The sequence below is a fragment of the Methylobacterium ajmalii genome (assembly GCF_036448855.1).
GTDB classification, from domain to species: domain Bacteria; phylum Pseudomonadota; class Alphaproteobacteria; order Rhizobiales; family Beijerinckiaceae; genus Methylobacterium; species Methylobacterium ajmalii.
Window position 1 is genome coordinate 222,640 of the sequence record NZ_JAZFXT010000028.1, and the last position, 103,320, is coordinate 325,959.

The window sequence follows — 103,320 nt, forward strand, 5'->3', positions numbered from 1 at the left end:
CTCATCCACGGCAATTACTGCGGCCCGGGCAACAATGCGCCGTTGCCGCCCGTCGACGCCCTCGATGCGGCCTGCGCCCGGCACGACGCCTGCACGCCCAGCGGCGGCCTGCCCTCGCCGGCCTGCAACGCCCGCCTGCAGCGGGAGGCCGCCCTGATCGCCCGGGATCCGCGCCAGTCGGCCGACCTGCGCGACGCCGCCGGCTTCGTCGCCTTCGCGGCCGGCATGATGCCCGCCCGCTCCCGGGTGGCCTCCGCCCCGGCGCTCCGCACGATCGGGCACACCGTCCCGGCCCCGGCGGTCGACGGGGACGACGAGTAGGGGCGATCCCGGATCGCCGGATCTCAGGGCCGGACGGCGACGCCCGTCAGCGCTTCCGACACGGCCCAGAGCCGCGCGCCCGCCTCGGGGTCGCGGGCATGGGGCGCGATCCTGGCCGGTCCCGGATCGCCGCGGATCTCCCAGGGGCCGTCCGGGCCGTAATAGCCGCCGCCCTCGGCCTCCGGCGCGGTGGCGGCGTAGAGGAGTGGCAGGGCGCCGCGCGCCGCGGACTGGCCGAGGAGCCCCAGGAGGCCCTTGCCGATGCGCGCCGCCAGCGGCCCGGCCCGATCGCCGCGCCGGGCGATCTCCGTGGCGGCGAGGCCCGGATGGGCCGCGAGCGACCGGGCGGACGAGCCGGCGGCGCGCAGGCGCCGGTCGAGCTCGAGGGCGAACATCAGCATCGCGAGCTTCGTCTGCCGGTAGGTCGCCTGCGGCCCGTAGCGGCGGCGGCGCTGCAGGTCGTCGAAGGCGACCACGCCCGACCGATGGGCGATGCTCGCCACCGCGACCACCCGGGCCGGCGCCCCGGCCCCGCTCCGCATGTGCGGCAGCAGCAGCCCGGTCAGGGCGAAGTGGCCGAGATAGTTGGTGGCGAATTGCCGCTCGAACCCGTCCTCGGTCTCCTCGCGCCGCGGCACCGCGGCAATGCCGGCGTTCAGGAGCAGGAGGTCGATCGGCCCGCCCTCGGCGCGCCACCCGTCCGCGAAGGCCCGCACCGAGGCGAGGCGCCCGGTATCGAGGAGGCGCCAGCCGACCTGCGCCCCGGGATGGGCGCGCCGGATCGCCCGCGCGGACGCCTCCGCCCGGCCGGCGTCCCGGGCCGCGATCACGACCTCCGCGCCGGCGCCGGCGAGCGCGAGGGCCGCCTCGTAGCCGATGCCGCTCGTCGCCCCGGTGACGAGCGCGCGGCGCCCGGCCTGGGGCGGGATCAGGGCGGTGGTCCAGGGCATCCGCGGGGGCTCCCGTGACGGGACGAGGAGTTGACGAGATGGGGGTGCGGCGGGCGGCGAAAAGGGGCGACGCACCGGCCGCACGGATCGAAACGGCGCGCTCGCACGTTCCTTGCACGCCAGAAGGATCCCGAGGACGCGAGAAACGACCCGCATGATCGGCCGGCTCTTCTCGACCCTGCGCGCACCGTCTCCCGGCGGGGATATCCCGCAGGACGCCGTCCTGGCGGCCCCGCCGGAGGACGCGGCCCGTTTCGCCCCGATGGTGCCGCTCACGCCCCCGCCCGCCGTCAACGACGATCCCGAGGGCGCCCTGTGCGACGCCGTCGAGGCGGCGTTGCGCGATGCCGGCTACCTGCCGGAGCCGCCGGCCGCGTGAGGGCATGCTGTCCGTCCGGCGCCGCTCACGGCGCCTGGAGGCTCGTGGCGATGCCGAGGCCGAGCGCGGTACTGCCGGAGGGGCGATACAGGGTGTTGAACGCCGCCTTGTCGACCAGCGTCGCGGCGCCGGGCTGGCCCATCTCGGCGTAGAACCGCCGCATGTTCTCGGTGCCGTGCGCGTTGAGCGTGGTGGCTTCGGTCCGGCTGCCAGGGCGATGCGCGGTGTGGAAGCCGAGGCCGGAGCGGCCCGACATTCCCTCGTAGACGTCCTCGCCGTGGATATAGTGGCGCCGCACGCCGCCGGCGAAGATCAGCGTGCAGGCGCTGTCGCACCGCGCGGCCTGCGCGTCGACCGCCGTGACGAGGCCAGCCCGGCGGATCGCCCGGCCGATGGCGATGCCCTCCAGCACCTTGCCGCCGCCGCTGTCGAGATAGACGACCCGCAGCGGCCGGGCGTGCGGTCCGGCGAGGAAACGGGCGAAGGCCTCGCCGTCGCCCGGCACGATGGAGCCGACGAGCGTCACCCGGTCGCCGCTCTCCGACAGGCTCATCGCGGGCGTGGGATCGGCCCCCGCGAGCGAGAGGGGCGCCGCGACCGCCAGAGCCCACCACCGCATCGCCGTTCCTCCTGCATGTCCGTCCAGATATCCTGACGTAGGGAGAGGGCGAAGACCAGCGGTCTCACGGCCAGACCTTGATCGAGACCTGCCGCCGCACGAGGTCGCGCTCGGAGGTGATCTCGCAGCCCCTGGTCCTGAGCGTGACATAGAAGAGCGTGGCGCTGTCCCCCACCGTGTCGAAGTTGCGGCCGGGCGCGGCGGGATCGATGAGGGAGGGATAGCTGACGAGCTCGCCGCCGGCTCCGCAGGGATCGTCGTAGAGGGTGGAGCCGGCGATCAGCAGGCGCGGCGCGTCCCAGGCCAGCAGGTCGCGCGAGGTGCTCCAGTAGATCCCCGAGCGCGGAAACACGCCGCCGGACGCAGCCTGGAACACCGCGATCCAGGCGCCGGTGCCGCGGTGGCGGCTGACCGAGCCGACCGGGGCCGGGAACGGCGCCACCGGGGCGCAGGTGCCGGTGGGTTTGGCGCCCTTGAGATAGGGGTTGGGAAAGCGGGCGGAAAAGTCCTTGCCGTCATGGGCGCGCCAGCGGGCGGGATCTCTCACGTCGTCGCTGCGAAACAGGCAGACGCCGAAGGGCTGGCCGGTCCAGCCGGTGGTCGAGGCGTAGAAGTAGCGGTAGCGTCCGTCGGCGACGATGTTCGAGGGGTTGAAGAAGCCGCGGTGGCGGCCCTGCTCGACCTCCTGGCGGAAGGGAGCCGCCGCCACGACCGTCGGGGGCGTCGCGCGGGTGAAGCTGCGCCCGCCGTCGGTCGAGCGGGCGGCCAGCACGGCGTTGTACCAGCAGGCGAGCACGCCGGTGGTGCGGCAGCGGCCGTGCTCGTCGGCGTGGTACTCCTCGTGCAGCAGAGCCTCGATCCGCCGGCCGTCCTCGGTCCAGGTGGCGGTGATCCAGGTCCTGTCGTCGAAGGCCTCGGGCTCCGGCTTGAAGGCGGAATCGAGCACGACCGTGCAGTCGAGCTTCAGGGTGTCGAAGTCGCGCCCGCGCAGGGCCCGGTTGCGGTAATGCATGCCGAACAGCGCGATCCCGCCATCGGCCTCGCGGACGGCGCGCGCGGGGGCGTCCGGCACGTCGTGCCCGTCGCAGGCGTCCCGGCCGGCCTTGAACACCGTGCGGGGCGCGCCGACCAGGGTCAGCGCCGAGAGCGGCGGTTCGGCGGCGCGGGCGGCGGCCGTCGCGGCCGCGACGCAGAGACACGCGAGGATGAGGCGGAGGAGCATGCGGCGTCCCTGGACTTGGCCGCAGAGCCTGCGCCAGAGTGCTTGAGGCTTGCTTGCGGCCTTTCCGCGAATCGAGCCGTTGTCCCCGCAAGGTTTCTCATCCCGATGCTGCTCCTGCTCGCCGGCCTCGTGCTCTTCCTCGGCACCCACGCCTTCACGATGCTGCGCGGGCCCCGCGCCGCCCTGATCGGGCGGGTGGGGGAGGGGCCCTACAAGATCGGCTACTCGGTCGCCGCCCTCGCCGGTCTCGTGCTGCTCGGCTACGGCTACGGCCAGTACCGGGCGCACGGCTATATCGAGGTCTGGTCGCCGCCGGTCTGGACCCGGCACCTCGCCCTGCTGCTGGTGCTCCTCGCCTTCATCTCCTTCGTCGCCGCCTACCTGCCGGGCCGGATCAAGGCGAAGGCGAAGCACCCGATGCTGCTCGGCGTGAAGATCTGGGCCACCGCCCACCTTCTCGCCAACGGCGATCTCGGCTCGATCGTCCTGTTCGGGACGATCCTGGCCTGGGCGGTGATGGCCCGCATCAGCGCCAAGCGCCGGGACGAGGTGCGGCCGCATGGCGGCCCCGTGGCTGCGCCGGCGGGCTGGCGCAACGACGCGCTCGCCGTGGTCATCGGCGTCGCCGCCTGGTTCGTCTTCGCCCGGGTGCTGCACTCCTGGCTCATCGGCGTCGCGGTCTGGCCCGGCCAGGCTTGAGTCCCGCGTCGGGCGCAATCGCTCGCCAGGCCTGACTTCCCGCCGGGACTGTGCTACGCGACCGGCCCTGTCGCACGGTCGCGGCGAAGAGCCCACCGGCTCACTGGTGGCGGCGAGCCAAGAGATCGAGCCAAAGAGATCATGAGCGAGAACGAGTTCATCCGCGAGGTCAACGACGAGTACCGGCGCGACCGCCTGGCGCAGATCTGGTCGCGCTACAGCGGCGTGTTCATCGGTCTCGCGGTGCTGGTGGTCCTGGGTGTCGGCGGCTGGCGCTACTGGCAGCACGCGCAAGCCCAGCAATCCGAGGCGGCGAGCCTGCGCTTCGAGGAGGCCCTGCGCCGCGCCAAGGACGGCACGCCGGAGGATGCCGAGAAGGCCTTCGCGGGCGTGGTCGCCGACGCGCCGTTCGGCTACCGCCTGCTGGCGCGCCTGCGCGCCGCGGCGGAGGCCGGCAAGGCCGATCCGGCGGCCGGCGCCAAGGCCTACGGGACCATCGCCGACGACAGCGCCGTGGGCCAGTCCCTGCGCGACCTCGCCCGCCTGCGCGGAGCGCTCCTCCTCGTCGACAAGGACGATGCGGGCGCGCTCAACAGCCTCCAGAGCCTCGCCGCCCCGTCGAGCGCCTTCCGCCACACCGCCCGCGAGACGCTCGGCCTCGTGGCCCTGAAGAAGGGCGACTTCGAGGGCGCCGGGCGCTGGTTCGACCAGATCGCCGCCGACCGCGAGACCCCTGCCGGCCTGCGCCAGCGCCTCGAGATCTATGTCGGCCTGGTGGCCGGCGGTCCCGTGCAGGTGACCGCGGCGGCGGCCCCGGCGCCGGCCGCGCCGCGCCCGCCGACCTTCCTGGGCACGCCCGCCCCCGAGCCGGAGACCCACGAGGACGCCCCGGCGACCTCCGACGCTCCTGCGCCCGAGGCTCCGGCGACGCGCTAGAGATCCCCGTAGCGCGGGGCGTTTCCGTCCCGCATCATGACTTCAGACACAGGGCGGCGCGCCTCGCGGCGTGCCCGCCCGCTGCTATTTTTAGGAAGACCTCCATGTCGATGCCCATCGTCGCGATCGTCGGGCGTCCCAACGTCGGCAAGTCGACGCTGTTCAACCGCCTCGTCGGCAAGAAGCTCGCCCTCGTCGACGACCGCCCGGGCGTGACCCGCGACCGGCGCGAGGGCGAGGTGCGCCTCGGCCACCTGCGCTTCCGCATCCTCGACACCGCCGGGCTGGAAGAAGCCGAGGCCGACTCGCTCGCCGGCCGGATGCGCGCCCAGACCGAGGCCGCCATCGCCGAGGCCGACGCGGTCCTGTTCGTGATCGATGCCCGCGCGGGCCTGTTGCCGGCCGACCAGCCCTTCGCCGAGCTGGTCCGCCGCTCCGACAAGCCGGTGATCCTGCTCGCCAACAAGGCCGAGGGCGGCGCCGGCATGGCGGGCGCCTACGAGGCCTTCGCGCTGGGCCTGGGCGATCCCGTCCCGCTCTCGGCCGAGCACGGCGAGGGCATGGGCGACCTCCTCGACGCGCTCGAAGCGGTGCTGCCGGAGCCCGACGACGAGGACGACGAGGAGGGCGGCGAGGGCAAGCCCCTTAAGGTCGCGATCGTCGGCCGGCCGAATGCCGGCAAGTCGACGCTGATCAACCGGATGCTGGGCGAGGACCGGCTCCTCGTCGGCCCCGAGGCCGGCATTACCCGCGATTCGATCTCGATCGACTGGGAGTGGCGCGGCCGCCGGATCAAGCTGCACGACACCGCCGGGATGCGCCGCCGCGCCCGGATCGACGACAAGCTCGAGAAGCTCGCGGTCTCGGACGGGTTGCGCGCCGTGCGCTTCGCCGAGGTCGTCGTGGTGCTCCTCGACGCCACGATCCCGTTCGAGAAGCAGGACCTCACCATCGTCGATCTCGTCGAGTCGGAGGGCCGCGCCCTCGTCATCGGCCTCAACAAGTGGGACCTCGTCGCCGACCAGCCCGGGCTCCTGAAGGACCTCAAGGAGAAGGCGACCCGCCTGCTGCCGCAGGTGCGCGGCGCCGCGGTGGTGCCGCTCTCGGGGCTCGCCGGCGAGGGCATCGACCGGCTGATGCACGCCGTGACCTCGACCGCCGAGGTGTGGAACCGGCGCATCTCGACCGCCAAGATCAATCAGTGGCTCAGCGAGGCGACGCAGGCCAACCCGCCGCCGGCGGTGTCCGGCCGGCGGGTCAAGATCCGCTACGCCACCCAGGTGAAGGCGCGCCCGCCGCACTTCGCCCTGTTCGGCAACCAGCTCGACGCGCTGCCGAAATCCTACACCCGCTACCTCGTCAACAGCCTGCGCGAGGCCTTCGAGCTGCCGGGCGTGCCGATCCGCCTGTCGCTCCGGACGTCGAAGAACCCGTTCGACAAGAGCGAGTAGCGGGGGGCGTCAGCGCGGCTTCTGGTCGGCGGGGAGGTTGCGGGCGTAGGCCTCGCGCTCCTCCTTGTCGCGGATCATCTTCTCGTAGGCCGCCTTGGCCTCGGGCGACACCGTGAGGGTGCGCGCCTGGGCGGTCTTGCGCTTGGGCGCGCGCTTGAACCGGTCGGTGGATTCGCTCATCGCTCGACAACCCGCATCTGACTGGTTGCCGACGGCTCTACCGTGTTCGCGCCGTCTTGGCGACGGACAATCGTCGACCGGCAATCCTCGCGATGGACAATCGCGGCGGCGAGCCTGACGTTGGGTCCGGCGGCGCCCGGGCGATCACGCCGGCGACCCGGCGGCCGATGGCATGCCGCGACCCGGGGCCCGCCGCGATCGAGCGCACGCCCGAGGATCCCGACGCCGCGCCCGCCGCCGGCAGCAGGAGCTATCATTCCGCCTTGCAGCCGAACGTAGAAATATTGTTCATATTCTCACGTGAATCGTCTCTACTTGATGTCTTGCCATCGAAGACGATCGATGGATGTTAGGATGCCGGGCAGTATACACATCTCTCCTTAACCCGCGAATCCCTAGCCTGGGGTCTTCGAAGCGTCCCGGACGTGCCGCCGAGCGGTCCGGGGCATTCCGCGATCGGAGACCGGACATGCGCGGCTTCAACGACCTTCCGCTGCTCGCCAAGCTCGCCCTGCCGGCGGCCCTCGTGCTCGTCGTCGCCCTCGGGCTGATCGGGCTCGCCCGCGGCGGCCTCGACGCCATGGGCCGGACGATGAGCGAGATCGTCGACGTGCGCACGAACCGGGCGGTGTCGGCGCTGCGGCTCGAGAACGCCGTCGCCGAGGCGGCGATCGCCCAGCGCAGCGTCATCATCGAGGGCAGCGACGAAGTCCGCCAGGCGCTGGCCAAGCAGCACCGGGCGGCGGAGGAGATCGCCGGCGCGCAGGCCGAGCGACTCGTCGCGCTGGCCGGGACCGACGACGAGCGCGCGCAGGACGAGGACCTGCACGCCCGCGTCGCCGACTACCTCGCCTTCTCGAGCAAGGTGGTGACGAACGCCCAGCAGGGCATGACCGACGTCGCCTTCGCGCTGTCGAGCGAGCAGGATGCCGGGCGTCGCGCCAAGGCCGCCGTGGCCATCGACGCGCGGGTGCAGGCGACCCTCGCGGAGCTCTCGGCCGCCCGGGACGCCGCCGAGGCCGCCGCCACCGCGACCAAGACCCGCCTGACCCTCTTGGCCGCGCTCGGGCTCGTCCTCGCCTTCTCGGTCCTCTCGGCCATCGCGGTCCTGGGCATCGCACGGCCGCTCGCCCGGACGACCCGGGCGATGAACGCCCTCGCGGCGGGCGACCTCGCGATCCCGGTCGCCGGCACCGGCCGGCGGGACGAGATCGGCGCGCTCGCCCGGGCGCTGCAGGTGTTCAAGGAATCGGGCGCCGAGATGCGCCGCCTGACCGAGCGGGAGGGCGAGCGCACCGAGGCGGCGGCCCGGCGCGCCGCCCTGGTCGACGGTCTCGCCCGGCAGTTCGAGGCCAAGGTCGAGAGCCTGTCCCGCGACCTCGCCGGGGCCGCCGGCACCATGGAGGCCGCCGCCCGCGGGATGGCGGCGGGGGCCGAGGCCGGGGCCGGGCGCACCGACGCGGCGGCGGGCGTGGCGCAGCGGACCTCCGGCCACGTCCACGCCGTCGCGGCGGCGAGCGAGGAGATGACCGCCGCGATCCAGGAGATCGTCGGGCAGGTCGTCCAGACCTCGCGCATGGCCGGACAGGCGGTGGAGGATGCCCGCCGCACCGACGCCACGGTGAGCGAATTGTCGGTCGCCGCCGAGCGCATCGAGCGCGTCGTCTCGGTCATCGCCGACATCGCCGCGCAGACGAACCTCCTGGCGCTCAACGCCACCATCGAGGCGGCACGGGCCGGCGCGGCGGGCCGCGGCTTCGCGGTCGTCGCCGCCGAGGTGAAGGCGCTCGCCGGCCAGACCACTCGGGCGACGGACGAGATCACCGGCGAGGTCGGGGCGATCCAGGCCGCGACCCGGGCCGCCGTCGCCGACATCCAGCGCATCGGCCGGGTGATCGGCGAGATGTCGGCCTCCGCCACTTCCGTGGCGGCGGTAATGGAGCAGCAGGGCGCGGCCACGCAGGAGATCGCCCGCAGCGTCGGCGAGGCGGCGCACGGCACCGGCCACGTCACCGAGACCCTGGGCGACCTGCGCCGGGAGGCCGGCGAGACCGGTGTCGCCGCCGGCCGGGTCCTCGAGGCGGCCCTCTCCCTGTCCCGCCACTCCGACGGGCTGACCCGCGAGGTCGGCGGCTTCCTGGCGGCCGTGAAGGCGGCGTGAGCCGTCTTCACCTTCGAGGATCCAGGCGGCGTGAGCCGTCTTCACCTTCGAGGATCCAGGCGGCGTGAGCCGTCTTCACCTTCGAGGATCCAGGCGGCGTCAGTCGTCTTCACCACCGGGGAACGAGGCGGCGCGAGCGCGCCTCACGCATCGAGAAAGGCGGCCGGCTCCTCCCGCCCGCCCGTCGGAACCGGCTCCCGCAGGTGTTCCGGGAAGGCCGAGACCCGTGCGCTGAGGAGCCGCCGCGACGGGTAGAGCGCCCACAGGGCGATCTCCGGTCCCGCGACGTCGCCCCAGGAGGCAACCCGGCCGGCGGCGAGGGTCTGCGACGAGGGAGACCGGCAGGCGCGCACCGCGTCGCGGATCGTCGCCGGCGACGACAACGCCGGCACCACCGCCGGAACGCTCGCCCTCTCGGCCGGGCGCGGACGGCCGGGGCTCGCCGCCGCCATCCGGTCGGGCAGGAAGGCCCGGTCGACCAGGCCCTCCTCCGGGGCCGGGTCGACCCGGATCGCCGGGTCGCGGCCCTGCCGGAACGGGCGTCAGTCCCGCCCGCGCCCCACCAGCCAGGCGGGGTCGAACCAGCGGTCGGCCTCGCCGTCGTAGGGCAGGCGGGTGATGTCCCATTGCTGGATGAACGGCGCATAGACGTTCCAGACCGCGATGCCGCCGCCGACATAGATCCGCCGGCCGGGATAGCGCGCCAGCACCGCCCGCGGGTCCTCGTGCGAGCGGATGATCGCGATGGTGCGGTCCTGGTAGGCGAAGTCCGGCACCGCCTCGATGGTCTTCGGCCCGGCGATCAGGACGTGGCCCTGCGTGACCGCGAAGAACCGCGCCACGTCCTCGACGTAGAGCGGATCGGTGTTGCCCTCCCAGGGCAGCCGGCCGTGGAGGCCGAGCTGGCCCCGCTGCCCGATGGCGCACATCGCCCGCACGTCGATCATCGGCTCTCCGCCCTCCCGGCCGCGGGCCCGGACGGGGCTCCGCCCCGCCTGATAGCCCGTCGGCCGGCCACCGGCCAGCCGGACTCCGCGGTTCCGGGGCCTACGATCCGGTGCCCGCCCGGGGCTGGGCGGAGACCTCCGCCAGCGCGGACGCCGGCACCGGCTTGCCGTACAGGTAGCCCTGGAACTGGGTGCAGCCCTCCTGGCGCAGGCAGGCCGCCTGCTCTTGCGTCTCGATGCCCTCCGCGGTGACCACGATGCCGAGGCTGCGGCCGAGACCGGTGATCGCCCGCACCACCGCCAGTGCCTCGCGGCTGTCGCAGATCCCGCGGATGAACGCCCGGTCGATCTTGATCTTGTCGAAGCGGAACGTGCACAGGTAGCTCAGGGACGAGTAGCCGGTGCCGAAATCGTCGAGCGCGATCCGGGCGCCGAGCCGCCTGAGCCGGCCGAGCGTCGTCAGGTTGTTCGACGAGGCGTCGAGGAGCACCGATTCGGTGATCTCGAGCTCGAGCCGGTCGGCAGGCAGGCCGGAGGCGTCGAGCGCCGCGGCGACCTCGGCGGCGAGCGCCGGGTTGCGGAACTGCGCCGGCGACAGGTTGACGGCGACGCGCCGGCCGCTCCCCCAGCGGCTCGCCTCCCGGCAGGCCTCGTTCAGCACGAAGGCGCCGATCGCGTCGATCATCCCGGTCTCCTCGGCGACCGGGACGAAGTCGAGGGGCGGGATCAGGCCGCGAACCGGATGGTGCCAGCGCAGCAGCGCCTCGTAGCCGACGGTCTCGCCGTCCTCCGCCCGCACGATCGGCTGGTAGTGCAGCGCCAGCTCGCGCCGGGCGATCGCGTCGCGCAGGTCGGTCTCGATCAGGCGGCGGTAGCGCGCGGAGGCCTCGAGGGCACCGTGGAAGCGCGCGTGCCGGCCCCGCCCGAGCCGCTTGGCCTCGTAGAGCGCGAGGTCGCCGCAGCGCAGCAGCTCGTCGGCGCTCGCGGCGTCCGAGGGCGCGAGCGCGATGCCGATGCTGACCCCGGGCGCGAAAGACTGGCCGTCGATCACGATCGGCCGGCGCGCCGCCGCGATCATCCGGTCGGCGAGCGCGGTGGCCTCCGCGGCGGCCCCCCGCACGGGGGCGACGACCGCGAACTCGTCGCCGCCGAGCCGCGCCAGGGTATCGCCCGGGCGCAAGGCCTCCTCGAGGCGCCGGGCGATGACCCGCAGCATCTGGTCGCCGGCCGGGTGGCCCATCGTGTCGTTGACGCCCTTGAAGCCGTCGAGGTCGAGGCAGAGCACCGCCGTCTCGGCCGCGCCGTGCGCCGACAGGGCGTCGCCGAGCCGTTGCCGGAACAGCTCGCGGTTCGGCAGGCCCGTCAGGCCGTCGTGATGGGCGAGGTGGTGGATCCGCACGCGGGCCGCGTGCTCGTCGGTGATGTCCTCGGCCACCAGGAGCGCGTGGCGCGGCTCGCCCTCCTCGCCGATCGCCATGGCCCGCATCGTCAGCGTGCGGCGGCCCCAGGGGGTGTCGACCGGGGCCTCGATCATCGGGGTGGCGCCGGGCGTCGCGAGGGCGGCCCGCAGCTGCGCGGCGAGGAGGGGAGGCAGCACCGTCGCGGCCGGGCGGCCGACCAGCTCGCCCGTGCAGCGGCACAGCAGCAGCTCGGCCTGCCGGTTGGCGAGCCGGATCAGCCCGGTCGTCGCGTCCTGGACCACGACGCTCGACGGGATGGTCGCGATGACGCTGTCGAGGAAGGCGGAGATCGCGCGGTGCTCGTCGCGGTGGCGCTCGGCCGCCTCCTTGGCGGCCATGATCCGCAGGTCCTGCTCGCGCGTCTCGGTCAGGTCGCGGGTGATCTTGGCGAAGCCGATCAGGGCCCCGTCCTCGTCCCGGATCGTGTCGATCACGACGTCGGCCCAGAACGAGGTGCCGTCGCGGCGGAAGCGCCAGCCCTGGGCCTCGAAGCGCCCGGTCTCGCGGGCCCGGTCCAGGCCGGCCTCCGGCAGCCCCGCCGCCCGGTCCTCGGGGCCGTAGAAGCACGAGAAGTGCCGGCCGACGATCTCGGCGGCCGCGTACTGCTTGGCGCGCTCCGCGCCGGCATTCCAGTTCACCACGCGACCGGCCGGATCCAGCATGTAGATCGCGTAGTCGGTCACCCCCTGGACGAGCAGCCGGTACAGGACATCGGTATCTGCGGTCACGGTCGTCCGTTCCGTCGTCGGGTCCGCCCCGGGGACACCGGTGGCGGGTATGCCTGCGATCGGGTGTCGGGCATGCCCGCTAATGCAACCTTAAACCCAGCCGCGGGTAGAAGAAAAAATTCAGTACTAGGATCTGCACCGAACAACTGGTAAAATGAACTATAAATGTTCAGATGGCTCAAGGACGTCGCCGCCGGAGCGTGACGGGCACGGTCTCCCGCGGGCCGTGCGGCGCGGCATACCTGCCGGCTCGCCCGGCGGAGGGCCGGGCGGGCTCTGCGTCGGAGCGGAATTGGCTCACCGACGATCGGCGACTCTCGTCAGGCCGGCTTCTGCGGCGTCAGGACGCGGCCGGTCGGGAAGTCGAAGATGGTGCCGCTCCCGGTCCAGTCCGGGCTTGCCAGCCGCACGATGTGGGGTGCCAGCTCCTCCGGGGTGCGCAGCGTCTCCGGGTCCTCGCCCGGCATCGCGGCCTTGCGCATCGCGGTGCGCAAGGGGCCGGGATTGAGCAGCATGGCCCGCACCGCCGTGGTCTCGGTCTCGGCCGCGTAGGTCCGCACCAGCGCTTCCAGCGCCGCCTTCGACACCGCGTACGGCCCCCAATAGGCCCGGCACGACGAGGCCGCACCGGAACTGACAAACACCGCCCGCCCCGCATCGGAGCGGCGCAGGAGAGGGTCGAGGGAGCGGATCAGGCGCCAGTTCGCCGTGACGTTGACGTCCATCACGTTCGCCCAGACCTTGGGGTCGATGTGGCCGAGCGGCATCAGCTTGCCGAGCACGCCGGCATTGCCGACGAGGATGTCGAGCCGGCCCCAGCGTTCGTTGATCGCCGCCCCGAGGCGGTCGATCGCGTCGTAGTCGCACAGGTCGAGGGGGACGAGGGTGGCCGAGCCGCCCGCCGCCCGCACGGCGTCGTCGAGCTCCTCGAGCGCGCCTTGCGTGCGGGCGACCGCGATCACGTGGGCGCCGGCCTCGGCGAGCGCCAGGGCCGCCGCGCGGCCGATGCCGCGCGAGGCCCCGGTGACGACCGCGATGCGATCCGCGAGGGATTTGTGGGCGAGAGGGGTGTCGGTCATCGGGTCGGTCGGCTCGGGATCGATCGGCTTGGCGGCGGCCTCCCCCGGGAGGACCGCCTCGGGTTCGGCCGCCTCGGGCTCAGTCGGCCTCGGCGAGGAGGGCCATGCGGCGCGGCGAGGCGACCGCGAGGTCGGTCAGCGCCGTCGGGTAGTCGCCGGTGAAGCAGTGGTCGGTGTATTGCGGGCAGGCCGCGTCCCGGCGCTCCTCGCCCATCGCCCGGTAGAGCCCCTCGATCGACAGGAAGGCGAGCGAGTCGGCGCCGATATACGCGCGCATGCTCTCAAGGTCGTGGGTGGCGGCGAGCAGCTTCTCCTTCTCCGGCGTGTCGATGCCGTAGAAGTCCGGGTGGGTGATCGGCGGCGAGGCGATGCGGAAATGCACCTCGCGGGCGCCGGCCTCGCGCATCATCCGCACGATCTTCACCGAGGTGGTGCCGCGCACCAGGCTGTCGTCGACGAGCACGATGCGCTTGCCCTCGACCGCGGCGCGGTTGGCCGAGTGCTTCATCCGCACGCCGAGCTCGCGCACCGACTGGGTCGGCTGGATGAAGGTGCGGCCGACATAGTGGTTGCGGATGATGCCGAGCTCGTAGGGCAGCCCGGTCTGCTGGGCGTAGCCGAGCGCCGCCGGCACGCCGGAATCCGGCACCGGGATGACGATGTCGGCCTCGGCCGGCGATTCCTTGGCGAGCTCCAGGCCGATGTTCTTGCGCACGGCGTAGACGCTCTTGCCGTTCACGGTCGAATCGGGCCGGGCGAAGTAGATGTACTCGAAGATGCAGGGGCGGAGCGGCTGCGCCCGGGCGAAGCGGATCGACTCGATGCCGTCTTCCGAGATCACCACCATCTCGCCGTTCTCGACGTCGCGCACGAAGCGGGCGCCGATGATGTCGAGGGCGCAGGTCTCGGAGGCGAGGATGTAGCGGCCGTCGAGCTCGCCGAGCACCAGCGGGCGGATGCCCAGCGGATCGCGGGCGCCGATCAGCTTCTTGTTCGTCATCATCACGAGGGCGTAGGCGCCCTCGATCTGGCGCAGCGCGTCCATCACCCGGTCGACGATGCGGACGTGGCGCGAGCGGGCGACGAGGTGGAGGATCGCTTCCGTATCGGAGGTCGACTGGCAGATCGCGCCGTCGCGCACGAGCTGGCGGCGCAGCAGGAGGCCGTTGGTCAGGTTGCCGTTATGGGCGACCGAGAGGCCGCCGGTCTCGAGCTCGGCGAAGAGCGGCTGCACGTTGCGCAGGATCGTCTCGCCGGTGGTCGAGTAGCGGACGTGGCCGATCGCGGTCTCGCCCTTCAGGCGCTCGATCGTGGCGAGGTCGGAGAACGAGTCGCCGACGAGGCCCATGCGGCGCTCGGAGTGGAACACCCGGCCGTCGAACGACACGATGCCGGCCGCCTCCTGGCCGCGATGCTGCAGGGCGTGGAGGCCGAGTGCCACGATCGCGGCGGCATCCGGATGGCCGTAGATGCCGAAGACGCCGCATTCCTCGCGCAGGGTGTCGCCGTCGAGGTCGAGATCGCCGCCGAACGCCTCGCTCGCCCCGGGAGCGCCCCGGAAGGTTTCGCTGCGTGCTGACATGATGAGAAGCCCCTGGTGGCCGGTCACCGCACGGCCTCGCCTCGCCGACCCCGCGCGTCCCGTGACGGTCGCCGCGCGGGCCTGATTCGCCTCGAGCGAAGCAGGAACCGGACCGCCCGCATCCGATGCGTTGCGTCCGATCGTTTGCCTCGCCGCCGGCTATGTAATCGCTGCCTTCGGCGGAACCAAGGCGTCAAAGGTGCGTTGCGGGGCTTACCTCACATGCAAAGGACGCCGGTCGGGCGTCCTTGGCGGGGTGTGTCCTTCGTGTGCGGTCTCAGCGCCGGGGGCTGGCGTCGGTGCGGCGCTGGGGCGGGGCGTCGGCCTCCGCGGGCGCGTCCGTGCCGGGATCGACCTCGGGCTTGGGCTTGCGGAACTGCTTGAGCAGGCCCTCCGGGTTGTCCGGCAGCATCGCGACCAGCTTCTGGCCGCTGTTCTCGAGGATCTCGCGGCTGCGGGCCTGCTGGGCCCAGTCCGGCACCTTGCCCTGGACGAGCCAAGCCAGGAAGACCCAGCCGATCACGCAGATCAGGAAGCCGCGCCCGGCCCCGAAGGCGAGGCCGAGGCTGCGGTCGACCGCGCCGATGCGCGAATCGAGGATCAGGTCCGAGATCTTCACGGTGATCACCGAGACCACCAGCAGGGTGACGAGGAAGATCGCGGCGATCGACACCACCAGCGAGACGGTGTCGCTGGAGACGTGCTGCTTCACGGTCGGCAGCAGCAGCGGGTGCAGGGTCCAGGCGAGGCCCGCCGCCGCGACCCAGGCCACGATCGCCAGAACCTCGCGGGTGAAGCCCCGCACCGCCGCGAGCAGCGCGGAGATGACGACGACGCCCAGCACGACGAGATCGAGAACGGAGAACGGCATTGGCAGGAACAGGTTCGGGGGCGGGAGCGTTGGCTCGGGTCGCGGCTGCCCGGCACCGCCGGCGTTGTATACGCTGCCCGAGCCAATCCGTCACCCTGCCCTCGGCAGGGCCGGTGACGCGGCGCGGCGCGATGCCTTCCGCCTCTGTCAGAGCCTGTTTGGTGGTCCGCTCCAGTCGGTCCGGCGCTGGCCTCGCCACCTCACCTCGTCATCCCGGGTTCCGCTTCGCGGCCCCAGGATGACGTTGGAGGGTGCGAGAGTGGTATGGCCCGTCAAGCAGGCTCTCAGACATCCTCGTCGTCATAGGCCGGCAGCCGCTGCTGGGGGCGCCGCCCGCCCCGAACCGGCTTGCCGCTGGCGGCGACCCCGGCGACGAGATCGGCGATGTGGCGAAGCGACTCCGCCGGAAACCCCGTCCCGGACCCGTCGCGCCCGGCGCCCTCCCGGCCCAGCGGCATCAGCGCCTTGGCGAAACCGAGCTTCTGCGCCTCCTTGAGCCGCGCCGGCGCCTGCGCCACCGGGCGGACCGCCCCCGACAGGCCGACCTCGCCGAAATACACCGCATCCGACGGCAGCGCCGCGCCCGACAGCGACGAGACGAGGGCCGCCGCCACCGCGAGGTCGGCGGCGGGCTCGCTGATGCGTAAGCCCCCCGCGACGTTGAGGTAGACGTCGTGGCCGCCCAGCCGGATGCCGCCATGGGCCTCCAGCACCGCCAGCACCATCGAGAGGCGGTTGGGGTCCCAGCCCACCACCGCGCGCCGCGGCATGCCGAGGGCGGAGGGCGCCACCAGGGCCTGGATCTCGACCAGCAGCGGGCGCGTGCCCTCCATCCCGGCGAAGACCGCGGTGCCCGGCGCCGCGAGGTCGCGCCCGGCGAGAAAGAGGGCCGAGGGGTTCGGCACCTCGGCCAAGCCCCCATCGGTCATCTCGAACACCCCGATCTCGTCGGTGGGGCCGAAGCGGTTCTTCACCGCCCGCAGGATGCGGAAATGGTGGCCCTGGTCGCCCTCGAACGAGGCGACCGCGTCGACCATGTGCTCGACGACGCGGGGGCCGGCGATCTGCCCGTCCTTGGTGACGTGACCGACCAGGATCACGGCGGTGCCCGACGTCTTGGCGAAGCGGATCAGGCTCTGGGCCGAGCCGCGGACCTGGGTCACGGTGCCGGGGGCCGATTCCACCGTCTCGGTCCACATCGTCTGGATCGAGTCGATGATGGCGAGCGCCGGCGGCTTGCCCTGGCTCAGGGTGGCGATGATGTCCTCGACGTTGGTCTCGGCGGCGAGCTCGACGGGGGCGCTCGCCAGCCCGAGCCGCTCGGCCCGCAGCCGCACCTGGCCCACCGCCTCCTCGCCCGAGATGTAGGCGACGCGCTCGCCCCGCTTGGCGAGTGCCGCGGAGGCCTGCATGAGGAGCGTCGACTTGCCGATGCCCGGGTCGCCCCCGAGCAGGATCACCGAGCCGCGCACGAAGCCGCCGCCCGTCACCCGGTCGAGCTCGGCGATGCCCGACGAGGTGCGGGGTGCTTCCTTGACCTCGCCGGTCAGGCCTTCGAGCGGAAAGATTCTTCCTCGCGCCCGGCTCGGCCGGGTCGCGACCGGGCCGGAGACCGGGCTTCCCGCGCCGGTCTCCTCGACGATCGTGTTCCAGCCGTTGCAGGCCTCGCAGCGCCCGCGCCAGCGGTTGTAGACCGCGCCGCAGGACTGGCAGGCGAAGGTCTGGTGGTTCTTCGCCATCGGCGGCGGATCTCCGGGGTTTTTCGGGCCGCGCGCCGGCCTGCGTGGGGTGTTCCTGATATGTCCCGGGCGGCGGCGCGTTGCAACCGGGCCCGCCCTGCACCTGGTGACGGTCGCGAAACGAACCCGCCGCGCTCGCGCCCCGATCGGGCGCGACAGCTCGACCATACGACGACGGACGCTAGAGACGACCATGGCCCGGGCCCGCGATCCTCATACCTACGACCGCACCCAGCGCGGCTTCCACTGGCTGATGGCGGCCCTGATCCTGGTGGCTTTGGCCTTGGGGCTCTACGCCGCCTGGCAGGTGCCCGGCACCTCGCCGCGGCGCGAGATCCTGGACATCCACAAATCGATCGGCCTGACGGTGCTGCTGCTCCTGCCCTTGCGCTTCGTCTACCGGCTCGTCGCCGGCGAGCCGGCCTACCGCGCGCCGCCCTCCCGCTCGGCCCATCTCGCCGCGAAGGCCGCGCATTGGAGCCTCTACGCCCTGATGCTGCTCCTGCCGGTCAGCGGCTACGTCTACTCGGCGGCCGGAGGCTACGGCCTGCCGTGGTTCGGCGTGTTCTCGTTCCCGCGCCTCGTGCCGGTCGACAAGGCCCTGTCGCTCGCCGGCTACACCGCGCATTACTGGATCGCCTGGGCCGTCGGGATCGTGCTCGCCCTCCACGTCCTGGCGGTGGCCTGGCACGCCTGGATCCGGCGCGACGAGGTGCTGGGGCGGATGTGGCTGCGGCGGGCCGCCGAGGGGTGAGGCCGGCCGCGATCAATCCCGACGACTGCCTCGAGACCGAGGAAGGGCGGGTCTGGACGCCCGAGCGGAGCCGGCAGGCGTGGCAGGCCTGCTACGAGACGCTGCGGCGGGCGCTCCGGGCGGACGACGGCCCCCATACCGTCGTGATCGTCTGCGGCCTGCAGGGCGCCGGCAAGACGACCTGGATCGGGCGCCAGGCCCGGCATCCGGAGGTCGTCTACTTCGATGCCGCGCTCCCGGGCGCACGACACCGCCGACCGATCGTCGAGATCGCCCGGTCGGCCGGCGCCCGCCTCGAGGCGGTGTGGATCGACGTCCCCCTCGCTCTCGCCTTGACGCGCAACGCCTCGCGGCCCGCCGACCGGCGCGTCCCGGAGGAGGCGATCCGCTCGGTCGCCGGCCTCCTCGAGGCACCGACCGCCGCCGAAGGCTTCGACCGGATCACGGTCGTCCGGCCGGGCGCTGCTCCGGATCTATGATCTTTCATTTTCTCTCGACGGACCGATAACTCCGTCGTCGAACGATGCTCCGGGCAGATTTAGCAAGAGCGGCCCTCGGTCTTGCGACTTTCATCTGCGACGAAACAACAATCTAGGCCGGCGAAACGTTGGCCCGCCAGGGCAAGCCTGCTCAGGTGCCGAGCGCCGGGGATCCTTCTCCCGCAGTTCCGTCGTCTCGCGGTGGGCCCGAGGGCAGACGGACGATCTGGTCGCCTGCCCGGATCGTCGCGATCCGGTGCGTGACCGAGACGATCGTCAGCCGGTCGGCGGCGCCTCGCAGCCCGTCCATGACCTCGCGCTCGGTCTCCGCGTCGAGGGCGGAGCTGGCTTCGTCCAGGATCAGGATGCTCGGCGCGCCGTAGAGGGCGCGCGCGATGGCGATCCGCTGCCGCTCGCCGCCGGACAGCTTCAGCCCCCGCTCGCCCACCACCGTGCCGAACCCGTCCGGCATCGCCTCGATGCGAGGCAGGATCGAGGCCCGTTCCGCGGCCGCGCGCAGGCGGACGGCATCGAAAGGACGGCCGAGCACGATGTTGGCCGACAGGGTATCGTTGAGGAGCACCACGTCCTGCGACACGACGCCGACCTGGGAAAACCAGTCCGTGTCGGTGATCTGCGTCAGGTCGATGCCGTCGACGAGGATGCGACCTTGCGTCGGCGCGGCGCCCTTGAGCAGCAGCTTCAGGACCGTCGACTTCCCCGATCCGGTCTCGCCCGTGAGGAAAGTCGGCGTCCCGCGCCTCGCGGTGAACGACAGGTCCGCGACCCCCCGTCCGTTGGCGTAGCGGAACGTGACGTCCTCGAACGCGATCGTGCCCTCGGCAGCCCGGTAGGGCACGGGGTCGTCCGGCTCGGCCTGCTCGGGTGCGGACCAGAGCGTCGCCAGCGGCCGCAGGCGGGCGGCCGCCTCCGTGGTCTCCTTGATCGCCATCCCGACGAGGCGGAACGGTTCGTTGAGCTGCAGGAGCAGCGTGTTGAACAGCACGATGTCGCCGACCGTCAGCGATCCGGCCTCGTAGCGCGGCATGAGGAGCAGGAACGTCACGGCCAGCTGCAGTGTCGCGGCGAGGCCGAGCGCGCCGCTGAAGGCGCTGCTCGCCAGCACGTAGCCGCGCCAGCTCGCGACGGTCTCGCCCGCCCCCCGGGCGAACCGATCCTGGATCCAGGCCTCGCCCCGGGTCTGGCGCAGCGTATCGATCAGCGCGACGGCGTTGCCGACCAGCTTCGCGTTCTCCTGGCTGCTCGCCATCGCGGCCTTCAGGAACGGGCGGACGCGGCCGATGCGGACGTAGTCGAGGCCGATCACGATCGCCCCGTAGACGAACACGATGACGGCGACGTCCCAGCTCAGGAGACGCCAGAGGAGGACGGCCGCGATCGTGATCTGGACGAGCCCCGGAAGCAGGCCGCCGACGACGAGCTGTGCGACGGTGTTGAGCGCCTGCGCGCCCGACTGCCGGGCACTGCCGATCTCCGCCGAATTGTGCTCGAGGAAGAAATCCGGCGTCTTGCGCAGGAGAGCCGAGAAGAAGGCCGTGTTCGCCATGAAGGCGAGGCGCTCGGCACAGAGGAGGATGAGGAAGCGGGCGGCCTGACCGAGAGCCGCCGCGACGCCGACGAGGAGCGCGTAGAGGAGCAGGAGATGCAGGGCCGCGCCGGTTCCCGTCCCGGTCGTCAGCGCATCGACGGCGCGGGAGAAGAGATAGGGCGCGGTGATCGCCGCGAGGGCGCCGACGATCGTGGCACCGATCACCAGCAGGGTCGTCCGGCGCGCCTCGCGCCAATACGCCTCGAGCACCAGACGAACGATCGACCGCATCGGGACCGGTGTGGCTCTACCGCGCCGCCGGCGCGAACAGCCCCAGGAACAACGGCCGCGCGTAGAGGTCGGCCGCATTCTCCGGCGTCACCCCGGGTACCCAGGCCGGTAGCTCGGCCGCCGCGTTGACCATGCTCGACACGAGCTGCGCGGCGATGCCGGCATCGAGCGGGCGCACCGAGCCGTCGGCCATGCCGTCGACGAGGCAGAAGCCGAAGCGCTCGGTCAGGCGGTTCATGGTGCGCCGGGTCTCGGTGCGCAGGGCTTCCGGCAGGGCGCTGAAGGCGGTGACGCGCAGGAGCGGCCCGCCGGGGCCGAGCTGGCTGCGCACCAGCGTGGCGGACGCGGTGCAGATCCGGCCCCAGCCGTTGCCGCCCTTCGCGTCGGCCGCGTCCTGCACCGCCCGGATCTGGGCGAAGCTGCGCGAGAAGCAGTTGGCGACGAGGTCGTCCTTGTTGTCGTTGTGGTGGTAGAAAGAGCCCTTGGTGACCTTGAGGAGCCCGGAGATCTTTTCGACCGAGGCGCCGCGATAGCCCTGCTGGTTGATGAGGATGGTGGCCGCGCGCAGGAAGGCCTCGGGCGAGACCTCGCTCTCCTCCGGCGGCTCGGGCTCGGGCAGCAGAGCGGGGCGCCACTCCGAGGCCGGGCCGGCGAGGCCGCGGGTGAGGAGGTCGGCCATCCGGGCGCCGGCCCGGGCGTAGTCCCGCGGCTCGTAGCGGTGGATCCACAGCCGGGTCGAGTGCAGCACCGAGAGCAGCAGGTGGGTGCGGGCGTTGCGGTCGGCCCGGTCGAGCCCGTCGTCGTCGAACAGCCCGCGCAGGCGGCGAAAGAGCGCGTTGTAGGCGGAGAACACGCTCTCGGCCTGGAGGGCGGGGAGCGCCCGCACGTCGTTGAGGACCGCGATGTCCGGCTCCTCGCCGACCGCCATGGCGGCGCGGTGGGCCACCGCGAGGTCGAGCAGGCGGGCGAGCCGCGCGGGCCCGCCGGGCGCCGCCTCGGCCTGCGCCACCAGCCCGTCGAGCACCCCGATCGTGTGCAGGAAGCAGGCCGCCGCCAGGTCCTCCTTGCGGCGGTAGTAGTAGGTCACGCTGTTCGTCATCAGCCCGACGCTGCGGGCGACGTCGGCGAGCGTCGTGCCCTTCACCCCGGCCTCGTTGATCAGGGCGGCGGCGGCGTGGAGGATCGCGTCGCGCTTCTGGGCGTAGCGCCGGGTCTGGCGCGGCGCCGCCTCGGGGGCGGGCACGGTCTCGGGGTCGAGGCTGCGGGGCATGGGGGGATTGAGCACTGTCGCGGGCGCCGTGACAAGCCGTCGAGTGATGCGGCGTTCCCCTAGCGGTCGATGCCGTACTGCGCGCGGTACCAGGCGACGAAGGCCGGGATGCCGGTTTCGAGGGGGGTCGAAGGCACGTAGCCGACGAGGTCGCGCAGGAGATCGGGGCTGGCCTCGGTGCGCTCGACGTCGCCGGGCGGCAGGTCGCGCAGGTGGCGGACCGCCCGCACGCCGAGGGACTCCTCCAGGGCGTCGAGCATCGCCGCGACGCTCACCGGCCGGCCGCCGCCGATATTGACCATCCGGAACGGCGCGACCGGGCTCAGGGTGTCGGCGGCCGAGACCGGGGCGGAGCCCGGCGGGGGAGGGGGCCGGTCGATCAACCGACTGATGCTCTCGACGAGGTCGTCGATATAGGTGAAGTCCCGCACGGCGCGGCCGTGGTCGTAGACCTCGATCGGCTCGCCGGCCAGGATCTTCCGGGTGAACAGGAACAGCGCCATGTCGGGCCGGCCCCACGGCCCGTAGACGGTGAAGAACCGGAACGCGGTGGTGGGGATCTTCCACAGGTGGGCGTAGGAATGCGCCATCGCCTCGCCGGCGAGCTTCGAGGCGGCGTAGATGGTCAGCGGCCACACCGCCCGGTCGGTCTCGCGGAACGGCACCGTCGGGTTGCCGCCATAGGCCGAGGAGGTCGAGGCGAAGAGGAGGTGGCGCACCGGATGCGCCCGGCAGCCCTCCAGCACCTGGAAGGTGCCCACCACGTTGCCGGCGACGTAGGCCTCCGGGTGCTCCAGGCTGTAGCGCACCCCGGCCTGCGCCGCGAGGTGCACCACCACGTCCGGCCGCGCCTCGCCCATCAGGGTCATGAAGGCGCCGGACTGCTCCAGCAGGAATTCGTGCGACGAGAAGCCCGGCAGGGCCGCGAGCCGGGCCAGCCGGGCCCGCTTCAGGGCGACGTCGTAGTAGTCGGTCAGCCCGTCGACCCCCACGACCTCGTGGCCGGCCTGCAGCAGGCGGTGGGCGAGGTGGAAGCCGATGAAGCCGGCCGTGCCTGTCACGAGGAAGCGCATGCCGGATCCCTGGCGCGGGCAGGACACGCGCCCGCCCGGGGCGGTTACACCGGCCCGGGGCGGGTTGCCAGCCCGGTCGCCGCCGAGCGAGCCCTTAGAACACCTGCCGCAGCGCCCAGTACAGCCCGCCCGCCAGGGTGATCGCCGCCGGCAGGGTCAGGATCCAGGCCAGCGCCAGGTTGCGCACGGTGGCCATCTGCAGGCCGGTGCCGTTGGCCCACATCGTGCCGGCGACGCCGCTCGACAGGATGTGGGTGGTCGAGACCGGCAGGCCGTAGGCCTCGGCGAGCCCGATCGTGCCGGCGGCCACCGCCTCGGCGGACGCGCCCTGCGCGTAGGTGAGGTGCTGCTTGCCGATGCGCTCGCCGACCGTGACGACGATCCGCTTCCAGCCCACCATCGTGCCGAGGCCGAGCGCCAGGGCGACCACCACCTTCACCCAGGTCGGGATGTAGCGGGTGCCGTCGTCGAGGGTGCGGCGGTAGTCCTGGAGCGTCCGCTTCTCGTCCTCGGCGTAGGACGAGTGCTCGCCGGTGAGCAGGCGCACCGCGTCGCCCGCGAGGTACATGTCGGCGCGCAGGTTCTGGGTCGCCTCCGCCGGGACGTGCCGGATGGCGCCGTAGCCCTGGACCTGGGCGGCGATGTCGTCGGAGAGGCCGGCGAGCGCCGCCTGGACCTCGGGTGCGGCGAGCGCCTTGGGCGGCGCCTCGGCCTTGAGCGCCTCGCCGACCTTGGCCCGGGCGCCGGCCGCGTCGGGCACCGCCGCCCCGCCGGCATGGGCGCGAAACACCCGGCTCGCGCCTTGCGAGCCCTGCACGAAGGCCGGCGTGCTCGAATCCGGCATGGTGCGGTTGAGCGCGTAGGCGGTGGGGGCGGCGCCGATCAGGATCAGCATGATCAGCCCCATGCCCTTCTGGCCGTCGTTGCCGCCATGGGCGAAGGACACGCCGGTGCAGGTCAGGATCAGGAGGCCGCGGATCCAGGGCGGGGGCGGCGCGTCGCCCTCCGGCGCCCGGTAGAGCTCGGGCCGGCGCACCACGCGCTTGAGCAGGACCAGCAGCCCGGCCGCGCAGACGAAGCCGACGAGGGGGCTGAACAGGAGCGATTCGAGCACGCCGAGCGCCTGGCCCCAGGCGACGCCGGAGGCGGCGTGGCCCGGCGCCATCAGCTGGTTGGCGAGGCCGACGCCGATCACCGAGCCGATCAGCGCGTGCGAGGACGAGTTCGGCAGGCCGAGCGCCCAGGTGCCGAGGTTCCACACGATCGCGGCGAGCAGCAGCGCGAAGATCATCGCGTAGCCGGCGCCCGAGCCGACCTGGAGGATCAGCTCCACCGGCAGCAGCGTCACGACGCTGTAGGCCACCGCCCCGGTCGAGGCCATCACGCCGAGGAAGTTGAACGTCCCCGACCAGATCACCGCCGTCAGCGGCGGCATCGAGTGGGTGTAGATCACGGTCGCCACCGCGTTGGCGGTGTCGTGGAAGCCGTTCACGAACTCGAAGGCGAGCGCGATCAGCAGGGCGAGGCCGAGCAGCGCGAAGGCCCCGACGGCGAGCGGCGGCTGCCCGGCCTGCCGCATGTCGGCGACGAGGTTGTAGCCGGCATAGGCCAGGCCCGCGGCCAGCACCGCCAGGAACCCGATCGTGGCGGCCGGGTGGAGGCGATGGTCGAGGCGCGGCCCCGTGCGGGCGGGGCCGGGCGCCGCGCCGGCAGGGCGTCGGGCGAGGGCGGCGTCGGACATGGTGGACTCGCTCCGGCGGGGCTGCCCGTCAAGGAATAGGGCGCCCGAATGGCAAGTCGATGACGGGAACCGTGCCGCCGCGGACAGCCGCGGAGGCGGCCGGGCGTGTGAAAACCATGTGTAAATGCCTAAGGGGCTTGCGTTCTGCAAAACGCAACCCCAAATTCGACAGATCACCGCTGCCGCTGCGATGCGTGTGCGCACGGGTCATGGAGGCGCGGGTCCCATGGGCGACGAGTCCGGCGCTGCTTTCCGCGCGGGTCCGTCGCCTCCAACGAACCGGCCCGATGCCCTTCTGGTCGAGGGTGACGGAAGGCCAGCGAGTCAGTACCCGATGAACCAGCTCGTGCGCATGTCGCATATCGTGATCGCAGACGCCGTCGAGGAGCCCTCCCCGAGCCTCCGGGTTCCCTTCGCCCAGTCGGGCGCCTTCGTGTGCAAATTCATCATCGGCGAACCCAACGACCGCGCGGTCTGTTGCGGCGCGCCGGTGCAGGACGGAAAGAGCTGGTGCGCCTTCCACCGCCGGATCGTCTTCGAGCCGACCCGTCCGGGGCGGCTGCGATAGCAGAGGCCGATCGGGACCGCTACCCGTCCCGAACCGGTTTTTCTCCCCCGGCGGTCGTCCCGGCGCTCACGCGGCGCGGCCGTAGATCGGGAAGGCCTCGCTGCGGCCCCGCAGCGCGGTCCGGCTGACCTCGCGCCACGCCTCGCCCCCGGAGGCGTGGCTCGCCCGCGCAGCGTCGAGCGCGGCCTGCGACACGAGGGTGGTCGTTCCGAAGGTTTTGGTCGCCTGCTCGAGCCGTGCCGCGACGTTGACCGCATCGCCCAGCACGGTGAACTCGAGCCGGTCGTCGTCGCCGACCACGCCGACGAACACCTCGCCGCAATGCACCCCGATGCCGATCCGCACCGGATCGTGCGCCGAGGCGGCGTTCCAGGCCTCGACCAGCGCCTCGAGCCGCCCCGCGAAGGCGAGGGCACCCGCCGCGGCGTCGGCCCGGACCTCAGGCACCCCGAACACCACCAGGGCGCCGTCGCCCATGAACTTGTCGATCAGGCCGCCGGTCTCCCGGGCCGCCTGGGCGACGCAGCGGCGAAAGCCCGTGATCAGGACCGCCACCGTCTCGGGATCGGCCCGCTCCGCGATGGTGGTCGAGCCGCGCATGTCGACGAAGGCGATCGCCGCGTGCCGCCGCTCGCCGAGGCGCAGGCCTCCGCCCTGATCGAGGCTGCCGCCGCGCTCCAGGAGCGGCGCCAGCTCCGCCGGCAGGAAGCGCGACAGGGCCGCCCGCCGGGCCGCCTCGCGCAGGGCCAGCACCGCCAAGAGCGCCATGATGCCGACCGACACGACGCTGCCGAGGCCGACCCAGGTCTCGATCTGGTGGGCGTGCTGCTGGTAGCCGATCAGCAGCTCGTCCTCGCGGCTGCGCATCGTCTCGACGATCCGGCGGATCTCGTCCATCTCCGCCTTGCCCTCACCGGCCCGCACCAGGGCGAGGGCGCCGGTGCGGTCGCCCGCGCGGTCGAGGGCGATCGTGCGGTCGAGCTCGGCGAACTTGCGGTCGATGGCGGGGCGCAGGGCGGCGAGGCGAGCCTCCTGCTCGCCGTTGCCGCGCAGCTCCGCCGCGAGGCGCGGCATCTCGGCGGCCACCCGGCCGAGGCCCTGGGTGTAGGGGACCAGGAAGGCGGCGTCTCCGGTCAGCAGGTAGCCGCGCTGCCCGGTCTCGCTGTCGAGGAGGTCGGCCAGCACCTGCATCAGGGCGCGGTCGATCGACAGGGTGTGGGTGATGCGGTGCTGCACGCTGCTCTGCCAAACGAGCAGGAGGCCGTTCGCCGAACCGACGAGCAGCAGCAGCACCGCGCCCACGAAGGTCATCCCGGCCCGGGGGCCGATCCGCGCCGGACGCGTGCGGGCCGGCGAGGCGGGAAGGGGGGCGTCTGGCGTCATCGGCGGGGCTCGTCCGGGACAGGGGCGCGGGACGGGCCCTCGGCTCACCGTGCGATATGGGGAGGCCGGTGCCGGCCGCAATCGACCGGCCGACCTACACTCGCTCCCGCCGCAACCGAGCGCCTTCAGGACCGGGCCCGGCGCCGGGACGGGGCATCGCCGCCCCGCTCCCGCGGCGGGCGTCGTCCTCTTGCGGCGCCTCGCCCGGGCCGCCGGGCGGCGCCAGCGGCGGCGCCGGGTCGGCCAGGGGCGCCACGATGGTACAGGTCACGCCCTCGGGCGGGAAGCCGAGGCTCACCGTGCCGTCGAGCTCGCGCGCGAGGCTGCGCTCGATCAGGCGCGAGCCGAAGCCGGTGCGGGTCGGGGGCACGACCGGCGGGCCGCCGCTCTCGCGCCAGTACAGGGAGAGCCGCCCCTCGGCGACGCTCCACGACAGGGCGACCCGGCCCGTCGGCACCGAGAGCGCCCCGTACTTGACCGCGTTGGTAGCGAGCTCGTGCAGCGCCATGGCGATCGAGAGGGCGATGCGGGGCGGCAGGCGCACCGCCGGGCCGGCGGCCGAGAAGCGCGGCCGGCCCTCGCTCACGTCGGACGGGCCGCCCGGGCCCCCGAGGGGCGCCAGCGCGTCCTTGACCACTTCGGCGAGTTCCGCCCCCTCCCAGCTCTCGCGGGTGAGCACGTCGTGGACCCGCGCCAGGGCGATCAGCCGGGCCTCGAAGGCGGCCTTCGCCGCCTCGGCGGTGGATCCCTTCATGCCGCGCAGGCTCTGCATCGCGATCGACTGCACGGTGGCGAGCGTGTTCTTCACCCGGTGGTTCAGCTCGTGCACCAGGAGGCGCAGGTGCTCCTCGGCGCGCTTGCGCTCGGTCACCTCCTGGTGGATGCCGATCACCCGGCGCGGCCGGCCTCCGGCATCGCGCTGCACGATCGCCTGGGCGCTGACCCAGCGGGCGCCGTTGCCGTGCGGCGCCTCCGCCTCGGGCCGGATCCGGAACTCGGTGCGGTAGTCGGCCTCGCCCGCCAGCAGGTCGGCCAGAGCCGTCTCGATCCGGGCCCGGTCGTCCGGATGGACCGAGCGGGTCCAGCCCTCGTGCGAGAGGGGGGCGTGCGCGAAGATCTCGGACGAGCGGGCCGAGAGACGGTGCTGCCCGGAGGCGAGGTCGATCTCCCAGGTGCCGAGCCGGCCGGCGGCCAGCGCCAGCCGCAGGCGCTCCTCGCCCTCGCGCAGGGCGAGCTCCGCCGCCTTGGCCTCGGTGACGTCGACGTTGCAGCCGGTATAGCCGAGGAAGCGGCCGTGGTCGTCGAGGCGCGCCACCCCCTCGCACAGGATCCAGCGCGTCGCCCCGTGCCGGTCGATCACCCGGGTGGCGTGGCGGAACGGCGTGCGCGCCGCGAAGGCCTGCTGGAAGGTCTGCTGGAAGCCGAGGAGGTCGTCCGGATGCACGACCTCGCGCCAGCGCCCCTGCGCCAGCGCCTGGACCGAGCGGCCGAACAGGTACTCGTAGTGCATGTTGACGAAGACGAGCTCGCCCTCGGCATCGGTCATCCAGATCATGGCCGGGGCGGAATCCGCCATGTGGCGGAAGCGCGCCTCGCTCTCGCGCAGGGCGACGAGGCTGCGGCTCTGCTCGGCCAGCGCCTCGTCGCGCTCGGCGATGCGCCGGCGCAGGCTCTGGGAGGCGTCGGCCAGCACGTCGGCGAGCTGGCGGATCTCGCGGATCGGCGTCGAGACCCGGGGCACCGGCTGGCCGGCGGCGAGCGCCCCGCCCGCGGTGGCGAGCTGGCGCAGCGGGCCGGCGACCCGCGCCCAGAGCCGCACCGCCAGGAGCGAGGACGCGGCGAGCGCCAGGAGCCCGAAGCCGCCGAAGGCGACGATCCAGTGGCGCAGGGGCGCCTCGACCCGCTCGCGCAAGATGCTGGCGCCGACGATCCAGCCGGTCGCCCGGACGGTGGTCTCGACGTAGAGCACCGGCTGCCGGCGCCGGTCGACCCCCTCCCAGATCCCGGAAGCCGCCGTCGGGCGGCCGCGCAGGGCGGCCAGCATCGGCTGGCCCGCCAGGGTCGCGTGCTCCGCGGAGCGGGCGAGCAGCAGGCCCTTGCGGTCGACGATGCCGGTGGTCCAGCCCGGCGCGAGGTCCTGGACCAGGATCTGGTGCAGGCGCTCCACCGGCACCGTGACGCTGAGCACGTAGGCCGGCGCCCCGTCGACCACGACCGGCACCGCCACGTCGAAGGTCGGCGGCCGCCCGGGGGCGCCCATCCGGACGCCGCCGACCACCGGCCGGCGCGTCGCCAGGACCTCGGCATCCTCCTCGTGCGGGGCCTGCGGCACCGGCGCGCCGGGCGCCAGCGCGGTGTTGACGAGCTGCGTCCCGTCCGGCCGGCGCAGGGACAGGTCGAGCCCCGTCGTCTCCCGCACCGCCCGGGCCTGGGTCTCGAAGCCGTCGAGCCCGCTCTTGCGCAGGCGCGGCGAGGCCGCCAGGGTCTGGAGCACCGAGACCAGCCCGGCGATGTCCCGGTCGATGGTGAGCGCGATGCCGCGCACGCTCTCGCGGGCGTCCTGCTCGAAGCGGACCCGATCGAGAGCGGCGTAGCGGCCGAGCAGGATGGCGGTGAACAGCAGGCCCGGCCCGACCAGGGCGACCACCAGGGCGACGAGGTAGACCTGCGTCGACAGCCCGTCCCGGCGCAGGGCGCTGAGACGGCGGCGGATCATCACGGTGGCGCGCGGGCGGCGCGGGAGGGTCAAGGCGTCGGGCCCTGTCGGCTTGTCGGGTCTTCTCGGCTTGCCCGGTCGACATGGCCGAGGTCGCGCCCGGGCTCGATCCGGTCGCGCACCCGCTGCTTGAGGGCCTTGATGTCGGGAAATCCGCCGTCGCGCCTGCGCTCCCAGATCAGGGCGTCGTCGCAGGTGATCGCGAAGGCGCCGCCGCTCCCGGGGATCAGCGCCACCTCGCCGATCGCGTCGCGGAAGGTCGAGAGCAGCTCCTGCGCCATCCAGCCGGCCCGCAGGAGCCAGTTGCACTGCGTGCAGTAGGTGATGGCGATGCGCGGGCGGCCCTCCGCCGGGACGGGGGGCGTGCCGGCGGGGAGCGCGTCGGCCTCGGTCGCGGGAGGGGGGGCGTTGTCGCTCATTTCAGGTTCGACTCCTCCCCGATCCCCCCGACTTGTCAACCGTGCCGGCTCGCCGGGCGTGATCCGGCGCACGGCTCAGGCGAGCTGGCGCAGCACTACGAGGCTCGCCGCCACGCCGGCGATGCCCGCCGCCACCGACACCGCCACGTAGGCGAGCGCCGCCCCGTGGGCACCCCGCTCCCACAGCAGGAAGGCCTCGAGCGAGAAGGTCGAGAAGGTGGTGAAGCCGCCGAGCACCCCGGTGGTGAGGAAGAGCCGCAGCGCCTGCGGCCCGCCGCCCCGGGCGGCGAACCAGCCGGTGAGAACCCCCATCAGGATCGAGCCGACGACGTTGATCACCATCGTGCCGAACGGGAAGCCGCTCCCCGCCCGCGCCGCCCACAGGTTGACGCCGTGGCGCAGGGCCCCGCCGAGGCCGGCGCCGAGAAAGACCACCAGATAGCTCACCGCTCCGACGCCTCCGCTTGATGCCGGGCGCCTTCTGCCACGGCCCGGCGCCGAGGGCGAGCAGGAGGGGTGCAGCGGGAGAGGAGCGACGGGGGAGGTGAGGCCAGCCCCGCGACCGTGGCCGGCAGGCCGAACCGGGTTACGTCCGGTTCGGCGGGGCCATGCCCCGTCATGCCACCGTCACGTCCCCGCCGCATCGCTGCCGCAAAGTCAGCCTCGGGGGCGAATCGTGACCACCATCTCCATCCGTGCCGCCGTGGCGGCGGGCGGCCTCCTCGCGAGCGCGGGTCTCGCGCAGGCCCAGTCGATCGAGGCGCGGGTGCCGAACCTGCAGCGCACGGACGATCCGGTCTCGGTGGCGGCCGGCGGCGCGACGATCGTCAACCAGGGCCTGCAGGGCGTCGGCCGGCTGTCGGCCAACACCCGCGACTTCCTCGGCGATTCCCTCGGCTCGTTCTCGTCGCTCGCCGTCGACCTCGCGACCTGGCGGCGCAGCGGCGACACCTACACGGGCACGCTCTACACGCTGCCCGACCGCGGCTACAACAACCCCGACGGCGGCCTGTTCAGCGACTATGCCGGCCGGCTCAACCGCTTCTCCCTGAGCTTCACGCCCTATGCGGGCGCCGCCTTGCCGCAGGCCACGACCTCGCAAGCCCAGGTCACCCTGACGCCGGACGGCGGCATCGTGCTCACCGACGCCAAGGGCCAGCGCTTCAGCGGCCTCGATCCGGCCGCCGGCACCACCGTGCAGCTCGGCGGGGTGCTGCCCTCGGCCGCCGCCGGCCCGAGCGCGGGGCGCATCAGCCTCGACGCCGAGGGCCTGGCGCGCCGCCTCGACGGCTCGTTCTACGTCAGCGACGAGTACGGCCCGAACGTCTACTACTTCAACCGCAGCGGCCAGCTGCAGGGCCTGATCGGCATCCCGGCGGCGCTCCAGCCGGTGACGAACGGCCAGCTCAACTTCAACTCGCTCAACCCGCCCGACACCGGGCGGCGCAACAACCAGGGCCTCGAGGCCCTGGCGCTGACCCCGGACGGGCGCGGCCTCGTCGCCATCCTGCAGAGCGCGACACTGCAGGATTCCGGCCCCAACCAGCAGCAGCGGGCCAATACCCGCATCCTCTACTACGACATCTCCGGCACCCCGACCCCGGCGGCGCCGAGCCGCGAATACGTGCTGCAGCTCCCGGTCTATCAGCAGAGCGGCAATGGCGGCGGGCCCAACCGCACCGCGGCCCAGAGCGAGATGGTGGCGCTCAACGACACCCAGTTCCTGGTCCTGTCGCGGGATTCGAACGGGCTCGGCACCGGCAACACCACGCCGATCGTCTACAAGAGCGTGCTCCTCGTCGACACGGCGGGCGCCACCAACATCGCCGGCAGCGCCTATGACGGCACGACGCCGATCGCCCCGAACGGCACCCTGCGGGCCGGCCTCGCTCCGGTGCAGACCACCGAGGTCGTCAACCTGCTCAACCCGGTGCAGCTCAACCGCTTCGGGATGAACCTCACCACCGGCCCGGCGACCCAGACCACGCTCCCCGAGAAGATCGAGGCGATGGGCCTCGTGCCGGTGCTGAGCGAGCGGGCACCCAACGACTACTTCCTGCTCGTCGGCAACGACAACGACTTCCTGACCCGCCAGGGCGTCATCAACGGCCAGCCCTATGACGCCGGCATCAACAACGACAACATCCTGCTCGCCTACCGGCTGACCCTGCCGACCTACGTCGACCCGCTGTCGCTCGCGGTGATGAAGGAGACGGCGCCGACGGTGCTGCAGGGCCTGGGGGCCGGCGCGATCACCGCGGCGGCCTCCGCGACGCGCGGCGTGCAGGACCATCTCTCGGCCCTGCGCCGCGGGGCCAACCTGCCGGCGGGGGCCGGCCAGGGCGCCTGGGGCACCGCCGGCCCGGCGCTCTGGGTCGGGGGCGACGTCGTGTTCGCCGACCAGCCGCGCAACGGCGGCCTTTCCCTCGACCGCACCGTCGCGCAGGGCTCGGCCGGCCTCGACCTGCCGCTCACCGGCCCGTGGCGGGCCGGCCTCGCGGTGGGCGGGGGCGGCGGCTCGCTGTCGCGGCCGCAAGGAGCCTATCAGCAGGGCTTCCGCCAGGACCAGGGCGCCTTCACGGTCGCGGCCTATGGCGGCTATTACGGCCCGAGCCTCTATGCGCAGGGCATCGTCGGCGGCGCCCCGATCGTCGACTTCTCGGGCCTGCGCCGTCCGGCCGCCTACGGGCTCACCGCCGCGGCCCGGACCTCCGGTTCCGCCCTGGCGCTCGACGGCGAGGCCGGCCTCGTCTTCGACCGCGCCGCCTTCCGGCTGACGCCCTTCGCGGGCCTGAGCCACTACTCGGCCCGGATCGACGGGTTCACCGAGCAGGGCGCGGCCGGCAACAACGTCGCGTATGGCGGCCTCACCGTGCTCCAGACCACCGCCCGCTTCGGCGTCGAGGTGGCCTATTACGGGTTGTCCGGCATCGTCCCCTCGGTGCGGGTGGCCTACAATGCCGGGCTCGGTCCGCAGCGGAGCGCCGGGCTCTTCCGTCTCGCCAGCGTCCAGAACCCGCTCGCCACCGCGACCGCGGCGGTGCCCTTCCTGCAATCCGACTTCGTTACCGCCGGCGCCGGCCTCCAGGGCAGCCTCACCGAGCGTCTCGGCTGGCGGGTGGATTACCAGGCGGCGATCGGCACCCGGACCGGGGTCGCGCACGGGGTGACGGCGGGGCTGCGGTACCAGTTCTGAGGGGTGGGCACCCGGCAGCAGGTGCCCACTACCCCGTAGGATCCGCCGGCCTTTCCCGGACGACTGAAACGAAGTGGAAGGAGATCCGGAATCCAGCACGAAAGGTCGCGAAGCGTCCGCCCGTCTGCAACGTTGCAGAGGCTGAGCCGCTTGGCGGCAAGTTCTCTGCTGGATCCCGGATCTCCTTCCGCTGACGCTCCAGTCATCCGGGAGAGGGGGCGGGTTCGAGCAGGAACCGCTGCGCCCTCACCCCCCGAACCGATCCCGCCATGCCCCTTGCGCCCCCGCCACCGGCAGGGCGCGCGCGTGGTAGACCCCCAACGCCACGGCGCGCGCCAGCACCCGCGCCGCCGCGTCGCCGAGCCGGGCCAGATCCCCGACCGGATCCGCGAGCGGCACGGCGCCGGTCGCGGCGGAAAAGACGAGGTCGCCGTCGAGGGGGGTGTGGGCCGGCACGATCGCCCGGGCGAGGCCGTCCTGCGCCATCACGGCGAGGCGGCGGGCCTCGGCCTTGGTCAGGCGGGCATCGGTGGCAACCACCGCGATCGTGGTGTTGGCGCCCGGCATCGGCTTCACCGGCCAGGCGAAGGCGTCGGGCGCCGGGGTCGCGGGCGAGCCCAAGCCCCCGAACTCGGCGCCGATCTCGAACGGCGCGGCCCAGAAATGCGGCCCGTCCCCGACCGTGACCCGCCCGAGCGCGTTGACGGCAACCAGCGCCGCGACGCGCAGGCCCGTGCCCTCGACCGCAGCCGAGGCGCTGCCGAGCCCGCCCTTGAGGTTCGCGGTCCGGGCGCCGAGCCCGGCCCCGACCGAGCCCATCGCCACCGGGCCGGTGCCGGCCTTCGCCGCGGCGGCAAAGCCGAGGTCGCGGTAGGGGGGATAGCGGCCCCACGCCTTGTCGCCGCCGTTGAGGAGATCGAACAGGATCGCCGCCGGCACGATCGGCACCCGGGCCGGGCCGACCGCGAAGCCGCGGCCGGTCTCGGCGAGCCAGGCGGTGACGCCCGAGGCCGCATCGAGCCCGAAGACCGAGCCGCCGGACAGGACCAGGGCATCGACCCCCGGCACCGTGCGCTCGGGATCGAGGAGATCGGTCTCCCGCGTCCCCGGCCCGCCGCCGCGGATGTCGACCGCCGCCACGGTGGGTGCGTCGAACACGACCGCGGTGACGCCGGACAGCGCGCGGGAATCCTCGGCGTGGCCGACGCGGATGCCGGCGATGTCGGTGAGGCCGCCGCTCACCGCGACTCGGCCCGGCGCACCAGCTCGGCGACGGCCGCCTCCTCGGCGGCGGTGAGCCCCCGCGGCGGGGCCGGCCGGCGCCGGCGGGCGGCGGCCCACAGGGCGAGGCCGCCGAGGCCGACCACCAGGACCGGGGTGAACCACAGGAAGGCGGTGTGCCAGGCCAGCACCGGGCGCAGCAGCACGAACTCGCCGTAGCGCTGCACGACGTAGCTCAGCACCGCCTCGTCGCCGTCGCCCTGGCGCAGGCGCTCGCGCACGATCAGCCGCAGGTCGCGGGCGAGCGGCGCGTCGGAATCGTCGATCGACTGGTTCTGGCAGACGAGGCAGCGCAGCTCCGCCGAGATCGTCCGGGCCCGCGCCTCGAGGGCGGGGTCCTTCATCACCTCCTCGGGCTGGACCGCACCGGCCGCGACCGGCGCGAGGAGCACGAGGGCGAGCAGAAGGGCGCGCAGGGCCGGGGAAGGGGCGGGCATGCGGCTACTCCGCCGGAACCGAATGGGGCGGCACCGGCCCGGCGGCGTCGCGGATCGCCGGCCGCGAGGCCGGGGCGCCGACGCGGAAGCGCCGGTCGGTGAGGGACAGGCCGCCGCCGAGCGCCATCACCACGGCGCCGAGCCAGATCAGCAGCACCAGGGGCTTGTAGTAGAGGCGGATACCGACGCGGCCGTCGGTGCCGGTCTCGCCGACGCTGGCATAGACCTGGCTCACCCCGCGGGTGAGCAGGCCCGCCTCGCTCACCGACATGTTGCGCGAGGCGTAGAAGCGCTTGCCCGGCTCGATCACCCCGACCGGGTCGCCGCCCTCCCGGATGGTGAGGTGGGCCACCGTCTCGGTGTAGTTCGGTCCGGTGCGGGGCAGGACGCCCTCCAGCACCGCGACGTAGGGGCCGGCGCGGAGCTCCCCGCCGCGCGGCAGGGTCGCCAGCGCCTCGACGCTCCAGGCCTGGGCGGCGATGCCGATCACCGTGACGCCGACGCCGGCATGAGCGAGCGCCGTGCCCCAGGCCGAGCGCGGCAGGCCGGCGGCGCGGCGCAGCGACACGCCCACCGTCTTGGCCCTCGCCCGCGTGACGATCTCGAAGGCGGCGCCGAGGATCAGGTAGGCGCCGAGGCCGATGCCCAGCGGCGCGCCGACCGGCCCGCCCCAGGTGACCGCGACGGCGAGAAGCGTGACCGCGATGGCGAGCGCGAAGCCGACGAACAGCCGCTGGCTCGCCGCCGCGAGGTCGCCGCGCTTCCAGGCCAGCGTCTGGCCGAACGGCACCACGAGGAGCAGCGGCACCGCGAGCGGCACGAAGGTCAGGTTGAAGAAGGGCGGCCCGACCGAGATCTTCTCCCCCGTCAGCGATTCCAGCGCCAGGGGATAGAGCGTGCCGACCAGCACCGTGGCGCAGGCCGCCGACAGGAACAGGTTGTTCATCACCAGGGCGCCCTCGCGGGAGATCGGCGCGAACAGGCCGCCCTGGCGCAAGGTGGGCGCCCGCCAGGCGTAGAGCGCCAGCGAGCCGCCGATGAACAGGACCAGGATGCCGAGGATGAAGGTGCCGCGGGTGGGATCGGTCGCGAAGGTGTGGACCGAGGTCAGCACGCCCGAGCGCACCAGGAAGGTGCCGAGCAGCGACAGCGAGAAGGTCAGGATGGCGAGCAGCACCGTCCAGACCTTCAGGGCGTCGCGCTTCTCCATGACCACGGTGGAGTGGACCAGCGCGGTGCCGGCGAGCCAGGGCATCAGCGAGGCGTTCTCGACCGGGTCCCAGAACCACCAGCCGCCCCAGCCGAGCTCGTAGTACGCCCAGTACGACCCCATGGCGATGCCGACGGTGAGGAAGCACCACGCGGCGAGCGTCCAGGGCCGCACCGCGCGCGCCCAGGCGGCGTCGATCCGGCCCTCGATCAGCGCCGCGATGGCGAACGCGAAGGTGATCGAGAAGCCGACATAGCCGAGGTAGAGCAGCGGCGGATGGATCGCGAGGCCGGGATCCTGGAGCAGCGGGTTGAGGTCGCGGCCTTCCATCGGGGCCGGGTTGAGGCGCGCGAACGGATTCGAGGTGACAAGGATGAACAGCAGGAACACCGCGGTGATGGCGGCCTGCACCCCGAGGGTGTTGGCGCGCAGCACCGGTGGGACGGAGTTGCGGGCGAGCGCCACCACGGCGCCGAACAGCGCCAGGATCAGCACCCAGAGCAGCATCGAGCCCTCGTGGTTCCCCCAGACGCCGGAGATCTTGTAGATCAGCGGCTTCATCGAGTGCGAGTTCTCGACGACGTTCTGGACCGAGAAGTCCGAGGTGACGTGGGCGTAGGTCAGCGCCCCGAACGCGAAGGCGATGCACACGAAGGTGGCGAGCGCCGCCGGCACCGTGATGCTGCGCAGGACCGGGTCGCCGGCGCGGCTCGCCCAGACCGGCATCACCATCTGCGTCAGCGACAGGGCGAGCGCGAGGGCGAGGGCGTAATGACCAACCTCGATCAGCAACGGGGCGACCTTTCGGTAAGCGGGTGTCGAGCGCGGCGGACGATCGGCCGACGGGTCTTGCGACCCGGCGTCCCGCTGCGGCGGAACGCGGGCGTCACCTTAATCCGCTTCCCGGGCCGAGCCGCCAAGACCTTCCGCCGCACGGGGCGTGACTATTTCACGGCGGTGCGCGAGACCGATCCGGGCTGGTCCTCGCCGGCTTGCGCCTGCTGGGGCTTGCCGCCCGCGGGCTTCGCGGGGCCGCCCGCGCCGCCCTCCTGCCAGCGGCCCTGCGCCTTGAGGGCGTCGGCGACCTCGCGCGGCATGTAGGTCTCGTCGTGCTTGGCCAGCACCGTGTCGGCCCGGAAGGTCCCGTCGGCCTGCAGCACGCCCTCGGTCACCACGCCCTGGCCCTCGCGGAAGAGGTCGGGCAGCAGGCCGCGGTAGCGCACCGCCACGGTCGAGCCGGTATCGGTGACGGCGAACTCGACATGCCCGTCGGCCTCGCGCTTGAGCGAGCCGGCCTCGACCAGCCCGCCGAGGCGAAAGCGCGTGCCCGGCACGACCTTCTGGCTCGCCACCTCGGTGGGGGAGCGGAAGAACACGATGGTGTCGCGCATCGCCGTCAGGACGAGCCCGAGGGCCGCCGCCAGCACGGCGCCGCAGACGAGGATGAGGACGGAACGGCGGCGCCGGCGCGTCATGGGGCGGGTCTCAACGCGGGCGGCGGGGGAGGGGGGTCGCTGTCGTCATCAGGGGCGTCTCCCGAGGGGCCGGCGTGGGGAGCCGGCTCTGTTGGTGTGTTGTGCATCGGCCCGGCTCGCCTGGCGAGGCGGGAAAAAGGCGGGGGCGCACCGTGGGATGATTCGCAAGCCTCTGCCGTCCGAAGGCCCCGCGCCCCCGGATCTTCCCCTCTGCGGGGCGGGGGCGATCGTCAAGGGGCCGCCCTCGCACCCAATCCCATCTCGCGGGCCACCTCCTCCACCGGCGCGAGCTTGCCAGGGTCGCTCCCGAGCGCGCCGCGGGCCTTGGCCAGCGTCTCCTCGGCCCTCGCCCGCTCGCCCAGCACCCCGTAGGAGCGCACCAGCCGGGCCCATTCCTCGCCCGTCCCGCCCTTCTCGGCGAGGCGCTGCGCCAGCCCCTCGACCATGCCCCGGACCATGCCGCGCTGCTCCTCGCTCATCGCGGGGGCCGTGGCCGGGGCAGCGCCCGCGGCGGGGTTGGCTGCAGGCGGCGGGGTGCCGTCGAGGCGGGCCAGGCTCTCGCGCACCATCGGCAGCCAGGGCGCCTCGGCCGGGGAGGCGGCGACGAGCGCCGCGTAGCGGGTGCGGGCCTTGTCGCGGTCGCCGTCCTGCTCGGCGGCGCGGGCGAGGTAGAATTGCGGCTTGACCGCCCTGGGATCCTGGCGGAGCGCCCGCTCGAAGGCGTCGCGGGACTTGGCGGAGACGACGCCGTCATCGGCCGCCACCAGGGCCTCGCCGTAATCGGCGAGCCGGCCCGCGTCGTCGCCGAGGATCCGCAGGGAGTTCTCGTAGGCCTTGATCGCGTCCTCGACGCGCCCGACCCGCAGGTAGACCGGGGCGAGCACCGCCCAGCCGCGGCCGTCCTCGGGCGCCTTGGCGAGATGCGCCTCGATCTGCGCCACCGCCGCGGCGAGATCGTTGCCGGCCGCCTTCGCGTGGGCCAGGCGATCGGCCTGGGGCCGGGCCGGCAGGTCGGGCGAGCCGTAGATCCCGTAGACGAGGAGCGCGACGAGCGGCACCGTCGAGAGGGCGAAGGCGGAGGCGGCGCGGCGCCGGCGCAGGGCCGGCTCGCCGACGGCGCCGGCGGTGCGGCCGGGATCGCGGCTGGCGCGCAGGAGCCGGCGCGCGGCCTCCGCCCTCGCGGCCTCGGCCTCCGGCGCGGCCAGCAGGCCGCGGGCGGCGTCGCGGTCGATCTCGCGCAGCTGGTCGCGGTAGAAGCCGGTCTCGGTGGCGATCCGCGCCTCGCCCTCCGGCACGGCCAGGGCGGGGCGGCGCGACATCGGCCAGAGCAGGGCGAGCACCGCCAGGCCGGTCATGAGCGCGAAGATGAACCAGATCGCCGTCATGCCGCCTGTGTAGCCCCCCGCCCGGGGCGACACGATTCGACGGCATGGCGACACGGTGTCACGCAGGGGCAGTCCCGTGAGGGAACGGCTTTCGCCGTCAGCGCGGCGCCACCGGCCAGAACAGCGTGATCAGCAGCGTGCCGACGACGATCACCATGATCGAGAGCGGCAGGCCGAGGCGGGCATAGTCGCCGAAGCGGTAGCCGCCCGGGCCCATCACCAGGGTGTTGCACTGGTGGCCGATCGGGGTGAGGAAGTCGCAGGCCGCCCCCACCGACACCGCCATCAGGAACGGATCCGGGTTGAGCCCGAGCTTCTGGGCGAGGCTGGCGCCGATCGGCCCCATCACCAGCACCGTCGCGGCGTTGTTGAGGAACGGCGTCACCGCCATCGCGGCGATCAGCAGCAGGCCGATCGCCAGCATCGGCGGCACGGTGTGCATGGCGTTCGACAGGGCTCCGGCGATCAGGTCGGTCCCGCCGGTGGTGCGCACCGCGTCGCTGACCGGGATCAGCGCACCGAGCAGCACGATCACCGGCCACTCGATCGTCTCGTAGGCCTCGTGCATGGTCATGACGCGCAGGACTAGCAGCAGCACCGCGGCGCCGAAGAACGCCATCGCCACCGGCACGACGTGGAGCGCGATCAGCGCCATCGCGCCGGCCAGCACCGCGATCGGGATGTAGCTGCGGCGGCTGTGGCCGAGCGCCAGCTTTCGCTCGGCGAGCGGCAGCAGGCCGAACTCCGACAGCATGTCGCCGAGCCGGTCCTGGGCGGCGCGCAGCACCACCACGTCGCCGGCGCGCAGGCGCACGCTGCCGATGCGCCGGGTGATCGCCGCGCCCGAGCGGCTGACCGCCAGGAGCGTGGTGCCGTGATGCCCGGCGAGGTCGGCGCCCGCCGCCGTAGTGCCGACGAGGGCCGAGCCGTCCGGGATCACCGCCTCGATCACCGTCGCCTCCCCGGCCGCCGGCAGCGTGCCGACGAGCGTCAGCTTCGCCCGCGCCACCAGGCGCTCCAGGTCCTCCGGCTCGCCGTCGAGGAGCAGGACGTCCCCGGCGGACAGCCGCCAGTCGGGCCCCGGTACGAAGCGGCGGAAGCGCTCGCGGATCACGGTCGCCACCGTGACGTCCCCGTCGCCGAGCGCCTCGAGCTCCCCGACCGTCGCGCCGACGAGCGGCGAGTCGCCGGGCAGGCAGGCCTCGGTCGTGTAGGCCTCGATCCGGAACGAGGCGGCGAGCGAGCCCGCCGGGCGCCGGTCGCGCGGCAGCAGCCGGTAACCGACCGCCAGGAAGGCGAGGCCCGCCGCCGCGAGCCCGAGTCCGACGGGGGTGAAGTCGAACATGCCGAAGGGCTGGCCGGTGACGTCGGCCCGCACCTTGGCGACGATGATGTTGGTCGAGGTCCCGACTAAGGTGACGAGCCCGCCGATCAGCGAGGCGAAGGACATCGGCATCATCAGCAGCGAGGCCGGCGTGCCGGTCTTGCGCCCGAGCTGGAGCGCCACCGGCATGAAGATCGCGAGTGCGCCGATGTTCTTGGTGAAGACCGACAGGCCCATCACGGCGCCGGCCAGCGCCGGTACCTGCCGGCTGGGCTTTCGCAGGTAGGGCAGGAGCGGGCGCATCGCGCTCTCGACGACGCCCGAGCGCGACACCGCCGACGAGATGACGAGCGCGCTCGCCACGATGATCACCACGTCGTCGGCGAAGCCGTTGAAGGCCTTGGAGGCCGGCACCAGTCCCAGCGCCACCCCGGCGACGAGAGAAAGGAGGGCCACGAGGTCGTAGGGCAGCCGGCCCCAGATGAAGAGCAGGACGGTGACGCCGATGAGGCCGAAGGCGAGGCCCTGGTCGAGGGTCATGCGCCGGCCTGCCGGTCGGACGATCGGGGGCGTGTCATGCCGGGGGATGATCCTGCTGCGGGGTATCGAGTCCCCCTAGATTGGGTGGCGGGCGGCCGCGCCCAGGGCGGCGGGGCGAAGAGTTTGCGTGGGACGGTGCCTTCTCGCCCCCGTCGCGAGCGGATAGGCTCCCGGGGGCAGCCGGGAAGCGCCACAGGGGAGCGCGCCATGGAAGACCGCGTCCGTCGCCACCACGGGCTCACCGTCTCCGAATTCGACCGCTTCGTCGATGCGCAGCGCGACGAGAGCGACTGGGAGCTGGTCGACGGCGAGGTCGTCATGATGACGAACCCGACGGAGAACCACGAGCAGATCGCCGGCAATATCGGCGCGCCGCTGAAGCTCGCCATGGATGCTGCCGGCTGCCGCAGCTACCAGGGCGGGATGCGGGTGCAGCGCGACGAGGACGGCCGCGGCCGGGACAAGCCGAAGCCCGACATCGTCGTACGCTGCGGACCGCGCCAGAACCGCACCTTCGTCACCGACCCGCTCGTCATCGTCGAGGTGCTGTCGCCGAGCACCATGGACCGCGATCGCGGGCCCAAGCTGTCCTTCTACAAGTCGTTGCCGACGCTCCGGCACATCGTCCTTGCCTACCAGGACCAGATGCGGGTGGAGCATTACCGGCGCGAGGCGGATGGCTGGGTCTGCGACGTCCTCACCGCGCCGGACGACGTCCTGCGGCTCGAGGCCGTGGATTTCGCGATCGATCTCGGGCGGATCTATTTCGACGTGCCGGTCCTGCGCCCGATCGTCGGCGGCTGATCCCGCCGCGGAGCCCGGCGCATCGCCGCACGTTGGTGCGGGACCGCCCGTCACGGACCCGCCCCGCATGAGCTTCGCCTTCCTCACCCGCGCCTTCGGGCGCGACGACCCGGCCGGGGAGGTCGAGGAGCCGGGGACCGCCCCGGCCCGGGCCTCGCGGCGCGACCGGCGGGCGGGGCGGGCGGACGCGGTGGTGACCGAGGCCCTGGGCCAGAAGGTGCTGCACGCCTTCCTGCAGAACCGCCACCAGACCCTGGTGCCGCTCACCCTCAACCTCCGGGTGCTGGAGCCGGCCCAGCGCGACCTCGTGATCCAGGCGATGGCGGCGGCCTTCCTGGCGCAGGGGCGCCGGCAGGATCCCGCCCCGGTGCGCGACGCGCTCACCCGGATCAGCGCCGCGGAGGCCGAGCGCCAGCGCCTCGACAAGGCGCTCGCCGCGCCGCTGGCGCTCGGCGATCTCCTCGACGCGATCCTCGACGCCGACCTCGGCGCCTACGCGTACGTCGCCTCGCTGCTCGCCGTGGACCAGCGCCGCCGGGTCAACCAGCTCTATCTCGCCTATCTGGCCGAGCGCCTGGGATTGGCCGAGGACGTGGTGTCGAGCCTGCACCGGCGCTACCGGGTATAATACTGCGGCCTCACGACTGTCCCGCGGGGCTTCTCCTGCGAGCGGCCGGGCGCTAACCTGTCGGGGTCGTCGCGCCAACCGATCCCGAGCGTTCCCGAGTTCCATGCCCCGCAGCCGCCCCGGCGCCCAGCCCCGCGACGAGCCGCATCCGACGGACGCACCGTTCCCCGGGGCGCAGAGTTCCAACGGGCAAGCCCCTGTCGGGCAAGCCTCCGTCGGGGCCTCCGCCGCCGGACCCGTCCTGGCCGGGCTTGCCTCCGCCGGGCTCGGCCCCCGCGCCCGCGCGACGCCGCTCTCGGCGGATGCGCGGCTGCTGGCCATCGCGGCCGACCACCTGCGCCGGCTCGGCCACCGCCAGGTCACGGTGGTAGGCGTCGCCGCCGAGGCGGGCATGACGCATGCCAACGTCTACCGCTACTTCCCGTCGAAGACCGCGCTCGTCGACGCGGTGGCGGGGCGCTGGCTGCGGGAGGTCGAGGCCGAACTCGGCGCGATCGCGGACGCACCCGACCCCGCCGACGACAAGCTCGAGCGCCTGCTCCTGGCGCTCGCCTCGATGCAGCGCGACGTGCTGGTGCGCGATCCGCATCTGTTCGCGGTCCATCGCGACGCCACCGTCGAATCCCGGCCGATCGCCCGGCGCCACCGCGGCCGCCTGCGCCAGCTCGTCGAGCGGGTGATCGAGGAGGGGATGAATGCCGGCACCTTCTCGCTGCGCGACCGCGAGCGCGGCCTCGCCTTCATCTTCGACACCAGCCACCGCTTCCTGCACCCGGTCTCGATCCAGCTCGACGCCGAGGTCCCCCGCGACCTGATCGAGGTCCGCCTCGGCGCGATCATTCGGGCGATGCTGCGCATCCTGCGCCTCGGTACGCTCTAGCCGCGCTGACAAAGTGTCCGAAATGTAATGATCAGTCGGGTGTCGTCGTAGTCCGTTGCAATAAAATGCAAATCCGGATCGCGTGACGCCCCGGAAGCGCTGCCGCGGCCGTGCCCGGGCGCCCCGCGCCGGGCCCTCGGGTTGTCGGCCCCGGCTTTTTTCGCCAAAGAGGCACCCGCCGGCGCGGGCTCCTCGCGAGCGGACCCCGGCCCCCGACGGTTCCATCACACCGCGAAGGATCGGTTCTCACATGGCACGCAAGAAGATCGCGCTCATCGGCGCTGGACAGATCGGCGGCACGCTCGCGCACCTCGCCGGCCTCAAGGAGCTGGGCGACGTCGTGCTGTTCGACATCGCCGATGGCGTGCCGCAGGGCAAGGGCCTCGACATCGCCGAGTCGGCTCCGGTCGACGGCTTCGACGCCAAGTACAGCGGCGCGAGCGACTACAGCGCCATCGCCGGGGCCGACGTGGTGATCGTCACCGCCGGCGTGCCGCGCAAGCCCGGCATGAGCCGCGACGACCTGATCGGCATCAACCTGAAGGTCATGGAAGCGGTCGGCACCGGTATCAAGACCCACGCCCCGAACGCCTTCGTGATCTGCATCACCAACCCGCTCGACGCGATGGTGTGGGCGCTGCAGAAGTTCTCGGGCCTCGACCCGAAGAAGATCGTCGGCATGGCCGGCGTGCTCGACTCGGCCCGCTTCCGCCACTTCCTGGCCGAGGAGTTCCAGGTCTCGGTCGAGGACGTCACCGCCTTCGTGCTCGGCGGCCACGGCGACGACATGGTGCCGCTGGTGCGCTACTCGACGGTGGCCGGCGTGCCGCTGCCCGACCTCGTCAAGCTGGGCTGGACCACCCAGGAGAAGCTCGACGCGATGGTCGAGCGGACCCGCAAGGGCGGCGGCGAGATCGTCAACCTGCTCAAGACCGGCTCGGCCTTCTACGCGCCGGCGGCGTCGGCCATCGCGATGGCCGAGAGCTACCTCAAGGACAAGAAGCGGGTCCTGCCCTGCGCGGCCCACCTCACCGGCCAGTACGGCGTCGACGGCCTGTTCATCGGCGTGCCGATCGTGATCGGCGAGAACGGCGTCGAGCGCATCGTCGAGGTCGAGTTCACGGCTGAGGAGAAGGCGATGTTCGAGAAGTCGGTCAACTCCGTCAATGGCCTGGTCGAGGCCTGCAAGGGCATCAACGGCGCGCTGGCGTAAGGCCCGACGGGCGGCGCGGGGGGATCCCCGCGCCGCCTTCCCGCCCGCCCCCGCCTGACGAAAAGAAAGCTTGTCGCCCCATGAACATCCACGAGTATCAAGCCAAGGCCGTCCTCAAGGAGTTCGGCCTGCCGGTCTCGAACGGCCGCGCCATCTTCAAGGCCTCCGAGGCCGAGGCCGCCGCCAAGGAGCTGGGCGGCCCGCTCTGGGTCGTGAAGTCCCAGATCCATGCCGGCGGGCGCGGCAAGGGCAAGTTCAAGGAGGCCGAGGCGGGCGAGAAGGGCGGCGTGCGCCTCGCCAAGTCGGTCGAGGAGGTCAAGGCCTTCTCCGAGCAGATGCTCGGCCGCACCCTCGTGACGGTGCAGACCGGCGAGGCCGGCAAGCAGGTCAACCGCCTCTACATCGAGGACGGCTCCGACATCGAGACCGAGTTCTACCTGTCGATGCTCGTCGACCGCGAGACCGGCAAGGTCGCCTTCGTGGTCTCGACCGAGGGCGGCATGGACATCGAGCAGGTCGCCCACGACACGCCCGAGAAGATCGTCACCTTCTCGGTCGACCCGGCCACCGGCGTGCTGCCGCATCACGGCCGCGCGGTCGCCAAGGCGCTCGGGCTGACCGGCCCGCTCGCCAAGGAGGCGGAGGACCTCACCACCAAGCTCTACCGGGCGTTCACCGCCAAGGACATGAGCATGCTGGAGATCAACCCGCTCATCGTCACCAAGGACGGGCACCTGAAGTGCCTGGACGCCAAGATCTCGTTCGACTCGAACAGCCTCTACCGCCAGCCGGAGATCGTGCAACTGCGCGACGTCACCGAGGAGGACGAGAAGGAGATCGAGGCCTCGAAGTACGACCTCGCCTACATCGCGCTCGAGGGCACGATCGGCTGCATGGTGAACGGCGCCGGCCTCGCCATGGCGACGCTCGACATCATCAAGCTCTACGGCGAGGAGCCGGCGAACTTCCTCGACGTCGGCGGCGGCGCCTCGGAGGAGAAGGTCACCGCGGCCTTCAAGATCATCACCGCCGACCCGAACGTGAAGGGCATCCTGGTCAACATCTTCGGCGGCATCATGAAGTGCGACGTGATCGCCAACGGGGTGATCGCGGCCGTGAAGGCGGTGGGCCTGCAGGTCCCGCTAGTGGTGCGCCTCGAGGGCACCAACGTCGAGAAGGGCAAGGAGATCATCCGCTCCTCGGGCCTCAACGTGATCCCGGCCGACGATCTCGACGACGCGGCGCAGAAGATCGTCGCGGCTGTGAAGAAGGCGGCTTGAGCCGGAGCTTGAAACGGTCATGGACGCTGCGGTCAGAACCCTGATCAGCCCCTACCTTTTGGGCAGTGTCATTGCTCTGGCCATTGGAGGTCAGATCATCGGGGCGATTCGTTCAGGTGTTCCAGGCGTTTGGTGGTTTTGGCGCGCGTCGCTCTTTGCCATCGCCGGCCTGGGACTCCTGACCGTGGCCATCAAAGATGTGCAGATGCTGCTCGGAGGCGGTGCGGCCAACACGCGAGATGCTGAGTTCATGTCGCGTGTGCTCTCGAACGCCCTAGCTCTCTGGGCAGGCTACAGCCTCTGGGTACTGACAGTTTCGGCCTGGATCATCGCTGCGATCAGCTACCTGCTGGCACGCCCAAAGGATCCTACTGCGTCCGTTTCGGATTCCGAAATCTCCCGCCCATCCTGAAGAGAAACGTCTGATGTCCATCCTCATCGACAAGAACACCAAGGTCATCTGCCAGGGCTTCACCGGCAAGAACGGGACCTTCCACTCCGAGCAGGCGATCGCCTACGGCACCAAGATGGTCGGCGGCACCTCGCCGGGGAAGGGCGGCGCGACCCATCTCGGCCTGCCGGTGTTCGACACCGTGAAGGAGGCCCGCCACGCCACCGGCGCCGACGCCTCGGTGGTCTACGTGCCGCCGCCGGGCGCCGCCGACGCGATCTGCGAGGCGATCGACGCCGAGATCCCGCTGATCGTCTGCATCACGGAAGGCATCCCGGTCCTCGACATGGTGCGGGTCAAGCGCTCGCTCGAGGGCTCGAAGTCGCGCCTCGTCGGCCCGAACTGCCCCGGCATCGTCACCGCCGGCGAGTCGAAGATCGGCATCATGCCGGCCAACATCTTCCGTCCGGGCTCGGTCGGCATCGTGTCGCGCTCCGGCACGCTGACCTACGAGGCGGTGTTCCAGACCACCAACGAGGGCCTCGGCCAGACCACCGCGGTCGGCATCGGCGGCGACCCGGTCAAGGGCACCGAGTTCATCGACATGCTGGAGATGTTCCTCGCCGACGACAAGACCGAGTCGATCGTGATGATCGGCGAGATCGGCGGCTCGGCCGAGGAAGAGGCGGCGCAGTTCATCCGCGACGAGGCCAAGCGCGGCCGCAAGAAGCCGATGGTCGGCTTCATCGCCGGCCGCACGGCCCCTCCCGGCCGCCGCATGGGTCACGCCGGCGCGATCATCTCGGGCGGCAAGGGCGGCGCCGAGGACAAGATCGCCGCGATGGAGGAGGCCGGCATCCGCGTCTCGCCGTCGCCGGCCCGCCTCGGCAAGACCCTGGTCGAGGTCCTGACGGGCTGATGCGCCGCGGGGGGGCTCGGGATGTCTCCGGATCCCCGGCCCCTCGCCCCGCGCATGGCAGGCGTGGCGTGCGGAATCTCGGTTCCGCACCCATATCGCAAGCAAACGTCAACTCTCTTGAGTTCGTAAGACATCCTCGCGTCCGGTGAGACCGGGCGCCCCCACCGTCGATCACCCGCCATCCTCCCGCCTCAACTGCTGGCGAGAAGCCGGGCTCCGATCGACCAGCGCGGATAGACAGATCGCCATGGCACGCCAGGACGCGAACGACGCCCTCCTCGGAACCTCGTTCCTCTACGGAGGCAACGCCGACTACATCGAGGAGCTCTACGCGACCTACACCCGGGATCCCAACGCGGTCGATCCCGAGTGGCGCAGCTTCTTCTCCGGCCTGAAGGAGGAGAGCGCGATCGTGGTCAAGAACGCGGAGGGCGCGTCCTGGACCAAGCCGAACTGGCCGGTCGCCGCCAACGGCGACATCGTCTCGGCGCTCGACGGCAACTGGGCCCAGATCGAGAAGGCGGTCGGCGAGAAGATCAAGGCCAAGCAGGAGGCCAAGGGTCAGGCGGTCGCCCCGGTCGACGTGCAGCAGGCGACCAAGGATTCGGTCCGCGCGATCATGCTGATCCGCGCCTACCGCATGCGCGGCCATCTCCACGCCAAGCTCGATCCGCTGGGCCTCCAGCCGCGCGGCGACCACGAGGAGCTGCATCCGCAGCATTACGGCTTCGCCGAGTCCGATTGGGACCGGCCGATCTTCCTCGACAACGTGCTCGGCCTCGAGTTCGGCACCATCCGGGAGATCGTCGCGATCCTGGAGCGGACCTACTGCCAGACCCTCGGCGTCGAGTTCATGCACATCTCCGATCCCGAGGAGAAGGCCTGGATCCAGGAGCGCATCGAGGGCAAGGACAAGGAGATCTCGTTCACCGAGCAGGGCCGGCGGGCGATCCTCAACAAGATGATCGAGGCCGAGGGCTTCGAGAAGTTCCTTGATCTCAAGTACACCGGCACCAAGCGCTTCGGCCTCGACGGCTCCGAGGCGATGGTCCCGGCGCTCGAGCAGATCATCAAGCGCGGCGGCGCGCTCGGCGTCACCGACATCGTGCTGGGCATGGCGCATCGCGGCCGCCTCAACGTGCTCGCCAACGTGATGTCGAAGCCGTTCCGGGCGATCTTCCACGAGTTCAAGGGCGGCTCGTCCTCGCCGGCGGAGGTCGAGGGCTCGGGCGACGTGAAGTACCACCTCGGCGCCTCGAGCGACCGGGCCTTCGACGGCAACACCGTCCACCTGTCGCTGACCGCCAACCCGTCGCACCTCGAGATCGTCGATCCGGTGGTGCTCGGCAAGGTGCGCGCCAAGCAGGACCAGCAGGGCGACGAACAGCGCACCAACGTGCTGCCGCTCCTCATCCACGGCGACGCCGCCTTCGCGGGCCAGGGCGTGGTGGCGGAGTGCTTCGGCCTGTCGGGCCTGAAGGGCCACCGCACCGGCGGCTCGATCCACTTCATCATCAACAACCAGATCGGCTTCACCACCGATCCGCGCTTCTCGCGCTCCTCGCCCTACCCGTCCGACGTGGCGAAGATGGTCGAGGCGCCGATCTTCCACTGCAACGGCGACGACCCCGAGGCCGTCACCTTCGCGGCCAAGATCGCCACCGAGTACCGGCAGAAGTTCCACAAGCCGGTGGTGATCGACATGCTCTGCTACCGCCGCTTCGGCCACAACGAGGGCGACGAGCCCGCGTTCACCCAGCCGAAGATGTACCAGATCATCCGCAAGCACCCCTCGACGCTCGAGACCTACGGCAAGCGGCTGACCGAGACCGGCGTGGTGAGCCAGAAGGAGCTCGACGACCGCAAGGCCGAGTTCCGCGCCACCCTCGACAGCGAGTTCGACATCGCCACCGGCTACAAGGCCAACAAGGCCGACTGGCTCGACGGCCGCTGGTCGGGCCTGAAGGCGGTGCGCGAGGACGAGGACGACCCGCGCCGCGGTCGCACCGGCGTGCCGGCCGACACCCTGCGGCAGATCGGGCAGGCCATCACCACGGTGCCGCAGGACTTCCACCTGCACCGCACCATCCGGCGCTTCCTCGACAACCGCGCCAAGGCGATCGAGACCGGCGAGGGCCTAGACTGGGCGACCGCCGAGGCGCTGGCCTTCGGCTCGCTGCTGACCGAGGGCCACCGTGTCCGCCTGTCGGGCCAGGATGTCGAGCGCGGCACCTTCTCGCAGCGCCACTCGGTGGTGATCGACCAGGAGAACGAGGAGCGCTACACGCCCCTCAACCACATCAAGGACGGCCAGAGCCGCTACGAGGTCATCAACTCGATGCTCTCGGAGGAGGCGGTGCTCGGCTTCGAGTACGGCTACACCCTGGCCGAGCCGAACTCCCTGGTGCTGTGGGAGGCGCAGTTCGGCGACTTCGCCAACGGCGCGCAGGTCGTGGTCGACCAGTTCATCTCGTCCGGTGAGCGCAAGTGGCTGCGCATGTCGGGCCTGGTGATGCTGCTGCCGCACGGCTACGAGGGCCAGGGTCCGGAGCACTCCTCCGCCCGCCTCGAGCGCTACCTGCAGATGTGCGCCGAGGACAACATGCAGGTCGCCAACTGCACGACGCCCTCGAACTACTTCCACATCCTGCGCCGCCAGCTGAAGCGGGACTTCCGCAAGCCGCTGGTGCTGATGACCCCGAAGTCGCTGCTGCGCCACAAGCGGGCGGTCTCGGCGCTCGCCGACATCGCCGAGGGCTCGACCTTCCACCGCGTGCTGTGGGACGACGCCGAGAAGGCGCAGGACGGCGTGAAGCTGTCGAAGGACGACAAGGTCCGGCGCGTCGTACTGTGCTCGGGCAAGGTCTATTACGACCTCTACGAGGAGCGCGAGAAGCGCGGCATCTCCGACGTGTACCTGATGCGCGTCGAGCAGCTCTACCCGTTCCCGCTCAAGTCGCTGGCCACCGAGATCTCCCGGTTCCGCAACGCCGAGGTGGTGTGGTGCCAGGAGGAGCCCAAGAACATGGGCTCGTGGGCCTTCGTCGAGCCCTACCTCGAGTGGGTCCTCAACCAGGCCGGCTCCGCCTCCAAGCGTCCGCGCTACATCGGCCGCCCGGCCTCGGCCTCGACCGCCGTCGGCCTGATGTCGAAGCACCTCGACCAGCTCCAGGCCTTCCTCAACGAGGCCCTGGCGGTCTGATCCCCCTTCACCGGCGCCCCGCGAGGGGCGCCGCCTAACGTTTTTTCCGGGCGCATCCCCACCGCCCCAACCCTGACGGAAGACATGGCCACCGAAATCCGCGTCCCGACGCTCGGCGAGTCCGTGAGCGAGGCCACGATCGGCCGCTGGTTCAAGAAGCCCGGCGACACCGTGAAGGCCGACGAGCCGCTGGTCGAGCTCGAGACGGACAAGGTCACCCTCGAGGTCAACGCCCCGGCCTCGGGCCAGCTCGGCGAGATCGTCGCCAAGGACGGCGAGACGGTCGAGCCCGGCGCGCTCCTCGGCTCGATCGTCGAGGGCGGCGCCTCCGCCGGCAACGGCGCGGCCGCTCCCAAGGCCGAGGCCCCCAAGGAGGCCCCGAAGGCCGCCGCCGAGGCGCCCCCGAAGTCGTCGTCGGCTTCTTATGGCAGCCACGGCGACGCCGCCCCGAAGGGTCATTCGACCGGCGACAACGGCCCGGCCGTCGCCCGCCTCGCCCAGGAATCCGGCGTCGACCCGTCGTCCGTGAAGGGCAGCGGCAAGGACGGCCGCGTCACCAAGGGCGACATGCTCTCGGCGATCTCGTCGGGCGCCTCCGCTCCCGCCCCGGCGGCCCCCCAGGCGGCCCGCGCCCCGTCCGCCCCGGACGATGCCTCCCGCGAGGAGCGGGTGCGCATGACCAAGCTGCGCCAGACCATCGCCCGGCGCCTGAAGGACGCGCAGAACACCGCCGCGATGCTGACGACGTTCAACGACGTCGACATGGGCGCGGTGATGGCCCTGCGCCAGCAGTACAAGGACGTGTTCGAGAAGAAGCACGGCGCCAAGCTCGGCTTCATGGGCTTCTTCACGAAGGCGGTGATCGGCGCCCTGAAGGACGTGCCGGCGGTCAACGCCGAGATCGACGGCCAGGACATCGTCTACAAGAACTACTACCACGTCGGCATCGCGGTCGGCACCGACAAGGGCCTCGTCGTCCCGGTGGTGCGCGACGCCGACCAGCTGTCGATCTCCGGCATCGAGAAGGCCATCACCGGCTTCGGCCGCAAGGCCCGCGACGGCAAGCTGTCGATCGAGGACATGCAGGGCGGCACGTTCACGATCACCAACGGCGGCATCTACGGCTCGCTGATGTCGACCCCGATCCTCAACGCGCCGCAATCGGGCATCCTCGGCATGCACCGCATCGAGGAGCGTCCGGTCGTGCGTAACGGCAAGATCGAGGCGCGGCCGATGATGTACCTCGCCCTGTCGTACGATCACCGCATCGTCGACGGGAAGGAGGCCGTGACCTTCCTGGTGCGGGTCAAGGAGGCCCTGGAGGACCCGGCGCGCCTCGTGCTCGACCTCTGAAGGCCGCTTGAAACCGGAGCCCCTGCCCCGCCCGGGGGAGGGGCCTTCGGAAAACTGGCGTGACGAGAGTGGCACGGGTCTCCTCCTCTCCCCGCCCGCGGGGAGAGGGGAAACCCGCGCCTTTTTATCTCCCGGATAGCTTCGTCGCCTGGGGGAAGGGTCTCTCGACATCGGGGAGCACGACGATGACGGACAAGGTCCTGGTGGTCACCGGCGGCAGCCGCGGCATCGGCCGTGCCGTTGCCCTACGGGCGGCGCGGGCCGGCTGGCGGGTCTGCTTCTCCTACGTCGCGGCCAAGGACGCCGCCGACTCGCTCGTGCGGGAGATCGAGGATCTCGGCGGCACGGCGCTCGCCGTCCGCAGCGACGTCGCGGTCGAGGCCGACATCCCGGCCCTGTTCGAGGCCGCCGACGGTCTGGGCACGCTCGGCGGGCTCGTGAACAACGCGGGCGTCGTCGACCACGCGGCCCGGGTCGACGAGATGACCTTCGCGCGTCTCCACCGGATGATGACCACCAACGTCGTCGGCTCGTTCCTGTGCGCCGGCGAGGCGGTGCGGCGGATGTCGACCCGCCACGGCGGGCAGGGCGGCGTCATCGTCAACATCTCGTCGGTCGCCGCCCGCCTCGGCGCGCCGAACCAGTACGTCGACTACGCGGCCTCCAAGGGCGCCATCGACACGCTCACCACCGGTCTCGCCGGCGAGGTCGCCGCGGAAGGCATCCGCGTCAACGGCGTCGCCCCCGGCCTGATCGAGACCGAGATCCATGCCAGCGGCGGCCAGCCCGACCGGCTGGCGCGGCTCGGCCCCACGGTGCCGATGAAGCGCGCCGGCACCGCCGACGAGATCGCCGCCGCGGTGCTGTGGCTCCTCTCCGACGAGGCGTCCTACGCCACCGGCGCGACCCTGACCGTCTCGGGCGGCCGCTAAGCGGATTTCGCCGAAGTGGTTACCGGTTCGGCGCCGACAATCTGCGACAAAACAAGAACCTAAGCGGGCGTAGCGTTGGCCTGCCAACGCAAGTCTGCTTAGCCTCCCTCATCCTCCCATCCATCGCAGCGGCGGCGCCCCCGCGGCCGGCCGCTCCCAACCTCGCGAGTCCCGCATGTCCTCCTACGATCTCGTCGTCATCGGCACCGGCCCCGGCGGTTACGTCTGCGCGCTGCGCGCCGCCCAGCTCGGCCTGAAGACCGCCGTGGTCGAGAAGCGCCCGGCCCACGGCGGCACCTGCCTCAACGTCGGCTGCATCCCCTCGAAGGCCCTGCTGCACGCCTCGGAAGCCTTCGAGGAGGCAACCAAGCACTTCCCGGTGCTCGGCATCACCGTCGGCGAGCCCAAGCTCGACCTGGCGAAGATGATGGCGTTCAAGCAGGACGGCGTCGACGGCAACACCAAGGGCGTCGCGTTCCTGCTCAAGAAGAACGGCATCGAGGCGTTCCAGGGCACCGGCCGTCTCGCCGGCGCCGGCCGGGTCGAGGTGACCTCGGAGGATGGCGGCAACCAGATCCTCGAGGCCAAGAACGTCGTGATCGCGACGGGCTCGGACGTCGCCAACCTGCCGGGCGTCACCATCGACGAGGAGGTCGTGGTGTCCTCGACCGGCGCCCTCGACCTGACGAAGGTCCCGGGCAAGCTCGTCGTCATCGGCGCCGGCGTCATCGGCCTCGAGCTCGGCTCGGTCTGGCGGCGGCTCGGCGCCCAGGTGACCGTGGTCGAGTATCTCGACCGGATCCTGCCCGGCATGGACGGCGAGGTCGGCAAGCAGTTCCAGCGCATCCTCGCCAAGCAGGGCATCGAGTTCCGCCTGTCGCAGAAGGTCACCGGCGTCGAGCGCACCGGCGAGGGCGCCAAGGTTACGGTCGAGCCGGCCGCGGGCGGCACGGCGGAGACGCTGGAGGCCGACGTGGTGCTCGTCGCCATCGGCCGGACGCCCTACACCGCGGGCCTCGGCCTCGACACGGTCGGCGTCCAGCTCGACAACAAGGGCCGGATCCAGACCGACGACCGCTACGCCACCAACGTCACCGGCATCTACGCCATCGGCGACGTGATCGCCGGCCCGATGCTCGCCCACAAGGCCGAGGACGAGGGCGTCGCGGTCGCCGAGATCCTGGCCGGCAAGGCGGGCCACGTGAATTACGGCGTGATCCCGAACGTGGTCTACACCACGCCGGAGGTCGCCTCGGTCGGCAAGTCCGAGGAGGAGCTGAAGAAGGACGGGATCGCCTACAACATCGGCAAGTTCCCGTTCACCGCGAACGGCCGCGCCAAGGTGAACCACACCACCGACGGCTTCGTGAAGGTGCTGGCCGATGCCGGAACCGACCGGGTGCTCGGGGTCCACATCGTCGGGCCTGACGCCGGCAACCTCATCATGGAGGTGGCGGTGGCGATGGAGTTCGGCGCCTCGTCCGAGGACATCGCCCGCACCTGCCACGCCCACCCGACCCTGACCGAGGCGGTCAAGGAAGCCGCGCTCGCGGTCGAGAAGCGCGCGCTGCACATGTGAGGGCTCGCGGGCGAACCCTCCCCCCTCCGCGGGGGGAGGGTGGCGCATGAAGTGAGCCGGGAGAGGGGAGCCACGCTTCCGGAGAGGTCGCGACCGTGGTGACGGGCGCAAATCCGGCATCGTCGCGCCGCCCCTCTCCCGGCCCCTGCCGACGCAGGGACCACCCTCCCCCGCAAAGGGGGGGTGGGCGGCAGGATCGGTATCGTCTGTTCCGGAATATCAAAGAAAAGTCGGAGGACACGCCATGATGGACGATGCGGCAAGAAACGCGACTTCCCCCTCCGTCGTCGTGGTGATGGGCGTCTCGGGCTCCGGCAAGTCCACGGTGGCGAGCCTGCTCGCCGGCCGGCTCGGCTGGGAGTTCGATGACGGGGACGACTTCCACCCCGCCGCCAACGTCGAGAAGATGCAGGCCGGCCATCCCCTCACCGACGAGGACCGCTGGCCCTGGCTCGCCGCCATCGCGGCCTGGATCGACCGGGTGCGGGCCGAGGGGCGGCACGGGGTCGTGACCTGCTCGGGCCTCAAGCGCGCCTATCGCGACATGCTGGTCGGCGGCCGGCCCGATGTCCGCCTCGTCTACCTCCAGGGCGACCGGGAGCTGATCGGCCGGCGCATGGCCGCCCGCCACGGCCACTTCATGCCGACGAGCCTGCTCGACAGCCAGTTCCGCACCCTCGAGGAGCCGGCGCCCGACGAGGACCCGCTGGTGGTCTCGATCGGCGCCACCCCGCAGGCGATCGTCGCCGAGATCGTCGAGACCCTGAAGGGCCCCGGGCCGCGGACGGCCTGAGCACGGACCCCCGGCCGAGGCGCCCGATCGTTCCGCCGGGCAACATGGGTCATGGTGGTCGATTGTTTGGTTTTTGACAGTGCAGGGCGCCCGTGCCATCGCCAGGGTATGCGGGACGATACCCATGCCTGGTAATTCGGCACATGCGCACGACACGCTGTTTCCCGGTGGCGGGGAGATGGGCGCGCGCCTGCGTGCCCGCGACTGGGCGGGGACGCCGCTCGGGCCGGTCGAGGGCTGGCCGCAATCGCTGACCACGGCGGTGCGGATCATGCTCGGCTCCCGCTTCGCCATGTGGATGGCGTGGGGACCCGAGCTCACCTTCTTCTGCAACGACGCCTACAAGCCCACCCTCGGGGTCAAGGAGGCCTGGGCGCTCGGCGCGCGCTCGGACGTGGTCTGGGCCGAGATCTGGCCCGATATCGGCCCGCGCATCGCCCAGGTGCTGAGCACCGGCCAGGCGACCTGGGACGAGGATCTGCTGCTGTTTCTCGAGCGGCGCGGCTTCACCGAGGAGAGCTACCACACCTTCTCGTACAGCCCGCTGGCCGACGATGCCGGCCGCGTCACCGGCATGCTGTGCGTGGTCTCGGAGGAGACCGAGCGGGTCATCGGCGAGCGGCGCCTGCGCTCCTTGCGCGATCTCGGGGCCGGCATGGCGGGGGCCCGCACGGTGCCGCAGGTCGGCGCCGTCGCCTCCGGCTGCCTGAGGGAAGACGGGACGGGGGAGGGCACCCGCGACCTGCCGGTGGCGCTCGCCTATCTCGCCGGCGAGGGGGCATTGGGGCCGGTCCTGCTCGCCCGGGCCGGGCTCGGGCCGGAGCACCCGGCGGTCGGGCTCGCCGGCGAGGCCGGGGCGGTGGCGCTCGGCCTCCTCGACCGCGCCGACGGCGGGCCGGTGCCGGTGGCCGAGCTCGGCCCGCTCTTCGCCGGCCTGCCGGCGGGTCCCTGGGATCGTCCACCCACCCACGCCCTGGTGCTGCCGATCGCCCGGCAGGGCCAGGCCCGCCCGGCCGGGGTGTTCGTCGCCGGGCTCAATCCCTACCGGCCCTTCGACGAGGCCTATCGCGGCTTCCTCGCGCTGTTCGTCGGGCAGGTCGCCACGGGGCTCGCCACCGCCACCGCCTACGAGGCCGAGCGGCGGCGCGCCGAGGCCTTCGCCGCGCTCGACCGGCAGAAGACCGAGTTCTTCTCCAACGTCAGCCACGAGTTCCGCACGCCCCTGACCCTGATGCTCGGGCCGCTGGGCGAGGTCCTGGACTCCGCGCCCTCGGCGCTCGATCCCGACACTCGCCGGCTGGTGGAGCTTGCCCACCGCAACGGCCAGCGCCTCCTCAGGCTCGTCAACGCGCTCCTCGACTTCTCGCGCATCGAGGCCGGCCGGTCCCAGGCCGCCTTCGAGCCCCTCGACCTTCCCCGCTTCACCGCGGAGCTCGCCTCGAGCTTCCGCTCGGCCACCGACAAGGCCGGCCTCGTCCTCGACGTCGATTGCCCGGGCCTGCCCGGGCCGCCCGCGGCGGAGCCGGCCTTCGTCGACCCGGAGATGTGGGAGACGGTCGTCCTCAACCTCGTCTCCAACGCCTTCAAGTTCACCCTCGCGGGCCGCATCGCCGTGCGGCTGCGGGCGGAGGGGGGCCGGGCCGTGCTGAGCGTGTCGGATACCGGCCTCGGCATCCCGGAGGCCGAGCTGCCGCGGCTGTTCGAGCGCTTTCACCGGGTCGAGGGCGCGCAGGGGCGCAGCTTCGAGGGGTCCGGCATCGGGCTGGCCCTGGTGCAGGAGCTCGTCCGGCTGCACGGCGGCACCGTCGGGGTCGAAAGCCGCCCGGGCGAGGGCAGCATCTTCACGGTGAGCCTGCCGCTCGGCGCCGCCCACCTGCCGGCCGACCGCCTGCGCGCCGCACGGACCGGCCCCTCGACCGCCACGCGCTCGCAGGTCTTCGTCGAGGAGGCGACGCGCTGGCTCGGCGAGGAGGAACCCGGTTCCGGCCCGGAACCCGGCCTCGTCCCGTCCGGCCTCAGGGGTCGGGTGCTGCTCGCCGACGACAACGCCGACATGCGCGCCTACGTCCGGCGCCTGCTGGGCGATGCCGGCCACGTCGTCGAGGCGGTGGGCGACGGCCACGCGGCGCTGTCGGCCGCCCGACGCCTCGCGCCCGACGTCGTCGTCTCCGACGTGATGATGCCGGGCCTCGACGGGTTCGGGCTCCTCGCAGCGCTGCGGGCCGATCCGGCCCTCCGGGCCATCCCGGTGATCCTGCTCTCCGCCCGGGCGGGCGAGGAGGCGCGGATCGAGGGCCTGGGCGCGGGTGCCGACGACTACCTCGTCAAGCCGTTCTCGGCCCGCGAGCTGCTGGCGCGGATCGAGAGCAACCTGCGCCTCGCCCTCGTCCGGCGCGAGGCGGCCGACGCCCTGCGGCGGGTCAACGAGACCCTGGAGGCCCAGGTCGCCGAGCGCACCCGCGAGCGCGACCGGATGTGGCGCCTGTCGAAGGACGTGATGCTTGTCGCGCGCTTCGACGGCACGGTCACGGCCGTCAACCCGGCCTGGCGCACGGTGCTCGGCTGGGCGGCCGAGGCGGTGGTCGGTTGCTCGTTCCTCGACCTCGTCCACCCCGACGACCGCGTCCGCACCGCCGCGGAGGCCCAGCGCCTGGAGGACGGCCAGACGACGCGGCTGTTCGAGAACCGCTACCGCCACGCCGACGGCTCCTACCGCACCCTGTCCTGGACCGCGGTGCCGGGCGAGGACCACCTCCACGCCGTCGGGCGCGACGTCACCGAGCAGCGCGAGCTGGAGGAGGCCTTCCGCCAGGCCCAGAAGATGGAGGCGGTGGGCCAGCTCACCGGGGGCATCGCCCACGACTTCAACAACCTGCTCACCGGCATCGTCGGCTCGCTCGACCTGCTCTCGACCCGGCTGGCGCAGGGGCGCACCGACGTCGCCGAGCGCTACATCACCGCCGCGCTCACCTCGGCCCAGCGCGCCGCGGCGCTGACCCACCGGCTGCTGGCCTTCGCCCGGCGCCAGCCCCTCGACCCGCGCCCGGTCGACGCCAACGCGCTCGTCGCCTCCCTGGAGGACCTGGTCCGCCGGACCTTGGGCGAGACCGTCGCCCTGGAGACCCGCCTCGCCGACGGGCTGTGGCCGACGCTGTGCGATGCCAACCAGCTCGAGAGCGCGATCCTCAACCTCGCGATCAACGCCCGCGACGCGATGCCCGACGGCGGGCGGCTCGCCATCGAGACCCGCAACGTCGAGCTCGACGGCATCTTCGCGGCCGCCCACGCCGACGTGACGCCGGGCCCCTACATCCGCCTCGCCGTCACCGATACCGGCACCGGCATGCCGCCCGAGGTGGCCCGCCGCGCCTTCGATCCGTTCTTCACGACCAAGCCCATCGGCCAGGGCACCGGCTTGGGCCTGTCGATGATCTACGGCTTTGCCCGCCAGTCCGGCGGCCACGCGATCATCGCCTCGGAGGTCGGCCGCGGCACCACCGTGGCGCTCTTTCTGCCCCGTCATGCCGGCCCGCCCGCCGAGGCCGAGGCTCCGTCCCCGGACCCGGCCGCCCGCCCGGTCGCGGGCAGCGGCGAGACCGTGCTGGTGGTGGAGGACGAGCCGGCGGTGCGCAGCCTCATCGTCGACGTGCTGCGCGACCTCGGCTACCGGCCGCTCGAGGCCGGCGACGGCCCGTCCGGCCTCGCCGCCCTGCGGGCGGCGAGCCGCATCGACCTCCTCGTCACCGATGTCGGCCTGCCGGGCCTCAACGGCCGCCAGCTCGCCGACGCCGCCCGCGAGCACCGCCCCGCCCTCAAGGTGCTGTTCATCACCGGCTACGCCGAGAACGCCGCCACGGCCGGGTTCCTGGCGCCCGGCATGCAGATGATCACCAAGCCCTTCCCGATCGACCTCCTGGCCCGGCGCATCCGGGCGATGATCGAGGGGTGATGCGATGTCCGGACGAGGCGTGGCACGTCCCGGCCGCGGGGCGCCAGCCATCTCCCGGGAGCCCGCCCGCCATGCGGCACCCGGGGTGGACCTCGCGGGCGAACCCCTGTAACAGCTCGCTCCTCCACGAAAAGACCGTAGGGATTCCCCGCGCGCCGCGAGCGCCCGCCGCAAGCCGCGGCCGGCCCTCTGTCGAGGCCATGTGCTACCAAGCCATGGGCCTCCGGAGCCGATTCGATCCCCGCGCGTCGCCTCTACCCGGGATCGAATCCACGTGCCGTTTCCTGCTCTGCCCGCCCCCCTCGCCAAGGCCCTCGCCGACCGCGGCTACGAAGACCCGACGCCGGTCCAGGCCGCCGTCCTCGAGCCCGAGACCGAAGGCCGCGACCTCGTCGTCTCGGCCCAGACCGGCTCGGGCAAGACCGTCGCCTACGGCCTGGCGCTCGCCCGGACGCTTCTCGGCGACGCCGAGATGCTGCCCGCGCCCGGCGCGCCGCTCGCGCTCGTGATCGCGCCGACCCGCGAACTGGCGCTCCAGGTCCACCGCGAGCTGTCCTGGCTCTACGGCCCGGCCGGCGCCCGCGTCGTCTCCTGCGTCGGCGGCATGGACCCGCGGCGCGAGAGCCGCTGGCTCGCCGACGGCGTCCACATCGTGGTCGGCACTCCCGGCCGCCTGCGCGACCACCTCGAGCGCCGCAACCTCGACCCGTCGGCCCTGCGCGCCGCGGTGCTCGACGAGGCCGACGAGATGCTCGATCTCGGCTTCCGCGAGGACTTGGAATTCATCCTCGGCGCCACCCCGGCCGAGCGGCGCACGCTGCTGTTCTCCGCCACCCTGCCGAAGGCCATCGTGGCGCTGGCCGAGTCCTACCAGCGCGACGCGATGCGCATCGCGGTCGCCGGCGAGACCAAGGCGCATGCCGACATCGAGTACCGCGCCTTCCGCATCCTGCCGCGGGAGACCGAGCTCGTCGTCGTCAACACCCTGCGCCAGATCGAGGCGCGCACCTCGATCGTGTTCTGCAACACCCGCAACTCGGTGCGCCACCTCCAGGCGGTGCTGACCGAGCGCGGCTTCCAGGCCGTGGCGCTCTCGGGCGAGCTCGGCCAGGGCGAGCGCAACGCCGCGCTCCAGGCCCTGCGCGACGGCCGCGCCCGGGTCTGCGTCGCGACCGACGTCGCCGCCCGCGGCATCGACCTGCCGGGCCTCGGCCTCGTCATCCACGCCGAGCTGCCCAACGACGCCGAGGTGATGCAGCACCGCTCCGGCCGTACCGGCCGGGCCGGGCGCAAGGGCATCAGCGTGCTGCTCGTGCCGCCGTCCCGCCGCCGCCGGGCCGAGGAGCTGATGGTGCGGGCCAACGTGGTCCCGGTCTGGTCCGGCCCGCCGCCGGCCGACGAGATCCGCGCCCTCGACCACGACCGCCTGCTCCAGGACCCGCTGGTCACCGACGAGGTCAGCGACGAGGACCGGGCGATGGCCCAGTCCCTGCTCGCGCAGCGCTCGGCCGAGGACATCGCCGCCGCCCTGGTGCGGGCCTACCGCGCCCGCATGCCCTCCCCGGAGGAGGTCACCGATCCGGGCTTCACGACCGGCCGCGGCCTGGCGCCCAAGCGCGAGACGACCCCGCGGGACGGGCCGCGGGCCCCATTCGGCTCGAGCGTGTGGTTCCGCCTCAACGTCGGCCGGCGCGACAACGCCGACCCGCGCCGCCTGCTGCCGATGCTGTGCCGGCGCGGCGACGTGACCCGCGAGGAGATCGGCGCGATCCGCATCTTCGACCGCGAGACCAAGTTCGAGGTCCGCGGCGGCGCCGCCGAGCGCTTCGCCCACGCCTTTCCGCGCACCGGACCGGCCGACCTCCAGGTCGAGGCCCTGGCCGGCGGGGAGGCCGACGTGCCGCCGCGCCCGCGCGCGCCCCGGCGCAACACCGCCCGGCGCGGCTGACGCCCATTCCCGGATCTGCCGTCAGCCGGTAACAGGGGCCTCGTCAGACACGAGGCCCCGATGACCGACACCGTCGAGATCCGCCACCGCGACACCGAAGCCCGCATCGCGCTCGGCGGCGCCGAGCCGGTCTCCTGGCGGGTCGCCGGCACCGAGTACCTCTGGGAGGGCGACCCGGCGCATTGGAACCGCCACGCCCCCTGGCTCTTCCCGGTCGTCGGCGCTTCCGCGGGCGGCGCCGTGACGGTCGCGGGCCGCGCCTACCCGATGGCCCAGCACGGTTTTGCCCGCGACAGCCGCTTCGCCGTGGTGGCGCAGGCCGAGGACCGCGTGACGCTGCGCCTGACCGACACGCCCGAGACCCGCGCCGCCTACCCGTTCGCCTTCCGCCTCGACATCACCGCCACGGTGAGCGACGGGGCGCTGGCCTTCGCCTGCGAGGTCCACAATCCGGGGTCGGAGCCGCTGCCCTACGGCCTCGGCTTCCACCCGGCCTTCCCGTGGCCCTTCGCGGGCGGCGAGCGGTCGGCCGCAGGCGGCTACGCGGTGCGCTTCGACGAGCCCGAGCGGCCGGCGGTACCGGAGGTCGGCCCCGGCGGCCTCCTGGTGCGCACCGAGCGGGCGCTGCCGCTCGACGGCGACACCCTGCCCCTCGACCCCGAGCTCTTCACCGAGGCGCTGGTGTTCCTGAACGCCCGCAGCCGGGCGATGCGCTTCACCGCCCCGTCGGGCGCGACAATCGCCCTCGAGGCCGAGGATTTTCCCCACCTCGCGGTCTGGACGAAGCCGACGGCGCCGTTCCTGTCGCTCGAATGCTGGACCGGCCACGCCGACTGGATGGGGTTTTCCGGCGAGCTCGCGGCGCGCGACTCGCAGCGCCTGCTGGCGCCCGGCGCCCACGCCCGGCACGGCGTGACCCTGCGCTTCGCCCCGGCCTGACCGCTCCGCTCCCGTCAACCCGCCGTCAACCGGGATCGGGCCTACTCGGCGGCCCGATCCCGCGACCGGAGCCCGGACCGCCATGCCAGCACCCACCTCCGAGCCCGCCGACCTGCTCCTGCCCGGCGCACCCGACGTGCGGGCCGCGGCGATGACCTGGCTCGACGGGCTCGCTTCGGAGCGGCGCCTGTCGCCCAATACCGTCGAGGCCTACCGGCGCGACCTCCGCCAGTTCCTCGCCCATCTCGCCCGCCAGGGCGCCAATCCCGACATCCCGGCCCTGATCGGCTTGAAGCCCCGGGACGTGCGCGCCTTCATGGCGGCGCGGCGCCAGGAGGGGGTCGGCGGCCGCAGCCTGATGCGGGCGCTCGCTGGCCTGCGCTCCTTTGCCCGCCATCTCGATCGGGAGGGGCACGGCAGCGTCGCGGCTTTGGCCGCCGTGCGCTCGCCCAAGGTCGAGCGGCGCCTGCCCCGCCCGCTGCCCGTCGCCGCCGCGATCGCGATGGCGAGCCCCGACATCCGCGCCGGCGACGAGCGCCCGGCCTGGGTGCTGGCCCGGGACGCCGCGGTGCTGGCGCTCCTCTACGGCTCGGGCCTGCGCATCTCGGAGGCGCTGGGCCTGGCGCGCCGCGACGCCCCGGTGGCGGGCACGGATGCCGTGACGGTGGTCGGCAAGGGCCAGAAGACCCGCAGCGTGCCGGTGATCGCCCAGGTCCAGGCCGCGGTGGAGGAGTACCTGCGCCTGTGCCCCTATGCCCTGCCAGGGGAGGGCCCGCTCTTCGTCGGCGCCAAGGGCGGTCCGCTCTCGCCGCGCATCGTGCAGCTCGCCGTCGCCTCGATGCGGGGCGCCCTCGGCCTGCCCGACACCGCGACCCCGCACGCGCTGCGCCACTCCTTCGCCTCGCATCTGCTCGCCCGCCAGGGCGACCTGCGGGCGATCCAGGAGCTGCTCGGCCACGCCTCCCTGGCGACGACGCAGGTCTATACCAAGGTCGATGCCGCGCGCCTGCTCGAAGCCTTCGACGCCGCCCACCCCCGGGCCCGCGCCTCGTGAGGCCACGTCGCGGGGCACGGGATGCCCGCCGTCTCGTAATCTGGCGCTAAGCTTTGAGCCTTACGAGTATAACCTCCGGGTAGCCGGGGCCCCGGTGCAACCCTCGGCCCGGGCGATCCCGACGGTCGTCATCCACGCGGACGAAGCACGATGCCGGTGAGCCACAGTGATGCCCGCGCCAGCGGACCGGCCTCGGCCCTCGTCGCCGACCGCGACCCCGCTTTGCGCGGCAGGCTGGCGGAGCTGATCCGGGCGCACGATCCCTCGCTGGTCATCATCGAGGCGGAGACGAGCCGGGACACCTGCGAACTCTGCCTGCTCCACCGCCCGGTTCTCGCCTTCGTCGGCCTGCAATTCGAGGATGCGACCGGCCCGGAGGCCGTCGCCCGGTTCAAGGCGCAGGGCTACGTCGTGCCGTGCCTGATCCTGGTCGCCTCGCAGATCTTCCCGCGCTGGACCGAGGTCGCCCAGCACCTCGACGCGCACGAGTTCCTGCGCCTGCCCCTCGACGAGGGGCACGTCGCCGGCCTGCTCCAGGCCCATGCCCGGCGCCGTCAGCCGACCCGGCTGCTGCTCGTCGACAGCGCTCCGCAGAGCCGGGCCCTGGTGCGACGCATCCTGGCGACCTCCGGGTTCCGCCTCGCGGTCGACGAGATCGAGAGCGCCCCGCATGCCCTGAAGCTCGCCCGGCAGGCGGCCTGCGACGTCGCGCTGATCGACCTCGGCCTGCGCGGCGGCGGCGGCGGGCTCGAGCTTGCCTGCCAGATCCGCGAGGTGGCGCCCGAGACGCCGCTGGTGCTGATGACCGGGGGCGACGCCGCCACCATGGCGCATGCCTCGCGCCATTTCGGCATCGACTACGTGCTAAGGAAGCCGTTCTTCGCCCGCGACGTCGACCGGGTGCTCTACCACGTGCTCGACCTGCGCCGGCCCTACCTGCTCAACGCCATCACCGAAGCCTTGCCGGCACAGGCCTCCTCCCGCACGGCCTGAACCGTCGGGACGACGGCCTCGGCCATCGGGTCGCCCGTCACTCCGCCGGCACCTCGCGGGTGCGGCCGAGGGCGACGTGGGGCACCAGGAGGGCGGTGGCGAAGGCGAGCGCGGAGATCAGCAGCACCGCCCAGAAGGTCTGGTGCAGGGCGTGCTGCAGCACCAACCGGACGCTCTCGGCATCGCCCGGCAGGCCGCCCGCCGCCAGCGCCTGCTGCAGGCTGTCGGCGGTGACCGTGCTGCCCGCCGCCGACAGGCCGTGGTTGAGCACCGCGCCGAACACCGTGGCGCCGAGCGTGCTGCCGAGGTTGCGCGAGAAGATGTTCGAGGCGGTGGCGCTGCCGCGCTGGGTCCAGGGCACGATCTCCTGGATCAGCATCAGGGCGGCGTTGCTGAGGAGCCCCATGCCGAAGCCCATCACCAGCGAGCCGAGGCCGGCCCGCACCGGCGAGCTGCCGGGCTCGAGGGTGACGAAGGCGACGGCGCCGAGGGGCAGCAGCAGGCTGCCGCAGACCAGGATGCGGCGAAGGCCGAAGCGGTGCAGGTTGCGCGCCGCCAGCGTCGCGCCCATCGGCCAGCCGAGCACCATCACGGTGAGCGCCATGCCGGCGACGATCGGGGTCTGGCCGAGCACGCCCTGGACGTACATCGGCAGGAAGGTGGTGAGCCCGATCAGAGCCATGCCGGCGAGCAGCGAGGCGGCGTTGGCCGCCGCGATCGGCCGGCGCCGCCAGAGCGAGGCGTCGATGACCGGCTCCGGCGCCCGGCGCTCCTGGACGGCGAGCAGCACCGCCGCCACGAGGCCGACCCCCGCGGCCAGGCCGACGACCGGCCAGCGGCCCTCGCCGGCCTCGGTCAGCCCGACCATCAGGGCCGCGACCGTGAGCGTGAACAGCGCGGCACCCGCCGCGTCGACCGGCCGGCGCTCGCGCCGCTCGCCCTCGTGCAGGAAGGCCAGGAACAGGCCGCTCGCCACCACGCCGACCGGCAGGTTGATCCAGAAGATCCACGACCACGAGGCGTGCGCGACGATGAAGCCGCCGGCCAGCGGCCCGACCACCGCCGAGATCGCCCAGACGCTGGCGAGGAAGCCCTGGATCCGCCCGCGCTCCTGGGCCGTGTAGAGGTCGCCCACGATGGTGAGCGAGACCGGCTGGATCGCGCCCGCGCCGATGCCCTGGATCAGCCGGAAGGCGATCATCGCCGGCATCGACCAGGCGAGGCCGCACAGGAAGGACGCCGCGAGGAAGACCGCGATGCCGATGAGCAGCACCGGCTTCCTGCCGTGGATGTCGGCGAGCTTGCCGAACACGATGGTGGCGGCGGTCTGGGTCAGGAGAAAGCCGGAGAAGACCCAGGCGTAGATCGACAGCCCGCCGAGCTCGCCGACGATGCCCGGCATCGCCGTCGAGACGATCGTGGCCTCGATCGCCACCATCGCCATCGCGGCCATCACGGCGGCGATCACGAGGGGACGGCGCGTCGTCCGGGGGGTCGTCATGGGGCTCTTCTCGACGGGGCGGCTTTGGGCGTGGCGTCGCCGGCAGGGGAGGGGCCCTCGCGGGAGGAACCGCCCCGGCGACGTCCCGCGTCGCAGCTAAACCGATCGGCCCGGAAAGCAACCGGCGCCGCGCGCAGGCCAGACCCGCGCAGTGCCGGCCCGGCCGCGCCTCACTCGGCGTAAGTCACCGGCAGTGCCGTCGTGTACTTGATCCGCTCCATCGCGAAGGCGGAACTGACGTCGTACAGGTCGACCGACTGGATCAACCGCTTGTAGACCCGGTCGTAGGCCGCGATGTCGGGTACGACGATGCGCAGGAGGTAATCGGTCTCGCCGCTCATGCGGTAGAACTCGACCACCTCCGGGATGCTCATCACCGCGGCGCAGAAGCGCTCGGCCCAGTCGGCGGTGTGGCGGTTGGTGCGCACCGAGACGAACACCGTGACGCCGACCCGCATCCGGTCGGGGTCGAGGAGCGCCACCCGGCGCTGGATCACCCCTTGCGTCTCGAGCTTCTGGATCCGCCGCCAGCACGGCGAGGCGGAGAGGCCGACCCGGGCGGCGATCGCCTCGAGCGAATCGGCCGCGTTCTCCTGGAGGCACAACAGGATTTTTCGGTCGAACTCGTCCACGCGAAAATTTTCCAATCTTTCGCGCTCACGCGCAACCTGTTTGCGCCAGCCTACGAAGAAGGGGTAAAATTCGCAATCCGGCTTCGCGGCCCCCGTGCGATCCTCAAGCTGCCTTTCGAAACACCGAACCGAGCCCAACGAGGAGCCCGATGTCGAAGCTGTCCTTCTCCGAGCACCCCGCCGCCGTCGGCGAGACCTATCTCGAGCATATGGGCGTCGCGACCGGTTTCGGCTTCAGCATGATCGTCGGCGGCCTCGCCTGCCTGGTGCACGGGATCCTGCCCTTCGCCTTCACCAGCACCGGTTCGCGCACCATCGTGCGGCTGCACGACCGCATGGTGGCGAACCGCACCCGCGCCGCCCAGCACCGGTCCGACGCCGCCTCGGCGATCTCGGCCTGAGGCCGCCGTCACGGCTTGACGTTTCCGGGGTATTTCCAGACCCTGGCTCCCTGAACGGTTCCGGCGGGCGCCCGACTTGCGGCGCCCGGACACGGGCCGAGAACCAGGGAGCATTCGCCCATGCCGTTCCTCAGGCGCGCCGTCGGCGCGCTGGCCGTCGCGCTCGGCCTCGCCGCCCCCGCCGCGAAGGCCGAGACCGGAGAGGTCCGCTTCACCCGCCAGCCCGGCCTGATCTACATGCCGATGGTGCTGGCCGAGCAGCAGCGCCTGGTCGAGAAGCACGTCGCGGCCGCCGGCCTCGGCGACGTGAAGGTGAGCTGGGTCACGCTGACGAGCGGCGGCGCCTCGGTCGATGCGCTGATTTCCGGCAACGTCGATTTCGTCACCAGCGGCGCCACCAACCTGCTGCTCGCCTGGGACCGCACCCGCGGCGAGGTGAAGGGGCTCGCCGCCTCGGCCGGCGCGCCGATGCTGCTCGTGACCCGCAACCCGGCGGTGAAGACGCTGGCCGACTTCTCGGCCAAGGACCGGATCGCGGTGCCGACCGTGAAGGTCTCGGCCCAGGCCGTGATGCTGCAGATCGCCGCCGAGCGCCAGTTCGGCGAGGCCGGCCGCAACAAGCTCGACGCGATCACGATCCAGCTCGGCCATCCCGACGCGGTCGGCGCCCTACTGGGCGGCACCAGCGAGGTCAACAGCCACTTCTCGCTGCCGCCCTACCAGCAGATCGAGCTGAAGGACCCGAAGATCCACGTCGTGCTCAACTCCTACGACGTGGTCGGGGGCCCCTTGAGCAACGCCATCGTGTTCGGCCGCGGCAAGTTCATGGAGCAGAACCCGAAGACCACCGCCGCGGTGCTCGCCGCGATCGACGAGGCCAACGCGCTGATCCGCGACGATCCGAAGAAGGCTGCCACGCTCTACCTTGCCGCCACCAAGGAGAAGTTCGAGCCCGACGAGCTCGTCGCGATGATGAAGCAGCCCGGCGTCGTCTTCTCGACCACGCCCTACGGCACGATGCTGCAGGCCGATCACCTCTCGAAGGCCGGGGTGCTGAAGAACCGGCCGAAGGAGTGGAAGGAGTTCTTCTACAAGGCGGTGCACGGCCAGCCGGGCACCTGAGAGAGGGGCGGCGCCCGATCGCGGTTGCGACCGGGCGCTGCACCGGATCCTGGGTTCGGCCGCGCCCCTTTCCGACGAACCGGCTCCCGTATCGTCGAAAACATGCTCGGGCCGTCAGCGCGGCAGGATGTCGAGCCCGCCGCGGCCGAGGGTCGTCGCGCCGAGGTCGCATTCGGCCACGCTGTTGACCGGATACGCGACGGCACCGGAGGCCGAGGCGCCGCCGGTGCCGTAGCCGTAGGCGGTGCGGTCCCAGCCGCTCGCGGCCCGCACCGGGCGGGCGCCCGGGCGCGGGTAGGGGCCGACGACGTCGTGGTCGAACGGGGTCCAGAGCCGGCAATCGTAGCCGGGGAGGCCCGGGACGAGCGGGCCGACGGGGGCGCGGTACCGTGGAGCGGCGAGCGCCAGGCTCGGCAGCAGGGCCGCGACGATGACGATGCTTCGGATCATGCCCCGGTTCCTCCACCGTCCCGGCCGTCGGTCTTCGAGGTCCGAGATAGGCCGATCCGGGTGGCGTGCCAGCGGATCGTGGCGGTGCCGGACGACGCGCGCATGTCCGGCCCGACGATGCTCGCGGTCACCACGTCGTTCCGGGGCCGCGGATGCCGCAGGATCGTCTGATCGGTGTTCCGGTTCGCAGCCCGAGAACGAGCCGCAATGCGTCCGCCGATGCGGGCGACGAGATGCCGGCGCGTCCCGATGCCGGCTTTCCGTCCCCTGCCTGGCTCGCCTCTGCGAAAAGAATCAGTCGCGGCAGGTGATCCGGATCGGGCGGTCGGAGGGCTTCACCGCGGGGGCGGCCTCGATCGCGCCGGTATAGTCGTCCTGGGCGGCGATGCCGTAGGAGGCCGACTTGGCGTAGCCCTGCGACTCGCACCAGGCATCCGCCACCACCTGGCCGCACTCGCCGCCGGTGGTCAGGCACTCGGCGACGCCGTAGCCGTCGCTCGAGGGGATCAGGAAGGTCTTCTCCACGCCGGGCGTCTGCGATGCGGCGTGCGCCGGGAGGGCGGCGGCCAGGACACCGAGGGCGCTGAGGACGGCGAGGGTGCGACGCATGGGGCAAACCTTCTGAACGGAGCCGTCGGCATCCGGCTCCGGCCCGACACTGGGCGGGGGTGGTAAACAATCTCTCTACGCATCGTGCGAGCGGGACGATTACGCAGGGTCCGGACGGGGCTTGGCCCCGGCGGCGTCTGCCTTCTCGAATTGCTCACGGAATTGGGCTAACCCGGATCGGCGCTCCCGGGCGTCTCACCCGTGCAACAGGCGGCCGCCGCGGTCGCCGGGGCGCGGCGGTCCCGGGGGTGGTCCGGCCGGGCCCGAAGCCCGGCCCGGCAACGACTTAGAACCTTGGCCGGCGCGTCCCGCGGCGCCCCGGCCCGCTCTCCTCCCGCAGGTGTTTCATGGCCTCGCTGTTGCGCCTCTACAACACGCTCTCCCGGGCCAAGGAGCCGCTCCGGCCGATCGATTCGGGCCGGGTGCGGATGTATGCCTGCGGCCCGACCGTCTACGACGCGGCCCATATCGGCAACGCCCGGCCGCTGATCGTCTTCGACCTGCTCTTCCGGCTGCTGCGCCACCTCTACGGGGCCGACACGGTGACCTATGCCCGCAACGTCACGGACGTGGACGACAAGATCAACGCCCGGGCGGCGGAGCGCGGCATCACCATCCGCGAGCTGACCGACGGGACGCTGGCGCAGTTCCACGACGACATCCGCCGCCTCGGCATCCTGCTGCCCGACGACGTGAACGTGCCGGGCCGTCCGCCCGCGATGATCGAGCCGCGGGCGACCGACCACATCGTCGAGATGACGGCGCTGATCGACCGGCTGGTGGCCGCCGGCCACGCCTACGTGGCCGAGGACCACGTGCTGTTCGACGTGCCCTCGATGCCCGATTACGGCGCCCTGTCGCGCCGTCCCCTCGACGAGATGGAGGCCGGCGCCCGGGTCGACGTGGCGCCCTACAAGCGCTCGCCCCTCGACTTCGTGCTGTGGAAGCCCTCGAAGCCCGGCGAGCCGTCCTGGCCCTCGCCCGGCGGAATCGGCGTCGCGGGCCGCCCGGGCTGGCACATCGAGTGCTCGGCGATGGCCTGGAAGCATCTCGGCGAGACCTTCGACATCCATGCCGGCGGCATCGACCTGGTGTTCCCCCACCACGAGAACGAGGTGGCGCAGACCCGCTGCTGCTTCGGCACGCCGGTGATGGCCAACCTCTGGCTCCACAACGGCTTCCTGCAGGTCGAGGGGGAGAAGATGTCGAAGTCGCTCGGCAACTTCGTGACGCTGCGCGAGGTGCTGGCGGACTGGCCCGGCGAGGTCGTGCGCCTCGCCATGCTGCGCACCCATTACCGCCAGCCGATCGACTGGACCCTGCGCGGCCTCGAAGAAGCGAGCCGCACCCTCGACCGCTGGTACGAGGCCGCCGGCGACGCTGAGCCCGGTCCCGCCCCCGACAGCGTGCTCGAGCCGCTGCTCGACGACCTCAACACCCCGGCCGCACTCGGCGAGGTCCACCGCCTCGCCGACCCGGCCTCGCTCAAGGCCGGCGCCGGCCTGCTCGGGCTCCTCGGGCAGACCAAGTCCGCCCGCGCCCAGGCGGCGGTGGCGGCCTCCGGCGTCGACGCGGCCGAGGTGGAACGGCTCATCGCCGAGCGCAAGGACGCCCGAACCCGCAAGGACTGGGCGGAATCCGACCGAATCCGCGGGGCGCTGACGGCGCTCGGCGTCACGGTGAAGGACAACAAGGACGGGACGACGAGCTGGACGGTGAACCCGTAGACCGAGACCGGCTCGGCCGGCCTCCGGCCGGCCCTTGCCCATCAGGCGTGCGGGGTGGCGTCTCCCGGTGCATCGGCTGCGACCGCCGACGGCCAGACCACGGCCTGCGCCACGATCACGTCCGTGCCGTTGAAGGTGCAGGCGGGCGAGCCGTGGAGCCGGTAGCCGAGCGCCAGCGCCTCCGAGATCCGGCGGCAGAAGTTGGCGTCGTCCTTACCCGTGACCAGGCGGTAGGGCAGCATGTCGTTGGGGGGCTTCGAGTCCAAGGTTTGCTCCTCGTGAACCGCGATCCGGCGGAACATTTCTCGCCCTATCGCGGCTCATCCGGCAACGCCATCATCAGGCTCCCCCGGTCCGCCCGGTCGATCGCCCGCCCAATGCAGTAGATCCGACGCCGCGGGTGTAGCGATCCGGCGCAGAAAAGCGGGAGGGCGATGCCCGGTCTCGTTCGATCCGGCCTTCCGATCTCGAGGAGCGGATGGCCGAGCCCTGCACCGAAAGGCTGTGCGGCCTCCCGCGCTAACGGCGCACGTTCGGCCAGATGGCCAGCACGGTCGGGAGCGCGGCGATTCGACTTAGCTCGTTCCCCGTCGCATCCAGGATGAACGACCGGGACGAGGCCAGGAACTTGCCCGGCTGCCTGCCGAGCGCGTCGGTCAGGGCCCGGCGGATCTCCGCAACCTTCGCCTCCATGGTTGAACTTGAGGTGGCGGATGGCAGAATGCTGAAACGGGCCTGCTGCGTGCCGATGCGGTTGCCGCCCGAAACCGCAATCTGAGGTACAGGCAGATCGACTTCGACGATGACTGTCGTCGGTTCTACGTCGGAATGCAGGACGTGGTCGCGCAACTCGTCCGAGCGGATCTTGCCAAGACTGATCGGCGTTGCCCCGGATTTCATCTGCATGTGCGATCTCCGTCGAGAACAAATTCGCGCGTCACACGGTTTTGCCCCCGTTCGATGAACAAATCTTGAATCACGGTCCGGTTCCGCCCGTCAATAGCCAAGGTCTTTCGCAAATCCGATCGCCCGCAAGACATCGAGCCGGCCGAATCCGAACCGATGATCCTGTCCTGCCTCGCCGAGTTCTTCGGCTGAACCTGTCAGAAGGTCCTGGATGACGAAGGCGCGCTCGTGTGGTTTGACGACGTCCTTGATATCGGTCGCGCTCAGGAGAAGTGCAACGGCGCCCGCGACGTGCGGGGCCGCCATCGACGTGCCATTGAGATGGCGCCAGTCTCCGTTGGGGGCGGCCGACAGGACGGCGACGCCGGGCGCCGAGATATCGGGCTTCGAATAGACGAGCGGCAGGCTGCCCCCCGGGAAGAACGGAGACTTGCGGATGACCTGGGTGCGTCCGCCGCTGAAGCCGGCGGCCCAGCTCCGGTAGTCGGTCGCGCCGACCGCGAAGGCGAACAGGTCGTTTCCGGGCGAGCCGCTGGTCTGGCTGCCCTCGTTGCCGATGGCCGTGACCACCGGAATGCCGACCCGCAACGCGTTCAGGATCGCGCTCGTATACGTGCTCGGTACGTCGGGCCCCCAGATCAGGCCGCCGAGCGACATGTTGATCACGTCGACGCCCTGCTCGATCGCCCAGTCGATTCCGGCCAGCACCTGGGCGTCCGTCCCGCCCTTCGCGCCGCTGATGACGAGGGCCGCGGCGATCTCGGCTTCCGGCGCCACGCCGATCCACCGGCCGCCGGCATTGCCGCCGACGATCGTGCCGGCGCAGTGCGTTCCATGGCCGTCGGGGTCGTGGGGGGTCGTCGATTTGAGAACCCGCTCGCCCTTCGCGTCGAACTCGGCCCAGGCGGCGATCTTGCCGACCAGATCCGGATGGGTGGCATCGACGCCCGTATCCAGGAGGCCGACCTTGATGCCCCGGCCGCGGCACCCGAACGCCCCCCAGACCGCGAGGGCGCCGATCATGCGGATGCCCCAGGCACTGACCTTGTTGTCCTCCACCGATTGCGGCAACTGCTTGGGCGTCACCATCGGCGGTACGAGCAGCTTGCGGTTGAGGTACACGCCTTCGATGCCGTCGGCGGCGTCGGTGTCGATCAGCTTCGGCAGTTCCTTGTCCTTCATGCGGACCAGGAAGCTGCCGGACGTCCAGAATGCCCTGGGCTGCGGATCCGCCGGCCTGCGCCGACGGCCGGCCTCGGTGGCCAGGCTGTCCTGAATGACCGCAGACTGCATCAGCGGACGCATGGCGTTGAGGGTGTGTTCCCGCATGTTGCGCAAGGCTTGCGGGCGCTCGGTGCGGCGGGCCACCTGCGCCGCGAGGCTCTGGTCCTCCAGTTGAGAGCGCTTCAGCACGGCAAGAGCCCGCCGCCCTTTCGGGATGTCCCGTTTCGACGCCTCCTCCAGCAACTCCCGGCGGATCGGCAGCACATCCCGGGGCGAGGTCGACAGGCTGCGCCGTTGGAGCGCCCGCGCGACCGTGGTCACGAGTTGCTGGTCATGGCTGTCGGGCAGGCCCGCCTTGATGATGACCTCGTGGACGTCCTCGTCACTGCTGCGTCGGATGAGTTCGATTTGCTCCCTGACGTAGGCGCGACGATCGGAATCTCTTATCAATAGTTTTCTCCCTCGCACAAACGGCACATAATTGCCGATTTCGCCGAATTTTTATGATTGTATTTTCGGGAGACGTCGAGTCAATAATCAAATAACACGGAAAACTGTTTTCCGTATGAACGTATTGTCAGCCTAACTTCTGAGCGATCATTAAAGGCGTATTTATATATAGCAAATTTCAAGCTATATATTTCATCGAACAGCCGTTATCGAAAGTCGATCGATCTATTTTGACTAGAGTCTGCGACCGCACACGGCATGACCGTCGATGCCGATAGATAATCCACGGTTGGAGTAGCCTCGGCGGATGGATGTCCCATTCATCCCCGGCGGTCGATCCGCCACCGTCGGTCGCCGCCGAAAGCCCCGGGGAGGCGACCCCCGGGCTCCCGCTCGGGAAGGAGTTCCGTGCCGGTATCCGGCGCGCAGCGTGCAGGACGTCGAACGCCGGGCCATCGGCGGGCCGCAGCTCCGGCCGCGACAGCAGCCGGGATCTCGTCTCAGAGCCTGTTTGACTTGCGACGACACGATCGCGAGGGGATTTTCCATCCTACCCTCCACCTCATCCTGAGGTGCTGGCGATCACAGATCGCGGGCGGTCGAAGATCGCTGAGCCTCGAAGGAGGGATCCAGTGATCTCGGAGGATTCCGGAGCCCTCCTTCGAGGTCGGTCGATCAGAGATCGCGTGCGATCTCCGATCGCCAACACCTCAGGATGAGGTTGCTGGTGGAATAGATTATATCGATCGGTCAAACAGTCTCTCAGAACTTCTCCTCGATCAGCGCCTCGGCTTCCGGACGCGGCTCGGCCCGGCCGACCGCGGCGATCAGCATCGGCACCACCTGCTCGGGCGCCTCGGCGACGAGGTAGCTGAGGTCGAGGCCCTCGCGGATGAAGCCGGTGCGGCGCATGTGGTCGAGGAGGCCGAGGAAGGGGGCCCAGAAATCGACCACCGAGAGCAGCAGGATCGGCTTGGCGTGCTGGCCGAGCTGCGACCAGGTCATCTGCTCGACCAGCTCCTCCAGGGTGCCGATGCCGCCCGGCATCGCCACGAAGGCGTCCGAGCGGTCGAACATCAGCTTCTTGCGGGTGTGCATGTCGGGGACGACGATCGTCTCCTGCACGTCGTCGAGCATGCGCTCGCGCGACTTGAGGAAGTCCGGGATGATGCCGGTGACGTGGCCGCCATGGTCGAGCACGGCGCGGGCCACCGTGCCCATCAGCCCGACATTGCCGCCGCCATAGACCAGCGCGATGCCGGCCTCCGCCAGGTGGCGCCCCAGCGCCCGCGCCGCCGCCTCGAAGACCGGATCGGTGCCGAATCCCGAGCCGCAATACACGCAAACCGTCCGCATCGAGTCTCCGCACCGTTCGCGGCCGCTCTCCGGCCGTCCCTACGCCGCCGCGTCCCACGCAAGTTTCCGGCCGGGCCGGCCCGCCGCGTGGTCTCGCCCGGTCACTGATGTTACTATGGGGTCGATGGCGCCGGCGTGTCGACCGGACGGCGAAAGGTCGCGCCGGGGCTTCGGTGCCCCGGAGTGCCCATCGGCGGAGAGGCTGCGTGACCGGGAGTAGCGTACGATGACCAGCGGGAGGCCGACGACCGAGCTGCGCCGCGGCCTCGTCCTCGGGGCCGTCGGCCTCGTGGCGGGGTTCGTGCTGATCGGCGTCGCGGCGAGCGGCACGCGCCTGTTCTCGCTGCTCTCGCCCGATGCGCCGCCCCCGGCCTCGACGCCCGCGCCGGTCGCGGCGCTGCCGGCACCCGCCATGCCCGCATCACCCGCTCCCGCAGCGCCGGAGGGCACCCCGGCCTTCGACGTCCTCCGGGTCGAGCCCGACGGGTCGAACGTCGTCGCCGGACGCACCCGGCCCGGGGCCGAGGTCGCGCTGATGCGCGACGGCCGGCCCTTCGCCAGCGCCACGGCCGACGCAGCCGGCAACTTCGCCCTGGTGCCGCCGGCCCTGCCGCCCGGAACCAGCGAGATCACGCTCCAGAGCACCGCGCCGGACGGCACGCGGCTGACCGGCCGCGACAGCGCGGTGGTGGTGGTGGCGCCCGACCGGCGCGCCAAGCCCCTGGTCGCCGTGACGGCACCCGATCGGCCGACCGCAGTCCTGTCGCTGCCCGAGGCTGCGCCCGGACCGTCCGGGGCCAAGGGCGCCCAGGAGACCAAGAGCGCCCAGGAGACCAAGAGCGCCCAGAAGACCAACAGCGCCCAGGAGACCAAGGTCGACGAAGAGACCAATGTCGCTCGAGAGGCCAAATCATCGGCCAATCCCTCGCCCGAGGCGAAGGCCTCCCCGAAGGTCGAGGCCAAGAGCGGCGGCCCGATCGGCAAGGGCGCGCCCGAGCGTCCGGGCAAGGAGGAGGCCCGGCCCGAGTCGGTGAAGGTCGTCGGCGTCGATGCCGAGGCGGGCGGCCGGCTCTACGTCACCGCGCGGGGCGCCCCGAAGGCGGCCCTGCGGCTCTACCTCAACGACACGCTGGTGGCTCCCGGCCAGGCCGGGCCGGACGGCCGCATCGCCTTCACGATCGGCAGCGGGGTCAAGCCCGGCGACTACCGGGTGCGGGTCGACCAGGTCGATCCCGCCTCCGGCAAGGTCGAGACCCGGGCCGAGACCGCCTTCGCGATGCCCCTGGCCCTGGGCGAGCCGGCGCAAGCCGCCCCGATCAAACCCGCCCCGGTCAAGCCTGCTCCGGTGCAAGCCGGTCCGGCTCCGGCCGGTCCCGCCCGGTCCGATGCCGCACATCTCGCGCCGTCGCCGCCGCCCGTTCCGGCCCCGCCGGCCGGTCGTCCGGCATCACCCGAGGCGCCCGTGGTCGCGGCGGCGCCACCCGCGCCACCCGCGCCACCCGCGCCCCCGGCCGCCCCGGGCGCGGAGGCCGGCCTCGCGCCCGCCGATCCCGGCGCGGTGTTCGTGCCCGGCATCAGCACCGCCAGGATCGTGCGCGGCGACAACCTGTGGAGCATCAGCCGCCGGACCTACGGCCGCGGCCTGCGCTACACGGTGATCTTCGACGCCAACCAGGACCAGATCCGCGACCCGAACCGGATCTATCCCGGCCAGGTCTTCGTGCTGCCCGGAGAGACGCCCCGGCCGCAGGGCCAGCGCGAGGGCAAGGGCGACGGCAAGGGTCAGCCGTCGGCGGCGCAGGGGCGAGGCTGAGTTTCCCGCTCCGACGGATCGGCATCGGCGAAGCCGTGCCGGGCGTCGTCGTGCTGCGACGTGCGGCCGGGCGCCGGCGCGCCGAACGGCGCCGCCGCCGCAGGTCCGGGCCGCGTCGGACGCGCTGTCTTGCCGGATTGTCCTGGCCTATATCCGGCGCCGATCCCGCCCGGAACCGGTCCCTTGTCCAGTCAACAGACCCCCCCGGCCGAGCCCGAGCGGCCCGGCCTCGTCGCGACCTACCGCCGCCTGTGGCCGTATCTCTGGCCCCACGGCCGGCCCGACCTGCAGCGGCGCGTCTTCATCGCCTTCGGTCTCCTGCTCGTCGCCAAGGTGGTCACCTTGGCGATGCCGTTCACCTTCAAATGGGCGACCGACGCCCTGGTGGCGGTGGTGGGCGGCCGGGACGGCCTCGGCAAGGAGGCCGCGGTGCCGACCGGGATCTGGGCGGCGCCCGCCCTGATGATCCTGCTCTACGGCGCCACCCGGATCGCCATGGCGCTGCTGACGCAGGTGCGCGACGGGTTGTTTGCCAAGGTGGCGATGCACGCGGTGCGGCGCCTGGCGCTGCAGACGTTCCAGCACATGCACCAGCTGTCGCTGCGCTTCCACCTCGAGCGCAAGACCGGCGGCCTGACCCGGGTGCTCGAGCGCGGCCGCAACGGCATCGAGGAATTGTCGCGCCTGATGGTGCTGACGCTGGTGCCGACCATCGTCGAGTTCCTGCTCGTCATCGGCACGCTCGCCTACGAGTTCGACATCCTCTACTCGGTGGTGGTGCTCGTCATGGTGGCGGCCTATCTCGGCTACACCTACAAGGCCACGGAGTGGCGCATCGCCATCCGCCGGCGGATGAACGATTCCGACACCGACGCCAACACCAAGGCGGTCGATTCGCTGCTCAACTACGAGACGGTGAAGTATTTCGGCGCCGAAAAGCGCGAGACGGACCGCTACGACCAGTCGATGGCCCGCTACGAGAAGGCCTCGACCCAGACCTACGTCTCGCTCGCGGTGCTCAACGCCGGCCAGGCGGTGATCTTCACGATCGGCATGGGCGTGGTGATGTGGCTGGCCGCCCGCGACATCATGGCCGGGCGGGCGACGATCGGCAGCTTCGTGCTCGTCAACACGATGCTGGTGCAGCTCTCCATGCCGCTCAACTTCATGGGCATGATCTATCGCGAGATCAAGCAGGCCCTGATCGACATCGACGACATGTTCAAGATCCTGCACCGCAACCCGGAGATCGCCGACCGGCCGGGCGCGCAGCCGCTCGCGGTCTCGGACGCGGTCGTGCGGTTCGAGGACGTGCACTTCGCCTACGTGCCGGAGCGGCCGATCCTGCGCGGCATCAGCTTCACGGTGCCGGCGGGGCGCACCGTCGCGATCGTCGGTCCGTCGGGGGCCGGCAAGTCGACGCTGTCGCGCCTGCTGTTCCGGTTCTACGAGCCGCAAGGAGGCCGCATCACGGTCGACGGGCAGGACATCGCGTCGGTGCAGCAGGACTCGTTGCGCGCCGCGATCGGCATGGTGCCGCAGGACACCGTGCTGTTCAACGACACGATCGGCTACAACGTCCGCTACGGCCGCTGGGAGGCCTCCGAGGCGGAAGTGCGGGAGGCGGCGACGCTGGCCCAGATCGACCGCTTCATCGCCGCCCTGCCGGAGGGCTACGACACCCCGGTGGGCGAGCGCGGCCTGAAGCTCTCGGGCGGCGAGAAGCAGCGCGTCGCCATCGCCCGCACCATCCTGAAGGGCCCGCCGATCCTCGTCCTCGACGAAGCGACCTCGGCGCTCGATTCCTTCACCGAGCGCGAGATCCAGGACGCCCTCGACCGGGTGAGCCGCGGCCGCACGACGCTCGTCATCGCCCACCGCCTGTCGACGGTGGTCGGGGCCGACGAGATCATCGTCCTCGACCAGGGCCGCATCGCCGAGCGCGGCACCCACCTGGGGCTGCTGGACCAGGGCGGCGTCTACGCTGCGATGTGGAACCGCCAGCGCGAGGCGGAGGCCGCCCGCGAGGCGCTCAAGCGTGCGGAATCGCAGGAGGGCGAGAGCCTGCGCACGCACCTGGAGCCCGGCGAGATCCCCGGGACGCTCGCCAAGGCGCCCGAGCCGGCCGCGGTCTCGTGAGTGACGGGGAGCGTGCATCGGCGCTCCCCTGCACCTCGTCTTAAACGGCACCGGGCGAGAATGGGCCCGAGCCCGCCGGACCTATCCATGTCGATCGACCTGCCCACTTCGGCCATCCCGCCCGCGACGGCGGCCGTCCCTCGCTCCGGCCCCTTCCTCGTCCGTTTGCAGGTTTCGGCCGCCGCGATCGCCCTGCTGCTCTCCGCCTTCCTGCTGTTCTCGGTCCAGCCGATGTTCACCAAGATGGTGCTGCCGCGCCTCGGTGGCAGCCCGGCGACGTGGTCGGTCGCCCTGGTGGTGTTCCAGGCCCTGCTGCTCGGCGGCTATCTCTACGCCCACCTGCTCGCTCGGCATCTCGGCACCCGCGCGGCGCTCGCAGTCCATCTCGGGCTGATGCTGGTCGCCGCGCTGGCGCTGCCGATCGGCCTGCCGGCAGGCTTCGACCGGCCGCCGGGAGAGAACGAGGCGCTCTGGCTCGTCGGCCTCTTCGCGACCGCGGTCGGGCTGCCGTTCTTCGCCCTTTCGGCGAACGGGCCGCTGCTCCAGGCCTGGTTCGCCCGCTCGGGCCATCCGCGGGCCGGCGACCCCTACTTCCTCTACGCCGCCTCGAATGTCGGCTCCTTCGCCGCGCTCCTCGCCTACCCGCTGCTGATCGAGCCCCTCCTGACGTTGCGGGTGCAGGCCGAGGCGTGGGTTGCGGGCTTCGCGGTCCTCGGCCTCCTCATCCTGGCCTCAGGCCTCGCCTCCGGTACCGCTCTGCCGGCGTCACCGGGGACGCCGGCACCGGCCCTGGCTTCCCCCGCACCGGGCTGGCCACGGCGTTGGGCCTGGATCGGTTTCGCCTTCGTGCCCTCCGCCCTCCTGGTCTCGGTCACCGCCCACATCTCGACCGATGTCGCGGCGGCGCCCCTCCTCTGGGTGGCGCCCCTCGCGCTCTTCCTCCTCACCTTCGTGATCGCCTTCCGGGACGGGATGGGCCGGCCCGGCCCGGCGCTCCTGCGCCTCCAGGTCTGGGGCACCGCGCTCGCGCTCGCGAGCTTCGTCGTCGGCGTCGGGCTGTGGGGCGGGCTCGCGCTCCATCTCGGCCTGTTCTTCGTCAGCGCCCTGATCGGCCACGCGAGGCTCTACCACCTGCGTCCGGCTTCCGACCGGCTGACGGAGTTCTACGTGTGCGTCTCGCTCGGGGGCGTGCTCGGTGGCATCGCCTGCGGGCTGGTCGCGCCGCTCGTGTTCTCGCGGGTGGTCGAGTACCCGCTGCTGATCGTCGCCGCCCTGGCCTGCCAGCCGGGCTTCGCTGCCGGCGGCCGCGCCTCGCTCGTCCGGGCTGCGCAGGGCGGTCTCGCGGCGATGGCCGCGGCGGCGCTCATGGTGCTGGCTGGGCGGGCCCTCGGCGTGTCGGCCCTGCCGCAGCTCCTCGCCCTCGCGGGGGCGGGCCTGCTGGCGGCGAGCTGGCGCGATCCGCAGCGCCTCGCCGTGGCGGCATTGCTCGCCCTCGTGGCCGGCCTCTCGGTGATGCGGGCGGACGCGGCGGTGAGCATGCGCTCGTTCTTCGGCATCCACCGCATCGCCGAGACGCCGGACGGGACGATGCGCCTGCTCATGCACGGCACCACGATCCACGGGGCGATGCGGCTCGTGAACCCGGACGGCACCGCCCCCGACGGGCCGCCGGAGCCCCTGGTCTACTACACGCCCGAAGGGCCGCTCGGCAGGGCGATCCGAAGCGTGCGGGCGGCGCGGGGCGGCTCGCTCGGCGCCGTCGCGGTGGTCGGTCTCGGGACCGGCAGCCTCGCCTGCCACCGGGTCGGGGACGAAGCCTGGCGCTTCTACGAGATCGACCCGGCGGTCGCCCGCATCGCCCGCGATCCGGAGAAATTCCGCTTCCTCTCGGCCTGCGGCCCCGACATGCCGGTGGTGCTGGGCGACGCCCGCCTGACCCTCGCCGAGGCGCCGGGCGGCGAGAATCCGGGCGGGTTCGGACTCCTGATGATCGACGCCTTCTCGTCCGACGCGATCCCGGCCCACCTCCTCACCCGGGAAGCCCTGGCGCTCTACCTCGCCAAGCTGTCGCCCACCGGCGTGCTGGTGATGCACATCACCAACCGCCACCTCGACCTCGGTCGCATCGTGGCCCGGGTCGGTGCGGAGTTCGACCTGTCGACCTTCGTCGCCCGCGAAGCCTTTGCCTTCGACCCGGTGCGGTTCCGTGCCGCGGGCACGGTCGCGTTGCTCGCCCGCGATCCCGCCCATCTCGGCACGCTCGCGGCCGATCCGGCCTGGGAGCGGATCGGCCCCGATCGGGCGCGGCGCCCCTGGACCGACGATTTCTCCAACATCCTCCAGGCGATGGCCGACAAGCACGCGCTCCCGCGCCGATCGAACGATTGACGCGAAGCCACGCGCCTGCCATCCGCGGGCGCTGGACCGGCCGTTCGCGGCCGGGACGACGGCCCGAGGACCGACCCGAGGACTTATGACCGACCTGTTCGAGACGATCCGCCGCGTGCTCGTGCCGATCCACAAGGAGGGCTACCCCTTCATCGCGATCGGCATCGTGCTGACGGTGCTCGCCGGCACCTTCGTGCAGTTCCTCGGCTGGATCTTCCTGCTGCTGACCCTGTGGGTCTGCTACTTCTTCCGCGACCCCGAGCGGATCGTCCCGGTCGGCGACGGGCTGGTGATCTCGCCGGCCGACGGCCGGGTGAACCTGATCAGCACCGTGCTGCCGCCCTCCGAGCTCGACCTGCCGTCCGTGCCGATGCTGCGGATCTCGGTGTTCATGAACGTGTTCGACTGTCACGTGAACCGGGTGCCGGTCACCGGCCGCATCGACCAGGTCCACTACACCCCGGGCCTCTTCCTCAACGCAGAGCTCGACAAGGCGAGCGAGGACAACGAGCGCAACGGCCTCGTCATCGAGACCCGCCAGAACGGCGAATCGGTGCGGATCGGCGTGGTGCAGATCGCCGGCCTCGTCGCGCGCCGCATCGTCGACTGGGTCAAGCCCGGCGACGACCTCACGGTCGGCGACCGCTTCGGCCTGATCCGCTTCGGCTCGCGGGTCGACGTCTACCTGCCGGCGGGCACGCGGGTGCTGGTCGGCCTCGGCCAGAAGGCGGTGGCGGGCGAGACCGTGCTGGCCGACCTGCGCGGGACCGGCCCGGTGCGGCAGTTCCGGCGCACCTGACAGGGGAGGCCTCGCATGGACGACCTCTTCCCGCCCTTCGCACCCGAGCCGAACGAGCCCAAGTCGACCGATTCGAAGTCGGTCGAACCGAAGTCGCGCCGGTTCAAGCCGGTGCCGGTGCGGATGATCATTCCCAACATGATCACCCTGATGGCGGTGTGCCTCGGGCTCACCGCCGTGCGCTTCGGCTTCGAGGGCAAGTTCGAGCCGGCGGTGATCGCGATCATCGCCGCCGCGGTGCTCGACGGGGTCGACGGGCGGGTGGCGCGCCTGCTCAAGGGCACCTCGCGCTTCGGCGCCGAGCTCGATTCGCTGGCCGATTTCGTCAATTTCGGCTGCGCCCCGGCGCTGATCCTCTACAGCTTCGTGCTGCACAACCTGAAGTCGCTGGGCTGGATCGTCGCCCTAATCTTCGCCATCGCGATGGCGCTGCGGCTCGCGCGCTTCAACGTGATGCTGGACGATCCCCACCGGCCGGAATGGAAGAAGAACTTCTTCGTCGGCATGCCGGCCCCGGCCGGCGCGCTGACCGTGATGCTGCCGCTCTACCTGCACTTCCTCGGCTTCGAGATGGCGCCGAGCCTGGCGCCGGTCGCGCTGATCTACATGCTGGTGATCGCCCTCATGGTGATCTCCACGGTGCCGACCTTCTCGGGCAAGACCATCGGCAAGCGGGTGCCGCGGGAATACGTGCTGCCGATCTTCGTCGTGACGGTGGCGGCGTTCGGGCTCTTGATCAGCTTCCCGTTCGAGATCCTGGCTCTCCTGAGCCTCGGCTATCTCTGCGCGATCCCGATCGGCGCCAACCAGTACCGGCGCCGCCTCAAGGCCGAGGCGGCCGCGGGCCCGGCCGAGGACGCGCCGGCGGCCTGAACCCGGCGCGGCGCCTTTCAGCGCCGCCGCGCCACCAGGAAGAGCCGCGGGAACGGCAGCAGCACCCGCCCGTCCTCCTGCGCCGGATAGGCCTCGCGCAGGCCGGCCTCGTAGCGGGCGAGGTAGGCCGCCTGCTCGTCCGGGGCGAGGGGCGCCAGGAACGGCCGCAGGCCGGTCGCGCGCACCCACTCGACGATGCCGCGATGGCCGGGGAGCGGGTGGATGTAGGTGGTGCGCCACAGATCGACGCTGCAGCCCGCCCGCGACAGCCAGGTGTCGTAGTCCTGCACGCTGCCCAGCGCGGTGCGGGCGCCCGCGGCGCCGGCCAGCGCGTCGCGGAACGGCGCCTCGGCGGCCACCTCCCGCATCAGCCGGTGCGAGGGCTCGTCGAGGTTGTCGGGCATCTGCACCGCGAGGCAGCCGCCCGGCGCCAGGAACCCGGCGAGGCGCGGGAGCAGGGCGGCGTGGTCGGGCAGCCATTGCAGCACCGCGTTGGCGTAGATCAGGTCGGGCAGGGCCTCCGGCTCCCAGGCGGCGAGATCGGCCTCGACAAAGGCGAGGTCGGGCAGCGTCCGGCGCGCCTCGGCCAGCATGGCGGGCGAGGAATCGAGGCCGGTGATCGCCGCCCCGGGGTAGCGCGCCGCCAGGAGCGCCGTGCTGTTGCCCGGCCCGCAGCCGAGATCGACCACCCGGGCGGGCGCGGCCAGCGGCACCCGTGCCAGGAGGTCGGCCGCCGCGCGGGTGCGTTCGTCGGCGAATGTCAGGTAGCGGCCCGCATCCCAATCCGTCATCGCGACACTCCCCGGCGCCCTCTTGCGCTCCAGCTTAATCCCGGTCGGTCCGCCCGCGTGACGCCGCGTCGCGCAGGGCAGACCCCCGCTCGCAGGAGACCGGTCCGGCATGCTCGAGGAATTCAAGAAGTTCGCCCTGCGGGGCAACGTCGTCGACCTCGCGGTCGGCGTGGTGATCGGCGCGGCCTTCGGGGCCATCGTCACCTCGCTGGTCCAGGACGTGATCATGCCGATGGTGGGCGCGATCACCGGTGGGCTCGATTTCTCGAACTACTACCTGCCGCTGTCCTCGAAGGTGCAGACGGGGCTGGCCTACGCCGAGGCCAAGAAGCAGGGCGCGGTGATCGGCTACGGCCAGTTCATCACCGTGGCGCTGAACTTCCTGATCGTCGCCTTCGTGCTGTTCGTGGTGATCCGCGCGATGAACCAGCTGCAGCGGCGCGAGGAGGTCAAGAAGGAGGATCCGGCCGAGGTGAAGCTGCTGGCCGAGATTCGCGACCTCCTGGCGGCGCGGCGCTGAGGGCCGCGCCGGACCGGCTCATGCCCGCGTGCCTCGGCGTCGACACGTCGATGCCGAGGCATCCGGCGCCGACGCCCGTTCGGGCTTGCCCTGCACCATCGAACGCATCGGTTCGACGGTGCGGCGGTGTCACGGGCTGAAGATCAGCGTCAGGTAGGCGAAGAAGACCACGAGGTGGACGGCGCCCTCCAGCACCGTGGTGCCCTGGCGCGAGAAGGTGATGACGCTCAAAAGCAGCGTCATCGCCAGCACCGCCATCTCGGCCGGGGCGAGGCCCAGCACCACCCGCTGGCCCGAGATCAGCCCGATGGCGAGGACCGCCGGCACGGTGAGGCCGACCGTCGAGGTCACGGCGCCGAGGCACAGGTTGATCGCCCGCTGGAGCTGGTCGCGGCGGATCGCCTTGACGGCGCTGATGCCCTCCGGGGTGAAAACGATGGCGGCGATGATGACGCCGCCGAGCGCCGAGGGCGCGCCCAGCGCCTTGATGCCGTGGTCGAGGATCGCCGCCAGGCTCTTCGACAGGAGCACGATCGGCAGCAGGCTGACGAGGAGCAGGCCGGCATGGCGCAGGATCGCGCCCGCGCCGGCATCCGGGTGGGCGGCGCGCGCCTCCGGCGCGTCGGCGCCGGGCTTGACGAAGTCGAGGAAGAAGTCGCTGTGGCGCCCGGTCTGGAGCAGCAGGAAGATGCCGTAGAGCACCACCGTCAGCACCGAGAAGGCCACCGCCTGCACCACGGTCAGCGAGCCGTCTGGGGTCGAGGTCGTGAAGTTCGGAATGATGAGCGCGATGGTGGTGAGCGGGATGATCGCCGCGAGATACGCGCCCGCCCCGTCCAGGTTGTAGTTCTGGCGGTGGTGGCGCAGGCCGCCGAGGATCAGGCCGAGGCCGACGAGGCCGTTCATCACGATCATGATGACGGCGAACATCGTGTCGCGCCCGAGGGTCGGGGCGGCCTTGGCGCCGAGCATCACGGCGGCGACGAGCGCCACCTCGATCACCACGATCGACAGGGTCAGGATCAGGGTGCCGTAGGGCTCGCCCAGGCGGTCGGCCAGCTCCTCGGCCTCGTGCACCACCCCGAAGGCCGACCACAGGATGACGGCGAACAGCCAGGCGAACAGCCCGGCCGCCACCAGGGGGGCGTCGAGCCCTCCGAGCCAGCCGCCGCCGAACACCGCGAAGGCCGCCACCGTCGCCCACGCCACTCCCAACCGCACGACCATCATCGTCCCGAACGCTCTCCGGCTGCCCCGCCCGCCACAAGGGTCGCGCGGGCGCCGGCGTCAAGGTTTAATGTTGCTCGTTCATTGCCGGTGGGCGAAGGCCCAGTACAGCGCGCGCGCCTTGGCGAAGAGAGGGCCGGGCGCGAAGGTCCGGTCGTCGAGGGCGGTGACCGGGACGACCTTGGCGTAGTTGCCGACCGAAAAAACCTCGTCTGCGCCCATCAGGTCGTCGACCGTCAGCGTCGTCTCGACCACGGTGACCCCCGCCTCGCGCAGGAGCGCGATCACCCGGCCGCGGGTGATGCCGGCCAGGAACGTGCCGTTCGCGACCGGCGTATAGACCACGCCGTCGCGGGCCATCATCACGTTGGCGGTGGCGAACTCGGCGACGTTGCCGAGCGCGTCGCGCATCAGGGCGTTGCCGAAGCCGCGGGAGGCAGCCTCCGCGATCGCCCGGGCGCCGTTCGGGTAGAGGCAGCCGGCCTTGGCGTCGAGGGGCGCGGAATCGGCGGTCGGGCGCCGGAACGGCGACAGGGTGGCGGTGAAGCCGGTCGGCGGCGGCATCGGCGCCTCGTAGAGGCACAGGCACCAGCTGGTCGAGGCCGGGTCGATCCGCACCGCGCCGCCGAGCCCGCCCTCGGCCCAGTACATCGGCCGGATGTAGAGCGCGGCGTCGGGCGAAAACCGCGCCAGGCCCTCGCGCACGAGCGCGGTCCAGGTCTCGTGCGTCACCACCGGCTCGAGGCCGAGCGCCACGGCCGAGCGGTTGACCCGGGCGAGGTGGAGGTCGAGGTCCGGCGTCACCCCCTCGAAGGCGCGGGCACCGTCGAACACCATCGAGGCGAGCCAGGCGGCATGGGTGCGCGGCCCCATCATCCGCACGTTGCCCGGATGCCAGGCGCCCTCGAAGTAGGTCCAGGTTTCTTCCTGCGCCGTGCCGGCCATGTCTTTCGTCCCGGTCATGTCGCGCTCCCGTTCCCGTCCCCGGCATGATGGCGCGGCCGCGCGCCGGCTGTCCATGCCGGGAGGTCTTCGGCCGGCGAGGGGGAGGGGCGAGCCGGCCGCGGGTCGGGCCGTCGGCGTCACGCCAAGGCTTCGGGGAGCAAGACTTCGGGGAACAAGGCTTTGGGCGACACGGCGTCGTGCAGAGGCGTCACGCGACGTCGAAGTCGCCGGGGCGCCGGGCCAGGAGCTCGAGAGTGCGCACCACCGCGAGGCCGATGCGGTCGGCGTCGAACATGCCGTCCGGGGTCGCCGGCTCGACGCCGACCGGGCCGATCTGCCCGTCTGGCGTGTCGATCACGACCTGGTAGACATCGCCCTTCGGGCTCGCCCGGTCGCGCACCAGCGACACCGCATGCGTCCCGATCTCGCCGTAACACCGGACGTACTGCGCCGGGCCGCCGCCGCGGCCCGCCTTCCGGTCGTTGCCCGGGGCCTCGTCCCGGGTCTCGTCCCGAGCCTTGGCCGCGCGCTGGAAATCCGGACGGATGACGTTGTCCATCTGCCTCTCCCGCTGGTCGCCGATCGATCCACCGGGGCTACTCCTCGGTCCGACCCGGCCCGTCCGGGACCCGGGGCGGCCGCGCGAGACCCGACGCGGCGTATTCCTCCTCGGCGCTTCGGGGCACGCCCTGATTCGCCATGCCGCCTGTATGACACAACTGGATTGCGTGCGGATTGCGTTGAATGTTGCGCATGCGGCGACGCCGCCCGCGGCGGAGCCGGGACGGCGCGGGAGACGCGGGGAGGGGAGCGGGGAAGATCGGTCGTCGCGGTGGTGACGGTGCGGGCCGTGGTGATGCCTGCCCATCGGCCGGCTCGGCAGGATGGGGCGGCGCTTCCGTCCTTCATCGAGGGTCGCGTAGAGCGGCTGCGCGCCGTCCATTCCCTGCGTCACAGGGCGCCGTCGAGCATCCGGGCGCTCCGGAGTCCCGCCAGAGCCCCGGTGGTCACGCTGCGTCGCATGACACGATCCTCGCCACGGACACGTCCCACGACGCCTCCCTTGGGCACCTGCGGCCCCCCGGGAGCGCGAGGACGCGTCGAGCAACTTGGCGCGGACCTCCCCGGAGGCCGACGGCTCCGTCACGTGCGGCATCGGCGGGCACGATTCGCGGAAGGCCACGCTGAAACCCGGCCAGGACCGGTTCGTTGGCTCGTGCGTCCGGTACTCCCCGGGTGTTTATTGCCGCGCAGCGTCCCAAGGGGTCTCCATGCATCGTCGTCTCGTCGTCTCCGCCATCGTGTCCGCCGTGGCGATCCCCTCCCTGGCGAGCGTCGCCTTCGCCCAGCAGCAGGGCGGCCCGACCGCCGCCGCCACCGGCAATACCGGGGCCCGGATGGGCGAAGCCGAGGCCAGGCACGCCGCCGACACCCTGGCGGCCGGCTCGGCCTCCCTGGCGGCGAGCCGTGTCGCCCTGAACAAGGCCACGGACCCGCACGTCAAGCAGTTTGCCCGGATGGAGGTCGCCGAGCAGGAGACCATTGCCGACGTGCTCAAGGCGATGCGCGATCCCGCCCAGGTCGCCAGCGGCCAGGTGAAGCCCCCGGCCGAGCCCGAGGTCACCGGCCAGCTCGACCCGAAGGGCAAGGCGATGCTCGACAAGCTCGACCAGGCCAAGTCCGGCAAGGCCTTCGACAGCGAGTACCTCCGCGGCCAGATCGAGGGCCACCAGGCGCTCCTGAAGATCCAGGAGGCCTATCTCGCCTCCGGCAAGGACCGGGAGAATCTCGGCGTCGCCAAGCTCGCCCGCGGCCAGATCCGCGAGCACCTGGCGCTGCTGACGGAGATCGAGAAGGCCCTCAAGGACTGAACGACGGACGCGCCCTCGAACGGCGTTCGAGGGCGCCAATCATCTTGCGAGAAGTGTCCGGCAGGAAAAGTCCGGTGCTCGTCGCGCGACGGAATGGCCGTCGGTCGTCCGCTCCGTGGCGGCCCCGCCGCATCCGGCGCGGGCCGCCCGTCGGATCGGGCCCGATCAGCCCTCGGCGGCTCCGCCCATCATTCGCTGCATCTGGGAGAGCTGCGAGATGTGCAGCCGGATCAGCGGCACGGCGCCCCGGGCGATGCGGCGGAGCGCCGGGTCCTCTCCGCCCTCTGCGTAGGAGCCGTGGAGCGCCAGGGCCTCGCGATGGCCCTCGAGCGAGGCGTCGACGAAGGCCGCGTCGTATTGCGGACCGCCCTGAAGGCCGGAAAGCTGCCCCAGGATCTGCGCCTTCTGCTCGTCCGAGGTCATGCCGCCGGGGGCACTGCCGGGGCCCGTCACGCCGAGCACCCCGCCGACGGTTCCGGCCGCGGCCCCGGCCACGCCGCCCGCCACCGCGAGGGGCGCCGCCACCAAGCCGCCGACGAGCCCGCCGGGGCCCGCCAGACCCCCTCCCGCCAGACCTCCGCCGACCGGCACCGCCACGGTGCCGCCGGTGACCGCGTCGATCTTGTTGGCGAGGTTGACCTGTTCGGTCACCTCGGCCCGCGCGAACCGCTTGACCCGCGGGTTCCCGGTCTTGGCGAAGGCGTCCCGGGCGGTGCTCTCAAGGAAGAGGCCGCCCTTGGTGGCCATCGCCAGGTAGGCGGGCGTCGGCATGGCGCCGGCCGCGACCGGCTGGGCCACGGCGGTGCGGGTGACCGCCAGGGCGGCAGTGGCGGACGCGAGGCCGGCGAGGAGGTGGCGGCGATGCATGAAACGGGCTCCGGGTGAGGGTGCGCAACCCGGCGCTCTCGGCCCCGGATGCTCCGGGGGAGTAATTTTCTCGCTCTGCCGACGTTCCGCCGCGCCGAAACCCGATGCCACGATCGCGGCACCGTCACGCAGCGCGGACGTTCACGCCCGGCGCGGCCACGCCTCCGGCGTCGCCCGTCGCATGAAGCGCCGCCACGGCCGGCTCATCAGCACGAAGGCCAGCACCACGCCGGCGGCGTACCAGCCGTGCAGGCTGGCGTAGCCGCCCTCCGGCGTCCAGGCGAAGCCGCCGAGGAAGACGTAGGAGACGGCCGCCGCCAGGGTGCGGAAGGCGAGCAGCCAGGGATGCTGCAGGATCGGATCGCCGTTCGCGACCGCGACCCCGAGCCCGGTCAGGGCGAAGAGCACGCCGCCGAGCGGCAATCCGAGGAACAGCGAGAGGACGGCGCGCAGGAAGAGCCCCGGCCAGTCGCGGCGACGACGGGTGGGGGCGGGGATTGCGGGCGCGTCGGTCACGGTCGTGTGCGGCATGCGGCTTTCGGCGCTGGCGGGCCGCGCGACGCGGCCGGGGCGGATCAAGCCACCAGCGTGTAGCCCAAACCGGGCCGGTCCCTCCAGGGTGTCCGTGCGGGAGGGGCCGCGCGAAGCGCTCCTCCCGCCGCTGCGCCGCGCCTCAGGTCTCCAGTTCGCTGTCCCAGTACAGGTAGTCGATCCAGGTGTGGTGGTACTGGCGGTGGTCGAATTCCGGCTGGCGGCGGTGCAGCTCGTGGCGGCTCGGCCGGCGCGGCTCGTTGAGGAGCGGCATCTCGGCCTCCTCGGGGGTGCGGTTGGCCTTGCGCAGGTTGCACGGGCTGCAGGCCGCGACGACGTTCTCCCAGCTCGACAGCCCGCCGCGGGAGCGCGGCACGACGTGGTCGAAGGTCAGGCCGCCCGAGGGCAGGCGCAGGCCGCAATACTGGCACGAGAACGTGTCGCGCAGGTAGATGTTGTAGCGCGTGAAGGCGGGGCTGCGCGCCATGGCGACGTAGCTCTTGAGCGCCACCACGCTCGGCACCCGCAACGAGCGGCTGGGGGAGCGCGCCTCGACGTCGTAGCTCGCCACCAGGGTGACGCGGTCGAGGAACAGGGCCGTGAACGCATCCTTCCACGACCACAGCGAGAGCGGATTGTAGGAGAGCGGCCGATAATCCGCGTTGAGCACGAGGGTTTGAAGATCCAGCATCATCCTGCCCTGGCGACGGGCCGACCGCAGCGAAGGGGGCCGGCGTGAAGCCGGTCCTCGCGGTGCTCGCCAGGAGAGGAGATGGGGACCATCGCCTACCCTCCGAGCCGGTCGGGAAGAGTGGGGGGACACGGCGGATGGACGCGGCGGCCGCTCGCGGAGCGCACGCCGTCGATCCTGCCCGGGATGCGATCCGGGCGCCGTCTGGGCTGCCGATGAGGCGCGATCACCGCCATCCTCTCGCAGCAGAACGAAAAGGCCGTGTCCATCGGGGCTTAGTCTAATAGCAGCATGACAGGGTTGTGAAGGTTTCGGGTCGGGGCGTCTCGTCACGCCCCACCGGTTTCGCGTTCCACAGGGGAACGCGCGTCCCGTTCCCTCGGTCCATCCTCCGCGCCGCGGTGCCGGATGCCGTTGCGTCAGGGACCGCCCGGCACCGATTTTCGCCCCATTGATTCGCGATTCCCCCGGCCCGCCGCGTTCGACCGTCCGTCCCCGATGACGTAGGTGGGGCGGGCAACCGTCCCCGCCGCCCCGGCCGCCGGGCGGCCCGCGCGGGCCCCGGAGCCCTTGCGGCGGCGGGCGGACGACGACGCGACGCGGGTGAGAAGGAGTAGGCATGAGACAGCTTCGCCGATGGACGATCGCCCTGGCCGCATTCCTCGTGAGCCCCGGGCTCGCGGCTGCGCAGGGCCCCGCGGCGAAACCGGAGCGGGCCGTCCTCGCCCAGGCGCAGGGCGCCAAAGCCGACACCAAGGCCGACACCAAGGGCGAGAAGGCGGCCCAGCCCGCCGCGGCCCAGCCCGGCGCGCCCGCGGAGGCGGCCAAGCCCGCCGCCCCGCCGCCCCAGACCCCGATCTCCGAGCAGATCAAGCAGATCCGCGCCCAGCTCGACGCCGAGAAGGCCGACCTCGACCAGCGCGAGCAGGCCCTGACCCATCGGGAGCTGAACAAGGACGACCTCGCGCTCCTGCGCGAGGGCATCCCGCCGGTGGCCGATCGCCTGCGCCAGGTCGTCGACCATCTCGGGCCCCGGCTCGATGCGGCCAAGGAGCGGCTGACCCAGCTCGGGCCCAAACCCAAGGAACCCGAGGGTGCCGACGTGGCGCAGGAGCGGGCCCAGCGCGAGGCCGGCGTCGCCGAGATCGACGACACCCTGCGGCTCGCCCGCTCGCTCCTGGTCCAGAGCGACCAGATCACCGACCAGATCAGCAACCGTCGCCGCGCCGCCTTCACCCGCGCCCTGTTCGAGCGCACCGACGGCCTGGTGAGCCCGAGCCTGTGGCTGCGCGCAACGAGCGATTACGGCCGCGACCTGCGGGCGCTGAAGGCCTCCCTCGACGACTCGGTCGTCCAGGTCCAGCGCCGGGGCACCGCCCTCAACCTCGTCCTGCTGGCCCTCGCGATCGGTGTCTCGGTGGCGCTCTATGTCGGGCGGCGCCACATCGCCCCCCGGGTCGGCCACCGCGCCGCGACCGACGGGCAGCCGACCCGGTTCGCCCGGGTGATGGCGGCCTGGCGGGTCTTCCTCGTCGGCGCCGTGCCGGCGGTGCTCGGCAGCTTCCTCGTCGGCTACACCCTCGACGTCACCGAGCTCCTGCCGGTGCGGTTGCTGCCGGCGGCCCACCGGATCGTCGCCTCGCTGGCCTTCGTGGCGGTGGTCGAGGCGATGGCCGACGCGCTGCTCTCCCCCGACCGCCCGGCCTGGCGCCTCGTCGCGATGACCGACGCCACCGCCGAGCGGCTGAACCGCCTGATCCTCGCCATCGCCTCGGTGATCGCGGTCGGGCGCACCATCGAGGGCCTGAACGAGGGCATCTCGCTCAGCCTGCCGATCACCATCGTCACCAAGGGCGTCTTCGCCGCGGTGGTCGCCGTAGTGCTGGCCGAGGGCCTGCGCCGTTTCGCGGCCCGGGCCGAGGAGGCCGACGAGGCCTGCCTCGGGCCCTACATCGCGGCCGAATCGAATGCCGGCATCGGCGGGCCCCTGCGCATCCTCGGCTGGATCGTGGTGGCGGCGATCGGGGTCTCGGCGCTCGTCGGCTACATCGCCCTGTCGTCGTTCCTGATCGACCAGCTGATGTGGACCGCGATCGCCGCGGCGATGCTCTACCTGGCGATCGCGAGCGTCGACGCCGTGGTGGCCTCCGCCCTCCAGGCCGATTCGCGCATCGCCACGGCGCTCCAGGCCAATACCGGCCTGCGCAAGCGCTCGCTCAACCAGATCGCGGTGCTGATCTCGGGATTCGTCCGGGTGCTGCTCCTCACCGCCGCCGGAGTGCTGCTGCTCGCCTCCTGGGGCGTCGATTCGACCGACCTGTTCACCTGGGCCCAGGCCGCGTTCTTCGGCTTCACGGTCGGCGGGGTGACGATCTCGCTCTCGACCATCGCCATCGCGATCGGGCTGTTCACGCTCGGCCTCGTCATCACCAAGGCGATCCAGCGCTGGCTGGAAAACACCTACCTGCCGGCCACCGACCTCGATCCCGGCCTGCGCAACTCGATCTCGACGGTGAGCGGCTATGTCGGCTTCCTGCTCACCCTGGCGCTGGCCTTCTCTTATCTCGGCCTGAGCCTGGAAAAGCTCACCATCGTGGCCGGCGCCCTGTCGGTCGGTATCGGTTTCGGCCTGCAATCGATCGTCAACAACTTCGTCTCGGGCCTGCTGCTGCTCTGGGAGCGGCCGATCCGTGTCGGTGACCTCGTGGTGATCGGCGACAACGAGGGCTATGTCCGCCGCATCAGCGTGCGCTCGACCGAGATCCAGACCTTCGACCGCTCGGCGGTGATCGTGCCGAACTCGAACCTGATCTCCGGCGTGGTGAAGAACCGGGTGCGCGGCGACCGCACCGGGCGGGTCACGATCACGGTCAGCGTCCTGCGCAACCAGGACCCGGTCCATGCCGCCGAGCTGATCGTCGGCTGCGCCAAGGCCCATGCCGAGGTGCTCAAGGAGCCGCCGCCCCGGGTGGTCTTCCGCAAGATCGGCGACCCGTTCCTCGAGTTCGAGCTGATCGCGATGATCACCGATGTCGGCTCGCAGGCGAAAGTGCAGAGCGACCTCAACTTCGCGGTGTTCAGGACCTTGTCGGAAGGCGGTCTCATCCCCAATCTCGGACCCGGATCGAGCATCGTCACGGTTCAGGGGCTCGACGCGATGCAGGACGCCATGGGGCAGATCGCCCGCATGACCCTGCCCGGCGCCGCCCGCCCCGAGCCCCGTCCCGAGACTCGCCCCGACACCGAGGCCGAGCGCCGCAGAACCCCCGAGACCGTGCCGTGACCGTCATCCCCGCCGCGCTGAGGCGCCTCGCCCTCCTCGCCCTTCCGGCCGGCCTCGCCGCCTGCTCGGCGACCGAGGCGACGCGGGTGACGAGCGCGGCGGGGGCGGGACCGAGCCTGTACTGGCCGATGGCGGCGACCGGCGCCCAGATCGACGCCGGCGCCGCCCAGCAGATGATCGCGGCATACCGCAGCAACAAGGGCCTGCCCCCGCTCGCCCTCGATCCCGGCCTCCAGCGCCTGGCCGAGACCGAGACCGCCGCCATGGCGGCGGCCGGCCGCCCGAGCCAGGCCGATATCGTCAAGACCGTTGCGTCCCGGATGGGCTTCCCCGAGCCCGGCGCCAACCTCTCGGCCGGCTACCACACGCTGGCCGAGGCGTTCTCGGGCTGGCGCGAGAGCCCGTCCCACAACGCCGTGATGCTCGATCCGACTGCTACCCGGATGGGGATCGCCACGGCCTACGCGCCGGGCTCGAAGTACAAGGTGTACTGGGCGCTGCTGGTGGCGAAGTAGGCCGCCCCGAGACCGGTCGAAGGGTTTGCCCGGCCGGTTTGTTCCTCACCCCGGCTTGCGCGCCACGCTCAACAGGTTGCCGACGTCGAGCGCTGCCCCGCGTCCGCAGAGGCCGAGCGCCTCCGCGGTGGCGAGGGCGATGGGCTTCAACGGGCCGGGGAGGGGCAGCAGGCGCAGCCAGTAGCGCAGGGGATAGCGGTTGCGGATCGCCCGGATGGCGATGTCGGCAAAGCCCGCCTCGCCGAGCAGCCGGTCCAGGCTCGCCGGGCAGAAGAGCTGCATGTGCTCGATGTCGATGATCGGCGAGCGGCGGCCGAGTAGCCGGTTGATCGGCGCCCGGTAGTCGTGGGTCACGAAGGCGACCAGCCCGCCGGGCCGCAGGAGATCGAAGGCGGCCCGGGTCAGGGCGCGGGGATCGGTAACGTGCTCCAGGGTCTGGAAGCAGCAGACCAGGGACAGGCTGCCGGGGGCGTGGTCGCCGGGCTCGAACACCCCGATCCGCAGATGCGGGCGGATGTCGGCCGGAGCGGCCTCGGCGGCGGCGTGCGAGGGCTCGACCCCGATCACCTCGGCAAAGCCCAGCCGCTGCAGGTCGCGCAGGAAGATCCCGCTGCCGGCGCCGATCTCGAGGGCGGTGCCGCCACGATGCTCCGGGCGCAGGTGCGGCGCCAGGGCCTCGGCATAGGTGCGGGCAGCAAAGCGCGCCTCCTCGGCGCTGTCGTAGCCGGCCTGCCGGTAGGCATGCGCCAGGGCCTCGGCGCTCGGCGCCTCGGCGGCGTACACGGTTTCGCAGCTGCCGCAGCGCACGAGGCGGAATGACATGTATTCGGGCGGCTTGCGCGAGGCGAAGCTCAGCGCGCCGATCCGGGCCGGGTCGATCGAGGCCGACAGGAACGGGCGTGCGCCGCGCTCGGGCGCGCCGCAGACCGGGCAGTCGCGGCCCTTGAGCCCGTCGAGGAGCGCGGCCGGCGCGGCGGGATCGGGGCGGTCCGGGGTCACGGGCGCATCTCGTCGGTCGCGAGCGGGAGCGGGTGGCGGGAGGGGAGGGCGCGCCGCGATTTCCGCGGACGTCCCCGGCCGGGGCCGGCTTACGGGAACCCCGTCCCCCGCGGCGTCGGCGGCGCCTCGTTCATCAGCGTCACCGTCACGCGCCGGTTGGCCGGCAGGTACGGGTTGTCGGGAAACAGCGGCTCGGTGTCGGCCTTGCCGGAGACCGCGGCGAAGCGATCGGCGGGCAGGCCGTTGCTCGCCAGGATCTCGCGCACGCTCACGGCGCGGCCGGCCGACAGCTCCCAGGGCGGGGCGACCGAGCGGCGGCCGGGCCGGTCGGCGGCGGTGTAGCCGGTCACCGCGATCCGGTTGGGCAGCCGGCGCAGGGTCGGCACGATCCGCTCCAGCACCTGGCGGGTGCGGTCGTTCGGCCGGGTCGAGCCCTCCGGGAACATCGAGCGGTTGTCCTGGTCGACGAGCGAGATGTCGAGGCCCCGCGCCGTCACCTCGATGACGATGCTCTTCGACAGTTCGGCGATCTCCGGCAGGTCCTGCAGCGCCTGGCGCAGGGACGTCATGGCGAGGCCGAATCCGTCCTTGTAGCCGTGGTGCGAGATGCCGTCGGCCAGGATCTCGTCGTCCGTCGGCGGCTCGGCCCGGTCGGAGGCCTTCTCGGGCGGGATGTCGCGGACGTCCCGCAGCTTGGTCGCCGAGGGCAGGCCGTTCTTCTCGATGATGCCGTTGAAGCGCGATTCCCGGTTGGTGCCGAAGGCGTCGCGCATCGAGCCCGCCACCGCCTGGAGCTTCTTCTGGTCCTGGGTCGAGTAGGCGGCGATCATGACGAAGAAGCTCATCAACAGCGCCATCAGGTCCGCGAAGGTCACGAACCAGCCGTGACCGCCATGGGCCCCGCCCCGCTTCTTTCTGGCCACCGCTCAGGTCTCCTCGAAGGGCGAATGCCCGTGGCTCGGGCCGCCTCGGCGGCCCCGTCCTCGCGGTGCGTCAGGCCGCCTCGGCGGCCATGTCTTCACGATGATTGTGCGGCAGGTAGGCGATCAGCATCTCGCGCACGAGCGACGCGCTCTTGGCGTCGCGGATAAGCAGCACGCCGTCGATGATGAGCGAGCGCGACACGTCCTCCTCCTCGAGCTTGACGTGCAGCTTGTCGGCGATCGGCAGGGTGATCATGTTGGCGATCAGCGCGCCGTAGAGCGTGGCCAGCAGCGCGGTCGCCATCGCCGGGCCGAGCTTCGAGGGGTCCGACATGTTGGCGAACATCGTCACCATGCCGAGAATCGTGCCGATCATGCCCCAGGCCGGAGCGCAGTCGCCGAAGGCGCGGTAGACCTTCGAACCCTCGTCGAGGTGCATCAGGAAGTTGTCGCGGTCGCGCTCCATCGTGTCGCGGATGAACTCGCGGTCGTAGCCGTCCGCGATGTAGCGCACGCCCTGCGCCAGGAACGGGTCCGAGATCTCGAGGCTCTCCAGCGCCATCGGGCCCTGGCGCTTGACCACGTCGGCGATCTTGGTGATCTCGTCGATCAGGTCGCGCGGGCGGATCGCCCGCATGTTGAAGGCGTAGCGCAGGCCCATCGGCACGCCGTGGACGATGACCGAGAACGGGAAGCGCAGCATGGTGGCGGCGGTGGCGCCGCCGAAGATCACGATCACCGCGTGCTTGTCGAAATAGGCGGCGAAGTTGCCGCCGTCGATCATGATCAGCACGAACACGACCGCGATGCCGCCGACGAGGCCGGCGCCGGTTGCGATATCCATCTGGGGTCGGCCTCTTCATGCACCGCCGCGCGGCCCCGCGATCGTGGGGCGCGTCGTCGGACGTCGCGTGTGTCCTGACCGGCAGATTACGCCCGACAGGCTCAACGAAGCGTAAAGGTCCCCCTCCGCGACCCTGCGCCGTCATGCGCCGTTCAGCGAGAACCCGTTAAGAGACCATCCATGCGATCGAACGGCCGCCACAACAAGGCCGCGCGCGGGGCAGGCGGCGGGCGAGGGCCAGGGCCGCGGACAGGGTCATCTCACCAGGGTTCACCGTCCATGCGGTTGATCAGGCTCTACGTTCGGGTCATGGGCCAGCTCGGCTCCGATCTGCGCCTCGGCGCGCTGCTGACCGCCGCCAACGTCGCCCTGGCGGTGGCGGCCTTCGCCGAGCCGGTCTTGTTCGGCCGCATCATCGACCGGCTCACCCACATGCCGGCCGGCGGCGCCGGCACGTCGAGCCTGCTCGGCCTCGTCGCCCTCTGGGTCGGCTTCGGCCTGTTCTCGATCGGGGCCGGCGTGCTGATCGCGCTCCATGCCGACCGGCTCACCCATCGCAGCCGGCTTTCGGCGATGGCGAACTACTTCGAGCACGTCCTCGACCTGCCGCTCGCCTTCCACTCGTCCAACCATTCCGGCCGGGTGCTGAAGGCGATGCTGGAGGGCACGAGCGGCATGGCGGCGACCTGGCTCGGCTTCTTCCGCGACCATTGCGCGGCGCTCGTCTCCCTCGTCGTGCTCCTGCCGATGACGCTCTTCCTCAATTGGCAGCTCGGCTCGATCCTGGTCGCCCTGATGCTGGTGTTCACCGGCCTCACCACCTTCGTGCTGCGCCGCACCGAGACGCTGCAGGGCGAGGTCGAGGCCTATCATTCGGGCCTCGCGGCGCATGCCTCGGACGCGCTCGGCAACGTCGCGGTGATCCAGTCCTTCACCCGCGCCAAGGCCGAGAAGGAGGCGATGCACGGCATCATCCGCGACCTCCTCGCCGCCCAGACCCCGGTCCTGTCCTGGTGGGCGCTGGCCTCCGTCGCCACCCGCGCCTCCGCCACGCTGACCATGACGGCGATCTTCGTCACCGGCATCGTGCTGCACGGCCACGGGCTGGCCACCGTCGGCGACGTGGTCTCGTTCATGAGCCTCGCCACCATGCTGGTCGCCCGGCTCGACCAGGTCGTCGCCTTCGTCAACAGCCTCTTCCTGCAGGCGCCCAAGATGCAGGAATTCTTCGACATCCTCGACACCGTGCCGGCCGTCCACGACCGGCCCGGCGCCAAGGCGGTGGCGCGGCTCGACGGCAACGTGTCGTTCGACGACGTGCGCTTCTCCTACGACGGCCGCCGCCCGGCGCTGGACGGGGTGTCGTTCTCGGCGCGGGCCGGCGAGACCGTGGCGCTCGTCGGCACCACCGGCTCGGGCAAGTCGACGACGCTCGGCCTCCTTCACCGCGCCTTCGACCCCGATGCCGGCACGATCCGCATCGACGGCGAGGACCTGCGCGACATCGGCCTCTCGTCGCTGCGCCACAACATCGGCGTGGTGTTCCAGGAGCCGATGCTGTTCGCCCGCTCGATCCGCGAGAACCTCCAGGTCGGCCGGCCCGACGCCACCGACGCCGAGATGCTCGACGCGCTGGAGCGCGCCCAGGCCTCCGAGTTCATGGCGCGCCAGCCCGACGGGCTCGACACGATCATCGGCGAGCGCGGCCGCTCGCTGTCGGGCGGTGAGCGCCAGCGGCTCTCGATCGCCCGGGCGCTCCTGAAGAACCCGCCGGTCCTGATCCTCGACGAGGCGACGAGCGCGCTCGACGCCACCACCGAGCGCAAGCTCCAGGGCGCACTGGAAGCGGTGATGGAGGGGCGCACCACCTTCGTGATCGCCCACCGCCTGGCGACGATCCGCGACGCCGACCGCATCCTGGTCTTCCACGAGGGCCGCATCGTCGAGAGCGGCACCTTCGACGAACTGGTGGCCGAGGGCGGCCGCTTCGCCGCCCTCGCCCGGGCGCAGTTCATGGCGGCCGAGCCCGTGGCGGACTACGCCCTCGCGGCATGAGGCGGGTCCGTCCGCCGACGGGGAGAGGGGCGGCCCGTCGCGACCCGGTCAGCGCATCCCGACTCGCCCTCTCGGTCCGATGCGGAATCCGGACGATCGCTTCCGGATTTCGCGTCACCCGCCCGCGCGGTGGAGCCGCAGGCTCCACACGCATGAGCGAAGCCGGAATCGGCATTGCGAAGCGATCAGCCAGAAATCGTATCAGACCATCATCGGTCCAAAGCGATCATCGGCCCGGGACGAACCACCGCCATCCACGCAAAGCGCGCGAGAACCACCGATCCAGGGCAATCCCAACCCCCGCTTCGGATATCGGGAAAAGGCCCTGAAGAAAGCGGCCGTCCGAGATCGGGAAAATTCGCTAGAAATTGCGAATTTGAAATACCTTGAAAGGCGAGGCTCTTACGCTGGACCCCGCCCCGGGAAGACCGCGAACCCGTCCTCCCGTACCCGATCGAGGATCGTCCGGTAGGCCGGATCGCAGGGGCTGCCGGGGGCGATCCGGCCATATTGCACCGCCTCCGGGGCGGAGCGCTCCGGCACCAGCGCGATCGGGGTGGCGGCCGGGGTGAGATGGGCGCCGCGGCCCGAGACCAGGGTGGTGAGGATGCCGAACAGCTCGCCCCGGATCGTCGGCCTGCCCAGCACGGCGAGGCGGTACTGCCCCTGGAACTCGGTGACGAGGTAGATGTGGCCCGACTGGTTCGGCACCGACACGGTGCCGGACTGCGCGAAGGGCGCATCGAGCCGCTCGGCCTCGCGGAAGACCAGCCGGGCGCTGCCCGCGTCCCAGGCGATCTCGGTGACGTAGGCGAAGATCGTCCCCTCCTGGCCGAAGGACGGCCGGAGCGTCAGGTAGCGGCCTTCGAGAAAGGCCACCGCCGCGCGCGTGTAGGAGCCGAACGCCTCCGGCGCCTCGCGGGGGAGGACCTCCCGGCGCGGGGCGGCCTGGCGCAGCGACAGGCCGAGCGCCTCCTCGAGGCGGATCGTCGTCGCCAGCGTGAAGGGCCGGCGGCCGGACAGGGCTTTTTCCAGGGTCGAGATGCTGATGCGCGCCGCATCCGCCAGGGCGAGGCGCGACATCCGCCGCCGCGCCAGGGCCTCCCGCACCGCGTCGGCGACGGCAAGGCTCTGCCCCTCCGGCAGGGCGGCCTCGTCGGTCTCGATCACGGTCTCGGGCGGCATGCGGAGGTGTCCCGTGGAACCCGGGCGGGCTCCGGCCGGAGACCGAGCCGATCCCGGACGGACCCGCACGAAACCGCACGTGCGGGACACCGTCAAGGTGCGGCGCGTCATCGGGGCGATCCGCCCGGCCCGACCCCCGGGTCCTCCTTCGCCACCGCCTCGACCACCAGGCGCTCGGGCCCCGGCCCCAGAGCGTCGAGGGGCCAGCAGGTGACGAGCGCCAGGCGCCGGCCCGGCGCCGCCGGATCGAGGCCGGACTGGTCGAACCGTACGATCCGGCGCCCGGTGACCCGGAAGCGGACGACCCGCCCGTCCAGCCTCCGCACCTCGACCGGATCGCCGGGGACGAGGCGCCCGAGGCTGCGGAACTGGGTGTCGCGATGGGCGGCGTAGACCGCGATGCCCGGCTCGCCGGCCTCCGGCGTGCCCTCGACGTGGCCCGGCCCGAAGGCCAGCGCCTGCCCGCTCGACCCGGCCAGCGCGATGTGGGCCTCGCCGAGGGTCGGGAAGGCGATGCGGGCGACCGGCCTGGTGTCGGCGGCGGGCCAGGGGCGCACGGGCGCCCCCGTCTCGAGGCCACGGGCGAAGGCGCGGGCCAGCAGCGCCTGCGCGAGCGCGGCCTTGGCGGGGATCCAGGCGCCCTGCGCCGCCAGGATCAGGCCGCCCGACGCCAGGGCGGCGGCGAGGAGCGCGCGCGCCCTCACCGGGCGACCCGCCGGCCGCGCACGAGCAGGGCGAGGCCGAGGAGCCCGGCGCCGAGCATCAGCCGCAGCGTGGAATCGGTCGCGGTCTGCGGCAGGGCGAGCGACCCGGTGGCGGCGGGGGCCAGCGCGGCCTTGCGCAGGATCGGGGCGGGGGCGGGCGCCCGCGGCTGGTCGGTGCCGAACACCGCCTCGAAGTCCCAGCCCGCCGGCAGGTTGAGCGGCAGGTCGGTGCGGGCGAGGCGCGCCCCCGCCGGCCGGCGCGGCGTGGCGTCGGTCGCGACGAGCGAGGTGAGCCGCGTCGTCAGGCCGTGGTCGAGGGCGAGCCGCAGGATCGCCGCGTCGGCCGCCTCAGGGGTCATCCGGCCGGTGATCCGCGCGGTCTCGGCCTCGCCGATCCGGGCCCGGGCCCAGACCTTGCCGATCCCGGCACCGTCCTCCGCCTGAGACAGGTCCAGCACCGTGCGCCAGGGCCGGCCGCCGATCCGGCCGGTGAGGGTCAGGGTGCCCCTGGCCTCGCGCATCCGCGCCGCGATCGTCACCGGCTCGCCGCGATAGAGGTCGGGCAGCGCGGTCGGGGTGGCTTCCGCCGGCTCCGAGAAGGTCGCGGCAAGGTCGGTGACGACCGGGCTCTCGAGCTTCGCCAGGAGCTCGCGCATCCGGTCGGCGACCTGGTCGACCGAGCCGATCAGCGTGACGGTGCCGCGGCCGAGTTCGGCGGCGTGGCGCATCAGGTGCCCGTTCGGCGCCGAGCCGATGCCGACCATGAACAGCCGGGTGCGCCCGCGCGCCTCGGCGATGGCCGAGAAGATCCGGCCCTCGTCGCCGATCGCCCCGTCGGTGAGGAAGACGACCTGGCGCACCCGCCCGGTCTCCTCCGGGTCGGCGTCCCGCAGGGCCGCCTTGAGCGGCGCCAGCATCTCGGTGCCGCCCCGCGCCTCGAGCCCGCCGACGAAGCTCTTGGCTTGCGCCAGATGCGGCTCGTCGGCGGCGACGAGGTCGGAGAAGACCGTTTCCATCGTGTCGTCGAAGCGGATCACGTTGAAGCGGTCGCCCGGGCGCAGGCGGTCGAGGCCGACGAGCAGGCTCGCCTTGGCCTGGCGGATCGAGGTGCCGCCCATCGAGCCCGAATTGTCGATGACGAAGATCACGTCCCGCGGCAGGGACGCGGCTTGCGCCGCGGCGACGGGCGGGGTGACGACGGCCAGCACCGCGTCGGCCCCCGCCACGCGCTCGCGGAAGAGGCCGAGGCCGGGGCTCGTGCCGGGGGCCGGCGTCCAGGTCAGCTCGAAGTCCCGGTCGGTCGCGGTGGCGCCGTCGCGCAGCGCGATGCGGCGCTCGCGCTCGGACGGGGCGTCGATCGTGATGGCATGGGTCGCGCTCTCGACCCGGCCGAGGGAGAATCCGGCCTTGAGGTCGATCGAGAGGGTCAGCGGGTTGACCGGCGCGTGGCGGGCGGGATCCAGCACCGGGGCGGTGATCGCATCCCGGTCGGGCACCGGATCGGGGGCGGGGCGACCGGTCGCGGCCTCCTGCACGGCGGGCGGGGCGGGGTTGTAGCGCGGGGCGGCGACGGTCGGCAGGCGCAGGGAATAGGTGTCGCCGGAGCGCCGCACGCCCTGCTGGTACTGGATCTGGACCAGCACGGTCTCGCCGGGGCCGATATTGGCGACCGCGTTGGTGAACAGGTTCGGCCGCTGCTGCTCGACGAGCGCCGCCGCCTTGCCCTCGGCCCGGGCGGCCTCGTAGTCGCGCCGCGCCGCCTCCCGCTCGCGGATGTCGGCGACGATCACCCGGTCGCCGACGACGAGGCGCATCGCGTCCACCGCCGCGTCCTCCGGCAGCGGAAACAGGTAGGTGCCCTCGACCCAGTCCGACGTGGTGTTGCGGAAGGCCTGGGTGATGGTCGCCCGCGCGGTCGGCCCGCTCACGGTGATCGCCGCATCGGCGGCGAGCCGCGGGGCGGCGACCGGCGCGCCGCCGCCGTGGCGCAGGAGCAGGGTGCCGGCCTCCTCGGCCCTGGCCTGCATCCCGCCAAGCAGCGCCAGCGCGGCGGCGACGAGGGGAGCGACGAGGAGGTTGCGGGGCATCGGGCGCGGGTTCGACACGGGTATCACGAGGAGCCTCCATCCTTGGTCGACCGGCTCGGGGACCGGCCGACCTGGAGGCTCGCGCAGAGCCGAAAGCGTCGCCACGGGACGCTTCGCCCAGTGTCCGGCCGCACCCGGACGGAGGCGTCCGCCGCGGTGCGGGCACGCGCGCGGCGGCGGCCGGGCGGTGAGGTGTCGTGCGGGTCCGTGCGGGGGAGGGCGGGTCCGGCAAGGGGCGGGCGCCGGAGTGCCGGTGCGAGGCCGCGGGGGCCTTCGCCACCGGGTCCGGGTGATGGTCAGGCCGCCCGTACGGTCGCGAGGAGGCGCGCGACCTCGGCCGAGAGGTGCTCGAATTGGCGTGACAGTTCCGAGGCCGAGGCGAGGACCTGGCTCGCCGCCGCGCCCGTCTCCTCCGCCGCGCCCGCGAGTTTGCCCGTCACCTCGCCGGTGCCGGCGGCCGCCTGACCGACGTTGCGGACGATCTCCTGGGTCGCCGCGCCCTGCTCCTCCACGGCCGCGGCGATCGAGGTCGCCACGGTCGAGATCTCGTCGATCCGCGCGGTGATCCCGCCGATCGCCCCCGCCGCCTGACCGGTCGAGGCCTGGATCGCCGCGATCTGGGTCGTGATCTCCTCGGCGGCTCGTGCCGTCTGCGCGCCTGGGCGACGTGATCGATGCTCAATTCGTACTGGCGCAGATGCTCGGCCAGCAGTCGCGGATCGTGCGCCGCCGCGACGAGGCGATACGGCTTGATGCGCACCTGATCGATCTGAGCGCGCATCTCGTTGATCGCGATGACCGAGGGCAGCCAGTTCGTCGAGACTTCGGAGACGCTCCGGCGGATGGTTCCCAACTCGAAGATCGACAGCGCGCCCTGCGCGCCGGCGATGACGGCCACGCCGGCGAACAACCCGGCGAGGGTGGACTTGATCGAGAGCGGCATGGAGGGGACGGGCGCGTGAAGGGCCGATCGATGCGCCGCGCGCACCCTCGATCAGGGTCGGGATGCCTGCAGCCGAGCATCCTGGTATTAATAAAATATATTTTTACAATGTTTCTGAATTCGATGGCGATCAACGTCGTTGGAATGTTCTTGCCGAGCAAGTGTCACAAAAAGGAATGTTCTTATTTCAATATTTCTTGCGATCTAGACCGGCGCCTAGGGTCGAGACTCAATCAGCACCAGAACGCAATGACGGCAGCGAGGGCGAGAGCCGAAGCGAAGTTGCGGGCGAGCTTGTCGTAGCGTGTGGTGATGCGGCGGAAGTCCTTGAGGCGGCAGACCACCGCCTCGACCCGCCAGCGATCCCGATCCCGTCGCTTGTCCAGCCGGATCTTGCGCTTGCGGGCGCGGGTGCCAGGAATGATCACGCTGATGCCCTGCTCGCGCAGGTCCTGGCGCAGCCAGTCGGCGTCGTCGCCCTTGTCGGCGATGAGCCGGCGCACGCGGCCGGGCGCCTTGTCCAGGCACGGCGGGAGCGGTCTTCACGTCACTGGCGTTGCCGGGGGTGAGGTGGATGACGCCGGGGCGGCCGATCACATCGGTGAGGACGTGGATCTTGGTGGTCGGACCCGCCCGCGAAGGGCCGATGGGCTGTTCGCGGGCCCCCTTTTCCGCCG

General features: G+C 72.1%; 87 protein-coding genes and 2 pseudogenes (1 of these 89 only partly in view). 41 read left to right on the top strand and 48 right to left on the bottom strand.

Going from position 1 to position 103,320, the window contains the following annotated elements; translation table 11 throughout:
• Window positions 1-321: the 3' portion of a hypothetical protein gene (locus tag V3T34_RS14500; protein WP_060846870.1), read on the top strand. It extends 90 nt beyond the left edge of the window; the window shows 321 of its 411 coding nt (coding positions 91-411); its start codon lies beyond the left edge, outside the window; its stop codon occupies window positions 319-321.
• Window positions 322-344: 23 nt separating this feature from the next.
• Here V3T34_RS14500 and V3T34_RS14505 read toward each other — a convergent pair whose 3' ends face one another.
• Complete coding sequence (locus tag V3T34_RS14505; RefSeq protein ID WP_305077643.1) at window positions 345-1,271, bottom strand: oxidoreductase; 927 nt, start codon at window positions 1,269-1,271, stop codon at window positions 345-347.
• A gap of 154 nt (window positions 1,272-1,425) precedes the next feature.
• Here V3T34_RS14505 and V3T34_RS14510 point away from each other — a divergent pair, with 154 nt between their 5' ends.
• Complete coding sequence (locus V3T34_RS14510; protein ID WP_305077644.1) at window positions 1,426-1,650, top strand: hypothetical protein; 225 nt, start codon at window positions 1,426-1,428, stop codon at window positions 1,648-1,650.
• Window positions 1,651-1,675: 25 nt separating this feature from the next.
• Here the strand turns inward: V3T34_RS14510 and V3T34_RS14515 are convergent, their stop codons facing one another.
• Window positions 1,676-2,269, bottom strand: coding sequence for a COG3904 family protein (locus V3T34_RS14515; RefSeq protein WP_305077645.1), 594 nt, complete (start codon window positions 2,267-2,269; stop codon window positions 1,676-1,678).
• Between the two features lie 64 nt (window positions 2,270-2,333).
• Complete coding sequence (locus V3T34_RS14520) at window positions 2,334-3,491, bottom strand: hypothetical protein (protein ID WP_305077646.1); 1,158 nt, start codon at window positions 3,489-3,491, stop codon at window positions 2,334-2,336.
• Between the two features lie 105 nt (window positions 3,492-3,596).
• Between V3T34_RS14520 and V3T34_RS14525 the strand changes: the two genes are divergently transcribed.
• The 3 genes from V3T34_RS14525 (at window position 3,597) to der (ending at window position 6,577) form a co-directional block, all read left to right on the top strand.
• Window positions 3,597-4,190: an NnrU family protein gene (locus V3T34_RS14525; RefSeq protein ID WP_305077647.1), complete on the top strand. Its 594-nt coding sequence runs from the start codon at window positions 3,597-3,599 to the stop codon at window positions 4,188-4,190.
• Window positions 4,191-4,328: 138 nt separating this feature from the next.
• Complete coding sequence (locus V3T34_RS14530; protein WP_305077685.1) at window positions 4,329-5,126, top strand: tetratricopeptide repeat protein; 798 nt, start codon at window positions 4,329-4,331, stop codon at window positions 5,124-5,126.
• Window positions 5,127-5,230: 104 nt separating this feature from the next.
• A complete protein-coding gene (gene der / locus V3T34_RS14535) occupies window positions 5,231-6,577 on the top strand; it encodes a ribosome biogenesis GTPase Der (RefSeq protein ID WP_060846863.1) in 1,347 nt (448 codons plus the stop codon).
• 9 nt (window positions 6,578-6,586) lie between these two features.
• Here der and V3T34_RS14540 read toward each other — a convergent pair whose 3' ends face one another.
• Entirely contained in the window at window positions 6,587-6,757 is a 171-nt protein-coding gene (locus V3T34_RS14540) for a hypothetical protein (protein ID WP_167543911.1), read from the bottom strand.
• Window positions 6,758-7,226: 469 nt separating this feature from the next.
• Here V3T34_RS14540 and V3T34_RS14545 point away from each other — a divergent pair, with 469 nt between their 5' ends.
• Window positions 7,227-8,918: a methyl-accepting chemotaxis protein gene (locus V3T34_RS14545; protein WP_305077648.1), complete on the top strand. Its 1,692-nt coding sequence runs from the start codon at window positions 7,227-7,229 to the stop codon at window positions 8,916-8,918.
• 143 nt (window positions 8,919-9,061) lie between these two features.
• On the opposite strand, the gene V3T34_RS14550 is transcribed toward V3T34_RS14545, so the two are convergent.
• From V3T34_RS14550 to radA, 7 genes are all read right to left on the bottom strand, one after another.
• Window positions 9,062-9,370 (bottom strand): type 2 periplasmic-binding domain-containing protein, encoded by a 309-nt coding sequence (locus tag V3T34_RS14550; RefSeq protein ID WP_305077649.1) that lies wholly within the window; start codon window positions 9,368-9,370, stop codon window positions 9,062-9,064.
• Between the two features lie 90 nt (window positions 9,371-9,460).
• A complete protein-coding gene (locus tag V3T34_RS14555) occupies window positions 9,461-9,865 on the bottom strand; it encodes a dihydrofolate reductase family protein (protein WP_305077650.1) in 405 nt (134 codons plus the stop codon).
• 100 nt (window positions 9,866-9,965) lie between these two features.
• The gene (locus V3T34_RS14560; protein ID WP_331369198.1) at window positions 9,966-12,053 is read right to left on the bottom strand and encodes a putative bifunctional diguanylate cyclase/phosphodiesterase; all 2,088 of its coding nucleotides are present in this window, start codon (window positions 12,051-12,053) and stop codon (window positions 9,966-9,968) included.
• Between the two features lie 320 nt (window positions 12,054-12,373).
• Window positions 12,374-13,132: an SDR family NAD(P)-dependent oxidoreductase gene (locus tag V3T34_RS14565; RefSeq protein WP_091881383.1), complete on the bottom strand. Its 759-nt coding sequence runs from the start codon at window positions 13,130-13,132 to the stop codon at window positions 12,374-12,376.
• A 79-nt stretch (window positions 13,133-13,211) separates the two neighbouring features.
• Window positions 13,212-14,714 carry an amidophosphoribosyltransferase gene (purF, locus tag V3T34_RS14570; protein WP_060849327.1) on the bottom strand — a complete coding sequence of 501 codons (1,503 nt, stop codon included), beginning with the start codon at window positions 14,712-14,714 and terminating at the stop codon, window positions 13,212-13,214.
• 277 nt (window positions 14,715-14,991) lie between these two features.
• Entirely contained in the window at window positions 14,992-15,585 is a 594-nt protein-coding gene (locus V3T34_RS14575) for a CvpA family protein (RefSeq protein ID WP_048425979.1), read from the bottom strand.
• 284 nt (window positions 15,586-15,869) lie between these two features.
• The gene (gene radA / locus V3T34_RS14580) at window positions 15,870-17,324 is read right to left on the bottom strand and encodes a DNA repair protein RadA (RefSeq protein ID WP_060846857.1); all 1,455 of its coding nucleotides are present in this window, start codon (window positions 17,322-17,324) and stop codon (window positions 15,870-15,872) included.
• Window positions 17,325-17,517: 193 nt separating this feature from the next.
• Here radA and V3T34_RS14585 point away from each other — a divergent pair, with 193 nt between their 5' ends.
• Both V3T34_RS14585 and V3T34_RS14590 read left to right on the top strand, forming a co-directional pair.
• Window positions 17,518-18,078, top strand: coding sequence for a cytochrome b (locus V3T34_RS14585; protein ID WP_305077652.1), 561 nt, complete (start codon window positions 17,518-17,520; stop codon window positions 18,076-18,078).
• Entirely contained in the window at window positions 18,075-18,557 is a 483-nt protein-coding gene (locus V3T34_RS14590; protein ID WP_305077653.1) for an AAA family ATPase, read from the top strand. Before V3T34_RS14585 ends, V3T34_RS14590 begins: the two co-directional genes overlap by 4 nt.
• 151 nt (window positions 18,558-18,708) lie before the next feature.
• On the opposite strand, the gene V3T34_RS14595 is transcribed toward V3T34_RS14590, so the two are convergent.
• From V3T34_RS14595 to V3T34_RS14610, 4 genes are all read right to left on the bottom strand, one after another.
• On the bottom strand, window positions 18,709-20,397 hold the full coding sequence (locus V3T34_RS14595; protein ID WP_305077654.1) for an ABC transporter ATP-binding protein: 1,689 nt from the start codon (window positions 20,395-20,397) through the stop codon (window positions 18,709-18,711).
• Window positions 20,398-20,413: 16 nt separating this feature from the next.
• Window positions 20,414-21,667 (bottom strand): TetR/AcrR family transcriptional regulator, encoded by a 1,254-nt coding sequence (locus tag V3T34_RS14600; protein ID WP_305077655.1) that lies wholly within the window; start codon window positions 21,665-21,667, stop codon window positions 20,414-20,416.
• A 59-nt stretch (window positions 21,668-21,726) separates the two neighbouring features.
• The gene (locus V3T34_RS14605) at window positions 21,727-22,740 is read right to left on the bottom strand and encodes an NAD-dependent epimerase/dehydratase family protein (protein WP_305077656.1); all 1,014 of its coding nucleotides are present in this window, start codon (window positions 22,738-22,740) and stop codon (window positions 21,727-21,729) included.
• 94 nt (window positions 22,741-22,834) lie between these two features.
• Window positions 22,835-24,481 carry an inorganic phosphate transporter gene (locus tag V3T34_RS14610; protein ID WP_305077657.1) on the bottom strand — a complete coding sequence of 549 codons (1,647 nt, stop codon included), beginning with the start codon at window positions 24,479-24,481 and terminating at the stop codon, window positions 22,835-22,837.
• Window positions 24,482-24,815: 334 nt separating this feature from the next.
• Here V3T34_RS14610 and V3T34_RS14615 point away from each other — a divergent pair, with 334 nt between their 5' ends.
• Window positions 24,816-25,049: a GcrA family cell cycle regulator gene (locus V3T34_RS14615; protein ID WP_331369199.1), complete on the top strand. Its 234-nt coding sequence runs from the start codon at window positions 24,816-24,818 to the stop codon at window positions 25,047-25,049.
• A 66-nt stretch (window positions 25,050-25,115) separates the two neighbouring features.
• On the opposite strand, the gene V3T34_RS14620 is transcribed toward V3T34_RS14615, so the two are convergent.
• From V3T34_RS14620 to crcB, 4 genes are all read right to left on the bottom strand, one after another.
• Window positions 25,116-26,432 carry a CHASE3 domain-containing protein gene (locus V3T34_RS14620; RefSeq protein ID WP_305077659.1) on the bottom strand — a complete coding sequence of 439 codons (1,317 nt, stop codon included), beginning with the start codon at window positions 26,430-26,432 and terminating at the stop codon, window positions 25,116-25,118.
• Between the two features lie 94 nt (window positions 26,433-26,526).
• A complete protein-coding gene (locus tag V3T34_RS14625) occupies window positions 26,527-29,148 on the bottom strand; it encodes a sensor histidine kinase (RefSeq protein WP_407942710.1) in 2,622 nt (873 codons plus the stop codon).
• 29 nt (window positions 29,149-29,177) lie between these two features.
• Window positions 29,178-29,567, bottom strand: a complete 390-nt coding sequence (locus V3T34_RS14630) for an Rdx family protein (RefSeq protein ID WP_082742477.1) — start codon at window positions 29,565-29,567, stop codon at window positions 29,178-29,180.
• A gap of 75 nt (window positions 29,568-29,642) precedes the next feature.
• The gene (crcB, locus tag V3T34_RS14635; protein ID WP_060846850.1) at window positions 29,643-30,014 is read right to left on the bottom strand and encodes a fluoride efflux transporter CrcB; all 372 of its coding nucleotides are present in this window, start codon (window positions 30,012-30,014) and stop codon (window positions 29,643-29,645) included.
• Window positions 30,015-30,243: 229 nt separating this feature from the next.
• Between crcB and V3T34_RS14640 the strand changes: the two genes are divergently transcribed.
• Window positions 30,244-32,763: an esterase-like activity of phytase family protein gene (locus V3T34_RS14640; RefSeq protein ID WP_305077661.1), complete on the top strand. Its 2,520-nt coding sequence runs from the start codon at window positions 30,244-30,246 to the stop codon at window positions 32,761-32,763.
• A 246-nt stretch (window positions 32,764-33,009) separates the two neighbouring features.
• Here V3T34_RS14640 and V3T34_RS14645 read toward each other — a convergent pair whose 3' ends face one another.
• The 6 genes from V3T34_RS14645 to V3T34_RS14670 form a co-directional block, all read right to left on the bottom strand.
• On the bottom strand, window positions 33,010-34,005 hold the full coding sequence (locus V3T34_RS14645) for a P1 family peptidase (RefSeq protein ID WP_305077662.1): 996 nt from the start codon (window positions 34,003-34,005) through the stop codon (window positions 33,010-33,012).
• The gene (locus V3T34_RS14650) at window positions 34,002-34,481 is read right to left on the bottom strand and encodes a cytochrome c-type biogenesis protein (protein ID WP_091881362.1); all 480 of its coding nucleotides are present in this window, start codon (window positions 34,479-34,481) and stop codon (window positions 34,002-34,004) included. The genes V3T34_RS14645 and V3T34_RS14650 overlap by 4 nt, the downstream gene beginning before the upstream one ends.
• Before the next feature lie 4 nt (window positions 34,482-34,485).
• A complete protein-coding gene (locus V3T34_RS14655) occupies window positions 34,486-36,483 on the bottom strand; it encodes a heme lyase CcmF/NrfE family subunit (RefSeq protein WP_305077663.1) in 1,998 nt (665 codons plus the stop codon).
• A 152-nt stretch (window positions 36,484-36,635) separates the two neighbouring features.
• Window positions 36,636-37,166, bottom strand: a complete 531-nt coding sequence (gene ccmE, locus V3T34_RS14660) for a cytochrome c maturation protein CcmE (RefSeq protein WP_060846845.1) — start codon at window positions 37,164-37,166, stop codon at window positions 36,636-36,638.
• A 230-nt stretch (window positions 37,167-37,396) separates the two neighbouring features.
• Window positions 37,397-38,551, bottom strand: coding sequence for a c-type cytochrome biogenesis protein CcmI (gene ccmI, locus V3T34_RS14665; RefSeq protein WP_305077664.1), 1,155 nt, complete (start codon window positions 38,549-38,551; stop codon window positions 37,397-37,399).
• A 97-nt stretch (window positions 38,552-38,648) separates the two neighbouring features.
• Window positions 38,649-40,415 (bottom strand): SLC13 family permease, encoded by a 1,767-nt coding sequence (locus V3T34_RS14670; RefSeq protein ID WP_305077665.1) that lies wholly within the window; start codon window positions 40,413-40,415, stop codon window positions 38,649-38,651.
• Window positions 40,416-40,622: 207 nt separating this feature from the next.
• Between V3T34_RS14670 and V3T34_RS14675 the strand changes: the two genes are divergently transcribed.
• The 17 genes from V3T34_RS14675 (at window position 40,623) to V3T34_RS14755 (ending at window position 63,272) form a co-directional block, all read left to right on the top strand.
• Window positions 40,623-41,219: a Uma2 family endonuclease gene (locus tag V3T34_RS14675; RefSeq protein WP_305077666.1), complete on the top strand. Its 597-nt coding sequence runs from the start codon at window positions 40,623-40,625 to the stop codon at window positions 41,217-41,219.
• Window positions 41,220-41,286: 67 nt separating this feature from the next.
• On the top strand, window positions 41,287-41,847 hold the full coding sequence (locus tag V3T34_RS14680; protein ID WP_060846841.1) for a DUF533 domain-containing protein: 561 nt from the start codon (window positions 41,287-41,289) through the stop codon (window positions 41,845-41,847).
• Window positions 41,848-41,950: 103 nt separating this feature from the next.
• Window positions 41,951-42,727 (top strand): TetR/AcrR family transcriptional regulator, encoded by a 777-nt coding sequence (locus tag V3T34_RS14685; protein WP_082742476.1) that lies wholly within the window; start codon window positions 41,951-41,953, stop codon window positions 42,725-42,727.
• A 250-nt stretch (window positions 42,728-42,977) separates the two neighbouring features.
• Window positions 42,978-43,940, top strand: a complete 963-nt coding sequence (gene mdh / locus V3T34_RS14690) for a malate dehydrogenase (protein WP_305077667.1) — start codon at window positions 42,978-42,980, stop codon at window positions 43,938-43,940.
• Window positions 43,941-44,020: 80 nt separating this feature from the next.
• Entirely contained in the window at window positions 44,021-45,220 is a 1,200-nt protein-coding gene (gene sucC, locus V3T34_RS14695) for an ADP-forming succinate--CoA ligase subunit beta (RefSeq protein ID WP_305077668.1), read from the top strand.
• 19 nt (window positions 45,221-45,239) lie between these two features.
• Window positions 45,240-45,632: a hypothetical protein gene (locus tag V3T34_RS14700; RefSeq protein WP_305077669.1), complete on the top strand. Its 393-nt coding sequence runs from the start codon at window positions 45,240-45,242 to the stop codon at window positions 45,630-45,632.
• A gap of 13 nt (window positions 45,633-45,645) precedes the next feature.
• Window positions 45,646-46,530 carry a succinate--CoA ligase subunit alpha gene (gene sucD / locus V3T34_RS14705; RefSeq protein ID WP_305077670.1) on the top strand — a complete coding sequence of 295 codons (885 nt, stop codon included), beginning with the start codon at window positions 45,646-45,648 and terminating at the stop codon, window positions 46,528-46,530.
• A gap of 247 nt (window positions 46,531-46,777) precedes the next feature.
• A complete protein-coding gene (locus tag V3T34_RS14710) occupies window positions 46,778-49,732 on the top strand; it encodes a 2-oxoglutarate dehydrogenase E1 component (RefSeq protein ID WP_091881346.1) in 2,955 nt (984 codons plus the stop codon).
• A gap of 84 nt (window positions 49,733-49,816) precedes the next feature.
• Entirely contained in the window at window positions 49,817-51,085 is a 1,269-nt protein-coding gene (gene odhB / locus V3T34_RS14715) for a 2-oxoglutarate dehydrogenase complex dihydrolipoyllysine-residue succinyltransferase (RefSeq protein WP_305077671.1), read from the top strand.
• A gap of 185 nt (window positions 51,086-51,270) precedes the next feature.
• Window positions 51,271-52,017 (top strand): SDR family oxidoreductase, encoded by a 747-nt coding sequence (locus V3T34_RS14720; protein WP_060846835.1) that lies wholly within the window; start codon window positions 51,271-51,273, stop codon window positions 52,015-52,017.
• Window positions 52,018-52,192: 175 nt separating this feature from the next.
• A complete protein-coding gene (gene lpdA / locus V3T34_RS14725) occupies window positions 52,193-53,596 on the top strand; it encodes a dihydrolipoyl dehydrogenase (RefSeq protein WP_091881343.1) in 1,404 nt (467 codons plus the stop codon).
• Window positions 53,597-53,840: 244 nt separating this feature from the next.
• Window positions 53,841-54,389 (top strand): gluconokinase, encoded by a 549-nt coding sequence (locus V3T34_RS14730; protein WP_305077672.1) that lies wholly within the window; start codon window positions 53,841-53,843, stop codon window positions 54,387-54,389.
• A gap of 124 nt (window positions 54,390-54,513) precedes the next feature.
• A complete protein-coding gene (locus V3T34_RS14735; protein WP_305077673.1) occupies window positions 54,514-58,338 on the top strand; it encodes an ATP-binding response regulator in 3,825 nt (1,274 codons plus the stop codon).
• Between the two features lie 274 nt (window positions 58,339-58,612).
• The gene (locus tag V3T34_RS14740) at window positions 58,613-60,286 is read left to right on the top strand and encodes a DEAD/DEAH box helicase (RefSeq protein WP_060846831.1); all 1,674 of its coding nucleotides are present in this window, start codon (window positions 58,613-58,615) and stop codon (window positions 60,284-60,286) included.
• A 60-nt stretch (window positions 60,287-60,346) separates the two neighbouring features.
• Window positions 60,347-61,225, top strand: coding sequence for an aldose 1-epimerase family protein (locus V3T34_RS14745; RefSeq protein ID WP_305077675.1), 879 nt, complete (start codon window positions 60,347-60,349; stop codon window positions 61,223-61,225).
• Window positions 61,226-61,307: 82 nt separating this feature from the next.
• Window positions 61,308-62,279 carry a tyrosine recombinase XerC gene (locus V3T34_RS14750; protein ID WP_060846829.1) on the top strand — a complete coding sequence of 324 codons (972 nt, stop codon included), beginning with the start codon at window positions 61,308-61,310 and terminating at the stop codon, window positions 62,277-62,279.
• 156 nt (window positions 62,280-62,435) lie between these two features.
• The gene (locus tag V3T34_RS14755) at window positions 62,436-63,272 is read left to right on the top strand and encodes a response regulator (RefSeq protein ID WP_167543910.1); all 837 of its coding nucleotides are present in this window, start codon (window positions 62,436-62,438) and stop codon (window positions 63,270-63,272) included.
• Window positions 63,273-63,309: 37 nt separating this feature from the next.
• Here the strand turns inward: V3T34_RS14755 and V3T34_RS14760 are convergent, their stop codons facing one another.
• Window positions 63,310-64,773, bottom strand: a complete 1,464-nt coding sequence (locus tag V3T34_RS14760; protein ID WP_091881332.1) for an MDR family MFS transporter — start codon at window positions 64,771-64,773, stop codon at window positions 63,310-63,312.
• 170 nt (window positions 64,774-64,943) lie between these two features.
• Window positions 64,944-65,405, bottom strand: coding sequence for an Lrp/AsnC family transcriptional regulator (locus V3T34_RS14765; protein WP_305077676.1), 462 nt, complete (start codon window positions 65,403-65,405; stop codon window positions 64,944-64,946).
• A gap of 149 nt (window positions 65,406-65,554) precedes the next feature.
• On the opposite strand from V3T34_RS14765, the gene V3T34_RS14770 reads away from it, so the two are divergent.
• Both V3T34_RS14770 and V3T34_RS14775 read left to right on the top strand, forming a co-directional pair.
• A complete protein-coding gene (locus V3T34_RS14770; RefSeq protein WP_091881329.1) occupies window positions 65,555-65,806 on the top strand; it encodes a DUF6356 family protein in 252 nt (83 codons plus the stop codon).
• 120 nt (window positions 65,807-65,926) lie between these two features.
• Entirely contained in the window at window positions 65,927-66,928 is a 1,002-nt protein-coding gene (locus V3T34_RS14775) for an ABC transporter substrate-binding protein (RefSeq protein ID WP_091881326.1), read from the top strand.
• Window positions 66,929-67,042: 114 nt separating this feature from the next.
• Here V3T34_RS14775 and V3T34_RS14780 read toward each other — a convergent pair whose 3' ends face one another.
• Together V3T34_RS14780 and V3T34_RS14785 are read right to left on the bottom strand one after the other, a co-directional pair.
• The gene (locus tag V3T34_RS14780) at window positions 67,043-67,378 is read right to left on the bottom strand and encodes a hypothetical protein (RefSeq protein ID WP_305077677.1); all 336 of its coding nucleotides are present in this window, start codon (window positions 67,376-67,378) and stop codon (window positions 67,043-67,045) included.
• Between the two features lie 294 nt (window positions 67,379-67,672).
• Window positions 67,673-67,987 carry a hypothetical protein gene (locus tag V3T34_RS14785; RefSeq protein WP_060846822.1) on the bottom strand — a complete coding sequence of 105 codons (315 nt, stop codon included), beginning with the start codon at window positions 67,985-67,987 and terminating at the stop codon, window positions 67,673-67,675.
• 347 nt (window positions 67,988-68,334) lie between these two features.
• On the opposite strand from V3T34_RS14785, the gene cysS reads away from it, so the two are divergent.
• Entirely contained in the window at window positions 68,335-69,714 is a 1,380-nt protein-coding gene (gene cysS, locus V3T34_RS14790) for a cysteine--tRNA ligase (RefSeq protein ID WP_305077678.1), read from the top strand.
• 41 nt (window positions 69,715-69,755) lie between these two features.
• Here cysS and V3T34_RS14795 read toward each other — a convergent pair whose 3' ends face one another.
• The 4 genes from V3T34_RS14795 to V3T34_RS14810 form a co-directional block, all read right to left on the bottom strand.
• On the bottom strand, window positions 69,756-69,980 hold the full coding sequence (locus tag V3T34_RS14795; protein WP_091882066.1) for a DUF1737 domain-containing protein: 225 nt from the start codon (window positions 69,978-69,980) through the stop codon (window positions 69,756-69,758).
• 253 nt (window positions 69,981-70,233) lie between these two features.
• Entirely contained in the window at window positions 70,234-70,620 is a 387-nt protein-coding gene (locus V3T34_RS14800; protein WP_060846819.1) for a hypothetical protein, read from the bottom strand.
• Between the two features lie 90 nt (window positions 70,621-70,710).
• Window positions 70,711-72,294 (bottom strand): S8 family serine peptidase, encoded by a 1,584-nt coding sequence (locus tag V3T34_RS14805; RefSeq protein WP_145984619.1) that lies wholly within the window; start codon window positions 72,292-72,294, stop codon window positions 70,711-70,713.
• Window positions 72,295-73,056: 762 nt separating this feature from the next.
• A complete protein-coding gene (locus tag V3T34_RS14810) occupies window positions 73,057-73,650 on the bottom strand; it encodes an LOG family protein (protein WP_305077680.1) in 594 nt (197 codons plus the stop codon).
• 226 nt (window positions 73,651-73,876) lie between these two features.
• Here V3T34_RS14810 and V3T34_RS14815 point away from each other — a divergent pair, with 226 nt between their 5' ends.
• The 5 genes from V3T34_RS14815 (at window position 73,877) to pssA (ending at window position 81,662) form a co-directional block, all read left to right on the top strand.
• Window positions 73,877-75,463, top strand: coding sequence for a LysM peptidoglycan-binding domain-containing protein (locus V3T34_RS14815; protein ID WP_331369200.1), 1,587 nt, complete (start codon window positions 73,877-73,879; stop codon window positions 75,461-75,463).
• Window positions 75,464-75,646: 183 nt separating this feature from the next.
• A complete protein-coding gene (locus V3T34_RS14820; RefSeq protein ID WP_305077683.1) occupies window positions 75,647-77,602 on the top strand; it encodes an ABCB family ABC transporter ATP-binding protein/permease in 1,956 nt (651 codons plus the stop codon).
• A gap of 87 nt (window positions 77,603-77,689) precedes the next feature.
• Entirely contained in the window at window positions 77,690-79,990 is a 2,301-nt protein-coding gene (locus V3T34_RS14825; protein WP_236012959.1) for a fused MFS/spermidine synthase, read from the top strand.
• Window positions 79,991-80,075: 85 nt separating this feature from the next.
• Complete coding sequence (locus V3T34_RS14830; protein ID WP_048431092.1) at window positions 80,076-80,789, top strand: phosphatidylserine decarboxylase; 714 nt, start codon at window positions 80,076-80,078, stop codon at window positions 80,787-80,789.
• A gap of 15 nt (window positions 80,790-80,804) precedes the next feature.
• Window positions 80,805-81,662, top strand: a complete 858-nt coding sequence (gene pssA / locus V3T34_RS14835; protein ID WP_060850711.1) for a CDP-diacylglycerol--serine O-phosphatidyltransferase — start codon at window positions 80,805-80,807, stop codon at window positions 81,660-81,662.
• A 17-nt stretch (window positions 81,663-81,679) separates the two neighbouring features.
• On the opposite strand, the gene tam is transcribed toward pssA, so the two are convergent.
• The gene (tam, locus tag V3T34_RS14840) at window positions 81,680-82,453 is read right to left on the bottom strand and encodes a trans-aconitate 2-methyltransferase (RefSeq protein ID WP_305077684.1); all 774 of its coding nucleotides are present in this window, start codon (window positions 82,451-82,453) and stop codon (window positions 81,680-81,682) included.
• Window positions 82,454-82,562: 109 nt separating this feature from the next.
• Here tam and mscL point away from each other — a divergent pair, with 109 nt between their 5' ends.
• Window positions 82,563-82,973 carry a large conductance mechanosensitive channel protein MscL gene (gene mscL, locus V3T34_RS14845; RefSeq protein WP_060850709.1) on the top strand — a complete coding sequence of 137 codons (411 nt, stop codon included), beginning with the start codon at window positions 82,563-82,565 and terminating at the stop codon, window positions 82,971-82,973.
• Window positions 82,974-83,102: 129 nt separating this feature from the next.
• Here the strand turns inward: mscL and V3T34_RS14850 are convergent, their stop codons facing one another.
• From V3T34_RS14850 to V3T34_RS14860, 3 genes are all read right to left on the bottom strand, one after another.
• Window positions 83,103-84,194: a calcium:cation antiporter gene (locus V3T34_RS14850; protein ID WP_407942707.1), complete on the bottom strand. Its 1,092-nt coding sequence runs from the start codon at window positions 84,192-84,194 to the stop codon at window positions 83,103-83,105.
• Window positions 84,195-84,281: 87 nt separating this feature from the next.
• The gene (locus tag V3T34_RS14855; protein ID WP_060850707.1) at window positions 84,282-85,163 is read right to left on the bottom strand and encodes a branched-chain amino acid aminotransferase; all 882 of its coding nucleotides are present in this window, start codon (window positions 85,161-85,163) and stop codon (window positions 84,282-84,284) included.
• 190 nt (window positions 85,164-85,353) lie between these two features.
• On the bottom strand, window positions 85,354-85,704 hold the full coding sequence (locus V3T34_RS14860) for a hypothetical protein (RefSeq protein WP_060850706.1): 351 nt from the start codon (window positions 85,702-85,704) through the stop codon (window positions 85,354-85,356).
• 712 nt (window positions 85,705-86,416) lie between these two features.
• Between V3T34_RS14860 and V3T34_RS14865 the strand changes: the two genes are divergently transcribed.
• Window positions 86,417-87,016, top strand: coding sequence for a DUF4142 domain-containing protein (locus tag V3T34_RS14865; RefSeq protein WP_305079617.1), 600 nt, complete (start codon window positions 86,417-86,419; stop codon window positions 87,014-87,016).
• Between the two features lie 165 nt (window positions 87,017-87,181).
• Here V3T34_RS14865 and V3T34_RS14870 read toward each other — a convergent pair whose 3' ends face one another.
• The 3 genes from V3T34_RS14870 to V3T34_RS14880 all read right to left on the bottom strand — a co-directional run bounded on the left by V3T34_RS14870 (window position 87,182) and on the right by V3T34_RS14880 (window position 89,105).
• The gene (locus tag V3T34_RS14870; protein ID WP_305079618.1) at window positions 87,182-87,883 is read right to left on the bottom strand and encodes a DUF4142 domain-containing protein; all 702 of its coding nucleotides are present in this window, start codon (window positions 87,881-87,883) and stop codon (window positions 87,182-87,184) included.
• A gap of 141 nt (window positions 87,884-88,024) precedes the next feature.
• Window positions 88,025-88,414: a hypothetical protein gene (locus tag V3T34_RS14875; protein ID WP_305079619.1), complete on the bottom strand. Its 390-nt coding sequence runs from the start codon at window positions 88,412-88,414 to the stop codon at window positions 88,025-88,027.
• A gap of 142 nt (window positions 88,415-88,556) precedes the next feature.
• Entirely contained in the window at window positions 88,557-89,105 is a 549-nt protein-coding gene (locus V3T34_RS14880) for an HNH endonuclease (RefSeq protein ID WP_048431169.1), read from the bottom strand.
• 619 nt (window positions 89,106-89,724) lie between these two features.
• On the opposite strand from V3T34_RS14880, the gene V3T34_RS14885 reads away from it, so the two are divergent.
• Complete coding sequence (locus V3T34_RS14885) at window positions 89,725-92,388, top strand: DUF3772 domain-containing protein (RefSeq protein ID WP_305079620.1); 2,664 nt, start codon at window positions 89,725-89,727, stop codon at window positions 92,386-92,388.
• Window positions 92,385-92,903 carry a CAP domain-containing protein gene (locus V3T34_RS14890; RefSeq protein ID WP_244537474.1) on the top strand — a complete coding sequence of 173 codons (519 nt, stop codon included), beginning with the start codon at window positions 92,385-92,387 and terminating at the stop codon, window positions 92,901-92,903. Before V3T34_RS14885 ends, V3T34_RS14890 begins: the two co-directional genes overlap by 4 nt.
• A 45-nt stretch (window positions 92,904-92,948) precedes the next feature.
• On the opposite strand, the gene V3T34_RS14895 is transcribed toward V3T34_RS14890, so the two are convergent.
• The 3 genes from V3T34_RS14895 to V3T34_RS14905 all read right to left on the bottom strand — a co-directional run bounded on the left by V3T34_RS14895 (window position 92,949) and on the right by V3T34_RS14905 (window position 95,669).
• Window positions 92,949-93,902, bottom strand: a complete 954-nt coding sequence (locus tag V3T34_RS14895) for a class I SAM-dependent methyltransferase (protein WP_305079621.1) — start codon at window positions 93,900-93,902, stop codon at window positions 92,949-92,951.
• 89 nt (window positions 93,903-93,991) lie between these two features.
• Entirely contained in the window at window positions 93,992-94,825 is an 834-nt protein-coding gene (locus tag V3T34_RS14900) for an OmpA/MotB family protein (protein WP_060850700.1), read from the bottom strand.
• Window positions 94,826-94,895: 70 nt separating this feature from the next.
• Window positions 94,896-95,669 carry a motility protein A gene (locus V3T34_RS14905; RefSeq protein WP_048427583.1) on the bottom strand — a complete coding sequence of 258 codons (774 nt, stop codon included), beginning with the start codon at window positions 95,667-95,669 and terminating at the stop codon, window positions 94,896-94,898.
• A 279-nt stretch (window positions 95,670-95,948) separates the two neighbouring features.
• Here V3T34_RS14905 and V3T34_RS14910 point away from each other — a divergent pair, with 279 nt between their 5' ends.
• On the top strand, window positions 95,949-97,724 hold the full coding sequence (locus V3T34_RS14910) for a glucan ABC transporter ATP-binding protein/ permease (protein ID WP_305079622.1): 1,776 nt from the start codon (window positions 95,949-95,951) through the stop codon (window positions 97,722-97,724).
• 402 nt (window positions 97,725-98,126) lie between these two features.
• Here V3T34_RS14910 and V3T34_RS14915 read toward each other — a convergent pair whose 3' ends face one another.
• The 4 genes and pseudogenes from V3T34_RS14915 to V3T34_RS14930 all read right to left on the bottom strand — a co-directional run.
• The gene (locus tag V3T34_RS14915) at window positions 98,127-98,909 is read right to left on the bottom strand and encodes a helix-turn-helix domain-containing protein (RefSeq protein WP_060850698.1); all 783 of its coding nucleotides are present in this window, start codon (window positions 98,907-98,909) and stop codon (window positions 98,127-98,129) included.
• Window positions 98,910-99,016: 107 nt separating this feature from the next.
• Complete coding sequence (locus V3T34_RS14920; RefSeq protein ID WP_060850697.1) at window positions 99,017-99,613, bottom strand: class GN sortase; 597 nt, start codon at window positions 99,611-99,613, stop codon at window positions 99,017-99,019.
• Complete coding sequence (locus V3T34_RS14925) at window positions 99,610-101,700, bottom strand: marine proteobacterial sortase target protein (protein WP_305079623.1); 2,091 nt, start codon at window positions 101,698-101,700, stop codon at window positions 99,610-99,612. The genes V3T34_RS14920 and V3T34_RS14925 overlap by 4 nt, the downstream gene beginning before the upstream one ends.
• A 296-nt stretch (window positions 101,701-101,996) precedes the next feature.
• Window positions 101,997-102,425, bottom strand: a pseudogene (locus V3T34_RS14930) (hypothetical protein); the annotation flags it as partial.
• 60 nt (window positions 102,426-102,485) lie between these two features.
• Here V3T34_RS14930 and V3T34_RS14935 point away from each other — a divergent pair.
• Window positions 102,486-102,662 (top strand): hypothetical protein, encoded by a 177-nt coding sequence (locus V3T34_RS14935; protein ID WP_305079624.1) that lies wholly within the window; start codon window positions 102,486-102,488, stop codon window positions 102,660-102,662.
• 214 nt (window positions 102,663-102,876) lie between these two features.
• Here the strand turns inward: V3T34_RS14935 and V3T34_RS14940 are convergent.
• Window positions 102,877-103,320: pseudogene (locus tag V3T34_RS14940) on the bottom strand (IS5 family transposase); the annotation flags it as partial.

Bases quoted from the DNA above. Each gene is read 5' to 3' on its own strand.
- V3T34_RS14770 (WP_091881329.1), top strand. From the start codon at position 65,555: ATGTCGAAGCTGTCCTTCTCCGAGCACCCCGCCGCCGTCGGCGAGACC.
- V3T34_RS14670 (WP_305077665.1), bottom strand. From the start codon at position 40,415: ATGACCCTCGACCAGGGCCTCGCCTTCGGCCTCATCGGCGTCACCGTC.
- V3T34_RS14885 (WP_305079620.1), top strand. From the start codon at position 89,725: ATGAGACAGCTTCGCCGATGGACGATCGCCCTGGCCGCATTCCTCGTG.
- V3T34_RS14675 (WP_305077666.1), top strand. From the start codon at position 40,623: ATGGAAGACCGCGTCCGTCGCCACCACGGGCTCACCGTCTCCGAATTC.
- V3T34_RS14700 (WP_305077669.1), top strand. From the start codon at position 45,240: ATGGACGCTGCGGTCAGAACCCTGATCAGCCCCTACCTTTTGGGCAGT.
- V3T34_RS14615 (WP_331369199.1), top strand. From the start codon at position 24,816: ATGAACCAGCTCGTGCGCATGTCGCATATCGTGATCGCAGACGCCGTC.
- V3T34_RS14780 (WP_305077677.1), bottom strand. From the start codon at position 67,378: ATGATCCGAAGCATCGTCATCGTCGCGGCCCTGCTGCCGAGCCTGGCG.
- V3T34_RS14815 (WP_331369200.1), top strand. From the start codon at position 73,877: ATGACCAGCGGGAGGCCGACGACCGAGCTGCGCCGCGGCCTCGTCCTC.
- V3T34_RS14735 (WP_305077673.1), top strand. From the start codon at position 54,514: ATGCCTGGTAATTCGGCACATGCGCACGACACGCTGTTTCCCGGTGGC.
- V3T34_RS14585 (WP_305077652.1), top strand. From the start codon at position 17,518: ATGGCCCGGGCCCGCGATCCTCATACCTACGACCGCACCCAGCGCGGC.
- V3T34_RS14760 (WP_091881332.1), bottom strand. From the start codon at position 64,773: ATGACGACCCCCCGGACGACGCGCCGTCCCCTCGTGATCGCCGCCGTG.
- V3T34_RS14595 (WP_305077654.1), bottom strand. From the start codon at position 20,397: ATGCGGTCGATCGTTCGTCTGGTGCTCGAGGCGTATTGGCGCGAGGCG.
- V3T34_RS14710 (WP_091881346.1), top strand. From the start codon at position 46,778: ATGGCACGCCAGGACGCGAACGACGCCCTCCTCGGAACCTCGTTCCTC.
- lpdA (WP_091881343.1), top strand. From the start codon at position 52,193: ATGTCCTCCTACGATCTCGTCGTCATCGGCACCGGCCCCGGCGGTTAC.
- mscL (WP_060850709.1), top strand. From the start codon at position 82,563: ATGCTCGAGGAATTCAAGAAGTTCGCCCTGCGGGGCAACGTCGTCGAC.
- V3T34_RS14515 (WP_305077645.1), bottom strand. From the start codon at position 2,269: ATGCGGTGGTGGGCTCTGGCGGTCGCGGCGCCCCTCTCGCTCGCGGGG.
- V3T34_RS14505 (WP_305077643.1), bottom strand. From the start codon at position 1,271: ATGCCCTGGACCACCGCCCTGATCCCGCCCCAGGCCGGGCGCCGCGCG.
- V3T34_RS14830 (WP_048431092.1), top strand. From the start codon at position 80,076: ATGACCGACCTGTTCGAGACGATCCGCCGCGTGCTCGTGCCGATCCAC.
- V3T34_RS14875 (WP_305079619.1), bottom strand. From the start codon at position 88,414: ATGCCGCACACGACCGTGACCGACGCGCCCGCAATCCCCGCCCCCACC.
- V3T34_RS14610 (WP_305077657.1), bottom strand. From the start codon at position 24,481: ATGTCCGACGCCGCCCTCGCCCGACGCCCTGCCGGCGCGGCGCCCGGC.
- V3T34_RS14810 (WP_305077680.1), bottom strand. From the start codon at position 73,650: ATGCGGACGGTTTGCGTGTATTGCGGCTCGGGATTCGGCACCGATCCG.
- V3T34_RS14720 (WP_060846835.1), top strand. From the start codon at position 51,271: ATGACGGACAAGGTCCTGGTGGTCACCGGCGGCAGCCGCGGCATCGGC.
- V3T34_RS14525 (WP_305077647.1), top strand. From the start codon at position 3,597: ATGCTGCTCCTGCTCGCCGGCCTCGTGCTCTTCCTCGGCACCCACGCC.
- der (WP_060846863.1), top strand. From the start codon at position 5,231: ATGTCGATGCCCATCGTCGCGATCGTCGGGCGTCCCAACGTCGGCAAG.
- V3T34_RS14775 (WP_091881326.1), top strand. From the start codon at position 65,927: ATGCCGTTCCTCAGGCGCGCCGTCGGCGCGCTGGCCGTCGCGCTCGGC.
- V3T34_RS14880 (WP_048431169.1), bottom strand. From the start codon at position 89,105: ATGCTGGATCTTCAAACCCTCGTGCTCAACGCGGATTATCGGCCGCTC.
- pssA (WP_060850711.1), top strand. From the start codon at position 80,805: ATGGACGACCTCTTCCCGCCCTTCGCACCCGAGCCGAACGAGCCCAAG.
- V3T34_RS14565 (WP_091881383.1), bottom strand. From the start codon at position 13,132: ATGACCGACACCCCTCTCGCCCACAAATCCCTCGCGGATCGCATCGCG.
- ccmI (WP_305077664.1), bottom strand. From the start codon at position 38,551: ATGACGGCGATCTGGTTCATCTTCGCGCTCATGACCGGCCTGGCGGTG.
- V3T34_RS14785 (WP_060846822.1), bottom strand. From the start codon at position 67,987: ATGCGTCGCACCCTCGCCGTCCTCAGCGCCCTCGGTGTCCTGGCCGCC.
- ccmE (WP_060846845.1), bottom strand. From the start codon at position 37,166: ATGACGCGCCGGCGCCGCCGTTCCGTCCTCATCCTCGTCTGCGGCGCC.
- sucD (WP_305077670.1), top strand. From the start codon at position 45,646: ATGTCCATCCTCATCGACAAGAACACCAAGGTCATCTGCCAGGGCTTC.
- V3T34_RS14745 (WP_305077675.1), top strand. From the start codon at position 60,347: ATGACCGACACCGTCGAGATCCGCCACCGCGACACCGAAGCCCGCATC.
- V3T34_RS14625 (WP_407942710.1), bottom strand. From the start codon at position 29,148: ATGATCCGCCGCCGTCTCAGCGCCCTGCGCCGGGACGGGCTGTCGACG.
- V3T34_RS14630 (WP_082742477.1), bottom strand. From the start codon at position 29,567: ATGAGCGACAACGCCCCCCCTCCCGCGACCGAGGCCGACGCGCTCCCC.
- sucC (WP_305077668.1), top strand. From the start codon at position 44,021: ATGAACATCCACGAGTATCAAGCCAAGGCCGTCCTCAAGGAGTTCGGC.
- V3T34_RS14540 (WP_167543911.1), bottom strand. From the start codon at position 6,757: ATGAGCGAATCCACCGACCGGTTCAAGCGCGCGCCCAAGCGCAAGACC.
- V3T34_RS14555 (WP_305077650.1), bottom strand. From the start codon at position 9,865: ATGATCGACGTGCGGGCGATGTGCGCCATCGGGCAGCGGGGCCAGCTC.
- V3T34_RS14750 (WP_060846829.1), top strand. From the start codon at position 61,308: ATGCCAGCACCCACCTCCGAGCCCGCCGACCTGCTCCTGCCCGGCGCA.
- V3T34_RS14520 (WP_305077646.1), bottom strand. From the start codon at position 3,491: ATGCTCCTCCGCCTCATCCTCGCGTGTCTCTGCGTCGCGGCCGCGACG.
- V3T34_RS14855 (WP_060850707.1), bottom strand. From the start codon at position 85,163: ATGACCGGGACGAAAGACATGGCCGGCACGGCGCAGGAAGAAACCTGG.
- V3T34_RS14575 (WP_048425979.1), bottom strand. From the start codon at position 15,585: ATGCCGTTCTCCGTTCTCGATCTCGTCGTGCTGGGCGTCGTCGTCATC.
- V3T34_RS14730 (WP_305077672.1), top strand. From the start codon at position 53,841: ATGATGGACGATGCGGCAAGAAACGCGACTTCCCCCTCCGTCGTCGTG.
- V3T34_RS14605 (WP_305077656.1), bottom strand. From the start codon at position 22,740: ATGCGCTTCCTCGTGACAGGCACGGCCGGCTTCATCGGCTTCCACCTC.
- V3T34_RS14865 (WP_305079617.1), top strand. From the start codon at position 86,417: ATGCATCGTCGTCTCGTCGTCTCCGCCATCGTGTCCGCCGTGGCGATC.
- V3T34_RS14510 (WP_305077644.1), top strand. From the start codon at position 1,426: ATGATCGGCCGGCTCTTCTCGACCCTGCGCGCACCGTCTCCCGGCGGG.
- mdh (WP_305077667.1), top strand. From the start codon at position 42,978: ATGGCACGCAAGAAGATCGCGCTCATCGGCGCTGGACAGATCGGCGGC.
- V3T34_RS14620 (WP_305077659.1), bottom strand. From the start codon at position 26,432: ATGACGCCAGACGCCCCCCTTCCCGCCTCGCCGGCCCGCACGCGTCCG.
- odhB (WP_305077671.1), top strand. From the start codon at position 49,817: ATGGCCACCGAAATCCGCGTCCCGACGCTCGGCGAGTCCGTGAGCGAG.
- V3T34_RS14860 (WP_060850706.1), bottom strand. From the start codon at position 85,704: ATGGACAACGTCATCCGTCCGGATTTCCAGCGCGCGGCCAAGGCTCGG.
- V3T34_RS14905 (WP_048427583.1), bottom strand. From the start codon at position 95,669: ATGGATATCGCAACCGGCGCCGGCCTCGTCGGCGGCATCGCGGTCGTG.
- V3T34_RS14545 (WP_305077648.1), top strand. From the start codon at position 7,227: ATGCGCGGCTTCAACGACCTTCCGCTGCTCGCCAAGCTCGCCCTGCCG.
- V3T34_RS14925 (WP_305079623.1), bottom strand. From the start codon at position 101,700: ATGCCCCGCAACCTCCTCGTCGCTCCCCTCGTCGCCGCCGCGCTGGCG.
- purF (WP_060849327.1), bottom strand. From the start codon at position 14,714: ATGTCAGCACGCAGCGAAACCTTCCGGGGCGCTCCCGGGGCGAGCGAG.
- V3T34_RS14600 (WP_305077655.1), bottom strand. From the start codon at position 21,667: ATGCCCCGCAGCCTCGACCCCGAGACCGTGCCCGCCCCCGAGGCGGCG.
- V3T34_RS14870 (WP_305079618.1), bottom strand. From the start codon at position 87,883: ATGCATCGCCGCCACCTCCTCGCCGGCCTCGCGTCCGCCACTGCCGCC.
- V3T34_RS14680 (WP_060846841.1), top strand. From the start codon at position 41,287: ATGAGCTTCGCCTTCCTCACCCGCGCCTTCGGGCGCGACGACCCGGCC.
- V3T34_RS14915 (WP_060850698.1), bottom strand. From the start codon at position 98,909: ATGCCGCCCGAGACCGTGATCGAGACCGACGAGGCCGCCCTGCCGGAG.
- V3T34_RS14825 (WP_236012959.1), top strand. From the start codon at position 77,690: ATGTCGATCGACCTGCCCACTTCGGCCATCCCGCCCGCGACGGCGGCC.
- V3T34_RS14650 (WP_091881362.1), bottom strand. From the start codon at position 34,481: ATGCCCGCCCCTTCCCCGGCCCTGCGCGCCCTTCTGCTCGCCCTCGTG.
- radA (WP_060846857.1), bottom strand. From the start codon at position 17,324: ATGGCGAAGAACCACCAGACCTTCGCCTGCCAGTCCTGCGGCGCGGTC.
- V3T34_RS14550 (WP_305077649.1), bottom strand. From the start codon at position 9,370: ATGGCGGCGGCGAGCCCCGGCCGTCCGCGCCCGGCCGAGAGGGCGAGC.
- V3T34_RS14910 (WP_305079622.1), top strand. From the start codon at position 95,949: ATGCGGTTGATCAGGCTCTACGTTCGGGTCATGGGCCAGCTCGGCTCC.
- cysS (WP_305077678.1), top strand. From the start codon at position 68,335: ATGGCCTCGCTGTTGCGCCTCTACAACACGCTCTCCCGGGCCAAGGAG.
- V3T34_RS14685 (WP_082742476.1), top strand. From the start codon at position 41,951: ATGCCCCGCAGCCGCCCCGGCGCCCAGCCCCGCGACGAGCCGCATCCG.
- V3T34_RS14800 (WP_060846819.1), bottom strand. From the start codon at position 70,620: ATGCAGATGAAATCCGGGGCAACGCCGATCAGTCTTGGCAAGATCCGC.
- tam (WP_305077684.1), bottom strand. From the start codon at position 82,453: ATGACGGATTGGGATGCGGGCCGCTACCTGACATTCGCCGACGAACGC.